Raw genomic sequence first — 115,343 nt, forward strand, 5'->3', positions numbered from 1 at the left:
TTTAGCCCACGGATAAGCTTTCTGGATATAGCTTTCAATTCCTTGATTGTCCGAAATCACCAAATCGGCATGCTTGGTCATCACTTTCTCAGAATATTTGAGGTACTTTTGAACGAGCTTAGACCACTTAGCGCGTTTCCACTCAAGTCCATCAGGATTGATATAAAAGAGACCACCAGCATGGTGAATTTTTCGAGCAAAAGGTGCGATAAAAGCTCCGATTGTATTTCCTAGGATATAGAAAATAGGACGCTCAATCTGTTGTTGCTTGACTAATGTAAGTGCGTAGTTGATTGCCATCATATCATAAGCAATAACACGAGCTGGACCAAGTTTTGGTGCTTTAATCGTAAAACAGTCTACGCCTTTGTAATCAAAATGATGATAAGCTTCATCATCTGATAAACAAGCTACATGGTATTGGATTTGAGGAGATATGTGGTTCTCCACTAATTTCTCAACAAAGGTTTCAAATCCACCATATTTAGCAGGAAGGCCACGACTTCCGATGATGAATACATGTTTCATGATTTCCCTCAATTCAAGATTTTGCAATCTAATCTATTATATCACTTTATAAATCGTTTGTGTAACATAAAATAGAAAAGCAACCTTTCGGCTGCTTCTACCTTATTTCTTTCCTTGTTTATAAAATTCTTTGAGGGCATCTTGCCAAGTTGGGATGACAAAGCCGGTTGCCTTAGCTTTAGCTAGGCTCATGGTAGAATTGAGCGGTCGCTTCGCTTTCGCTGGAAACTTACTAGAGTCTACTGGCAAAACTTCAACATCTGTATCTTTTAAGATTTCCACTGCAAAGTCATACCAAGTCGTATCTTCTGTGGCATCATTTGACAGATGATAATAGCCAAATTCTTTTTGATTTTCTGCTAAGTACGTCATAAATTCAGCCAACGTACGTGTCCAAGTTGGACGACCGTGTTGGTCATTCACAACAGTCAAAGTTTTATGTGTTTTCGCTAAATTCTGCATAGTGAAAACAAAGTTCTTTCCATAATTTCCAAAGACCCAAGCTGTGCGGATAATGTAGAAACGGCTAGAATATTTCTCAACCAATTCCTCTCCCATGCGCTTCGTGCGACCATATTCTGTCTGAGGGTCTGGTTGATCATCTACTTCCCATTCCTGCCCAACTGGCTTATCTCCAGCAAAAACATAGTCTGTAGAAATGTAAACTAGTGTTGCACCATGCTTTTCTGCTGCTTTAGCAACATTTTCAGTTCCTGTGACATTGATTGCATAATCCAGTTCTTTTCCTTCATCTTCTGCTGCGTCCACAGCTGTATAGGCAGCACAGTGGTAGACAAGACTTGGCTTCACTTCTGCAAAAACCTTCTCTACCATTTCAGCATTTGTAATATCCATTTCTGCTACATCAACTGCCACATACTCTTCATTGCGTTCATCTAAAAGATAACGAAGTTCTGTCCCAAGCTGTCCGTTAGCCCCTGTAATTAAAATCATTTGAAATTCCTTTCTGAATAATAAACATTCAATAAATTCATTATATCAAAAAAAGCAGAAAAAATCTGCTTTCTACTCGCTCTTCTCTTTAACCACGTAAATTGGTCTTTTTTTGGTTTCCATGAAAATTTTTCCAATGTATTTACCAAGAATGCCAATTGTCAACAACTGAAAACCACCTAGAAAAAGAATAATCGACACCATAGAAGGCCAGCCAGCTGTAGGATCCCCAAAAATCAAGGTACGAATAATGACAATCATGATAAGGAAAAATGCCAATAAGCAGGCAACAATACCTCCCCAAAAAGCTATTGTCAAAGGAGCATCTGAAAAGTTGATAATCCCTTCTAAAGAATAATTCAATAATTGCCAGAAACTCCAACTGGTTTTTCCTGCAACTCGTTCCACATTTTTATATTCCAAATATTCTGTTTTAAACCCAACCCATGCAAATATCCCTTTAGAAAAACGATTGTACTCAGAAACTTCTAAAATAGCATCTACCATTTGTCGGCGCATGAGACGGAAATCACGCGCACCATCTACCATTTCTACCTGACTAATTTTGTTAATCAGTTTATAAAAAAGATTGGCAAAAAAACTACGAATAGGTGACTCCCCATCACGCGTTGTCCGTCGTGTCCCTACACAATCCAAGTCTGGATTCTTCTCCAGCATGAATTTCATTGTGAGTAAAAGTTCCGGAGGATCTTGCAAATCCGCATCCATGACAGTCACTAAATCACCAGTTGCATGTTTGAGACCCGCATACAGAGCTGCTTCTTTTCCAAAATTTCTCGAAAAAGAAAGATAATGAACACTTTTATCTACTTGATTTAAGTCGCGTAGAATTTGTAAAGTCCTATCTTTTGAGCCGTCATTGACAAAGATGTATTCAAAATGATCATTTATCTGAAATTTTATTTTTTCCATTTCCGCATAAAACAACGGAAGCGACTCTTCCTCGTTAAAACAAGGAACGATGATTGAAATTGTCATAGTTACTCCTTTATCGTTCTATTGTATAGTCTCACTATTGAAAAGTCAAATTATAATGCCAATAGGTATTATCCCCAAGTGAAAAATTAAGATTTTCCTATTACATATTAAATCAATACTCTATAATTATATTTTTAAAAAACTTCCGCCTTAGAGCAAAAGTTTTTCCTAATTTGTATTCTCATATCAAAGATAATATTGAATGATCGTCGTTAGCAGACTCACCATTATGAATAATGTTGCTACAAAGAACAAAAAATTTTCAACCTTTTCTTTTTGGTATTCTTTTATGGAGAGATTGTTATCTTGAATCATTAGCTGAGCAGAAACATTGACAGCCAATGCAAGTAAGACAAAGACACCTGAAAAGTACCTTCCTTGTATTCCTTTGATAGACATATCCGTTATTTCTCCCCACATTAAATAGGCAGTCATGAGAATGCCAAAGATAATGCCCAATGCAACTAACCAGACACCCAATTTACTAATTTTTTTCATTTTAGGCGCTTTAGGAGAAATTAAAATCACAATACTAATGAAAACTAAATAGAACCAAATAAAAGATTTGACATCATATGCAAGCCAACCAAAAGTAAAGAGAGACTGAAGTTTAAAAGGAATAAAGTTTACACCCTCTTTTACCATCATTCGAATAAACTCAGGCATATTTTCAATCGTATACTTAATTTTTTCTATTGGATTTACATGAATAACATTTAAGTTTAGTCCACTTGTTATTTTTAACCACAGTAAACTATAAAAGGCAGCAATTCCTATTAATAAGACTGTAGTTAAGTACTTCTTCTGAGACATCTTCTCTTTAGGGATGAATAAAAGCAAACCAATTAATAATACATACGGTAATTTAGATAAGGCTATTAATACAGATAAGCAGAAATAGATCAGTAAATCTTTATAATCAACCTTCTTCTTATCCAAAAAGGAATAAAATATACCAATTGCCAAAAATATAAGGCCATTGGCCATTGCATCTTGGTTAAAGGAGGCTGCAATATAAATATTGATCGGTACAATTGCTAAAATACCAAAGATTTGTTGACGTGGACCGGATTTCTTAATAGCAAATCTACATAGGAGAGCAAAAGTTAATAGGTTAAAAAATCTACCTAGTAAAATTGAGGCAAAAATACTTAAATGAAATACCTTTGCTATTAATATCCCCAAGGTTTGTGGCAAATAACTTACAAAAGAATATCCATTTGTATTAGCTAAATTATTATACTGAACTTTTTTAGAAGACACTTCTTTTCTCCCTAGATCAGTATTCGCCAAAGGTTTTTTAAAAACCGTCTCAACATCGGAGATGTCTGATGAGACTAATAATTCTTGTTTATTACTCGGTAAATAGAGATGACCTTCACTGATATATAAGGCTCTTGAATAATGAAAGTTTTCATCTGGTGAATCCATTACAGGAGTATAAAAACAAAAGAAGGTCCCTGTCAGCATGATAATAGAAAAAACCTTATTATACACTTTTCCTTTTAGGAATAAAAGAGCACTTAAGGAAATACCCAACAGTAGAAAAGTTCTCTTCGGAAGAACCTCCAAATGGCCATCAAAGTATACATAAGTTACAATCAATGTTACCCAAATAGCAATTAAATAATATTTCTTTTCATATAATTCTTTAAGAAAAGAATGTGAAAATTTAGATAATCTTTTTTCCATCGTTTTCTACTTTTCCTTGTCTAGTTCTTCAAACAGACGATACCATTGATTTAAAATTTTATCCTCTGAATAAGAATCGATAATATGTTCCCTTCCCTTCAGGGCAAGTCCTTCTAATAGATGAGGATTTTGCAAATAAAATTTCATTTTATCAGCTAACTCTTCAACAGAATTGTTTACTAGTAATTCTGGAGTAGCAGATTGAATCTCCTCAACACCTTGACTACAATTATAGGTTATTGCCGGAGTTCCAGCTATAATAGATTCTACAACAGACATTGGAAAAGCTTCAGATTTTGACGTTAATAGAGTAAAGTATGACTTTTTATAAACTTCTAAAACTTTACTTGTTCGCCCTTTCAGTTTAACAAACTCTTCTAGAGAAAGTGAATTGATTAAAGCTTCTAACTTTTGTCTCTCACTCCCCTCGCCGTAGATTTCCAAAGTGACATCAGGAAAACATTGTTGAATTTTAGAAAAAGCTAAAATAATATGATCAATTTGCTTAACTGGATCCAATCGTCCAACAAATGAAATGGTAGATTTATCAAAGATGTCTTCGATATTAGAAATGTTGATATAACGAGGCAACGGATTAGCAATTGCTTCCATTTTTTTAAAAGGTATATGATAGGCTTCACTAATTTTTTTAGAATAATCGCTTGATAGAAAAAGTATTTTATCTAATTTAGGATATTTGTGTTTAATAATATAAGGATAAATAGAGTAAAGACCCTTTGAGTCAAAAACAAAATCAGCTGAACTATGCATTTGGCCAATAAAAATAGCTTGATTCGAGTAAGATTTTATCACTTTTTCCATCAATAAATAAACACTTGGATTTGCAAGAATAACAATAGGATCTTTAGCCCTATCTAAGACTTGAATCAAATTCTTTTCTAATTTTTTATTAATAAATTTTTCCTGGAAAAAGATCCAAGGTTTTTGAAAGAAGATGTCTTGAGAATATAACAATACTTCTTCATAATTTTTTGATGTTTTCTGATAACTTTCACCTGCTTGAACACCACAACCAAATACAGTTACTCTATTTCCGTCAGTTGCAAAACTTTCAGCCAGTTGATCTACAACTCTTTGTACACCTCCAAGTCCTCCAAGATGGTGCGTTACAAAAATAATATCTCTATTCATTTTTCATTCTCTTTCTATGTATAGCAAATAGATACATTAACCCGTTCCCAATAACATAAGTAAACATCACAATAAAAAAACTAATTGTTGCACCAAGCATACCTTTTTGATAAATAAATGGCTCTGTGACCAATTTTGTGATAATTAACAAAATGATATATAAACCTACCAGTAGATGTTGTTTCCGAATAATGGTTAGAATATTTTCAAAAACAATGGCTAAGGCATATAAAACTCCTGCAAAGATTAGAATTGCAAAAGGAAGGGTATATTGTGATAATGCCACTCCAAATACCAAACTAAGAATTGGGGTGCCTACGAAGTAAGCTACCACCGTAATGACTATCCCACCTATAAATAAATAGAACAAGAGCTTTTTTACAATTAGAGAAAATTCAGCATACTTCTCTTGATTCCACAAAATAGCCATTTGGGTTATTAGGGGTCTAACCATTAAAATGATGAGACTCATAAAAAAAACAGGCATAAAAAGAATGTTAAAATCACGTTGCATGCCAGTCTGCAAAACTCCTTGATTTAGGCCTTTTTCAATAATAATCTTAGGCTCGTTTAAAATATATAATAAAATAAATCCATTCACAAATAATGGCCAACAAGCCAAAAAAATATCTTTTATATCTTTTTTGTAATTGCTAGAGAAGAGTTCTTTCCATTGAATCGTTTCAAAATATTTAAGAAAACTGGTTTCATAAAAAATGATAACTAAGCCATTCCAAATGACTAAAGAAAATAAACCTACAATCACAGACTTCGAAAGCAAAATACTAAGAAACAGGACAACTACACTAGTGGAATAACGGTAAAACATTGTTTTCCCAGCTATATCCATACGTTCTCTTTGTTGAAATAAGCCTTGAAATAAATCAGATACCGCATCCCACATACGATACAAAATCATTAAAAATGTCAGTAAAATCGTTTCAAAAGAATAACGGCCTTCTCCGACAATATATAAATAGGGATACAATGTGACCAACATCGCTAAAATTGTTATCAACCTAGTTTGAAAATATCCTATGAAAGAATGCTTTTGATTCACATCCGTTCCTTGATAATTTCTGACTTGGAAAAGTCCGATAACAATCCAAAGAGTCCCAATGGAATTCGCCAAGCTAAATTGGTCTGCTACTTTGGCAGAAGTTAATCTTGTTACAATCAGTAGATAAAGGACAGAAACTCCTGAAGCTGCTAAATTCCCCAGTAAATTCCAAAAATAAATCTCTTTAGCAGAAGGATTAGTTTTTATTTTCATCTTTCTCCCTCAGTGCGATTGTTTGAACTAAATTTTTAAATTTCGTATCTAATTTAGATAATCTAAGAGTAAGTTGGAATTGATTGATGAGCAATAAGAAAATGACAAATAAAAAGATAAAATTGACTGCTGATACAATTCCTAATGCACTTGCGATAGCTTCTGCTAGACCTGGGAAAATGCTAAATACTAATAGAATTAAAGAGAAAAACACCCAAAATATAGCGTCGTTGATTTGAACTTGTGATTTTCGAATGCTACGTAAAATAAAGGCACAAGTCATAATAGAGACAAAAATCAATACAATTTGAAACCAAATAGTCATTTAATGTCTACCCTCTCTTTCTGAAATTCTGAATAATCAAGATAGATACAAACATATGCGTCATATATTGAATAGAGCGAGAAAGTGTCAGATAACTCTCACCAGCTTGTCTCTCTTCCATTCGCACTTGGGCTTCTGCTACTTTCACACCATGACGAATTAGATATGAGACGGTATCTGGCTCAGGTCCATAATTGATATTAAGAGCAAATTCTTTGATAAGTCCTTCAGAAAACATCCGCATACCAGAGGTTGGATCGTTGATTGTCTTTCCTGTGGTTAATTTAATGGCTGCACTAATGAGAATATTCCCCATCATCCGCAAAGACGTTTCGCGCTTTTCCGTCACAAAACGAGATCCAATAACCATTTCATAGCCTTCGTTCATTTTTGCTTCTAAAACTGAGATATACTCAGACAAATGTTGACCATCTGCGTCAAACTGCACTGCCTTTTTATAGCCTTGCTCATAAGCATATCTAAGTCCTGTTTGAAATGCGCCTGCCAATCCTAAATTGACCGGCAAATCCACAATATTATAACTGTTTGCATGGCAAATGGCTGATGTTCTATCTTTTGAACCGTCATTGATAATCACATAATCATACTGTGAATAATTCCTGATGATATTGTTGACAACATTCTCAATAGAGCCTTCTTCATTGTAGGCAGGTATAATAATCAATAAATCCGAAGATTTCACTTAATCTCATTCTCCTTCAAAATCATATAACTACATTATACTATATCCACGCGCCATTTTCTACTATTTCCATAAAAGAATCAAGAAATTTACTATAAAGACAAACCAAAATCACTCGTCATGCAAACGAGTGATTTTGTGCTAATGTCAAGAAAAGCTCCGCATAATTTCCTAAAAAGAGTTCCTCTGCACTATAAATTATCTGAGATTTGACAGGCAGAAAACCATTCTGAGATAAGTTTTCTTCCAATTCATCAAGATGAAAGCCATGATGATTTACGTCTGTTTTAACAAAATCTGCAATAAAAAGCTGTCCGTCCTCTACAAGATGATTTCTAAACATTGCTAGAGTCTTCTCAACATTTGGCATATGATGAAGAACACGACTAACCACGATGATGTCAAATAATTGATTTAATGGGTTTGTCAACAAATCCTGTTGCAACAAATAAACATTATCAATGGCTTGCTTTTCCACTTTTAGGCGAGCTTGATCAAGCATTTTATCTGAAATATCAACAAGCGTGACTGACTTGGATTGAGCTGCCAATGGCAGGCTCACCAATCCTGTACCACCGCCAAAATCTAAAATTCGCTTGTCAGAAAAATCTACAATTTGTTTTTCCACTTCCTGGCGAATGAGATCAGCAATAAATATATTTTTTGGAGAATCGAATGATTCTGCCTTATGATTAAAATGATGTTCCATATTTTTAGTTTAACAGAAAGTAAGTCATTCTTCCAGAAAAATGCTTAACTGGTTTTCTAATTTCTTAGTAAATTCATTTTGAAATTACTATCAGCTTATCATTCATACAAGCTTCCTAAAAAAATAGCAAGCTCTTTCCCAAATCTCAAAGCAATAGGTTGAGCAATCAACTACTATGCGTCAGGCTTATTTCTATTAAAAAGCGAGGTTGAGAAACTATTATCCCGACCTCGCTTACTAGTTGAAATATCCTTTTATTTAGTCATCAAACCCATTTGGATGTTTGCTTTGCCAATGCCAAGCGTCTTGGCACATACGCGTAATATCAAATTGTGCTTCCCAACCTAATTCCTCTTTTGCTTTTGTAGAGTCGGCATAACAAATGACAATATCGCCAGGACGACGGTCAACAATTTTATAAGGAATTGGCTTACCTACTGCTTTTTCCATATTCTGAATGATTTCTAATACAGAATATCCTTTACCAGTTCCAAGATTGTAGATATTCATTCCTGCATCTCCTTCAAGTTTTGAAAGAGCTGCGACATGTCCTTTTGCTAAATCCACCACGTGAATATAATCACGCACACCGGTACCGTCAACTGTTGGATAGTCATTGCCAAACACTTGCACTTCTTTTAATTTTCCAACAGCAACCTGCGTCACATATGGCAAGAGATTATTTGGAATGCCATTTGGATTTTCACCCAAATCACCACTTTCATGAGCACCAATTGGATTAAAATACCGAAGCAAGACAACATTCCAGCTTGCATCAGCTTTGTAAATATCTGTCAGCATTTCTTCAATCATCAGTTTTGTACGTCCGTAAGGATTGGTGACTGACAGAGGAAAATCTTCTAAAATTGGAACAGTATGAGGATCTCCATAGACAGTTGCAGAAGAGCTGAAAATGATATTTTTACAATTGACTTCTTCCATAACACGCAATAATGTCAAGGTGCCTGTAATGTTATTTTCGTAATAAGTCAACGGAATTTGTGTTGATTCACCAACTGCTTTCAACGCCGCAAAATGAATCACACCCGTTGGTTGTTCTGCTTTAAAGATTTCAAGTAAGGCTTTCTTATCACGAATGTCCACTTGATAAAAAGGAATTTTTTGACCAACAATTCGTTCTACAACTTCTACACTTTTTTTGCTGCTATTCACTAAATTATCAACAATAACAACTTCGTGTCCAGCATTGACTAACTCAATAACGGTATGCGTTCCGATAAATCCGGCTCCACCTGTTACTAAAATTTTATGTTTCATGATTCTCCTTTTAAGACAAAACTTCAATAGTTACTTTTTATTTTAATACTTTTTGAGTCTTGGCATAGTTGGCTTCGACAGCTTCCTTTTCAGCTTTCCACCAATCTTGGTGGTCTATGTACCACTTGATTGTTTCTTTCAATCCAGCCTCAAAGTTGGTAAATTCTGGTTTCCAGCCTAGTTCATTACGCAACTTGCTAGCGTCAATAGCATAGCGCAGGTCGTGACCCGCACGGTCTGTTACATGGTCGTAAGCGTCAGCTGGTTGTCCCATTTCTTTAAGAATGAGTTCTAGCACTTCTTTGTTGTTCTTCTCACCGTCTGCACCAATTAGGTAGGTTTCACCGATTTTCCCTTTTGTGAGAATGGTCCAAACCCCTGATGAATGGTCATTGGTATGAATCCAGTCACGAACATTCTTTCCTTCACCATAAAGTTTTGGACGAATGCCTGAAAGGATATTGGTAATCTGACGCGGAATGAATTTTTCGATGTGTTGATATGGTCCGTAGTTGTTTGAACAGTTAGAGATGGTGGCCTTAACACCGAAAGAGCGCACCCAAGCCTTGACAATCAAATCAGAAGCTGCCTTAGTTGAAGAATAAGGCGAACTTGGATTGTATTTGGTTTCTGGGGTGAATTTTTCGCCTGGTCCTTCACCATGCCCCGGAAGATCTTCACGAAGAGGAAGGTCACCATAAACTTCGTCAGTAGATACATGGTGGAAACGAAGATCATATTTACGAGCCACTTCAAGAAGCGTATAAGTTCCGACAAAGTTTGTATCAATGAATGGACGTGGGTCATTAAGTGAATTGTCATTATGGCTTTCTGCCGCATAGTGAACAATAGCATCTGCATCCTTAGCCACTTGGTCAACAATCACTGCATCAGCAATATCTCCAACAACCAACTCCACGCGGTCGCCTAGAATTTCTTCAATGTTGGCACGGTTACCAGCATAAGTCAGTTTATCCAGAACAGTAATATGCACATCTGGAAAGTTATTGTACACATAATGGACAAAGTTAGAACCGATGAATCCTGCTCCACCTGTCACTACAATATTTTTATATTCAGTCATGAAAAGATTTTCTCCTATTTTTCTGAGGGTATTATAACATATCTTTGGTCAAAGGCTTAACATCCTTAAGCATTGGATGATTCTTATCTGCTTCAGAAACTTCTGCTTGGTCAAGATTTTCCCATTCAATCTCAAGAGCGGGGTCAGCATAGTTGACAAAGGCATACTTAGGTTTCAATTCTAATGCCCAGTAATCATTGACCAAATAGCTATAAGAAACTGTATCTGACAATACTTGGAAGCCATTTGCTACACCGCGAGGAACGAAAATTCCCTTGCTGGCATCAATGACCGTTTGGTAGGTATTTCCGAACGTTTCTCCTTCACGCAAATCAACCCAAGAACCGAGAACTTTTCCGCCATCTGCGACAGAAATGTACTTGTCCCAAGGTTCTGCATGGAGTCCACGAAGCACATTTTTGCGGGAAAAGCTGACATTGTTTTGAAGCTTACCTTCTGCAAAAAAGCTTTCCGGAAAACCAAGGGGCACCATTTTTTCTTTTTGAAAGTTTTCCTTGAACCAGCCACGATTGTCTCCATGAACTGGAATATCAAATTCCAGCATGTCAGGAATGGCTTCAATCTTACGAGCTGCTAATTTTTTTTCAAAAAATTGTTCAGACATGTTTTATTCTTCTCCAATCAAGCGCAATAAGTAATGACCGTATTCGTTCTTTTTAAGTGATTGTGCCAAATCATGCACTTGTTCTTTGGTAATATAACCCATACGGTAGGCAATTTCTTCTAAGTTTGCTACTTGTACATTTTGCATACGTTGGACGGTTTCAATATATTGAGCAGCTTCTAACAAGCTTTCGTGTGTACCAGTATCCAACCAAGCAAAACCACGTCCCATAAGCTCAACAGACAAATCGCCGCGGTCTAAGTAAGCCTTATTGACATCAGTGATTTCCAGCTCTCCACGTGGACTAGGCTTGATATTTTTAGCAATTTCTACTACGTCATTGTCATAGAAATAAAGTCCTGTAACTGCATAGTTAGAACGTGGCTGTTCTGGTTTTTCTTCGATAGAGATGGCATTCATATTTTCATCAAATTCAACCACACCGAAACGCTCTGGGTCTTTTACTTGATAACCAAAGACAGTCGCTCCGTTTTCCTTAGAAGCAGCTTTTTGCAGCATTTTACTAAGGCCTGGACCATGATAAATATTATCACCTAAAATCAAAGCCACATGGTCATCTCCGATAAAGTCAGCACCGATGATAAAGGCTTGGGCCAAACCATCTGGACTTGGTTGCTCAGCGTAAGAAAGTTTGATACCAAACTCCGAGCCATCGCCCAACAAATCCTCAAAGCGAGGGAGATCTGTTGGTGTTGAGATAATCAAGATGTCCTTGATACCAGCCAGCATGAGGGTTGATAGCGGATAATAAATCATGGGTTTGTCATAAACCGGCATGAGTTGTTTAGATGCAGCTCTAGTCAAAGGATATAAACGTGTACCAGAACCACCTGCAAGGATAATACCTTTCATAATGAATTTCCTCTCTTAAATGTATTCTCTTTATTTTACCATTTTTGAAAGCGGATGTCATCCTTCAAGAAAGAGAGTGCTTTCATTTAAAGTCTCTCATACTTAATGAAAATCCAAAACGAAACAAAAAATCTGCCAAGATAGAACTGTTGTTATCTGCGCAACTGATAAAATAGACGCCTAATTTTAAAAAAGTATCTGCTATCCCAAAGCCACATCCAATACCATCATCAGTACAAAGCCCACCATGAGACCTAAAGTCGCAACATATGTATTGCCATTTGTCTGAGAATCTGGTATCAGTTCCTCCACGACGACGAAAATCATGGCTCCTGCCGCAAAAGACAGGGAATAGGGTAGAATAGCCGTCATTGTCATAACCGCATAAGCACCAAGGACAGCTCCGATAGACTCAACAATAGCCGACATTGAACCCCAGTAAAAAGCTTTAAGACGCGATTCCCCGTCTGTCCGTACAGGAATGGACAGGGCTGCCCCTTCCGGCACATTTTGGAGACCGATTCCCAAAGCTAGACCTACAGCTCCGATAAAGACTTCTGGACTGGAATTGCTGGATAAGGCTCCGAAGGCCACTCCTACTGCCAAGCCTTCTGGAAAATTGTGTATGGTAATAGCCAGAAAAAGCAGAGCCGTTTTGGACAGTTTATTCCGGCTGTGCTCCGGCAGGCTTTCTGCCTCAGATACATCCTTCTTGCTAAGATGTAAATGGGGTACTACCGCATCAATAAAGCGCAAGAAGAAACCACCCAACAGAAAACCAAGGGCGGCTGGCATCCAAGACCACACTCCATAGTTACCTTTTGCATACTCAATTGAAGGCTGCAAGAGCGACCAAAATGAAGCTGCAATCATGACACCAGCTGCAAATCCCATCATAATATCCAGCAGCTTACGACTGACTGTTTTAAAGAAAAAGACAACCGCAGAGCCTACAATGGTACAGCCCCATGTAAAGAGTCCCGCCAAAAAAGCCTGCAGCACTACAGGCTGCTCCTGCAACCAGTTCATAACAACTTCATCTCCTCATTATCTTTCATCATACAATATCGTCTTGGTTTCTTTGATGCAATGGTTCTCTTCATCCCAATAGTGAATCCGCTCAAAGGAGCCTTTTCGCCAGTACAAAGGAATCCTGCCTCTGATGTCATCCTGCATGGGTAGTGAATCCAACTCATCAATTGACCACCATTTGGGCTGACCTTCCCGTGATTCCGTTAGTAGTTCCCCTTCAAAATCCTCGCAGAGAAAATCATAAAAGACATAACGCTCTGCTTTTGTTGGATTGGTAAAACCGGAAATGCCTTTAAGCTGTAAATTCAAAGCTATCAGTCCTGTTTCTTCTTTCAACTCACGAGCCGCTGCTTCAAAAAAAGATTCTGGAAACTCAACTTTCCCACCTGGCTGAATCCACCCTTTAAAATCATCATGCTGTCGATTGAGCAAAAGAACTTGATTCCCTTTTTTCACACAAACATTGACCCAATTTAAAATTTTTTCTGTCATCTATTTCTCTTTTTTAATATATCTTTCAATAGGATAATCCGTTGGATTTAAACTACCACTTTTTCCCTGAACCATCTGAGCTAAATGATATCCGATGAGTGACCCTGTCGTCAAACCAGAAGAACCTAAGCCACCGGCTGCAAGTACCTGCGGAAGATTTGGCACCTGACCAAAGAAAGGAGAAAAATCACTGGTATAGCCTCGAATTCCGACCCGCTCGCTCACCACTTTTGCCTGAGACAAGCTAGGAAAATAGTAAAGAGCTTCTTGTTCCATTTTATCCAGCAAACCTTGATCTACTCCTAGACCATAGCCCACTTCATTTTCGTGCGTAGCTCCCATACTGATTTTGCCATTTTGAAAAGGAATAATATCTAGCTCTCCTTCTGGCATGACAACTGGATAATCATCTGTCACCAGAGCAGTCTGATAATCTCGCAGCTGACCTTTTTGTGGACGAACATCCACCTGATAACCTAATGGTTTCAGAAGCTCAGGCAACCAAGCTCCTGTTGCCAATATAACTTGGTCAAAACAACAACTATCAACCCAGAAAGCCCCATCTCGAATGTCCAAACTTACTTTCTTTTGAATTACTTCTGCACCGTTAGCCGCAAGCAAAGCCTGAGTCAATAATGAGCCTTCCACGCGTGCTCCTCCAGAAGCATAGAGTAGCCGGTCAAAACCTTTAAGATCTGGAAAGTACTCTGCTGCTTCCGCCCGTGAAAGCAGCCGCAAGTCTCCAATGAGCGGTGACTCTTTTCGCCGTTGGTCTGCCAAGTCATAAAGTGCCTCCAAGCTCTCCTCTTTTTTCTTCAGCAAAAAGACGCCGGTCTGTTGGTAAAACTCCGTTGCAAAACCGTCCTTCTGTAAATCAGCCACCAAATCCAGATAAAAATCTGCTCCCAGTTGCGCCATACGATACCATATTTTATTGCGCCGCTTAGAAAACCACGGGCTGATAATACCAGCCGCTGCCTTGGTTGCCTGACCTATTCCATGGTCAAAAACTGTTACCTGATAAGCAGGATTTTTTGATAAATAATAGGCAGCAGTTGATCCGACAATCCCTGATCCAATAATCGCTACTTTTTTCATACAATTTCCTACTTAGATATGTTTAAAAGGATTTGTAGAAACCTGACTGGCTAAAAATTCAACTTCCCAACTCTCTTCTACTTTCCAATCTTGAAACTTTTCAACCAATTTTTCTACAAAGAGCACTTCTATATGGTGACCCGGATCCAAAGCTAGAAGCCCCTCGCTCAGCATATCCTGTGCTGTATGGTAGTAAATATCACCTGTAATATAAAGCTGAGCGCCCTGTGCTAAAGCCTCCTTGTAAAAGGACTGACCACTGCCACCACAGATCGCCACTTTCTCAATCATTTGCTCCAAATCCACATCCGAATAAGTCACCAAACGCAAACTATCCAGACCAAAAGTTTCCTTAACCTTGCCTGCAAAGTCTCCAAAAGTCTGAGGCACAATCTTGCCAATACGACCAATGCCGTGTCCAGGAGCCGTTTCGCTAAGATAATCCGTATCAGTGATTTCTAATAGATTACAGAACCAGTCATTGAGACCGTCATCAACAATATCAATATTGGTATGGCTGACATAGACTGCAATATCGTGCTTAATCAGATCGATGTAAATCTGATTCTGAGGTCGGTCTACCACTAAATCCTTAATAGGCCGAAAAATCGGTGCGTGCTTAACCAAAATCAAATCTACATCTTTTTCAATCGCCTCTGCAACTGTCTGCTCGCGAATATCCAAAGCTACCAGTACTCGCTTAACTTCCTTATTCAGAGTTCCAATTTGCAGTCCACAGACATCTCCCGTCATGGACAGCTCCTTAGGACAGTATGCTTCATAACGGTTAATAAATTCACTTGCCAGCATGCAATACCTCCTTGATTTGCTTGATTCTTTGGGACATAGCAGAGCGTTCCGTTAGATTTTTCTCGGGGATTTTAGCCAAAGCTTTTTCCAGCTTGTCTACTTCTCGCTGCCATTTATCTAGAAAAACAGCTGATTGTTCTCTCATTAGATAAGGTCCGAAGCGTTCTTGTTCAGCATTCAACACTTGATGCCCCTGTTCAGCTATCATTATCTCGTAAAATTTCCCATTTTCTTCCACAATAGCTTCTTCTGTAATTTGAAAATCATGACCACACAACCACCTGCGAAGTTCATCTTCCCGATTGTTAGGCTGAAGAATCAGACGCTTAACAGATGCCAATTTCGCACTGCCATTGTCTAAAATATCTGCTATCAATCCTCCTCCCATTCCTGCAATAACGATAACATCAATCTGATCTTCTACTGCAAAAGCTGCTAAACCATTTGCCAAACGAATAGAAATTTTATCGGACATCTGATTATCTGCTACATTTGTCACCGCAGACTGATAAGGTCCCTCAACAACTTCACCAGCAATGGCTGAGGAAATTTTACCCTGCTGAATTAGATAAATCGGTAGATAAGCGTGGTCACTTCCTACATCCAAGATTTTGGCATCCTGTGGTACAAAACTAGCCACTTTTCTCAAACGTTTTGAGATATTCTTTACTTGCATGATAACTCATTTCTAAAATAATCGTTTCACTTAGTATATCATTTTTAAGGAACTAAAAAAAGAGTCTATTCCAAGAGAATAAACTCCGATTTCTTAATCTCGCCACAAATCCATAGCCTTCAAAAAATCATCCGAGACAGTGATATTTTGTGGATTTGTCGCCTCACGCTCTTCTCGCTTCGCTTCTACCTGTGCTACTGTTGTAATGCCTTCACGGCGCCAATTCCGTAAAATAGCTTGAATGTATTTCCAGTTTGCCTTTCCATTAAAAACAGCTTCACGAAGAGCAGCAGTAACAAGTTCAGGACTGGTCTTGTCATCTTGAATCGTTTTTGTCAAATCCTCGATTTCAAATGGTGTCAAGAGACGACCTAATTCTTGCTGGAAAGTCTCGACCAAGTCTTTTAAAACATTTTGAGAAATAGCTTGCGCAACGCTTGAGTGATTCTCTACAATTTCATCCAATCGTTCAAGCGCTGGCATTGCATCAAAAACTGCCTCAATTTCACCATTGATGGCAATTGTTTTGTACTGCAACAATCCTTTTTCTGTCAGATTTGACATGGAGCGATTAACCTCTGCAACGGATTTCCCAATACTTTCCGCAATCTGAACAGGAGAAATCTCTTCTAGCGATGTTGTATTTTGCAAATAGAAAAATTGCCAGACCAAAAAGTCATCACTATTATCAAATATTTCATGAAAATGAAAAAAAAACTCAGTCGGCAATACTAAATTGCCCGTCTTATACGCTGATAAATAAGTCATAACACCTCTTATAAATAAGCAAACAAGGAAGCGTCATTTGCTGCATTTTCCCAGTCAAATGGCGTTTCTTGATAAACAGCATAATTAATCCAATTGTTGAAAAACAGCGCCGCAGCCAGATTCCATCGTAAACAGGGGATTGAAGTAACGTTATCATTTTTGAAATAATTTTCTGGAATATGCGGATTCAGCCCTTCGTCTACATCACGCAAATATTCTTTTGCCAAAGTCTCGCGGTCATATTCCAAATGGCCAAAGCTATACACTTCGCGAAGATCACGACTTGCCACGACGGAGACACCGACTTCTTCTCCACAAGCTAAAATTTCCAAATTACTCTTATTTAGAATGTCTTCCTTGCGAACTTCTGTATAACGCGAATGAGGAGCTGCATATTCATCATCAAAGCCGCGGAACAGCAAATTTGGTTTTTCTGGTGTGGATTGACTATAAATACCGGACAACTTGCGCTTCATCTGGTGTTTGGCGATGCCATAACGAGCATAAAGAGCTGCTTGCGCTCCCCAACAAATATGCAACGTTGAGTAAACATGCGATTTGGACCAGTCAATAACTTGTCGGAATTCTTCCCAATAATCTACTGCTTCAAAAGGCAAATGCTCGACTGGCGCTCCAGTGACAATCAAACCGTCAAAATAACGACTCTTGATCTCATCAAAAGTCTTATAAAACGTCTCCATATAGTCCGCATGTGTCGTTTTGAAGGTATGAGAAGTCATGTAAAGAAATTCAATCCGAAGTTGCAATGGCGTATTTGATAAATGACGCAACAACTGCGTTTCTGTTACTGTTTTTTGCGGCATTAAATTCAAAATCAAAATATTCAGAGGACGAATATCTTGGTGTTCTGCACGCTCATCATCCATGACAAAGATATTCTCAGATCTTAAAATGTCAACAGCTGGTAATTTCTTATCAATTTTAATAGGCATGAAAATATCTCCTTTTGCTTTCTGCTTTTATTATACTGAAAGGAGATATAGTTTTCAATTATACTTTTTCTACAACAAGATATAGCTTTTAGTTATACCTTAATAATGCATGAGAACTTTGTAATCGTAGTTACCAATAGCTTCGCGTCCCTTCAATTCATCCAATTCAATAAGGAAAGCGCAACCTGCAACGATACCACCTAAACGTTCAACCATTTCAATTGTTGCTTTAACCGTTCCTCCCGTTGCAAGAAGGTCATCAACAATCAGTACACGCTGTCCAGGCTTGATAGAGTCTGCGTGCATTGTTAAGGTATCTATACCATACTCTTTTTCATAACTAGCTGAGATAACCTCACGAGGCAATTTCCCAGGCTTACGTACTGGAGCAAAACCAACTCCAAGCTCATAAGCTACCGGACATCCAACAATAAATCCACGCGCTTCTGGACCGACAATCATGTCAATTTTCTTGTCCGTAGCATACTGAACAATTTCACGAATGGCATAGCTGTAGGCATTTCCATCTGCCATCAATGGGCTAATGTCACGAAATAAAATCCCTTCTTGTGGGTAGTTTTCAATGGTTGCAATATAATCTTTTAAATCCATAACTGTCTTTCTATCAAAAAGTTTTTACTCTCTATTATATCATGTTTTTTAGGAAATGGGGCAGAAAACATACTTGCTTTCAAAAAATAGTCACAGCACAGTCATTCTCGTCTTTTGCTATTTTAAAATAATACTTGCAACAATTGGACTGACAATCACATACATAATCCCTGTCACGCCAATAGCTAGACCAGCCATAGCTCCTGCGACTTGTCCATATTTAAAAGCTGTCCCTGTCCCAACAGCATGTCCCGTTCCTCCAAGAGCTAAGCCTACTGCAACAGGATCTTTGATTTTTAAGATTTTTAAAACAGTCGGACCGATCACACTTGTCAAGATTCCCGTTGCAACTACAACTACCAACGTCACTGTCGTCAGCCCTTGCATTTTATCTGTAATTCCAACCGCCATAGCTGTTGTTACTGATTTAGGAAATAGTGAAATTGCTAAGAAAAAATCCATTCCAAATGCCTTGGCAACTAAAGCTGTAAAGCTGGTATTCACTACTACTGCTACAAAAGTACCAATCAAAATGCTTCTGGCATGGTGTTTCATGAGATGAAATGTTTTATACAAAGGAATTCCCAGTGCAACCGTTGACGGCACAATGAGATTATTCAAATACGCCCCGCCTACGTAGTAATTCTTGTAAGAAATTCCTGTCAATTTTAAAAATACAATGACAAATATGGTGGCTAGAAGTAAAGGTGTTGTCAAAGGATGCGGAAATCTGCGAAAAATCAACATTCCTACCAGATAAGCAAAGATTGATAAAGCCAAACCAAATAAAGGATTGCCCCACAAATTAGACATTTCTTGTTTCTCCTTCTCCGTAATCTCCTTCAAAGCGATTTTTGATAAAATGAACAACCACGGCAATGACAACCACATTGATCACAATCGCCCCAACAATAATCAAAACAATCGGCAACAAATAAGGCGCAATGACATGAAATTTATCCATAATTCCAACCGCTGGCGGCAAAAATAAAATGGTCATATTGGCTAATAAAAAATTTCCCACCATACTCACATGCCGCAATCTGAAAATTTTAAATTGTAAAGCCAAAAAAAGAAGAATGAGGCCAATAATGCTTCCTGGAATAGGCAAATGAAAAAGATAGGAAATCCCTTCTCCTATCAAAGAAATCGAAAAAATAATCATCAATTGTACGTATAATTTCACAAGAAACCTCCAAACTTTCTAGTAACAGTCTACTACTTTTCAGAAAAATTTCAATATTTTTCAAAAAAATAAATGAGTGAATCCGTTCTCTTCACTCATTTTATCTTCTAGTAAGAAAAAAACGTCACTAACGAGCGTTTTGTAACAAAACGGAAGACATGGGATTCGAACCCACGCACGCTTTCACACGCCTACTGCGTTTCCAACACAGCCTCTTAAGCCTCTTGAGTAATCTTCCATATTTAACAATGGAGCCGGTGGGAATTGAACCCACGTCCAAACACCTGCCAACACATTTGTATACAACCATAGGTTATGTATTGGATTTAACTTCACTTTGACACATAACTCAAGCCCAAGCCAAGCGAGTCTATCAGTCTCTTATCAAGCCCCTAGACAAGGCTTAATCGTATCTCGCTATTATTAAGACCGGTCATCGAACACGAGCAATCCGAATCTGGTCACGCTGGCTGTTTTTTAGGCAGCTAAAGCGTAAGAATTATTATTTTTTGCAGTTATATTTAACTGGCGCTTTACATCCGCTCGATGAGTCGCAAAATGTGCCTCATAATGCCTGTCGAATCCGTAACGACCCCAAGACATAAAAACATTATACCATATTTTTAATAATATTTCAATTTTTAGGTCCATTGTTTTTTAAATCTACTTTTTTACAGGAACTTTTATGCTATACTAAAAAGGAATCTGTTTGAAAGGATTGTTATCACATTATGGTATTGCATCTTATTTGGCTTCTTCCTGCTCTTCTTTTTCTTGTCTTGATTTATATAGAGCCAAGGCGACTCTTCAATGCGTATTTGCTTAGTATTGTTTTAATTTTATTTGCCGCTATCGTTTCTGGTTTGTTTGTGATTCATATGGAACAACTTGTCAATAGAAATCTGGCAATGCTTTCTTTGCTCATCTTAGCACTTTTCATTCCTTTGAGTGTTATAATTTCAACCATTTATCTCATTTTTAATGGCAGACAGATGATGACCTTTGAAGGCAGGCGTTTAGCAAACCTTCTCTCCCTCTTTTATGGACTCGCTATTGCTCTTTCCCTAGCGCTTACTTTTTTCTTTCCCCATTTTATCTTTCTTCATAAAATCCTATCTCTTACAAATGGACTTCTAATTTATGGTAGCTATCTTTATGTGACCTATATCCTTTACGGTTTTGTTTATAATGTATTGCCCGTCATAAAACATCCAGACTACATCATCATCTTAGGGTCTGGTTTGATAGGAGACAAGGTTCCACCTCTTCTCGCTCAACGACTCGAAAAAGGAAAAATGAGGTATGAAAAATTTAATCATACTCCTAAAATTGTCGTGTCTGGCGGTCAAGGTACGGACGAAACATTAACCGAAGCAGATGCCATGGCACAGTATTTAAGGCAAGCTGGTATTTCAGAGGAAGATATTATCGTTGAACGGCAGTCAACAACTACCTTAGAAAATCTGCGTTTTAGTAAAGTAATTTTGGATGAGAAACGTGAGAAAAACTACCGCTGCTTGGTCGTCACCAACTCTTTCCACTCTTTGCGAGCAGGCATTTACATGCGAAAGCTTGGTTTGAAAGGACGTAGTATAGGTTCCCGAACAGCACTTTATTTTCTCCCGTCGGCTTGGATACGTGAAACGCTTGGACTAATCATGCTTTATTGGAAATGGCATGCCGTTTTTCTTGGATTGTATTTCATTGTTTGGCTTACTAACCTCTTTCGATAAGGCGTAATTTTACTTAACGGAATGAACAATTCGTAGAAAACGATTGAAGCTGCCGACCGAGGCGACAAAGTAAACTAAAACTCATTCGCCTCGTCCGCTCGGCTGACACTATAAACCAAAACTCATTCACTTCGTCCGCCCAGCTGACACAATAAACCAAAACTCATTCACTTCGTCCGCCCGGCTGACAATATAAATCAAAACTAGTTCATTTCGTCCGCTGGGCGGACGGAAGAAATGTCATGCAGTTTTGAAGATTTAGCAAAAAATAGTTGTGAGACAGAGCAATTGCATTTTAGCTTTATGTCACCAAAGATAAAAAAACACGAACTCGTCCAGATTAGCTAGCAACTAGTCAAAGACAGAGTTCGTGTTTTATTGTTTAATTGGAGTTTTCTTTTGCTCCTTTATTCGTTAGGCTTCTTTCTTAGCAAACTGACTTGTATATAAGTCGTAATAGAAACCTTTATCAGCTAAAAGCGATTCGTGAGTTCCTTGCTCAATGATTTGCCCGTCTTTGAGAACCAAAATCTTGTCCGCCTCTTGAATCGTCGATAAGCGGTGAGCAATGACAAAGCTTGTTCGTCCTTGCATGAGGTTCTTCATCGCTTTTTGAATCAAGAGCTCTAGGCGTGTATCAACGGACGAGGTTGCTTCATCCAAAATCAAGATTTTTGGATCGGCTAATAGTGCTCGCGCGATGGTCAGCAATTGTTTTTGTCCTAGCGAAATATTGCTGGATTCCTGATTCATTTCCATATTATAGCCACCTGGAAGCGTCCGAATGAAATGATCGACATTAGCTGCTTTGGCGGCTTCCACAATCTCTTCATCTGTCGCATTCAGATTCCCAAAGCGCAAGTTTTCTTTGACTGTTCCTTCATAAAGCCAAGCGTCTTGCAAGACCATACCAAATTGTTTGCGGTAATCTTGGCGCGATAAGTTGCGAATATCGTGACCATCCACAGAAATTGAACCTGCTGTTACATCATAAAAACGCATGAGCAGATTGATAAGGGTGGTCTTTCCGGCACCGGTTGGACCGACAATCGCCACCATTTCGCCCGGCTTAACCTCTAAGTTGAAGTCTCGAATGAGCGGTTTGTTTTCCACGTATTGAAAGTCAACATGCTTGAAGCTGACCTGACCTGTCAAATCATGTTCCAGCCACTCTTTCGCATCTGTTACTTCGTCTGGTTCATCCAAGACTTGGAAAACACGATCCAGCGAAGACTTAGCACTCTGCAATCGCCCAGCCAATTGCGTTAGGTTTTGGATTGGTTGGTTTACTTGCCACACATATTGTACGAATGCTTGCATGTTCCCAATCGTTAATTGTCCAGAAATGACTTGCAGACCACCAACAACTGCTACAAGCAGATAAGTCAAATCTGAAACGGCGTTCAAAATTGGCATCATCAAGCCAGAAATAAAACTAGCTTTGAACCCGACTTCTTGGAGTTTTTGCGTGATTTCTCGAAAATCGTCTGAAGATGTTTCTTCACGACCATAGAGTTTCAGCACATTAAAACCAGTTAGATTTTCTTGAACAAATCCATTCATGACACCTAGCGTATCTGCTTGCTTTTTAAAATACGGTTGTGATTTTTTCAAAATAAAAGTCGCCCCAAAATAGGTCAATGGAATGCTAGCAATCACTATCAAAGCCAGTTGAAAATTAAGATACAAGACCATTCCGATAACTAAGGTAATGGTCAAAACCGCATTTACAACTTGTAAGAATGATTGTTGAAGCGCATTTGAAACAGTCTCTACATCACTGGTAAAGCGCCCTAGCAAATCTCCAAATTGATGCTTATCAAAGTAAGAAACTGGAATTTGATTAATTTTAGAACTCAACTCATTGCGCATGTCACGTACTGTATTTTGCACCGCATTGGTCATAAAATAATTCGAATAGTAAGCCCCAATTTCATAGAACAAACCACGCAAAAGGTAAAGTGCCATTACCCAAAAGACATATGTTGTGTTTATACTGGCGCCTTCGACTCCTTTTGCCATATCCAATACATTTCGTGTCAATTCTGTAATAGCAAGACCAAGTACAAAAGGCTCTAGCACGCTCATCACAATACTCACCACCTTCAAAAAGATAGCAAGGATTACTGAGAGTTTATAAACTTTTAAATAACTCCACAAGCGCATAAAACTATGTTGTTTCATCTTTCCCTCCTATTCTTCTGTTAGTGATTGACTATTAAGCTGAGAATTGGCAATTTCGCGATAGATGTCATTATCTTGCATCAATTCTTCATGCGTTCCACGACCGACGATTTCGCCCTTATCAAGGACAATAATCTGGTCAGCGTCCATAATGGTTCCCACACGTTGTGCTACAATCAATACAGTAGCATTTTGCGTAACTTCTTTGAGTCGACTTCGAAGAATGGCATCGGTCTTATAGTCCAAAGCGGAAAACGAATCATCAAAAATATAAATATCTGGCTCTTTTACGACTGCCCGCGCAATGGAGAGACGTTGCTTTTGACCACCAGAAAGATTGCTTCCACCTTCTGCCAAATGCGTTTCAAAACGCTCTTCCTTGCTTTCGATAAAGTCTCTCGCTTGTGCTACATCTGCTGCTTGCACCAATTCCTCACGACTAGCATTTTCTTTCCCATAGCGAAGGTTTTCTGCGATTGTGCCGGTAAAGAGCAAAGCCTTTTGTGGAATGAAACCTATCTTCTGCCGCAACGCTTTTAGGTTATAAGAACGCACGTCCACTCCGTCTACTAAAATCTTTCCAAGTGTCACGTCATAGAAACGCGGAATCAATTGCACCAATGAGGACTTCCCTGAGCCGGTCGAGCCGATAAAAGCAATCGTTTCACCAGGTTTCGTTTTGAACGAAATATCATGTAGCACCGGGCTTTCTGTCTCACCGGGATAAGCAAAAGTAACATTGTCAAACTCTAAATAACCATGACTGTCTGTCTCCGTAACACCGTCTTCGTTTGGATTGATTGAGATTGGCATTTCCATTACTTCTTTTAACCGTTCACTCGAAACAGCAGTTCTAGGATACATAGTAAACAAGCTAGACAGCAACAGAAATGACAGCAAAGCATGGAAACTGTATTCAATAAAAGCAACCAAATCCCCAACTTGCAAGTCTCCTGTACCAAGTGGTTTTAAAGCAAACCAGACAATGGCAACAATCATGGCAATGATGATTTGAACAAAGAGCGGTTCTGTCAAACCGGTTAATTTAAATAATCGATTGGAGTTATCCGCATAAATTTCATTTTGTGAAGCAAAGCGCTCTTCTTGAAATTCTTCTCGTGCAAAAGCCCGAATGACACGTAGACCCGTTAAATTTTCACGCGCGTATTGATTGATTTTATCTAAAGTTTTTTGTTGTTTTTCTGATAAAGGACGAGTCTTGACTGCTATATACCAAACGACAATGCCGAGGAAAGGAACAGAAATTGCAACAATCCAAGCCAAGGAAGGACTAGTGAAAAAAATCATCATCACACTAGAAATCATCATCATTGGTGTAATGACACCCATTTTTAGGGATTGCTCTGCGAACTGCATCAAAACAAAAGCATCACTGGTAATCCGTGTCACCAAAGACGAAACGCCGATTTGCTCATATTCATGATGCGAATACTCTTGCAATTTATCATACACATCATTGCGCATGTCCCGTACCATGCTCGTCGTTAATTTCCCAGCAGCATAGGCAAGGACAATCCGTCCAAAGACTCCTAGCAAAATGACAATGAGCATCACAATCGCCCAATAATACAAACGATTGCTATCTCCTCGATTAATCCCTTCATCAATCATTCGTGCCAAAACAGTCGGCAAACCGAGATTTACCACAACAAAGAAGATAGCACCAAAGAAATCCAACATCAACCATTTGGGATATTTTTTCAAATAAGACCAAATATACTTCATGTTTCTCCTTTCTCCTCATAAAACAAATCCACAATAAAAAAGCACCAACGTACTTTTTAGACAAAATGGGGGAGTGGGACAGAACTTATCTTGAAAAATTTAAGTTCGTAGTCCCACCCCCGCAAAGGTGATTAGGTGCTCTTTCGAGCTTGAAAAGCGAATAAAGAGTCCAATCACCTACTGCGTCATTCGCTTATCACTAAATTAGATAGAGGCTGAGATACTTTTTGTCCGACCTCATGTAAAAATAGTATAACAAAAAGATGATATAAATGCAACACTAGCAATAATCTAGTTGGTAACAGTCACTTCTCCTGTTTGATAATTTAGCCGAAGTCCTGTCTGTACGTTGGGAACAAAGACATTTATTTCCAGACTGCCGTCATTAGATTTGCCTTCAATATGCGAACCAACCGGCACCAAATCCTGTTCATTGGCATAAATCAAAGTCACCCGATACCGAACTCGTTTATTTTTGTCTAGTGCCTTGCGGACCTTTGTTTCATAAAAATTTTGACCCGTAGAATGACCAGTATTGGCTTGATTAGCCCAAGCTGTTTGCACAGCGATGTTTTTCGGGTTGCTGGTCGAAGCATCAAAACCTTTCAAGTTGCCAATCAAAGCATAACCCAACAAATGCCCACGGTCAACCGCATGATTATATTCACCTGATAAATGCTTCACCTGATGCCAACCAGCAGGTGTCCAAGTCGTGGAGCCATTTCCTGTCTCCTCACGATTCTTATACTGACGAGTGGCTTTGGATAAAAGAGCATTGGCTACAGTCGGAACAGTCTGACCCCGGACGAGCTTGGTCTTATTATCCGCGTAAGGAACGCTTGCGACTTTGGCATCCAATGTTGTTTGATTTTCGTTGATTGTGAAAGCTCCCGCTCCATTCCATTCGATCTTTCCTTTAAGCTGCCGCTTGACGGATTCTGTCAAAACACTCTGCGCTAATTCTTGACTGGGTGCTGCATGATTCGTCCGAATACTTCGATTAATAGCAGTGCTGTCAGAAGGCTTCGTACTACTATGATGATTGCTAAAAGAATAACCTCCTAGCACAAGAACCAGTGCTATAACCAGACCAGCTACACTTTGTGTTACTTTCTGGTTGGATTTCTTTCTCGCCATTTCTCCTCCCTTTTTAAATAAATAGGAAGCGGGACTCAAAGCCAACTTCTACGAAATCACGACCTCTGTCTCACTCCCTTTTTCCTATCAATATTATTGTCTATTGTCCTGTGAATTTGCTGATGATTTCCTGCCACTTATCTGGCGATAAAATAGCCCATGGACTTTTGCCACCGTAGCCAACAACTAAGCCAAGTGAAAACAAAATCAAACCAAGCAACAAGACTGCTAGAACAATTCCAACTTGTTTTCCAACGTATTTCAAATCATTATTCATCGTCTTCTTCCTTCACTCGCTTAATAGAAGCACCTAAGTTAGACAACTTTTTATGGAACTGGTAATAGCCTCTGTCCAAGTGAGTTAGTTGTCCTACTTTTGTTTCACCTTCTGCAACCAAGCCTGTTAAAATCAACGCGGCACTCGCACGCAAGTCTGTTGACATCACCTCTGCCCCTTGCAAGGCTTGACCACCGACGATACGAGCTGTGTCCCGCATAATTTCTGAATGTAAACCCATCCGACGCATTTCTTCCAGATGTTGGAAACGATTCTCAAAAACAGTTTCAATCATGGTAGACTCACCCTTGGCAACCGTCATCAAAGCTGTAAATTGTGCCTGCATATCTGTTGGGAAACCTGGATGCGGAAGAGTCTTCACATTGACCGCTTTTAGCTTGGATAAATCTGAACGAATCCGAATCCCTTCGTCTTCTTCGGTAACAGATACACCCATTTCCATCAATTTCGCGATAAGTGGACGATTATGCTCCCAGATAGCATCTCGCACAAGAACATTGCCACCTGTCATAGCAGCTGCTACCATAAAAGTTCCGGCTTCGATACGGTCTTGGACCACGCTGTGACTTGTCCCAGATAATTCCTTAACCCCAGTAATAGTTAATGTTTCCGTACCTGCACCACGGACTTTAGCACCCATTTTGTTTAACAAAACAGCTAAATCCACAATTTCAGGCTCCCGAGCTGCATTTTCAATAACAGTCACACCGTCTGCTAACGTTGCTGCCATCATAATATTTTGCGTCGCACCCACACTTGGAAAATCCATGTAAATATGAGCTCCATGCAATCGGTTAGCTTTGGCCTCAATAAATCCAGCCGTCTGCTTAATTTCTGCTCCCATTGCCTCTAAACCTTTCAAATGAAGGTCAATAGGACGGCTTCCAATCGTACAGCCACCTGGCATCGAAACCTTGGCATGACCATTACGCGCCAAAATCGGACCTAATACTACGATAGAAGCCCGCATTTTACTTACATATTTATAGGGCGCTTCTTCGCCCAATGGTTGGGTAGCATCCACCGTAATCTTGTTTTCTTCCTGCTCAAAAGTTACTTTTGTATTCAACCAACGAACCACATTATTCATCGTAAAAACATCCGATAGAACTGGCACATTTGTAAGAATGGTCTTTCCTGTCTTTGCTAAAATAGTGGCTGCAAGCAATGGCAAAACAGCATTTTTGTCACCTTCAATTTTAACCGAACCAACTAACGGATTTGAACCACCTTGTATAATAATTTTATCCATATTTTCTCCAAAACACTTATTGTATTTCTTTTCTCATCTTATAAATTGCTATTAAACACATCACGTCCCAATGTATAGAGACTGAGGAAGAAAGAGCTGAGCAAAAAGCCTAATGCAATACTAAGCAATAAAATCAAAAAACGAATTCTAAAAGCATTGTCAGCATTCACTTTCAATAGTTTTTCCCAATTCACAACAGTAGAAAGCAAGTGAAATGAAAGAAAAATAAAAATCATATGGCTACTAAGCGTAAAAATTAACTGAATCATATCCCCATTATACCAAAAAAATAGATGAGAGCAAACTATCGGACACGAATCATGTATCGATAACAAAAAAGCCATTATAAAAAAGGCCAATTGGCCTTTTCGTATTATAATCTTGTTCCAACGTTAATTCGGTTAATGGCACGCTGAAGAGCGATTCTGGCACGACGTTCTTGGTCAATTAAATGCTTTTCCTGTGCTTCTTCAATGGCACGCTCGGCACGCAATTTTGCTCTTTCAGCACGACTGATGTCAATATCACGAGCGCGTTCAGCAGAGTCTGCAACGATGGTAATCAAATTATCAGCAACTTCGACAATTCCACCATTCACCGCAATCCAATTGACATGATCTTCTTCATCAATCCGCTTCACTTTGACCTCATCGACAGCCAAAACAGCAATCATGTTTTCATGATGCGGCAAAATCCCCATTTCTCCATCAAGAGTTTTAACGGAAACAAACGTTGCATGATGATCAAAAACCAGACCATCAGGTGTAACGATTTGTACTGTCATTTGAGCCATAAGTCACCTCTTAGAATCCCATTTTTTCAGCTTTAGCAACCACATCTTCAATAGAACCAACGCCGCGAAAGGCATCTTCAGGAAGATGATCATATTTACCTTCAAGAATTTCTTTAAAGCCACGAACCGTATCAGCAACTGGCACATAAGAGCCTGGTTGACCGGTGAATTGTTCCGCCACATTAAAGTTTTGTGATAAGAAGAACTGAATCCGACGTGCACGAGCAACCAAGGTCTTTTCTTCGTCTGACAATTCATCCATACCCAAAATAGCAATAATATCTTGCAATTCATGGTAACGTTGAAGGACGCGTTTTACTTCTGCTGCAACAGCATAATGCTCTTCACCGACAATTTCAGGAGCAAGCGCACGTGAGCTAGAAGCAAGCGGATCTACTGCTGGATAAATACCTAATTGTACCAATTTCCGTTCAAGGTTAGTTGTTGAATCTAAATGAGCAAAAGCTGTAGCTGGCGCAGGGTCAGTGTAGTCGTCGGCTGGCACATAGATAGCTTGGATAGAGGTTACAGAACCTTTCTTGGTTGACGTAATCCGTTCTTGCAATTGTCCCATTTCTGTCGCAAGTGTTGGTTGGTAACCAACGGCTGAAGGCATGCGTCCAAGAAGGGCAGATACTTCAGAACCTGCTTGCGTGAAACGGAAGATATTGTCAATGAATAACAACACATCTTGACCTTCGACATCACGGAAATATTCAGCAATGGTCAAACCAGTCAAAGCCACACGCATACGTGCTCCAGGTGGTTCATTCATTTGACCGAAGACCATGGCTGTTTTTTCAATAACGCCAGATTCTTTCATTTCCCAGTAAAGGTCGTTCCCTTCACGTGTTCGTTCTCCAACACCAGTAAAGACAGAAATTCCACCGTGTTCTTGGGCAATGTTGTGAATCAATTCTTGAATCAAGACTGTCTTTCCAACTCCGGCACCACCGAAAAGCCCGACTTTCCCACCTTTTAGATAAGGTGCAAGGAGGTCAATAACCTTGATTCCTGTTTCTAAGATTTCTGATGAAGTAGACAACTCATCAAAAGTTGGAGCTTTTTTGTGGATTGGTTGACGTTCTGCATCTTCACCAAAAGGAGCTTCCAAGTCAATGGTATCTCCTAAAACGTTAAAGACGCGACCGAGTGTTTCTTTCCCAACGGGGACAGAAATTGGACGACCAGTATCTAGGACTTCCATGCCACGAGTCAACCCGTCAGTTGATTCCATAGCAATGGTTCGAACCACTCCGTCACCAAGCTCAAGAGCTACTTCAAGGACGATTTTCGATTTATTTTCGTCATTTTTATAGACTACAAGTGCATTATTTATCTCAGGTAATTTATCACCAGCTGCAAACGCAACGTCAACGACTGGTCCGATAACCTGAGCAATTTTGCCTGAGCTCATTCTTTTCTCCTCTTTATATTTATTTTCTGTGACACTATTCTAGTGCACTTGCACCCGCCACAATTTCAGTAATTTCTTGCGTGATAGCTGCTTGTCTAGCACGATTATACTGAATGGTCAAATCATTGATAACTTTTTTCGCGTTATCTGTTGCTGTCTGCATCGCGGTCATTCCAGCTGCATTTTCTGCTGTTTTCGCATCAATAATTGCCCCGTAGATCATACTTTCAGCAAACTGAGGCAACAATTGATCCAAAATGACATCGCGACTAGATTCCAATTCCAAATTCAAAACGTAGTCTTCGTCTGCTTCATTTGGATCCAAATCCACGATTGGAAGCATTTGTTCAACACGCATTTGGCTGGTCAAACTATTGACGTGGTGATTATAACAAACATATAATTCATCAAACAATTCGTTTTGGTACATTTCAACCGTTTTGCTAATGATTTTACGAACCTCATCAAAGCTCGGTTGATCTGCTAAACCACGTAATTCATAAATAGGCTGAAGCCCGCGTGCCCGAAAGAAGTCCGAGCCCATACCACCGATTGAAATAATGACGAAATCATCTTTATCATGGTATTCTGCAAAAAGTTCCATCATGGATTTGAGAATGGTCGCATTGTAACCGCCAACTAAGCCGCGATCCGATGTAATAACGATATAAGCTGTTTTTTTCACCGGACGACTAATCAACATAGGGTGATATTTGGAATTTTGCACTTCATGACCATGAAGCAAATCTGTCAACAACTTTCTGACTTTAGAAGCATAGATTTGGAAATTCTTGGCCGCTTCTTCTGACTTTCCTAGCTTAGCAGCAGATACCATTTGCATAGCATTTGTGATTTGACTGGTGTTTTTTGTGGATGCAATTTTATTTTTTATATCATTTAATGAAACTGCCATCTGACACCTCTATTCTTACTTGAAGCTAGACTGATTGATAAATTCAGTAATTGCAGCATCTAAGACTGCTTCCTCTGGAAGGTCTTTTGTTGTACGAATGATTTCATAGAGGTCTTCATGATGAGCATCAAAATAATCAAACAGTTCTGCTTGAAAACGAAGAATATCATCAACCGGTACACTATCCAAGAAACCATGTGTCAAGGCGTACAAAATAACGACTTGTTTTTCAACTGGTAATGGTTCATGAACCGGTTGTTTCAAGACTTCTACCGTCCGACGACCACGATTCAATTTCGCTTGTGTCGCAGCATCCAAATCACTACCAAACTTGGTAAATGCTTCCAGTTCACGATAAGAAGCAAGGTCAATACGCAAGGTTCCGGCAACCTTCTTCATCGCTTTTATCTGTGCAGAACCATCTACACGTGATACAGATGAACCGGCATCAATAGCAGGTCGAACACCTGCATTAAAGAGACTGTCGCTTAAGAAGATTTGACCGTCTGTAATTGAAATTACATTGGTTGCGATATAAGCGGAGATGTCTCCTGCTTGCGTTTCGATAAACGGCAGTGCTGTAATAGAACCACCACCTAATTCATCCGAAACTTTGGCAGAACGTTCCAAAAGACGGCTATGAAGATAGAATACGTCTCCTGGGAAAGCTTCACGACCTGGTGGACGACGAAGCAAGAGTGACAGTTCACGATAAGCAACCGCTTGTTTTGATAAATCATCATAGACAATCAAAACGTGTTTGCCACTATACATAAATTCCTCTGCCATTGCTACACCTGCATAAGGTGCTAAAAACAGCAATGGTGAAGGTTGAGAAGCTGACGCTGTGACAACGATTGTGTAATCCAACGCCCCATACTGACGAAGCGTTTCTACTTGCGTACGAACCGTGGATTCTTTCTGACCAATGGCAACATAGATACAAATCATATCTTGTCCCTTTTGGTTCAAAATCGCATCAATCGCAATACTTGTTTTACCAGTTTGACGGTCTCCGATAATCAATTCCCGTTGCCCACGACCGATTGGCACCAAAGCATCAATCGCTTTCAGACCTGTTTGAAGCGGTTCTGATACAGATTTCCGCTGCATAACCCCTGGAGCAGGTGTTTCAACTGGACGCGTCTTATCTATCTTGATCTCGCCAAGCCCATCAACCGGACGACCGAGCGGATCCACAACCCGACCAATCAAAGCATCTCCGACAGGCACTTCCATGATTTTACCAGTTCGACGAATGGTATCCCCTTCGCGAATATCTGTGAAATCACCTAAAATGATAATCCCTACATCTGTTGATTCTAAGTTTTGTGCCATACCGTATGAGCCATTTTCAAAAATCAACAGCTCACCACTCATTGCATTGTCAAGACCATGAGCACGGGCGATTCCATCACCAATATATGTGACGACCCCTGTTTCCGTGACGTCAAAATTTGGCTGGAAATTTTCAATTTGTTGCTTAATCAAAGCGCTGATTTCTTGTGCGTTAATCGCCAAAATTCACACCACTTTCTATTTCAATTTTTCTTTTACTGTTTGTAATTGACGTTTAATACTTGCATCAATTGTCTTATTATTAGCAGTGATGATAAAGCCACCAATAAGGCTCGCATCAAGTTCTTCTTTTAAGGAACGAACTTGCAATCCAAATTTTCGCTCAACAATTGGAATAATTTTGGATTTTTGAGTCTCAGATAAAGTCTGAATGGATTTAATCGTCACTTCAAATTCATTACTAATCATTTCAAGCTGATGAAGACTTTCTACTAAAATATCATAAAAAAGATCTTCACGATGATTGTGAATAATAACTTCAATGAAGTTGTCAATCAAAAGCGAATCAGATCCTTGAAAATAGCGAAGGCTTTTTTCTTTTTCTGTATCATCAACACCAATGTGCGATAGAAAGGCAACTAAGTTTGTATCATCCAAAATGTCTTTCATTTGATGAAGCTGTTCAAAGACATTTTTTTGTTGCCCTTTTTCAATCACAAGTTGGACAAAAGGTGTGGTATATTTTTCAACTACCGCAAATCTTTTTTTGTCCATTAAGCATCTCCTAGCTTGTCAATGTACCGGTCAATCAACTCTTTGTGAGCTTCTTGATCCAACTGTTGGCCTAAAATTTTACTAGCAAGATTTACAGTCAAATCAGCTACATCACCTTTAATACTGTTCAAGGCTTCTGCTTTGGTTTGAGCAATTTCTTGATTTGCTTTCTCTTTTAAACGTCCAGCTTCATCAGCTGCATCTGCCAAGATTCCTGCCTTATTTTTCTCAGCAGTTTCTTTAGCATTCTCAATAATGGTTGTCGCTTCCTGACGACTACCTGCTAATTCTGTTTCTCTTTTTTGCGCTAAATCTTCTGCTTTTTGACGAGCAGATTCTGCACCATCAATATCATCTGAAATCTTTTTAGCACGTTGCTCAAAAGTACTTGTGATATTCTCCCAGGCAAATTTCTTGATTAAAATGATTAACAGAAGAAATGAGCCTGCTACAAGGATAAAATCCCCAATAAGACTACCTAAAGTAATATTCATCTCTTATCTCCCTTCTATTCCTCACTGTTAATTTTCTTACCTAGATACATAGATGTCAACATGGTAAATACATAGGCTTGAATACATGAAATAAAGACTGAAAAAGCAGTCCAAACAAGATTCAATACAAAAGCTACCGAATACCAGAAGACAGCCTGATGAGATAAGGTCGCAAGTAAGCCAGATAATACTTCACCCGCGTAAATATTTCCGTAAATCCGCAAAGCCAAAGAAGCAAAATTGGTGAATTCTTCCAAAATATTCATTGGAGTCATTCCAACAGGTGTCACAAAAGCTTTGAGATACGCTTTCACCCCACGTCGGCGAATCCCTTCAATGTGACAAATCAAGGTAATCAAGAATGAAAATCCTAGGTCAAATGCAAGATTAGCTGTTGGAGATGTCCACAAGTTATATCCCTTGGTTGTCTGCACTTTTGCCATCAAACCAAGATTGTTAGCTACTGCAACGAAAAGGAATAAGGAAAAGATAAATAGAGAATAATTCTTTATATATTTATCGCCAATATTTCCCTTTGTAAAGCCAATAACAAAATCATAGAGGTATTCTAAGACATTTTGTTTGCCAGAAGGCTTCAGCGTCATTTTCCGACTAGCCCAATAAACAAAGGCAAATACGATAAATACAGTTAGAAGAGACATAGCAAGTAGAGTCAAATCAAAAGTCACAGGACCTAAAGTGATAGTTGGATTTATACTTTCTTCCAACGAACTCCACCCCCTTTTCTAAAGGATAACTTTCTTTTCTTATTTAATGATGAATGACATCGCAAGTGTTACGAAGAAAGTACCTTCGATAAAGGCAATCCCCATGATCATGAGCGTTCTCAACTGACCAATGATTTCTGGTTGACGTGATGCTGATTTAAATAGATTTGCCATTAAAAAACCTTCAGCGAGCGAAACACCCATACAGGCAAGACATAATCCAAAAAATGTTAAATTCATGATGAATTCTCCTTTATGTTTAAAATTTACTTACTTAGTTTAGTCCTAAAAATTCTTTTTGTCAAATGTTTTTGTCTTTTGGAAACGTTTTATACGGATTTCTTTCAATTTCCAAAAAAGTAGGCTATCCTCAACAATTGTGGTTTTAGAATAGTAGTAAAACGAACTTGATCCCACTAGATAACCTATTGATATATGAAGCTGCGATTCCTATTTATTAAATTTCGTTTTGCTACAAAATCATAGTCTTTCTATCTCTAGATAGGTCAAATAAACAGGAAGTATGAGCAACTTTTCAACAAAGAGGCTGGTTAAGTTCCAGCCCCTAGCTTATTACTTTTTCAGGTTCCAAATTTCTTTGGCGTATTGTTCAATCGTATCATCTGATGTGAATTTATCAGATGTTGCGATATTAACAAGGCTCATGCGCGCCCATTTTTCTTTGTCGCGATAGAGTTGGTCAATCTTTTCTTGAGCCGCTACGTACGAAGTAAAATCTTCCAGAAGGAAGTATTCATCATTGTGCGTAATCAAAGCTTCATAAATCTCAGAACCTTCATTCCGGACATTTGGAATGGTTCCATTCACAAAACTATCCACCACACGGCGAACCACAGGATTGCTTTCATAAACACCACGTGAGTAGTAATCATGACGGGCATAATGGTCATAGACTTCATCTTTGTCCATACCGAAAATTACAATATTGTCATCTCCGACTTCATCTTTGATTTCAATATTGGCTCCGTCAAGGGTTGCCAGAGTAATGGCGCCTGTCATCATGAATTTCATATTAGATGTGCCGGAAGCCTCCTTGGAAGCGAGCGAGATCTGCTCTGACACATCTGCAGCAGGAATGATGAGTTCAGCCAAGCTGACCCGATAATTTTCAAGGAAAACAACCTTTAGCTTGCCTTGTAGACTCTCATCATTATTGACAAGATTAGCCACTTCGTTGATCAATTTGATAACAGATTTGGCAAAATGATAACCCGGCGCTGCCTTGGCACCAAAAATGAAGACACGTGGCACCATATCTTTATCAGGATTGTCTTTTAAATCCCAATATAGTTTAAGAATATGGAGCAAATTGAGCAATTGACGCTTATAGGCGTGAAGCCGTTTCACTTGCACATCAAAAATAGCTTCCGTTGACACTTCCACTCCTGTAGATTCTTTGATGAAAGCTGCTAAGCGTGCTTTAGCCTCCTGCTTAACATTATAAAATTCGCTCAAAACATGCTGATCATCTTTGTAGTCTAAGAGTCTACGAAGTTCATGAATATCCGTCCGCCAGCCCTTACCAATCAAACGATCAATTTCATTTGACAATGGTTCATCTGCAATTTGCAACCAGCGACGTTGAATGATGCCATTCGTTTTATTGTTGAATTTTTCAGGATAAATGGCATAAAAATCACGGAGCGTATCTTCTTTGAGAAGTTCTGTGTGAAGTTTTGCCACTCCATTGACCGAATGACCGCCAATAATCGCCAAATGCGCCATGTGGATTTGATTATCTTTGACAATCCGAGTATGTTCAATCACTTGTGGGTCAATGCCACGCGCAGCCATATCAGCAATATAACGATTGTCAATTTCAAGAATAATTTGATAAACACGAGGAAGAACATTTTTAAAGAGTTCCGCATCCCATCTTTCTAGGGCTTCTGAAAGGATGGTATGATTGGTATAGCTCATCGTCTGAACTGTCGCATTCCAAGCGTCTGCCCATTCAAGACCGCAGTCATCAAGTAAAAGCCGCATAAACTCTGCTGGTGCAACCGCTGGGTGGGTATCGTTGATATGAACCGATACCTTTTCATGAATTTGCTCTAAAGGCAGCCCTTGCTTCCGATAAGATTTGATAATCGTCTGCAAGCCGGCACTGGTCATGAAATATTCTTGAATCAAGCGCAGTTCTTTTCCTTCATAGCTTGAATCATCTGGATACAAAATAGCTGTGATATCTTGTACTTTGCGGCGTGCTTCAATTGTTGGATATTCTAGCTCATATTCTTCAGGAATTTCGATATCCCAAAGACGAAGATTGTTGACAACGTCATTTCCAAAACCAATTTGTGGTACATCGTAAGGTACTGCACGGAGAGTTTGCGAATTTTCATAAACGGGAAGCATTCGCCCTTCTTTGTTGGCTTGCAGATAGACATTTCCAAAGATTTTAACATCTACAACATCGTGATCCTTACGTGTTTCCCAAACATTTCCGAGACTACCAAACCAATCATCCGGCAATTCGACTTGATATCCATTTACAATTTTTTGTTTGAAAAGTCCGTAGCGATAGCGGATTCCATTACCAAATCCCGGATAGCCTGTGGTTGCAAGTGAATCCATAAAAGCTGCTGCAAGACGACCAAGACCGCCATTTCCTAACGCCATATCGTACTCAGCCTGTTTGACAGCTGTAAAATCAACACCTAATTCATCAAATCCTTCTTTGACAACATCGAGGATTCCAAGATTTAGTAAATTGGTTTCCAGCATTCGCCCAGGCAAAAATTCAATAGAAAAGTAATAAGCAATTTTTTGCTTGTCTTCTACTAGTTTGTTTCGTCGTTCCAACCACATAGGAGTGATGTATTTGCGAATCGTACGTGCTAAGGTTTGAAACAGCTCTGTCGGAGTGGCATCTTCTACCTTAATTAACTGTTCTTCATGTAAAATATCTTTAAAATCTTGAAGAAACTGTTCTTTTGTTAGTTCCATTTCTGAATAGCAAACTCCTTTCTATCAATAAAGAGATTGGTACAAATGGCTATAGGCCTGACTAGCGGTGTCCCATGAGAAATCACGCTCCATAGCTTGCTTTTGAAGCGACTGCCATGCTTCTTTATCGTTATGATAGAGACTGACAGCCATATCAAACGTCCATTTCAGCCAGTAGCCTGAGAAATTATTAAAGCTAAATCCAGTTCCTGTTCCTTCGTAGGCATTATACGGTTGAACGGTGTCACGCAAGCCACCAACTTCATGTACGAGAGGTAAGGTTCCATAACGCATGGCCATCATTTGGGACAATCCACATGGCTCAAAGCGACTTGGCATTAAGAACATATCACAAGCTGCATAAATTTCTTGTGCTAATTTCACATCAAAAGTGATGTTGGCAGATAATTTTTCTGGATAAGCTTGACCAAACCAAGCAAAGGATTGCTCAAAAGACGGGTCTCCTGTACCTAAAAGAACGATTTGTACATCATCTTGTAGTAAATTGTGCAACTGATCCACAACCAAATCAAAGCCTTTTTGCCAAGTCAAACGAGATACAATTCCTACCAAAGGCACATCATCTCGCACAGGCAAACCAACTTTTTCCTGCAAAGCACGCTTATTTGCTAACTTACCAGATAAGTCATCCTTATTAAAATGGTACTCCAGCAAATTGTCCGTTTCTGGATTATAAATATCTGTATCGATTCCATTGACAATACCTGATACTTTACCAGATTCCATTCGTAAAATTTGATCCAAACCACAGCCAAATTCTGGGGTCATGATTTCATGCGCATAGCTTGGTGATACGGTTGTCACCCGATCTGCATACAAAATCCCTGCCTTCATCCAATTCAAGCAGTTATTCCAACGCAAGGTACCGTCTGCATAACGCTCATAGCCCACTCCAAACAAATCCCAGAGCATGCCATCAGAAAATTGCCCTTGAAATTCTAAATTGTGAATGGTTAAAACAGTCCGAATACCATGATAAGCCTGAATCCAATGGTATTTTTCTTTCACCAAAAATGGAATCATCGCTGTATGATAATCATGCACATGGAGAACATCTGGAATAAAATCCACTCGCTCCATTAACTCAACAGCTGCCATTTGGAAATAGGCAAAGCGTTCGCCGTCATCAAAATCGCCATAAACATGTCCACGGAAGAAATAGTATTGATTGTCTATAAAGTAGAAGGTAACACCGTTTAAAACTGTACGTTTCACACCGACATATTGACCGCGCCAGCCGACCTTTACTTCAAAATGGAACAAGTCTTCCATTTGGTCGCCGAATTTAGTCTCTACCATATCGTAATAAGGCAACACCACTCTCACTTCATGACCTGCCTTCACGAGAGATTTAGGGAGAGCGCCAATGACGTCTCCCAAACCTCCTGTTTTAGAAAAAGGTGCACCTTCTGCTGCTACAAATAAAATTTTCATTGAATTCTATCCTCTGTCACTTTTTCGCCTTTTTTAAGAACAACTGGGTTATCAACTGTTCCTCGAACGGTCACATTCTCAGCAATCTCAACACCCTTATCTAAGATTGCATAGTCTACAACAGCATTTTCGCCAACAAGGACACGTGGGAAAAGAATACTGTTTTTTACACGACTTCCTTTTTTAATACGAGTATTACGAGAAATGACAGAACCACTCACTTCTCCTTCAATAATACTGCCAGAAGCAAATTGAGCATTTGAAACCTTAGAACCGACTGCATAATAAGTTGGCTCTTCGTTTTTTACTTTCGTATAAATCTTTTGATTTGGAGAGAAAAGGGAATAGAATTTTTGTGAATCAAGCATATCAATATTGGCATTGAAGTACGAAGTGACAGAATGAATATTTGCTAAATAACCCGTATATTCATAAGCAAACGCTTTTTCCTGAGCAGCTAAATCACGTAAAACATAACGTAATTTTTTAGGAAATTCTTTTTGTGCTTCTATTTCCAACTTTTCAATCAGCCAAGGTGTATCCACAACAAAGATATCCGTTGACATGTTGTACAACTCCTGATCTTTTTTATCATCAAAAAGATGGTGATTTTTCACATGATCTGTTTCATCAATTTCCAAAACAGCATTGACTTCGGAAATTTCTTCTTTTGGTAATTTTTTATAGACAACTGTAATCGGTTGATCAGTTGTACCATGTAAGTGGAAGACTTGGTTCAAGTCGATGTTCACCAAAACATCACAGTTCAATGCTACCGTTTGATCGCTGCCTGAACGTTTTAAGTAGGTCAATAATTGCTCGTAGTATTCTTTACCAACAGTAGAACTTTCTACGCGCGTATTATAAATACCAAGATAGTAGTGACTCAAAAGAGTAGACAGCCCCCATTCACGTCCAGAACGGATATGGTCAAAGACAGAACTAATATTATCTTGTTGGAAAATGCCAAAGACGCTCCGAATCCCTGCATTGGCCAGGCTAGACAACGGAAAGTCAATTAAACGATATTTCCCACCAAACGGCAAACTGGCAACTGGACGATGATTTGTCAAAGTAGACATATCATGAAATCCAACTGTATTTCCTAAAATTGCTGAATATTTATCAATCTTCATCTGATGGTACCCCCACTTTCTCATTGTATCCGATAACTTGTACTTCGTCTGTTCCATCAATTTCTACACCATCAGAAATGATAGCTCCTTCACCAATAATAGCACGTTTGATTTTTGCACCTTGACCAATGATAGCACCACTCATAATCACAGAATCTTCTACAACTGCATCTTTACGCACTTGAGCTTCCGTAGAAAGAATGGAATGCTTAACCGTGCCATCTACCAAACAGCCGTCCACAACCAAAGAATCTTCTACATGAGCATTTTCTCCAAGGAAGTTTGGTGGAGAAATCAAGTTACGTGAATAAATTTTCCATTGACGATCCCGGCTGTCTAAAGCATTGTTTGGGTCAATATACTCCATATTGGCTTCCCAAAGTGACTCAATCGTTCCAACATCTTTCCAATATCCCTTAAATTCATAAGCATAGACACTTTCGCCGGATTCAAGATAATTTGGAATAACATTCTTACCGAAGTCAGACATATCTACATTGCTCTTTTCAGCAGCTACCAGCATATTACGCAGGCGTTTCCAGTCAAAGATATAAATCCCCATAGAAGCCTTAGTAGACTTAGGTTCAGCTGGTTTTTCTTCAAACTCGACAATGCGGTTATTGGCATCTGTATTCATAATACCAAAACGACTGGCTTCTTTTAAAGGAACATCCAGAACAGCTACCGTCAGACTGGCGTTGTTGTCCTTGTGAGATTGAAGCATATCATCGTAGTCCATTTTGTAAATGTGGTCACCAGACAAAATCAAGACATACTCAGGATTGATAGTATCAATATAATCAATGTTTTGATAAATCGCATGACTAGTTCCTTCAAACCAACGATTGCCCTCACTTGCTGAATATGGCTGGAGAATAGAAACTCCTGTGTTAATACCATCCAGTCCCCAACTAGAACCATTTCCAATATGACTATTCAAAGCTAATGGTTGGTATTGAGTAATGACACCAACATTATGAATTCCTGAATTGGCACAATTGGACAAAGCAAAGTCAATGATACGGTAGCGTCCACCAAATTGTACTGCTGGTTTGGCAATACTTTGAGTGAGTTTTCCAAGGCGTGTTCCTTGCCCACCGGCAAGAATCAAAGCTAGCATTTCATTCTTCATCTGTTACTCCTTTTTGGACTTCTTACTTCCATTTGCTGATTTCACACGACGTTTAATTTTCCAAATACTTGCCCCTAATGCTGGCAAAGTAAAGGTCAACGTCTGAGGATAATCCTTCCACAAGCCTTCTTGAGACTGAACTGTTTGATTATACTCTTTCCATACACCTCCCCATTCTTCTAATTCAGTATTCCAAATTTCTTCATATATGGCTGTCACCGGAACACCAATGGTAAAGTCTTTGCGCTCTACCGGAGCCATATTAAAGACGCAAATTAGCATATCTCCCTTGTCATTTTTCCGAATAAAGGAAAGTACACTTTGATCTGTATTATCCGCATCAATAATTTCTAAGCCATCCCAATTCAAGTCGTTTTCCCATAAAACACGATTTTCTTTATAAAGCTGATTGAGTCGAGAAGTGAAATGTTGCATCTTAGCGTTCATATCATCTGCCAAATCACGCCATTCTAAAGATTCTTCGCATTTCCATTCTAAGAATTGTCCCCATTCGCTGCCCATGAATAGTAATTTCTTCCCTGGGTGACATATTTGATAAGTATAGAGATTTCGCAGACCAGCAAATTGATTATAGCGATCTCCCCACATCTTATGCATGAGACTCTTCTTACCATGTACCACTTCGTCATGAGAAAATGGCAACAAGAAGTTTTCAGAAAAAGCGTACATGAAACTAAAGGTTACTAGATTAAAATCATACTTGCGGTAAATCGGATCTTCTTCGTAGAAACGCAGAATGTCATTCATCCAGCCCATGTTCCACTTGTAGTCAAATCCAAGACCACCCATTTCTATCATCCCCGTAATCTTTGTATCACTCGTACTTTCTTCTGCAATCATCATGACATCTGGGTGGGCAAGCTTGATAACCGTATTCAATCGTTGAAGGAAGTAATAGCCTTCGTAGTTGCGATTGCCCCCGTCAATATTTGGTTGCCATGGACCACTATCATAATCTAGGTAGAGCATGTTGCTAACAGCATCCACGCGGATTCCGTCTAAGTGATAAAAGTCAATCCAAAACTTGATACTAGAAATCAAGAAAGACTGCACTTCATTCTTTCCTAAGTCAAAATTGAGAGCGCCCCAGCCGTAATTATGGGCACGGTCATGATCCTGATATTCAAACGTAGGTGTACCGTCATAATAAGCCAAGGCATCATCATTGATAGTAAAATGACCCGGCACCCAGTCAACAATAACTCCGATATTATTGACATGACATTCTTCAACAAAATCACGAAACTCTTCAGGCGTTCCATACGTGTGCTCAAGTGCAAAATATCCCATTAGCTGATAACCCCAGCTCAATCCAAGTGGATGCGCCATTAGTGGCATGAATTCCACATGAGTATAATCCATTTTAACCAAATAAGGAATCAGTTCATCTTTTAATTGAGCAAATGAATACGGGCTACCATCCTCATTTTTCTTCCAGGAACCTACATGAGCTTCGTAAATATTCACTGGACGTGAGAAAAACCCCCAACGTTTTCTGCGAGCTAACCATAGACCATCTTTCCATTTCTTTTCTGGAATCGTCCGAATTACTGCACCTGTACCAGGACGTTTTTCAAAATAGATAGCTAAGGGATCAATTTTTAAAATTTCTTGACCACTGCTTCGTTTAACGTTGTATTTGTAAATATCTCCTTCCTTTGGCAAATCCGTGAATACTTCCCATACGCCACCTTCATTGCGTGTCATAGGAATCTGATTTTCATACCAGTCGGTAAAGTCTCCTATTAAATGCACACTTTGAGCATTTGGCGCCCATACACGAAAGGTATAGCCGCTTTGTCCATCAACTTCATCTTGATGAACCCCCAAATAGTGCTGTAAATGGAAATTTTCACCTGTGGTAAAAGTTCTCAATGCTTCTTGTCTATCCATTTTTTCACCTCGTTTTGTAAGCGTTTTCTATTATTCTATTTTACTATTTTTCCTATTGCTTTTCAAGTAAATTTCCATTATTATTACAAAAAATTCTCAAAACCGAACATTTCTTCAAATAATGCCCACTATTAGCAAAAATAACTAGATTTTGTTAAAATTTTAAACTTTTCATTCCATTCCTACTAAATAGTCGATAAAAGAGTAAACTTTTTTAAATGAAAATTTTCATAAAGGTCCATATAGCTTTATAAAAAGGCCGCACAATGCTGCCTTTTCTATTTATTTTATAGTAGCAAATCGCAAAATTACGATCTAATTTCAAATATTTTTCCTCCACTCTCTGATTTACTATTATTTTATCGAACTTTTCTGAAATTTTCAAGCAATATTTTCAATAAAATACAAAATTTAGGAACTATTTTTAATTTTTATGAAGAAAACATTCGTGAATAAGAGGGCGATTTATCTATTCTACTTTCACCACTTGAAGCTGTGCTCCGCCTAACAACACTAAGTATTTTTCAACTTTTTCAATACTGTATGAACGACTAAGAGCTTCAGTATAAAGTGCTAATTGTGCTTGGTAGCGCTCCACTAATTCACTTGGATTTGTATATCGATCCGTCTTGTAATCAAAGAGAATGATTCGGTCCGTCAGCAGTAGATAACCGTCCAGAATCCCACGGACTACAAAATATTGTCCACTTGCTGGATCCTGCTTTAACATAGCAAAAGGAGCTTCACGATATACTCTGTCTGTATGCTTCAAAAGGAGCTGCCCAAGTTCAGTCCCAAAAAAACTAGCTATCTTTTGCAAATCAATTTTCTTTTTAACACTTTCTTCTGCCTGAACCTGTTTTAAAACTTTTCTCAAAATAGCTATCGTAGGGGCTTGATCCAAAGGAATACGCTGCATCAGTTCATGGACAGCGCTACCGATTTGCGCTCCTGTAACTGGAGCTTTTTTAGCAAAATTTGGTAGCTCAAAAGAAGCTTTTCCTACAATGGTCGGATTCCTTTTCTCCATAATTTCAACGCCGTCTGTATCCATAATCGGTTCATAAAATTTCTTAATTTGACTCGGTGTTCGAACACTCGGTAAACGGATGGCAGCTTGATACTTGGTATTCAGTCGATCTACATTTTCCAAAATATCCAAAGCCCTACGAATATCCTCAGATTGGCGATTATGCACCATACTCTCTTCAATAATCGCATCTTTCAATTTCAGTTGACCTATTTTTTCATCCGTCAAATCACTATCTGTCACAAAATGTGTTGAAAAGGCTAGATTATCTTTCTCAAATACTACATGTAAAGCCCACATCCAATCTTGAAAACTTGTCATACTTTGCCTGATAGATGCAGCTAAATGCCCCTTCACTGGAGTAGGGAAGCTTTTTTTCTCCAAACTTTTCTGATGACCTTTACCAACTAAATACAGTTTCCTTTCAGCGCGTGTCATGGCGACATAGAGTAGACGCATTTGCTCAGAAATACTGGCTAGATGAATCTCACGCTCATTTTGCTCATAAGGCAGAGTATTAATAGACAAACGAACATGGTTTGGAGCTAACTTATCAGCAACATCTACTGCTACATCAGCCACATACTTGATTCCAACACCATTTTGACGACTGAGAATCAAAGCAGAACTGCTGTCTTTACGATTAAATACTTTGTCCATATTGAGTAAAAAGACATATTTAAATTCCAAACCTTTGCTCTTATGAACCGTCATCAGGCGAACCGCATGTTTCGGAGCTGCACTGACTACACTGGCTAAATCATTCTGTGTTTCCAAGATTTTATCAATCATCCCAATAAAACGTGACAAGCCTTTAAAACTCATTTTTTCGTAATCATTTGCTCGTAAGGTCAGCGCATAAAGATTGGCCTGACGTCCCGCTCCATTTGGTAGGGCTCCCACATAATCGTAATAAAAGCGATCTTGATAAATTTTCCAAAGCAAATCATATAGTGAATTTGTTTTTGCATACTCTCGCCAATCCAGCAGTATTTCTTGAAACTGCTGGATTTTCTTTAAAAGAGGAGGTGTGATGAGTTCGGGATGTTGACCGTTCCCACTCAGAGCATTTTTCAATTTCTCATAAAGATTTTCTTGATGAGTAACATAAGTAGCTTCTGTCACCTTTTTTTGCAAGGCCAAACGAGCCAATTCATCCTCAGTAAAGGTGAACATTGGTGACTTTAGAAGTGCCACCAAAGCATAATCATTGAGCGGATTGTTAATCGTACGCAGGGTATCCAACATCACCATAACTTCTACAGATTGCAAATAATTATCCTCGCCACCGTCTGAAACGACTGGGATACCGTATTTGGCAAACTCAGATAAAATCACATCGTTGCGCGTCCGCGAAGCCGTTAGCAATGTCATATCTTCAAATGGGACATTTTCCTCATTGTGCAGACGGATAATTTCCTTAATGACCAGCGCTACTTCTCCTGCAGAAACAGAAGAAACATCCTTGTCATTCTCCTCATTATCCGTCTCAAGCGTTCCGTCATAAATGAGAAATTCCGTCTGATATTGTGGATTTGGTGCTTTTTTAGCAGGATTTCCAGCTACCAGATAATGCGTTTCATTATAATCAATTTCTCCCACTTCCTCATCCATGAGACGTTTGAAAACATCATTCGTGGCTTCCAAGACTTCCACATGACTGCGGAAATTTTCCTTCAAAACAATCAATTTCCCTTGCTGGCTATCGTCTTGATAGGTTTTAAATTTCTCATTAAAAATCTGCGGATCAGCCTGACGAAAACGATAAATAGACTGCTTAATATCCCCCACCATAAAGCGATTACCCCCATTTGATAACAGTTCTAGCATCCGCTCTTGCGTGTGGTTGGTATCTTGATACTCATCCACCATGACTTCATGGTATTTTGTCCGATAAAAGTGGCGCACATCAGGAAATTCTTCTAAAATCTGAATGGCAAAATGACTGATATCTGCAAATTCAAACGCATTTTCTTCTTTTTTCCGTTGTAGATAGCTTGTCACAAACGATTTCATAAATTGCTGCAAGACAAGCAAGATTTCCTTGGCTTCCTCATGATAGGTCACTTGAAATTCAAAGCGATAAAATTGATCTGCCAAATCACGTAAAACTTGAATTTTTTCCTTACGTTTTTCGTTATAAGCGTTAATAATTTCTTTTAATTCTTCTTTGCGTCCGCTGTTTGTCAAGGCTTTCCCATTGCTGGCCCGCGATATTTCTACAATGTTATTGAGCGTTGTGAGATAAGCTTCCTCAGAGGATTGTCCTTGTAAGCTTGCCAGACCATCAAGCACACGCTGCACATTTTCAAGGTATTTTGCTTTGGGAAATTCCTTGGCTTCATGAACCAAATGATAGCTAAAAAAATCTTCTAAATCAAAGAGGGCTTCTTTTGTTTGTGTTAAAAGGCGCACTTTTTCTTCTTGGAAATCCGCATGAGCGTAAGCTTTCAAGAAATCTTGTTCTAAGTATTCGATTGGGCTACTGGTGGATTGCAAAAAAGCATAAATCTTATAAACCTGCTCTCGAAAACCAAGCAAATCTTTCCTCTGACCTGTAAAATTTTTGACTAATTTTTTAAACAAAGTTGCCTGATCAGATTGATAGAAGTCTTCAAAAACTTGCTCAAAAACTTCGTTTTGTAGCAATAACTGCTCACTCGCATTTTGCAAAATGCGAAAATTTGGCGCCAATTCTAGGAGATAACCATATTTATTGAGGACCTTTTGGGTAAAAGAGTCCATGGTTCCAATGTCGGCATTCGGAATATCGGCTAATTGCTGCGCCAAGTGCTGTTTGAGCTCCTCATCATCTGTTGCCTTCAAGACCTTGGATAACTCTTTCTCCAAGCGCTCTTTTAATTCACTGGCTGCTTTAACGGTAAAAGTCGAAATGAAGAGCTGGTCAATGCGAACTCCCCGCAGAATTTGGTCAATAATCCGCTGCACCATAACAAAGGTTTTTCCTGAGCCTGCAGAAGCAGATACAAGGATATTTTGACCGGAGGAGTAAATGGCTTCGATTTGCTCTGGTGTACGTTTTTGAGCTTTGTCAGACTGTGCTTCTTGATCCTGCAAAGCACGAATCTCTGCTTGACTCAAAAATGGAATTTGCTTCATTTTTCTAACTCCTCCTTCATCTTTTCTATCCATGCTTGACGTTTTTTTTCACCTGTCGGGTGGCTATCTAACTTAACCAAACGGCGAGCGCTAGAGAGGTGAAGGTTCGCTTCAAATCCCGTAATGGACTTGTACTGCTCCACAAAAGGTGCAATACTTTTGCCATTCTCCGTATAAGGATTGATGTAAAAATGCCCTGCCAAAATCTGCTCAGCAGCACGGCGATACAAGAGTGCATTATAAGCCAACAATGTCTCCAACTCCTCTTGACTCAACAGATTCACTTTCTTTTTATCGTACAAAGCATTCAGCTGACGAGCCTGCTCAGACAAGAACAGACCTTTGTATTCTAGGTTCTTCATTGCTTCTTTGATAGCGTCGCCTTGCGATTTCGTCTTGGCTAAAGACACAAGTGGATTGGTCATCTGCAAATACATGGCGCCAAAAGCATGCTCTTCTTCATTCATCCACGACTCTTGTTTCAAAGCTGCTAGATAGGTAGGTAATTGAGAATTTAAGCCATTGAAAAATTTCTGAAAATCAAAATTCGTATCGCTTGATTTATAGTCAACAACGCCTAGACTGCCATCTATCCTCAAACGGTCAATCCGGTCAACTTTCCCTCGAATTTGAAGGTTGCGTCCGTCTGACAAGATTAGAACATTTGTTTCTTCTTGACCGAAAACAGCTTCTTCTTGAATGGTTTCTACCAATTCATTTCTCTCTAAAACCTGTCCTGTCGCACGCGCTGCGTCAAGCAAAACTTCATGAGCAAACAATGCTTCGGCACTTTCGGTATAAAGAGCTTCAAACTCAGGTTCACAGCTTACTTCCTGAATGACTTTTTCTAGACGGATGTCGAATTGCTCGTTCGATTGATCGTGCACGACTTTTTCAAACACACGGTGCAGAAAATTTCCATGACTGCGCGCATCTGGGTAAATTGTCATTTCTTCTTGCAGAGCCAAAATATACTTCAAAAAATAAGCATACTGATTACGATAAAATTCTGTCAAAGCTGAAGTCGACAATAGAAATGCTTGATGAGGCGGATAAAGGATTTGCAAAGTCTGTTCTGACAAGGTTTCTGTCTCAAGACTTGACGTGACATTCGGAATCGAAATGCCTTCACTTTCCAATTTTTTGCGTAAAACTCGTACAGCTACTGACCAAAAAGTCTGTTCTTTCTCAGTCAAAGAATGCTCTTTATCAATATCTCCTTGATTCAACTCAATAACCCTCGCCAATAAAGCACGATAAGTACCAATATCATCACTTGTTGCCTGCGGATGCTTCACCTCAATTGGCAAAGCAATTGGTTGCTCACGCAGTTCCAACAGATATGGAGAAATGTCATTCTCTATTTCATTGACAATCTGAGGAGTGGAAAGTACCAATCTATCCGTTGCAGCATTTAGAAGTGACAAGGCGACAAAACGATTTTTCTTGAGATTTTCCTGAGCAGCAATCAGCAATTCCGAATGCTCATCAGTCGCTTCATTTAATCGTAATCGTTCTTCATCTGACAAGAGACTCTTGTTTTGCACAATTTTTGGAAAATAGTCTTGGGTCAAACCAACAGCATAGACAAAAGGACTTGACAAGGGCTCAATCAAATCATAAGATTGAACGGTCACAACGTCCACCGTTGCTGGAATAGTCCGATAATTGGATAACAGCATTCCTGACTGCACCAGAGTCAGAAAATCATCTAGCTTGACCTTGCTGGCTGAAAAGACACTGGCAAATTGTTCCAAAACATGACAAAAAGCTTTCCAAACTTCTTCTTGCCGTTCTTGATCTTGCGGATTCGTAAAATCTACTAAACCAGCAAAATTCTGAGAAAAAGCAATCACTGTCAAAAATTGATGAAATTTCTGGAGCAGACCTGTCGCTGTTTGACTGCGAGATTTGAAAAACTCTAACAAAGGAGACACTATCTTCTTCCTCAAACGATTGATTTGAACTAAATCAAACTTATGACGTTGATTGTGAGTGAAATCCTTGGCAAATTTGCTGGCTCCTTTTACATCTGCAAAACGAATATATTGCTCAAACAAGTCTAACTCTTCTTGCTTTAAATGACCATAAAGACCTGTTTTTAAGAGATTGAGCAAATCTTCCGTTCGAAAATTGTAGTGTTTTAGGCGCACTAAAGCTTCAATAAATTGCACCAAAGGGTGATGGGCCATAGCCTCATTTCGTCCCAGATAAAAAGGGATTTGATACTGATCAAAAATCGTCTTTAACTGCAAACGATAGGCTTCCACATCTCCCAAAAGTAAGCGAATATCTTTGTAGCGAGCACCATCATGAACTCGCTGGCGAATGCTTTTTGCCACATATTCCAGTTCTTCCTTTTGATTGACAGTCGACCAAATCTGTACATGCGAGCGATCCTGTTCCGTCAATTCCAACTCAACATCTGAGAAATCATAACGGCTTTCTAGCAGTTTTGAAATGTTCCCAAAAGCATCATCCGGCTGCGCTGCAGGTCTATATTCAGGTTTCACTTCATACTCATTTGCCAAATGGCGCAAGAAATCCACGCTAGCCTGATAGAGATTGCCCTCTCGAAAAGTCGCACGGTATGCCTTCTCACTGGCATAAACACCAATAATGATTTCCACACCCTTATTATGCAAAAGCTCGATCAAATAAGCTTCCTCAGCCGAAAAGCGCGTAAAGCCATCAATAACCAAGACTAAATCCTGCAGTTCCTCATCCACATCACCTACTATAATATGATGGGTAAAGGCCATGATATTTGAATCAGAAGTAAATTCACTCTGATTAAGCTGATACATCACTACTTGAAAAATCTTGATTAAATCTGCTTTTTTCTCGGCTTCATCCAGAGAGTCCAAGTCTGCAACAGTCATTTTGGCTTCTTGCAACTCATGATAGAGTTCAACCAATTGCTGAATAAACTGCGCATCCGTCCGAATGCCACCGTACACCTGCAAATCATGCTCTTCCATTTCAGATAAGACCTTGTAAAAGAGCATTCCCAAACCAATATCATCTAATGGTTTGCCTTGCTGCACATCATTGAGGACAAAATAACGCGCCATCTGCGCAAAACGTGTCACTGTAATAGCAAACGAAGCGTGGTTTTCTAAAAGACTCAAAACAGCCCTCTCTTTTTCAAATGAAAGAGAGTTGGGGGCAATATAAAACACGCGCTTGCCTGCTTGTGCCAAGCGCTCTGCTTCTTTCACCAAAATCTTCGTTAAGGGATTGCGAATATCAGTATAAAGTAATTTCATGAGCATCCTTTTTGTCAAAATATAGTCTTATTATATCATTTTTAAAGTTTTTCAACAGCGATTGACTGCATGCCTTTTCAAGAAAAAAATCCCCACAAGAATACTTGTGGAGAACGATTTTTAATGATAAGCTAAAGCTTTTTTGAAGCTCTTCCAAATGCCAATATCATCTGTTTGTAAAATTAAGCTGGAGTAAATCCGACCGATATAAACTGTCATTCCTAAGGTAAAGACAGAGGCAATGACAAACGAAATCCAGGCTTCTAGACTAGTTGCATAACCGTTAATGGCACGGAAGGGCATAAAGAAGGTCGAAATAAACGGAATATAAGAACCAACTTTCAACAAGATCGTGTCACCAGCATTTCCAAGAGCCGTCACTCCCAAAAATCCAAGGAGAATCAGCATCACAACAGGCTGAACAGCTTTCCCAACGTCTTCAATTCTCGTCACCATTGATCCTAAAAAGGCAGATAAGACCACAAACATAAAGACACTCAAGGTGATGAAAGCAATAGTATTAAAGGAAATTGCTTCTCCCAAATGCTTCATCAGATTTGGATTGGCATCTAAGAATTCTTTTACAAAAGAAATCTGGTCTGAAAAAGCAAGCAACAGCACAGCGCCGATTACATAAATGCTGACATGGGTCAAGATAACTGCAAAAATTCCTGCCATTCGACCATAGAAATATTCAGAAGCCTTGATACTGGAGAAAATAACCTCCATAATCTTCGTCCCTTTTTCGCTTGCAATTTCTTGAGCAGTTGAGCTTGTATAGACAAGGAGAATCATGTAAAGCATAAAACCAATTGCTGTTGCGACAATCGTTTGAGTGGTCTTCTTCGCTTCTTTCTTCTCATCAATCTTTTCTTTGAAATCAATAGCTCTTGAAAGTAGCTTCACTTGATTAGCTGATAAATTAGCTTGGCTAATATTTGCAACCTGTTGCAACTGCATCAGTTTCTGTGTAATTTCAATTTTTGTAGCACTACTCATGCTCGTATCTGCAAAATAAGTTGCCTTGATTTGCCCGTCTGCTTCTGATACTAGCAAATATCCGCCAACATCGCCATCTTTTACAGCTTTCTTAGCTGCTGCTTTATTTTTATAATCGAAATCCAGATTCTTAGTATCTTTCAGAGCTTCCTTCACTTGAGCATTGTCTGATACAACTGCGACACGGTTAGAACTACTACTTGACATGGAGGAAAGATAACCAACTCCCATACTCAGACCGATAAAAATGAAAGGCGAAATAACCATGAAGACAAAACTCCATGACTTGACATGACGAAGATAGGTTTCTTTGATAACAATTAAAGTCTGTTTCATACTTCCACCCCTGATTCTAACTTAAAGATTTCATCAATTGTTGGAGCTTGTTGGTCAAAAGTTTCAATATATTGTCCTTTAGTCAACAAGTCAAACAATTCCTTACCAGCTGCTTCGTCATCTAATATCAATCGCCATGTGCCTTGGTTGGTCAGATTGGCTTTACTTACGTGAGGAAGTGCTTCTAATTCCGTTTGAGACAGCGAGCTAGACACAAAGAGACGTGTTTTGCCGTATTGATTACGAACTTCCTGCACGCTGCCATCCAAAATGACTTTCCCATCACGAATCATAACAACATCATCACACAATTCTTCCACATTGGTCATCACATGGTCAGAGAAAATAATCGTTGCTCCACGCTCTTTTTCCTCAATAATGACCTGTTTCAAAATCTCGGTATTCACAGGATCCAAACCACTAAATGGCTCGTCTAGGATAATCAAATTTGGTTCATGCAAGAGTGTGATAATCAGCTGAACCTTTTGTTGATTCCCTTTAGACAAGCTCTTGATTTTATCGGTCACTTTGCCTTTGACTTGCAAGCGCTCCATCCACTGAGGTAATTTTTCTTTCACAACTGCATTTGGTACTCCCTTTAAATTTGCCAAATACCGCACTTGCTCATAGACAGTCAACTTGGGCATCAGGCTTCGCTCTTCTGGTAAATAACCAATTTTCCGATAAGTCTCCTGAGAAATCGGTTGCTTATCAAATGTAATGTTTCCGCTGTATTCTAAAAAACGCAGAATACTATGGAAAATCGTAGTTTTCCCCGCACCATTCTTTCCAATCAAACCGAGGATTTGCCCTGATTCAGCCCTGAAATCAACACCAAATAGCACTTGTTTTTGCCCAAAACTTTTTTCTAAATTTTGAATTTCAAGCATCCTAAACCTCCTGAAATTTTAAGTTCACTATATTATATATATTGTCTATATTTAATAGTATAATATTTTGAAAGCGTATTTTCAAGTTTTTGTGTAAAATTCCTTATTTTTTACAACAAAAAAGAGAGTCATCAACAGTTACATTTATAGATCGTCTGTCTCTCACTCTCTTGCCTTTATTCTATTTACGCTTTACTAAGCCTTAAAAGCCTCTACCAATACTTGAAATTCTTCATTGGAAAGCGTAATCCCCTTCCCCATTTTTGTATGATCAGGACTCCAGCTACGGATATCATATTTGGCTGGTGCACCATTGAAACTCACTCGGTTCAGCTCTTTCGTCCAGCCTTTATCATTTTCTGATAACACCAGTAACTTTTCTTCTATCTCAAATTTGAATTCTGACATTTTTGTCTCCTTTTTCTTCTTTCTTGATTTATTCGTAAAAAATTTACTTTTTTAGCGAGTTTGTTATATAATATATTGTAACAAGTTATGGAGAATTTAGCTATGAAAAAATTTCTCGAAATGATTTTAGAGCGCGCAAGTGAATTTATCAATTACAAAAAGGATACACAAGAGGTAGAGGAAGACAACGCCAATATTTTGCAGACGATTGAAACAGCTTTGCAAAAAAAATCAGGTGTGCATGTCATTTTTTCAGATAAAAGTTTTACTGGTGATATTGTCAAATATGACAAAGAGCGTCAGCAATTGATTGTTAAAAACTTCCAGAAAAGTATGTCAACGATTATTCGTATTTCAGATATTAAGCGGATTCGTCTGGTTCCAAATACTATCAGAGAAGCGCAAAAAAGAAATTCCAACCTCCGCTAAGAGATTGGAATTTTTTTATTCAAATAAGCTGTAATAATCCGCAATCGTCATTTTCGCTTTCTCTTCTTGATGTAAGTCTTGGATAATTTGTCCGTCTTTCATGACAATCAAGCGGTTACCGTATTTAAGAGCATCCTCCATATGGTGAGTAATCATAAGAGCAGTTAGTTGGTCACGATTCACAAATTCTTCTGTCAGACTCATCAATGCCACACTGGTTTTGGGGTCAAGCGCTGCTGTATGTTCATCCAAAAGCAACAGCTCAGGGCGTTTGAGAGTCGCCATTAAAAGACTCAAAGCCTGTCTTTGCCCACCCGAGAGAAATTCAATCGGCGTATCTAAGTGTTTTTCTAAACCATTGCCGATTTTGTCTATCGTCTCCTGAAATTCTTTGCGATAATGGCTCAGACGGCGTGGCACTAGACGGCGTTTTTCACCACGAAATTTAGCAATCAATAGGTTTTCTGCCACCGTCATGCGCGGAGCTGTTCCCATCTTTGGGTCTTGAAAGACGCGTGACAGATACTTAGCCCGTTTTTCTGGTGAATAACTGGTCACATTTTCACCTAGAATATAAATGCTGCCACTCGTCAATGGTAATGTTCCTGCAATGACATTGAAAAGCGTGGATTTCCCTGCCCCATTTCCGCCTAAAATCGTAATGAAGTCATGCTCAAAAATATCCAGTGAAACATCATTTAAAATAATCTTTTCTTCTTCAATACCCGTATTCACAATTTTTGTCGCGTTTTTTAATTCTACAATTGCTGTCATTTGCTTAACTTGACTCCTTTAAAGAATTTATTTTTGAAAGTCGGAATCATGAGACAAATTGCCAAGATAACCGCACTATAAAGGCGAAGATAGCTGGTATTAAAGCCAAGCGCAATCACGCCCCAAATCAGGAATTGATAGAAAATAGAACCGACAACAATCGTCAATAGGCGTTCTGCCAATGTCAGGCTGGTAAAAAGCACCTCTCCAATAATGAGACTGGCAAGCCCCACAACGATGACACCAATCCCACGCGAGACATCCGCATAACCTTCCTGCTGAGCAATAAGGGCACCAGCTAGGGCAATGACACCATTAGACAGCACCAGACCCATTAACTCCATTCGTCCTGTGTGAATGCCAAAACTCCTTGCCATATCAGGATTATCACCCGTGGCAATATAAGCTTGACCCAATTTTGTATCTAGGAAAAAAAGCAATGCTACAATTACCAAACTGACAAAAATCAATCCTGTCAGAAGATTGTTTAATTCGCCAGAAAACGGTAGAAAGTCCTGAATTTGCTTCGTTCCAAGAAGTCCAAGATTAGCCCGCCCCATTAACATAAGCATAATAGAATGGCAGGAAGTCATGACCAAAATTCCAGAAAGTAGAGTAGGTATCTTCCCCTTGGTATAAAGAAGTCCTGTTGCCATACCTGCCAAACACCCTGCCAGAATGGCAACAACAGTCGCCGGAAAGGGATTGATACCTTTACTAATCAGCGTAACTGCCACTGCTCCCCCCAAGGGAAAAGAGCCTTCGGCTGTCATATCAGGGAAATTTAAAATACGAAAAGTCATAAAAATCCCCAAGCCTAAAATAGCCCAAACAAGTCCTTGTGAGACAATTGAAAGTATCATACTGTTGTCCTAACTTTTAAAATATCGTTTCTTATAATCGGATTACTCAATGACTTGTCCTGCCTTTTTCAGAACATCATCTGGAATCGTTACTCCTAGCTGAGTAGCCACTTTTTTATTCACAACTGATTTGCCAGTAGCAAAGATTTCAACAGCTGTGTCTGCTGGTTTAGCGCCCTTCAAAATTTTCGCCGTCATTTTTCCAGTCGCCACTCCAAGATCTTTTTGATCGACAACCACTGAACCCAGACCACCTTCTTCTACCATAGCGGTCGCACTTGGATAGATTGGTTTTTTAGCCGTTTGATTGCTGGAAACGACTGTTGAAAAAGCTGAAGCAATGGTGTTGTCAATTGGAATCCAAATGGCATCTACCTTTCCTGTCATCACATTCATGGTTGAAGCAATCTCATTGGTAGAAGGTACAGAATAAGGAAGCACTTTATAGCCTGCTTTTTCAGCCAAAGCTGTAAATTCTTCTACCTGCGTTTTTGAATTGTCTTCACTGCTTGAATAAAGGACGCCGATTGTTTTCACATTCGGTGTTAATTGTTTGATGAGCTCCAATTGCTGTTGAGCTGGGTTGTGGTCAGACACACCTGTAATGTTGCCTCCCGGCTTTTTCAAATCCTTTACTAAATTCGCCCCAACTGGATCGGTCACTGCTCCCATGACGATTGGCTTGTCTTTCGTTGCACTAGCCAAACCTTGAGCAGCAGGCGTTGCGATTCCAATCAGCACGTCATTGCCATTGGCAACTAATTGCTTGCTCATCGTTGCCACTTTACTTTGGTCACCTTCTGCATTCATAAAGTCAATTTTGATCTTCTTGCCTTTATAACCTTCTTGCGCCAATCCTTCTTGAATGCCCTTATAAATCAAGTGACGGATGACTGACATATTGCAGCACACCAACTTTTACTGTTTTGGTTGTATTGTTTGTCTTCGGTGCTTTCTCGCCATTTACACTAGAATAAATAATGCCTCCGACAACTAATATCACCAAAAGAGCAATCATTCCCATTAACCGTTTGTTTTTCATATCTGTTCTCCATTTCGTATTTTCTAATTTTTATTCAAGTAAAAGCCAGAGTCGCCATCGTTTCAACATATTTTTACCTCCATTAACGAGACTGAAACAATAAAAGAAAAACCCACACACAGTTCATCCTGTGTGAGGGCGTAAATCGCGGTGCCACCTCAATTATGGGAAAAATAATAGACTTCTCCCACATCTCTATCTTGTCTAACAACAAGTTGCACTGTAAGGTGTGCTCACCGAATTTTTATCGTTTCAAATTCAACTTCTATCCATTAGCCCAATTTCATAAAACGCTGCTGCTTGTTTTCACCAACCACAAGCTCTCTGCCAACAACTATTTTATTACTTTTCTAATTTGATATTATTTTAGATGTTTCTGAAACAAAAGTCAAGTATTTTGTCAAACTTTTCTGACAATAATTTTCCAACCTTTTCTTGCTATTTTTTGTTATAATTTTCTTTAGTATCATTCAAGGAGAGAAAAACATGTCCTTTGACGGATTTTTTTTACACCACATGACAGAGGAATTGCGGCAAGAGTTGCTATATGGTCGTATTCAAAAAATCAACCAACCTTTTGAGCAGGAATTAGTGCTGCAAATCCGCAGCAATCGGCAAAATCACAAATTGCTCTTGTCTGCTCACCCTGTTTTTAGTCGCATTCAACTAACCCGTACCGCCTTTGAAAATCCAGCAGTGCCCACCACATTTATCATGGTTATGCGAAAATATCTACAAGGCGCTACGATTGAAAGCATTGAACAGATTGACAATGACCGAATTTTGGAAATCTCTGTCTCCAACAAAAATGAAATTGGAGATAACGTGGCAGCAACTCTTATCATCGAAATCATGGGCAAGCACAGCAATATCATCCTAATGGATAAGGCAAGCGGCAATATTATTGAAGCTATTAAACATGTCGGCTTTTCTCAAAATAGTTACCGTACGATTCTGCCTGGTTCAAGCTATGTCACTCCACCTCAAACAGATAAGCGCAATCCATTCACCATTTCTGATGAAAAGTTATTTGAAATTCTTCAGACAGAGGATTTGTCGGCCCGTTCTTTACAAAACTTATTTCAAGGCTTGGGGCGCGATACAGCGACCGAGCTCAGTCAGTGCTTAACGAGCGACAAACTAAAAACCTTCCGTGCTTTCTTTGCCAGTCCCACGCAAGCTCATCTGACAACTAAATCCTTTGCGCCCATTCTTTTTGCGGATAGTCAGAAAGAATTTCCGAGCTTATCGCAGCTGCTAGACGACTTCTATCAAGACAAGGCGGAACGCGATCGCGTTAATCAGCAAGCCAGTGAACTGATTCATCGAGTGGAGAATGAATTAGAAAAAAATCGTAAAAAATTAACGAAACAAGAGCAAGAACTGGTCGCGACTGAAAATGCGGAAGAATTTCGCCAAAAAGGAGAACTCCTCACTACTTTTTTGCACCAAGTTCCCAACAATCAAGACCAAGTAGAACTGGACAATTACTACACAAGCGAGAAAATTACTATTGTGTTGGATAAAGCTTTGACCCCTAACCAAAATGCTCAGCGCTATTTTAAGAAATACCAAAAGCTGAAAGAAGCAGTCAAGCATTTAACGGGACTGATTGAAGAAACTAAAGAAACCATTCAATATTTGGAAAGTGTGGAAACCGCCCTGTCACAAGCTAACTTGACAGAAATTGCTGAAATTCGTGAAGAATTGATTCAGACCGGTTTTATTCGCCGGCGTCAGCGTGAAAAGATCCAAAAACGAAAAAAACCTGAGAAATATTTATCTACTGATGGACAGACAATTATTCTGGTTGGACGAAACAATCTGCAAAATGATGAGTTGACCTTTAAAATGGCGAAAAAAGAGGAACTCTGGTTTCATGCCAAGGATATTCCCGGTAGTCACGTGGTCATCACAGGCAATCTGCAACCAAGTGATGAGGTCAAGACAGATGCTGCGGAATTGGCAGCATACTTTTCTAAGGCGAGATTGTCCAATCTTGTTCAGGTGGATATGATTGAAGTCAAAAAACTTAACAAGCCAACAGGTGGTAAACCTGGTTTTGTAACCTACACGGGGCAAAAGACCCTACGCGTTACTCCTGATGAAGCCAAAATTAAATCCATGAAGATGTAAGGTGTCTACTAACTGGCACCTTTTTCTGACTATTTTTTATATGTCCGACCCTCGGATGGAATGAATCTCTTTTCAGGCAAGCTGTCCGACCCTCGGATGGAATGAATCTCTTTTCAGGCAAGCTGTCCGACCCTCGGATGGAATGAATCTCTTTTCAGGCAAGCTGTCTGACCCTCGGATGGAGTGAATTACTTTTCAGGCAAGTTATCCGACCCTCGGACGGAATGAATTACTTTTCAGGTAAGCTGTCCGACCCTCGGATGGAATGAATTATTTTTCAGGCAAGCTATCCGACCCTCGGATGAAATGAATCTCTTTTCAGGTAAGCTATCCGACCCTCAGACGGAGTGAACCAGTTCTTAGATAGGTCGTCGACGTGGGCGGCAGTTTAAACTAATTCCCATTCTCTCCGTCGACTGGGGCGACAGGCTAACCCAAGTCTTATTCTCTCCGTCGACCAGAGAGACAGACCTAAAAAAGGTTGGAAACTGAATTCCAACCTTTGTATTCTATTTCAGACTATTTAAGGTGTATGTAAGTCTCTTAAACCTACCCCGTTTTATTCCGATTTCTCAATATCTTCTTTTAGCTCCGCCACATTCAATTTGGCAGCGAGAAAATCTTGGTCTTGAACCGGAAAACGCTGCTCCAATGCTGCAATCGTTCCGATTTCAACCTCTCCATTTTTCATGACAAAATCCATAACATGTCCGCCAAATTGGTGGTCATCCGATAGAAAATGAAGATGAAAACCAGCTACGCTGACACCGTGAAACAGCTCTGGCGTCCAAAAGCCAACGATTGTTCCCGAAATGTGTTCTACCTGGTACTCAGGCTGATGAGCTGCGATTTCTGCGAACTTCTTTCCCGGAGAGGTTTTTGGAGCCATGCGCACGTGCATGCTGCTAAATTCACCATGAATCTTAATTGAGTGAAAAAGATTTTCCCCGACATAGCTAGCTTCTATGCGCTTCTTCAACGCTTCATCAGTCAGCTCAACGTCCTGACGAAAACACGCTTCTGCTCGGTGAAAAGCCACTGCAGCATAAGGAACCGTCCTATCTGTTGAAACTTCTATCACTTCAGGACTTGCTCCTATCCCCTTGGCTTGATAGGCCTTGCCGTCAAGCACAATCAGCTCTCCGTCAATAGAGTCTAAAGTACCAATCCCTAAATCGCCATGTTGAAGCAATTCTTCAATCGTCATCGTCCCCTTGTAAAGCCCCGCCATCAAAGCCCCCAAAGTATTGTAGTGAAATAATGTTACAAGCTTTTCCATTTCTCCTCCTAGGCAATTTTTACTATCTTTCCTTGAAAAAAGCAGGTCTCACATCCAGCCTTTTACTTTCTAATACTGAACTACACATCAACCGTACAAGAAAATGAGAAATTGAACTCTCTTGAAATAGTCTTGAGCCCTTTCCCAGTTTCAATTTAATAAAACTCATCTGGTAAAATCGTTTCTCCTAGTATACTGCTGTCCTTGTAATCCACTGGCACATCAATGATAACCGGTCCATTTTCCTTTAAGGCTTTTTGGAGCAACTGTGTTAATTCTGCTGGAGATGTTGCTCGGAATCCTTTCGCCCCAAAACTCTCTGCATATTTGACAAAATCAACAGGTCCGAAGTCCACTCCAGATGAGCGACCGTATTTCATTTCTTCTTGGAATTCCACCATATTATAATGACCATCGTTCCAAATGAGATGAACAATTGGCAAGTGCAGACGAACCGCTGTCTCTAGCTCCTGAGCCGAAAAGAGGAAGCCACCGTCTCCAGACACAGAAATAATCTTGGTGTTAGGACGAACTAAGGCTGCTGAGATTGCCCAAGGTAATGCCACTCCTAACGTTTGCATCCCATTTGAAAAAAGCAAATGCCGTGGTTCATAGCTCTTGAAATAACGTGCCATCCAAATATAATGCGTACCCACATCTACGGTGACCGTCATATCGTCCGTCGTATTTTCTTGCAAGACTTCGACAATATCCAGCGGGTGCAGGCGCCCTTTTTCAGTTTGGCTGCGATCAAATTTCACATCACCATCCATTTTATCTCGCAGCACTTGCAGATATTCCCGCGAGCCTTCTGGTAATTGATAGCCGTTGATTGCTGGCAGCAATAAATCCAAAGTATTTGCAATATCTCCAATCAGCTCCCGCTCCGGTTGGAAGTAAGTATCAATCTCTGCTGGCTCTACGTCAATCACAATGACGCGGGCAGAAATTTCCGCATTCCAGTTGCGTGCTTCATACTCAATCGGATCATAACCGATAGCGATGACTAGGTCAGATTTTTTCAGAAGCATGTCACCCGGCTGATTGCGAAACAGTCCGACACGTCCAAAGAACGTAGCTTCTTCCAATTCACGAGACACAATCCCAGCCCCTTGGAATGTTTCCACAACAGGCAACTGTACTTGCTCCAATAACTGACGAATAGAAGCCGTCACTTTGGCACTTGAAGCGCCATTTCCCAAGAGAAGAACCGGTAACACAGCATTTTTAATCGCTTGCGCTAGATAGTTAATGTCTGCCACAGAACTAGAACCCAGCTGCGGATCCGTCAGCGGTTTAATTGCTTTCACATGAACCTGACTATCCACCACATCCTGTGGAATGGAGATAAAACTTGCCCCCGGCATTCCTGATTTGGCATGACGATAAGCATTGGCGATAATTTCTGAAAGAGTATTGCCATCTTGCACTTCGACAGAATACTTGGTAATCGGCTTAAACAGGGCAGCATTATCCATGGACTGATGTGCACGTTTGAGAAGATCAGCTCGTTTGACCTGACCAGCCAAAGCCAGCACTGGGTCGCCCTCTGCGGTCGCCGTAACCAAGCCCGTTGCTAAGTTTGAAGCACCTGGTCCACTCGTTGCAATCACGACACCCGGCTCTCCTGTAATCCGCCCAATTCCTTGCGCCATAAAAGCAGCATTTTGTTCATGACGAGCAACGATAAGTTGTGGACCTTTGTCCTCTAAGGTATCAAACACACGGTCAATCTTTGCACCGGGAATCCCAAATACATAATCCACCTTGTGATTGATTAAACTATCCACAATCAAATCCGCTCCAAATTTTTCAGTCATTTTCTTCGTCCTTCCTGAATATCACGCTCATCATTATATCATAATTCCCATGCGTCTTATAGGATTGTGCTTGTTACTCTTTTTACAAACTATCGTACAATTCCTGCATCTCCACATCATCTGGAACCAAGTGAAGATAATGCTCTGCTTGGTGTTTTGCTTCTTCAAAATCCCCCATTTCACGAAGTAGATAGATATATTGCTCTAAAAATTCTGGATTTTCCTTTAAATCCGAGAGCAACAGTCGATAGCGCTCCAAAGATGCTGTTGTCTGTTCCAAAGCCTGATAGGCACGCGCAATATTCCACTTAGTCAGTACATTGTCCATGTCTTGCTCCTCAAATTTCAAAACTTCATCAAAACGCTCTTGCTCTAAGTAAAGATTAGACAAACGTAATTCAATTTCTTCCAAGTCTTCCGCATTATCTTTTGCTTTCAAAAGGTAATCTTCTGCCTTTTGCTCATCATGAAGTTCATAAGAAAGCTGCGAAGCTAGCAACAAAAGACGCGTATCAAATGGATTTTTCGACAAACCCTGCTGCGTAAGGCGTAATGCTTCTTCTGTCTGATGTTCTGCATGAAGCGACAAAGCATAACCATACTCATAACCTTCAAACTCCGGTGAAATCGTATCAATTTGCTTAAAGTATAGATTAGCTTTTTGATATTCTTTCTGGTCATATAAAATAGTCGCTAATTCAAAGGCTACAGCATCATCGTATTCAATCTCTAAAGCTTTTTCCAAAAATTCAATCGCCACTTCAAATTTCCCCAAACTTGCATAGGAAACGCCAATCCGCTGATAAGTAGAAACACCCGTCTGCTCATAAATCATGCGATTGTCTAAGCTAGCGTATTCCTTAATGGCTTGATTAAAATTTCCCAATTCAAAATCTATTTCAGCCATGCCAAAAGTCACTAACGGTTCATCAGACAATTGCTTTGCCTCGGCTAGTTTTTCCCTTGCAACATCTGGCAAGCCTTCCATTTGATAGAGATCAGCTTTGACCAAGAGTGCTGTCACATACCAGTCACTATCGGAAGTAATTTCTTCCAGAGAGGCAAACGCTTCTTCCACTTGTCCGTCTTCACTAGCAATCTGCGCCAAACTAATATAAGCTTCTGGATAGTAAGGAGCTAATTTTTCATAAATTCGCTTCGCTTGAGGGAAAAAGCCGATACTTTCTAAGTAGTCGGCTAATTCAAATAATTCTTCTTCTGTATCATTTGTTAGAGCTCTTTCAAAATATTTATTGGCATGCGCCAAATCCTGCTTTTGCAAAGAAGCAACCATTTTCTCACTGTTGTTCAATTTCTTCTCCTGTCTCATCTACGAATTCTTCTTCATACAAGCCGCTGACTTTCTTATACCATTTAAAAATAGCAGCAATCACAACTTTTACAGACGCATAAACGGGAATTCCCAGCAAAACGCCCCAGATACCAAACATAGAACCAGCTGTCAAGAGGATAAAAAGAACATTGATTGGATGAATGTTCAATTGGCTACCGAGAATCAATGGCGACACAAACCGCCCTTCAATCGTTTGCTCTACAATAAAGACCACAATGACTTTCAAGAGCATAATTGGACCAGCAATTAAACCCAGAACAAGAGCCGGCAGCATAGCTAAAAAACTTCCCAAATAAGGAATCAAATTTAAAATCCCTGCCGTCACCCCAAGTGTCACTGCATAGCGAAGCCCGATTACTTTAAAGAAAATGATGAACATTATCGCTACGATAATAGCTACAGTTACTTGCCCACGAACGTAATTGGCAAGCTGCGTATTGACATCTGTCAAAATTTGTCCGACTGGTTCACGAAACTTAGTTGGCATGAATTTTGTCAAATAAGATTTTAAGTTTTTTCCATCTCGCAAAAGATAAAAAAGGATAAAAGGCATGATGATAATGGCTACAATCACTTGCGAAGCCGTACTAATCAATGTGCTTACCCAATTCACTGCTTTCGATGAGAAATTACTTGCCCAAGATGTCACTTGAACTGAAAAATTATTCACAATCTCTTCTAATTGAGGCTTGACATCATCAGAAATTCGACTTTCCAAAAAATCCTGAATGATTTTATTCGACTTTTGCAAATTAGCTGGTAAATTCTTTGCAAAGCTAACTATCTGATGCTGCAAACTTGGAATTGCCACAGCCAATCCCCAAATCAAGAGCAAAGCAATTAAGATAAAGACAATCGTAATCGCGACCAAACGATTGATCTTATGTTTCTCCATAAAATCTACAATTGGATTTAAGAGATAATACAAAAGCCCTGCTAAAATCACCGGCAGCATGATAACTCCGATAAATTCTAGAACAGAAATAAAAATAAAACTAATTTTGCTTAATACAAAAATATTCAACCCCAACAATAAGGTTACCAAAAAAACAGTGATTGCCTTATTGTCTAAAAACCACCGAAAAAACCATGATAGGCTGAAATCCTTCTTTTTGTGTTCCATACAGACATCCTTTTATTTATTTATCTCATTGTAGCATTTTTCACTAAAAAATTCTTGAAGAAAGGGTAGTCCTTTATGAATTTCCTTCTTGCGCTCGAGTCAAACACAAAAAGCGGTCATCCATTCAATTCATGAACGGATTCCCACTTTTAGCTTTCTTTATCTGAGAAAAAAATTGTAAACCGCATTCGTTTGTCATCAACAGCTTCAAAGCGATAGCGCAAATGATGATTTTCCAAAATCTGTTGCACGATAAAGAGTCCCAGCCCTGTTCCACCATCTTTGCGGTTACGACTGTAATCCGGACGATAAAATGGCTGAAATATTTGCTGGATTTGCTGTTCATCCAACACATGTTCCGCATCATTTTCAATGATTAACTGATTATCTTTAATCATTAAAAGAATCTCTCCGTCGACTACTGTATAATGGAAAGCATTATCTAGTAAATTTTTAATAGCTTTCAGCAAATAAGTCTTGTTGCCATGCACTTGAAGCTCTTCTAACTGTACAGTAAATTGGTAGCCTTTCACATCAGCTAACATTTTATAGCTGCTCAAGTTTTCCTCCAAGAGCTGATTAAGTGAAAATTCTTCCTCTTCCGCTTCTATTCGCATTTCAATTTTCGAAATTGCCAAGATAGACTGTACAAGTTTTGATTGCTCTTCCAAAATTTCACGACATTTATGTAGGTATTTATCTTTATCTTTGAAGTCACCAACACCATAAATCATACCATCCACAATTCCCATCATGCTGGTAATCGGCGTTTTCAGCTCATGAGAAGTCATCCGTAGAAATTCTGCTTTCTCCCGCTCGCTTTCAGCCACTTTTTCATTTTCCAATCGCAAAGCTTCAATACTCATCAACAGATTTTGATAAAGAGTGTTAATATCTTGAGCAAGATTAGAAATTTCATCATGACCTTTGACGGGACAAATTACATCTGGAGAAAGAGTTGCCATCTTACGCGTACTTTCTGAAATTTCTTTAATGCGTTTGGTTGCAAATCGACTATAAAGAAAAGCCACTATACCACCTAACGTTAACGAAAAGAATAAGATATAAGGATAAAGACTTAACAACACGTGAGTAGCATCCGATATTGGTTGGAGCGAATATTCCCCACGTAAGGTCAATGTGGTTCCTTCTGCCGTTCTTATCTTCTTGCTCATACTTTTAGTTTGATTATTCAACCTCCTGTCAGAAGGTAAAATTGTTAATTGGAATTCTCCCTTTTCATTAGCTAAATCAATATGTGGATAAATAAGTTTTCCTTTCGCATCTAATATACTAAACCAGACGCGTGTATTCTTTCGATTGTAGTCACTTAAAAGCTTTCCTATATCATCTGACGGTTTTCCTTGAACTTGCTGAGCAATCTGAAAGAACTCACTTTTAGCTTCTCGATGCTTGACTTGCTCATAATAAACAGGCATCACAAAATAGAGTGTTGTTAAAACCGTTGTCACGACAATAAAAATTATTGTTCCTGTCAAAAGAAAATGCTTTTTAGCAATTCTCACTCTTCTTCTCCTCCAAGTTGATAACCCATACCAGTAATGGTTTTAAGAGGAATTCCTGGAATTTTTTTGCGAATATTCTTCACATGATTGTCCAATACACGACTATCCAGTTCGCTATAACCCCAAATTGTATTCATCAATTGATCCCGAGTCACCAAATGATTTTTTCTTTTAGCTAAAGCTTGGATAATTTCATATTCTTTTTTAGTAGGAGACATTTTCTCTTCTTGCCAATAAACTGTACAATCGTCAATTGAAACACGTAAGTCTCCAACGACAATCTCTGATTCTGTCACAGTACTCCGGAAAATATTTTCAATGCGTTTCATCAAAATAAGTGGCGAAAATGGTTTGGTAACATAATCACTGATAAGGTGATTAAAGCTGACCAGCTGAGTATATTCATCATCTAGTGCAGTTAACATCATAACTGGTACCTGCGACGTCTTCCGGATTTCCTTCAACACATCCATACCGCTCATAGAGGGCAACATAACGTCCAAAATGATGAGGTCAAACGATTTTTCCTCAAATTCACGTAAGGCTTCTGCCCCGTCAAAAACCGGTGTCACCTCATAATGATTTTCTTTCAAAAATTCACAAATCACTTGATTAATCGTAGTGTCATCTTCTACTACTAAAATCTTATGCATTTCTTACTCCTTAAAATATAGATTTAAAATTAAATGACTGCTAATCAATGTAAAGATTACTTTTATTATACAACAAAATAGTGAACTTACAAAGATTGAACCGTGATGCAGGATAAAAACTTTCTTCCAAAAATCTAAACATTTTTCAGAAGTCAAACAGACAACCATAATTGTTAGCACAACCACCCGCAAATCTATTTTTATTGTATCAAAGTTATCTGTTCCCATCCTATCTCGAATCTATTTTTTATCTATTTTTTCATCATAAAACTGATAGCGGCTTTCATTTGTGAAAACCATTTCATCTATTTTTGTGTTATAATAAAAGTATCAAATATTTCGAGGTGAATGATGACACAAACAGTTTATTTTGGAACTTATACACGTCGTAGCTCAGAAGGAATTTACAAAGCTGATTTTGATACTAACACAGGAGAACTGGCAAATTTAACACTTATTGCAAAAGAGCCAAATCCTACTTATTTAGCTTTTGACAAGCAACAGAACCTGTATTCTGTCGGAACTGAACACGGCGAAGGAGGCATTGCAGCCTTTAATAAAGCCGGGCAGTTGCTCAATCACGTTGTGGCCGAAGGTGCTCCTCTATGCTATGTGAGTGTAGATGAAGCAAGAAGCCTTGTCTACGGGGCAAACTACCATAAAGGACAAGTATTAGTTTATAGACGACAAGAAAATGGTAGCCTTAAATTAGTTGATTCTGATGTTCATATCGGCTACGGTCCTCATGAAAACCAAGCTGCTGCTCATGTGCATTTTGCAGATTTAACACCCGATAAGTATCTGGTTACGTGTGATTTAGGAACTGATGAAGTTGTGACATATGAAATTAGTGATTATGGACGCCTAAATCGATTAGAGACTTATCATGCGACACCCGGCGCTGGCCCACGTCATATTGTGTTCCACCCTCACTACAAAATTGCTTATCTTATTTGTGAATTAAACTCTACTATTGAAGTTTTAATTTATGATGGTGATGGTCAATTTGAACGCCTGCAAACCATCTCCACTTTACCAGAAAACTTTTCAGAATTTAATGGAACAGCTGCTATTCGCTTATCTGCTGACGGTCGCTTCCTTTACGGGTCCAATCGCGGGCATAATTCAATCGCTATTTACAAAGTAGCAGGAGACGGAACACTTGAACTTGTAGAATTCGTACCAACTAATGGAAAAAATCCACGTGATTTTAATATTACACCAGATCAACAGTATATCATCGCAGCTCATCAAGACTCAGACAATGCGACTGTCTTCAAACGTGATCCAGAAACAGGAAAATTAACAGAATTATCACATGATTTCTTTGTTCCAGAAGGTGTTTGTGTTGCTTTTACTCATTAATCGGCTCTTCTTAAGAGACTAATCCCAATCGCCTATGGTTGGGATTTTTTGTTGTCTTATATGTCATCTTCCCAGATTCTATTCGTTTGCAAGTAATTGTATTAGGGAGCATGATTGTCTGCTTTAGTCTCCAATTTTACACCGAACATCATGATACTGACGAAAAGAACATAATAAAAAGAGGCAAGGGAATGAAGCCTTGTCTCTTTATTGTTTTAGTTTAAAATCGGATATTTTCTCGTGTTTTTTCATACGATGTAACAAAACGATTGGTTACACCGGGTTCTACTACATCCAATGCTTGCGAGATCTCCTCAAACGATGCTTGATAATCAAAGTCATTTTCAAAAATCTCTAGTGCACGGTTGAAGGCAGTTTGAACTCCTTCATCAAATGAACGATAGCGATTTGAATATTGTAACAATTGCTCTGTCAAAGTAGCATTTTCAACAATCCGATAAGTCTCATTTTCCAGTTCATTCATATCATTTGTCAAAATCTCTAGCATACGGTTTACTGATTCGATATTGACACGATATTGTTCCAATTCTGCTACTAAAGCTTCTGTGTTATCACTTGCAGTAAAGAAAGTGGTCAGGAAGCTCCGTGGAATACCCGGCAAATTGCGTTTTTCCATATAACGCTTAATCGTGTGCAATTTGTTGATATAAATATTAACTTTTTGTCGAGCATTGGCATCATCTTTTTCAATTTTAGCCAATTTTTCACTCAACACTAACTGCTCATCTTCAATTTCTTTCACTCGTTTTTGAATAGTTTCAAGATTTTCTTGAAGAACAGAATAAGCTTGTTTTCTTTCTGAAGAATCTTCAATCGCTTCTAAAACAACATCATCTAAACTAGAAAGTTCACTTTGAAGTCGGCGAACATGATTTGTATCGCTTTCTGTCAAGAGATACAATTTTGAAAGGCGGGCAATCTCTGTCAAAAGATTTTGATTGTTTTCTTTTGTATGACCTAAATAACCTGGTAAACTATTGACTAATTTGACAACTACTTTATGTGACTTGATTTCACGGTTAAACATGTCATATAAAGCATCCATTTCTTCTTGGATTTGCGTATTTTCATATTGTGCATTGTCTAATTCCAAACTAGCAATGTTTTCACTGTTACGTTTCAAACTAGTATGCAGCTGTTGGAAGCGAGATTCAATATCAGTTTCAATAAAGTGATAACCGGATTCCAGTAATTTGCGATGACCAGACTCCAAATCTTCCAACTGTTCTGGTAACTTTTGATCTAATTCTGATACAAGCTCTGGGATTTTTTCCACAATATGCGTTAAAGCAAGGATATGATCTTCTGTTTTATCTAAAATTTCTGCTGCTTCAACAGGGTCTCCCGATGAATTCAAGGTTACAAATTGAGAGAATTCAGATTGAATTTTCTCTAATTGTTTTTCAATCTCAGGAAGTGCTGAGCCATAACTTTCTGTATCATTTGCCACAGACACTTGCAACTTTTCAAATAAATCCAAAGCATGCAAGACACGACCACTATTTTTAGATTCTTGCTTTTCTAATTCAGCAAGTGCATTGCGAATAGCAGTAATATCTTCTTCAATCAAGTCAATTTGGCTCTCAATTTTATCAATACCATGCTTTGCTTTTAGAAACCGAAACGAATTATTGTAACTTTCCGTTTCAAAAAGGTTGTTTTCAATGTCTGCAAAAGAATTTAAAGAAAGGTCAACCCATTTTTGATTCCATTCACGAAAAGCCACTTGACTTTGTCCAATCAAATGCATGTTTTTAACCGCTTCTACTTCATCATTTACAGGAAGATTATAAAGTTCTTCTTTGCGATCTTCTAACTTAGCAAGTAAAGTATCATTTCTTTTTCTTAATAAGACAGCAGTTATGTAAGCAACAATCAAGAGAACTGCTATCACTATGATTAGTATGATTAGTCCGTTAGACATGTAAAACTCCTTCAAAATATTACTTGAAAATAATCATGATTATTATATCATAATTTTCTTGGTAAATGTGAATTTTTTCAGATTTTTTTAAACGTCCAATGTACTATATACGGCGTTCTCTTCGATAAATTCACGACGAGGTTCTACACGGTCCCCCATTAGCATATCAAAAATCTTGTCCGCTTCTGCTGCATCATCTACTGAGACACGCGCCATTAAGCGATGTTCTGGGTTCATCGTTGTTTCCCAAAGTTGGTGGTCGTCCATTTCTCCCAAGCCTTTGTAACGTTGAATACTTGGTTTAGAACGCCCTTCAGAATAACGCTCCAATGCCAACTGTAGCTCTTCTTCTTGATTGGCTCCGGGCTGGATGTATTCTTTCACTTCACTGCCGACTTTCACACCATAAATAGGCGGTTGAGCAATATAGACATAGCCCGCTTCTAAAACAGGCTTCATATAACGATAAATCAATGTCAAAAGAAGGGTTCGGATATGCGCACCATCAACATCGGCATCGGTCATAATGACTAATTTTTGATAGCGAGCCTTGCTCACATCAAAATCCGCTCCAAAGCCTGTTCCCATTGCGGTAAAGAGACTACGAATTTCTTCATTGGCTAAAATTTTATCCATGCTGGCTTTTTCAACATTTAAAATCTTACCACGAATTGGCAAAATAGCCTGAAACTCCCGATTTCGACCAGACTTGGCTGAACCACCTGCCGAATCTCCTTCCACGATGAACAATTCTGTTTCGTGTGGATCATTAGAAGAGCAGTCTGCCAATTTACCAGGTAGATTTGAAATTTCAAGACCTGATTTCTTGCGGGTCACTTCACGTGCACGCTTGGCTGCAATCCGAGCTTTAGATGCCAAAATTCCCTTTTCAACAATTTTCTTAGCAACCGCAGGATTTTCCAAAAGGAAATCTGAAAAAGCTTCGCTAAAGAGACGATTGGTTATTTTAACAACTTCGCTATTTCCAAGCTTCGTCTTTGTTTGTCCTTCAAATTGAGGATTAGGGTGTTTGACAGAGATGACCGCTGTCAATCCTTCACGGACATCTTCACCAGTCAGGTTGTCTTCATTTTCTTTCAGAAGTTTATTTTTCTTGGCATAGTCATTGATGACACGTGTGAGCGCTGTACGAAAACCTTGTTCATGCGTCCCGCCTTCATGAGTGTGGATGTTGTTAGCAAAACTCATGACAGTTTCGTGATAGCCTGTTGTATACTGCATAGCTACTTCAACAGTAATATCATCCATTTCTCCGTCTGTATAAATTGGATTTTCAAAGATAACATCTTTATTTTCATTGATATACTGGACGTAGCTGGCAATCCCACCTTCATAATGGTAATCTTTTGTTTGCTCCAAACCTTCCCGTTTATCCGTAATAGAAATTCGCAGACCACGATTCAAAAATGCTAGTTCTTGCACCCGTTTATTTAATTTTTCAAAATCAAATTCAACCGTTTCTGTGAAGATTTCTGGGTCTGGTGTAAAATGAACAGTTGTCCCTGTGCGATCAGTCTCGCCGATGATTTCTAAATCTGCAACTACATGTCCGCGACGATATTCTTGGAAATGAATCTGACCATTCTTGTAAACCCGAACATCAAGTTGAGTAGAAAGAGCATTAACCACGGAAGATCCGACACCATGCAATCCTCCAGATACCTTGTACCCGCCACCGCCGAATTTTCCTCCAGCATGAAGAATGGTAAAGACAGTTTCTACCGCAGGACGACCTGTTTTTTCTTGAATATCTACAGGGATTCCACGACCGTCATCAACAACGGTAATCGAATTGTCTTTCTCAATAAATACTTGAATATGTGTTGCAAAACCAGCTAGCGCCTCATCAATTGAGTTATCTACAATTTCCCAAACAAGATGATGCAGTCCTTCTTTTGAAGTTGAGCCAATATACATCCCTGGACGCATTCGGACAGCTTCCAAACCTTCTAAAACCTGAATTTGACTGGCATCATAATCTTGTGCTTGCAGTTCTTTATTTTCTTCTGACATACGATTCCTTTTCTATATTTTTATAAATTTCTTGAGATTTTCCATATCATCAAAGAGATAAGTTGCAAAGCCAGCTGATTGACCCGCTTCTGTGTCAATTGAACGATCTCCGATGACTAACCCATTCTCAATCTGATACTTATCTTTTAAATAAAGCATTGACTCAGGATTTGGCTTTCTCTTAAAACCACGATTAGAAGTCACCACTTCTGTAAAGTAACCTGAAATCCCCGTTTTATCAAGAATCTCTAAAACCTGATCATTCCGATGAGAAATCAGAAAATTACGCCCTCCTTGTGCAACGATATTCTTGAGCAAATCTGCAGCACCTTCAAATAATACTGGATGAGCTAACTCTCTTGCTTCATTCACTTTATAAGTTTGTAAAAATGCAGGAATGTTAGGCGCAAATTGAGTAACTGCATAGGGAGTGGAAATCTTCAGCGCTTTATAAACATCATCATGATTAGCTTGAATCCCAAAACCAGCTAACGTTTCTACAAATGCAGCCGTTGACGTCTCGTAATTATTGAGGAGAGTCCCCCCTAAATCCCAAATATAATCTTGATAATCCATACTTTTTATTATAACATATTTTTGTAAAAAATTGCTGTTAAAACAGATAGGAAAGCCTATTTTAGACATGAATTTTCATAAAAAAACTTACTTGGATCATTCCAAATAAGTTTTAGTATCATAGACAATCAATCACCGTAAACATCATTGTAAAGCATCGCCGTTGCAAGCTGCTCACTGTCTCCGCCTAACTGATGAACCAACTCATAAGCAAAAGCTAGAGCAGTTGCAGGTCCTCGGCTAGTAATCACTTTCCCGTCAACAACGACGGTTTGCTTGATATAAATGCCAGAATCAATATCTGACTCGATACCATCGTAACAGGTAAACTGTTTGTCCTTTAAAATACCTGCACGATTGAGTGCAATCGGTGCTGCGCAAATAGCAGCTATCCACTTGCCTTCTTCTTGCATCTTTTGTAGAGCTGACATCAAACGATCATCATCTCGCAAATTTGTCGCACCAGGCATTCCTCCCGGCAGTATCACCAATTCATAATCATCTAACTTTCCAGCCCAAACTTTATCTGCTTGAACTGCGATACCGTGAGAACCTGTTACCGCTTTTTCAAAGCCAATCATGTCACATAGGATTCCTGCACGGCGAAGAACATCCACAACCGTCAATGCTTCAATTTCTTCAAAGCCATTGGCTAACATAACAGCTACTTTTGTCATACTTCTTCTCCTTTATTTTAATTGTTTTAATACTACTTTTTTACGCCTTGTAGGATAATGTGAGCGTTTTTCATCTGATAGATTATTTTGATAGCTCATAGAAAGCAAGAGCCCAACCCCGATTAAATTACTGATGATAGAGGATCCCCCTTGCGAAATAAATGGAAGTGGAATCCCTGTCAAAGGCAAAATTCCCGTCACTGCTCCGATATTTTCAAAAATATGAAAGAGTAACATCATGATAAAACCAGTAGAAATATAGGTGTAAAATTGATTATTTGATTTCAGCGTAATTTTTAACATACGATAAATCAATAGCAAATACAAGGTAATCACAATCGTTGCACCGACAAAACCAAAATCTTCTGCAATGACAGTAAAAATCATATCACTTTCACGTACAGGCACCAATAGATTGGATACATTAAACCCTTGTCCCCAGAGACCACCACTACCAATTGCTATTTGACCTTGTGCCTGTTGATAAGTAGTGGTTTGAGCGTAGTCAAACGGATTCAGCCAAGCCAAAATACGGTTGATCTGATAGGTTGGCATCCCAATTTGGTGCAAAAAAGCTCGCCCGTCTTTTGAAATGAAGATAAGTAAAAAGCCACCGCCTACAACCAGAATGGTCAAAACAACTGGTACAATAATTTTCCAAGACACACCTGATAAGAGGACAATTCCTGAAAAGATTGCGATAAAGACTAATGCTGTCCCTAGGTCACTCTGCAATGCCAATAAAATCAGAACGGGTAAGGTATAAAGGGCTAACTCAAAAATCAGGAAGAAGTCCAATTTAACCGTTCGCTCTCTATCTTTATAACGCTGTAAAAAATTAACAACAACTCGTGACAGCATCAGAATATAAGAAATTTTCATAAATTCAGACGGTTGGAACAAGGTGACACGCCCTATAGTTACCCAGTTTTTCGCTCCTGTCGAAGCAACTAATTCTGAACTATAAAAAATAAGCGGAAGTACCATCAGGGATAAGCCAAATACATATAAGTATGGCGTTATTTGCCAAAGAAATTTTGTATTAAATAGCATAATAATCAAACTGATAACTGTCCCCAGAGCAATCCAAGCAATCTGTTGCCCTACAATTGGCCAAACATTTTTTGGATAATCATGACTAACAGCGATATAAATGGCTACAACACCAATAAAAAGCAAACAAAACACCGGTAATATTAAACTATAATCCACTCGTGAATCAATCGAGCGTTTTTGATAAGGCATATCTCCTCCAACATACGTAATAAATGTCAGTCACTTTTAAAGCACTTTTATGAGAAAAAGTATTGAATAATTAAGCTCGATACAGCAACTGCAAACCAAGCAAATGCTCCTGTCAACAACGGCGCTGCGCCTGCTTTTCTAAATTGCCCAAAGGATACCCTTGCACCAATTCCAGCAAGAGCCATTGCCATAAGCCATTGTGACAAGAACTTTGTTGCAGGAACGAGCGAACTTGGAAAAATCCCAACACTAGTAACAATAGACGCCACAACAAACCACAAAATAAACCAAGGGAAAATCTTCTTTAAATTGACTTTTTGATGACTGCTTTGTGAGCGTACATATCGGACTCCTGCAAAGATGAGACAAGCTGGTACAATCATTAAAGCACGACTTAGTTTTACAATCGTTGCCAAATCTCCCGCCGACTGACTGTAAGTGTATCCTGCTGCTACAACAGATGATGTATCATTGATAGCGGTTCCTGCCCAAGTTCCAAAAGTTGCATTATTCATATGCATCAGATGCCCTAAAAATGGGAAAATAAAAACTGCTAAAATGTTAAAGAAGAAAATTGTTGAAATAGATAAAGCGATGTCTTCATCTTTTGCTTCTAAAATCGGTGAAGCTGCTGCAATGGCAGAACCACCACAAATAGCCGTTCCAAATCCAATTAAAGTGGTTAGAACTTTGCCCATTCCCAACAGACGTCCTACCACATAAGCTGAAATAAAAGCAATCAGTATAGTTAAAATGCTAATTTTTAAAGAGGAGATGCCTGTAGCAGAAACCCGACCAATGGACATGCTGAACCCCAGCAAAATAATGGAATATTGCAGTAATTTCTTACCTGAATAAGCTAAACCAGCATGATAAGTCTTTTTTATATGAAAAAGATTATTGGCTAAAATTCCCAAAAGAATGGCAAAAACGCTGGAGCCAATCAAGGGAAAGAAATTTCCCAAGACGGTTGCTACTGCTGCTAATACAAAAGCAAAACCAATCCCTGGAAGATATTTTTGATACATATTGAACCTTCTTTCTTTGTGTTTCTATTATAACAAAATTTAAAACTAGCAGCGGAGAAAATTAGTATTTTTAACAAAAAAACTCAGTTTACTTTGAACTGAGTCATTAATAAATTGAAGTTACATCGTTTCCTTCTTCAAAAATTGCTCCATCTCTTTTGGAATTTTTTTCATACTTGTGACGGATATTGGAGCAATTTTTTCCAAGGCCGTCTGAATTTGGCGTCCGTAACGTTTGGTTAACATGCGATTGTCTAAAATGACGACTGCTGACTGCTGCTCTTGATGTCGAATTGTACGTCCCAAAGCCTGTTTTAGGCGTAAAATCGCAACAGGTAAACTATAATCATAAAAAGGATTCTTACCTTCTTGCCGCAATTTGCGGTTGAGTTTTTGCGTAAAGAAATCGCTCGGATTGTCAAATGGAATCCGTGTAATGACTTCAATCATTTGCTCCTGACTGGAGAAATCCGTTCCCTCCCAAAAACTACCAGCCCCTAGTAAAATACTCGTTTCCCCTCTATCAAAACGTCGTTTAATATTAGCTGCTTCACCATTCTTATACTGGGCTAAATGAGGAAGACGCAAGCGTTCTGAAACAGCCAGTAGTAACGATTTTGATGTAAACAAAACGAGGAGAGGAGCCCCTTGAGTAGCCAACTTATGTACCCATTTAACAATCAAATCTGCATAAATATCTATATCTAACTCTACAACATTTGGAAAATTCTTATCCAGCCATATTTTCTGCTGATATTTCTGCTTTTGTGGCAACTGATAAAATGGTGCATGTTCAAAACCAAGTAAATGAGCCAAATGCACTTTTTTGCTGATTTCCAGTGTAGCCGAAACGAACAAGACTTGAACTTCTTCGGGTAGCAAGGCTCGAAAATCTAGCACTTCTAGGCAAGCGGCTTCCAACATCGTCACTCGATAATCCTCAAACTGCTCTTCTTTTAACCAGAACTGGTCATATTTTGTGGCAAAAATAGTGCGTAAGTCAGCAAGAGAGCTTTGATCTAACTCTGATAAATCTTGTCGGAGTTTGGAACAGGTTTCTTTCGTTAGCTCATTTTTCTTGTAACGTTGGAATTGTTCCATCGCATGAGTCAATTCAAATTGAATGTCCTCTATTAACCGACGTTGCAAAATGGTATCTGTTGTTTCAAGTTCTGATTGAATCTGCTGCAAGCATTTTGTCATATTGAGGGATTTTCGAGAGAGATTTTCCAAAGCTAAAAACAACTTCTGAGCTTCATCTACAATCAAAAGTCGATTCTCCACTATAGATTTATCATCTTCTAGCCGCGTCAAAAAATAAGCATGATTGGTCACTAATACACGACTGCGTTTGGACTTTTCTTGACCTTTTTGCCAAAAATCTGCACCATAAAAGAGGGATTTTTTGCTCATTTTCCCATCATGAAGCACCTGTTGAAAATAGGTCTGATAGCGATGCCGTTGACCAATTTCATCCAAATCACCAGATTCTGTTTCTGTGAGCCAAACTAAAAGTAACATTTTGCAACGATTGACCAAACGATTGTCATCTACCTGCTGCAAACTGTCATAAAAGAAGTCAAGCTTTAAATAATTAGCAGGGCTTTTCAAGCTATGAACAGAAACATGAAAGATTTCTTCTAACTTTTGTCCTTCATTTGCCACAATCTGATCTTGCAACACTTTCGTAGGAACCGTTGCCAAAATTTGCTTGCTCGTTTGAGCCAAAGCAGGAAGCAAGTAACCATAGGTCTTTCCTAACCCTGTCTGAGCTTGTAAAAAACTTGGTTGCTGACTTTTTAAAGCCTGTTCCACATCATGTGCAAAGTTATCTTGTTCTTTTCGTTCCTCTAAATCCAACAAATTGATATTGTGTTGGAAATTTTGGGATAATTTCCTTGCTTTTTTAATCTTTTTACTTTTTCTAAGAAAAATTCCCTGCCGCTTTATCAAATCGTGGCAAGTTATGTCCGACATTTGGTTAAAAGCATCTTCTATTGCTAAGCGTGATTCATAAATCAAACTATTCGAAAACGTTAACAAATATTCCACTAACTCTTTTGGAAGTTTTTGGATTTTTTCTTGTATTTTTAAAAATAATGTAGCCGTTGCTGAGGCATCTGCAAGTGCTGTATGCGCATGTTTCAAAGGAATGTCTAACTGTTCACATAATATTCCTAGATTGTATTTTTCAAACGTTGGGAAAAAGACTTGCGCAAGCTCTACTGTATCTACCCTCGGAGTCACTAATTCAAATCCTTCCCAAAAGAGGGCTTCTGCCAATAAATTAGCATCAAATTTCACATTATGAGCCACAAAAATGGCATCCTCAATCAACTCATAAATCTCACGAGCTACTTGAGAAAAGTCTGGCGCCCTTCTCAATCGCTTATCTGTCAATCCTGTTAATTGGCAAATATGAGAATCCAGCTTCTCATGAGGATTCACATCGGTTTCATAAGTTTTGACAATCTGACCATTTTCAATCAGCACAATCCCGACTTGAATAATCTTGGCGTTGCTGCTGGCACTCGTTGCCTCTAAATCCACCACAGCATATTTTCTTTTTTCTTGTATCATATTAGAAAAATTATACCATAAATCCAACTATTTCGTATCACGTTTTATGCCTTATTTTTCCTTGATAAATAGCTTGATATTTCTTTTATGTCATTTTTCATATTTTTTGCTAAACTATGAAGTGAAAGGAGTTCTCATGATAACAATTCATAAAACTTTAAACGCTCAAGCATACGAAAATACTTATTATTTAGAAAATGAGCATCACCTCATCGTAGTTGATCCGGGTAGTGACTGGGATAAAATTGCAGCAAAAATCCAAGAAATCAATAAACCAATTACAGCTATTTTGCTGACCCATACTCATTACGATCATATTATGAGTGTTGATTTAGTTCGTCAACATTTTGGACATCCACCTGTCTATGTCGCTGAAAGTGAAGCAACTTGGCTTTACACTCCGGAGTATAATCTATCTGGACTAGCTCGCCACCAAGATATGGATAACATCATTCTCCAGCCTGCCGATGTCTTTTTTGACTATCATAGTCCTTACAGTCTAGATGATTTTTATTTTTATGTCGTACCAACATCAGGACATTCAATCGGTAGTGTTTCAATCATCTTTCCTAACGAGCACTTTGTTTTAACTGGCGATGCTTTATTCTGCGAATCAATTGGTCGAACGGACCTCTATACTGGAAATATAGAACAACTCATTTCTAGCATCAAAAACGAGTTGCTGACCTTGCCTGATTATGATGTTTACCCTGGTCATGGTCCTCAAACCACCATTGTCCATGAAAAAATGTTTAATCCATTTTTGCATTAAAAAAGCCCTAAATGAACTGCATCTCAAAAGTTAGATTTTTCTGTCTAACTTTCGGGTCAGGGTTCAATAGGGTTTTTATTATCACTTCTTTTTTAAATTTTCAAGAATCGTCTCATTGAGAGAACCGAGCCAAATGCTCCGATGATAATTCCTACTACAAAAAGGAAGGAAATCATCAATGGAATAAAGGTTTTTGGTACAATCATTGAAAGATTTTGACTAGCAAGAGATGGATTAAATGACTTGTAGGCCATTTCGTAAATAAAATAGACCAAGCCAGCTGGAACAACTGCTCCAAGCAAGCCGATCCAAGCTCCTTCTAACAAGAACGGACCTCGAATGTAACTGTTTTTTGCTCCCACCAGACGCATAATTTGAATTTCACGACTACGTGAAATAATCGTAATCCGAATAGTATTTGAAATCAAGAAAACAGCAATAAAGACTAAGAGGAGCGCTCCTACAATTCCCCATGTACGAATAAAATTAGCTAACGCAAAAATACGTTTTGTATTGGCTCCACCGTATTCTACTTCAGAAACCCCTTCCACTTTCTTCGCATTGTTTGCGACAGACGTGACGTATTTGGGGTCGGTTGTATCAACAATATAAGCGTCATGCAGGGGATTGGCATCTCCTTCAAAGAGTTTCCAATCTTTACCCATGACTTCTGTTAGTTTCTTTAATTGTTCTTGCTTGCTAGAAAATGTTACTGATTTCACATTTGACATTTTGTTGAGGGCATCATATACCTTATGGTAGTCCTCATTTTTGACTGTTTGACCTTCTTTTGTAATAGTCTCTTCATTGTCCGCTGTATCTGGTCGCATATAGACCATAACCCGCACATTATTTTCAATATCTGTTGCTAGCTTCGCCGTGTTTAAAATGACTGACACAAAGATTGCGACTAACCCTAGTGTAATCATCACGGAGCTGACTGCAGCAACTGTCATCCAACCATTTCGCTTCAAACTTTTGAGCGATTCAAGCAGGTGACTTAAAAATCTACTATTCATCGTATCCGTACTCTCCTTTTGCTTCATCACGCACCACACGACCATTTTCGATGGCAATAACGCGGTGACGCAAAGTATTTACAATTTGGCTATTGTGGGTCGCCATCAGAACAGTCGTCCCTTGCAGGTTAATTCGCTCCAGTAGATTCATGATTTCCCACGAATTATCTGGGTCCAAATTTCCTGTCGGCTCATCGGCAATCAAAACTTTAGGATTGTTCACAATCGCACGAGCAATGGCAATTCGCTGCTGCTCTCCTCCTGAGAGTTCATTTGGAAATGAACGGACTTTGTGTTTTAAACCAACCAAATCCAACACTTCCATAACGCACTTTTTGATATTCCGACGGCGTTCTCCAATAACTTCCATAGCGTAGGCGATATTTTCATAGACTGTCTTTTTGGGTAGCAACTTATAGTCTTGGAAAACGACGCCAACATTACGACGCAACATTGGAATATCGCGTTTTTTAATCTTAGCAAGATTAAAGCCAGCAACTTGCAGACTTCCCTTATCAACTTTCACTTCACGATACAATAATCGAATAAAAGTTGATTTCCCTGCTCCAGAAGGACCTACAATATAAGTGAATTCTCCTGGCTCTACTTCAATGGACACACCACGCAGGGCTGTTGTCCCGTTGTCATATTTTTTGACAACATCTCTCATTTCAATAATTGACATTTATTGTTAAGAGTTCCTTTCGTAAGATAGTTGAGGGAGTGGGAGAGGAAACTATGATTGCATTGCAATTACAATTGTCTGCACCACTCTCGTAAATTTAATGTTTAGTTTAACCGCCATTTCAAGTAGGCATCGATGAAGCCATCAATATCTCCGTCCATGACTTTGTCAACCTGTGCGACTTCAAAGCCTGTCCGATGATCTTTGACCATCGTGTAAGGAGTAAAGACATAAGAGCGGATTTGGCTTCCCCAAGAAATTTCTTTTTTGTCTCCCTTTAAGGAATCCACTTCAGCTGCTTTCTTTTCTTGCTCCATTTGGTAGAGTTTCGCTTGAAGCAATTTCATTGCCCGATCACGGTTTCCATATTGTGTGCGGTCAACAGTGGATTGTGTCACAATTCCCGTTGGTATGTGGGTTAAACGAACACCGGTTGAAACTTTGTTGACATTTTGCCCACCAGCACCACCGGAACGGAAAGTGTCCATCTTGATGTCTTCGTCTCGCACCTCAATTTCAATCGTGTCATCCAACTCCGGCATGACTTCCACTGAAGTAAAAGAAGTGTGACGACGCTTAGCTGAGTCAAATGGCGAAATGCGCACCAAGCGATGAACTCCCATTTCAGACTTCAACAAACCATAGGCATGAGGGCCCTCAAAAGACAAGGTAACAGACTTAATTCCCGCTTCATCTCCCGCTTGATAGTCCAATACTTCAACCTTGAAACTATGAGCATTGCCAAAGCGTGTATACATCCGCAGCAACATATCCCCCCAGTCTTGAGCTTCTGTTCCACCAGAGCCTGGATGAATTTCAAGGATAGCATTGTTATTATCATAAGGTTCCGACAAGAGGAGTGTCATTTCATAGCTGGTCATTTTTGTTTCCAACTCTGCTAATTTTTCTTCCAACTCTTCCTGTACAGAATCATCCTCCGCTAGAAAATCAAGCAAAATCTCTGATTCGTCAAATAAATCAGTCATTTGCTGGAAGTTATCATAGGTTTGCTTAAGTTCGTTTAATTCTTGAGATGTCTTTTGCGCTGCTATATTATCATCCCAAAAGTCAGGCTCTGTCATCTTATTTTCTAAGATAGCAATTTCCTCTTCCAGACCGTCTAAGTCAAAGAGACCCCCTGAAAGAAGCTAATTTTTCACGATTTGCGTCAATTTTTTGACGAATTTCTGAAATATCCATATCTACCTCTTTTCACATATCGTTTTATTATATCACAAATCAGTATTTTTTCCTAATTTCTGACAAAATCCAATAATAGTTATTGTATAAAATTTCTAAGTCCTTATCAAGAAATTTCGTTCTTTGTTACACGATTGTTAGATAAGTTGCTGTCTGAAGAAAAATATTAAGAAGTTAGATACGTCAAAATGATATTCATGATAGTCCCTTCTTTACAACCTTTCGCTCGAGAATTTCTAAAACGCCTGATTCTTGATTGCTTGGTGCTTAATACTTTGCTATTTTCTTGACCTTTTCAGAAGCATTTGCCATCGCATAGCTGTGACCCACATAAGCTAGCATTTCTAGGTCATTTCCACCGTCCCCAAAAGCCATCATCTCCTGTGGTGCAATACCAAAATGCTGACTAAGGAATTCAAGAGCAGAGCCTTTATGAACACCTCTTTGGATGATATCAATCGAACCATGTCCACTTGAAACTGCCTGAACGAGTTGACCAGTAACTTGATTTAGCTTTTCAAGGAGTTGATCTGTTTTTTCTTCTGGCACCAATAAAGCTAACTTGACAAAATCATCTTCTGGTAAATCCTGAAAATTAGAGATTTCTTTCAATGCATGGTAATAAATTGCAATTTCTTCTTTGTACTGTTTGGGTGCTGACTTGATCAAATAAGCAGAATGAAGCCCGCAAAGAGTTGTCGCATTTTCTAATCCTTCTAACACAAGCACGTCTAAAACCTTTTCAATCTCTGTTCTAGCGATTTTTTCTTCTCGCAATAACTTCTCGCCTTCAAAAATTAGTGCTCCATTTTCTGAAACAATAATTAACTCATCCTGATATTTTGGAAAAAATGAAGCCAGTTGGGCATACTGATTGCCTGAAATGACGACTACTTTTATATCTTTTTCTTGCAAGCAATGCTCGATAAATTTTCTCAAAGCGCTTCACATCGTAGGTATTGTCTGAGTGCAGAAATGTACCGTCCATGTCAAATGCTACTAATTTTATCATTCGTAGACCTCCTCTTGCTTCTATTTTACACCAAAAGACTTAAACTTTCCTATGATTTTTGACGAAAAATTTATTTCTTTCATTTTGCCTCAAATATGCTACACTAGGAACATAACAAATTTAGCATTTATGAGTGATCTTCACCTAGATTCAAACCAATTTACCAATGAAGACATCACCATTTTGATTGATTTACTAAAAAAGAAAAAAGTTGACCACATTCACTTTGCAGGGGATCTATCTAATGTAGGGTAGGATACTAGCGAGGTAGTCATTGCGACCCCTTTTCCATTATCCCCCCACCGAACCGGACGTGATACTTTCGCATCATCCGGCTCCCCAGCAATTTCATTTCATAAACGTGTATTTATTGAACCATTATGTATCGCATGGTGACAATCCCGACAAGTCACTAGCGTTTTCCGACATCTTGCTGACATGATTTCTTTCCACTTTGGAACTATTTTTCCATTGTGTTTATTCAAGTCTGCTAATTTTCTGATATGATGCACCTCTATGTTCTCCTTACTGCCACATAGCTCACACTTATTTGCGAGTAATTGCTTGATAAGCTCTGTTCGACCACCATAAACTTGATATGGAGTATCTTCTATTACAGCTTTCCTTTTATAAGAAAGTGAAACGCCACCCCACGTTGCAACTAGAGGAGGTTTATTCTCACGAGGCACAACTACCTGTAAACACGGCACAGTTCGGCCATTCGTACTAGTTGTAGTAGTTTTATATTTAGCTAACATTTTATTAATGGATGACTTATGCTTAAATGCTAATGTTTTAAGGAGTGATGTTTCCATATACCAATAGACTTTTGAGAACCATGACAAATTTTGTGCCAATATATAGTATTGAACTAGCCCTCTATATTCTTGTTGGTAAGTTTGAACGATACTAAAGTCATCGTCATGCAATAAGTTATTACGATGAATAGCTTTACCATTTTTCATGTATTGGCGACATTTGCTTTCAATAACCGATACAGGTACAAATAATGCTATAACACCATTGGCACTTCGTCTTCCTTTGTTATCAATATAATCATTGACACGTTGTGCTTTTATCTCATATCCCAGAAATTTCGCTGATTCTTCAGTCGCATGAGTAATCAAAGTCTTTTCTTGAGAAAGTTCTAAATGTAACTTAATGTTTAAAAAGTCTCCAATTTGCTTCTTTATATCCTTTGCCTCTGCTTTCGAACCTGTAAATCCTAGAATAAAGTCATCCGCATACCGAACATATCTTAATCTCCGATAATTGGTATCATAAGTATCAACTGAAGGGATATTTCTTCTCTCAACAATTATTTGATGAGCTTTTTTATATTCTCCTTTGTCTTGGTAGAATTTAATTTTTCTACTCAAACGATTATAGGCTGAATTTGCTTTCTGTTTTTTCCCTCTTGTATATTGAGGTATCAACTCTTCACCGACCCACTTATCAAATTGATGTAAATAAATATTGGCTAATAAAGGACTAATAACTCCACCTTGCGGTGTTCCGCTAATAGTCTTTCGAAACTTCCAATCATCAAGATATCCTGCCTCAAGCATATTTTTTATAAGCCTAATAAACCGACCATCTTGAATTTGTTTAGACAACATGGTGATTAACACACAGTGGTCAATCGTGTCAAAATAACTAGAGATATCTCCTTCTATGAACCAATGTGTCCCTTGCCAAGTCTGAATTTCTTGTAAAGCTGTATGACACCCTCTTTTTGGTCTAAAACCATGAGAATGTTCACTAAATTGTGGCTCATAATAGGCTTCTAATATCATGCGAATCACTTCCTGAAGAAGTTTATCGCTCCATACTGGTATTCCCAAAGGACGGTGTTTTCCATTCTTTTTAGGAATGTACTCTCTCCTAGCTGGTCTCCAGTAATAGGTTTCTTGTCTTAATTGTTCAATAATCATATCTATTTTTTGAATAGACATACCATCAATCGTTTCCTCTGTAACACCCTTTGTCATTGCTCCATTATTCGGGTATAACTTTGCATAGGCTATCAGATACAGTTCACGATTAAATAGTAACTTATAAACCCTTTCGAGTGGTTTATCTTGTTTTCCACGTTCATGAATGACCGTTAAAATAGTTTTGGCTGTACGCATCTCACGCACCTAATTCTTTCTAACTAATCGAAATTACCTGTCACCCTTCGCCATGTACAAGGATTTCCCTTGCTCGGACTACTACGGTGACTCCGTTACCATAAGGGTCTCCCCTCTTAGGCAATCCTGCTATTCGTTAAAAATGTACGTTCTAGTAACCCTTAGGTTCCTCACTCATTCCTTTATTCATACTTATCGTATGCTCTTTTACTGTAGAAAGTTATTCGTCCAAAATCACAACAACGAATATACAGTAACATCGGTTTCAGTTACTTTCCGATGGGCGATGCTTTGCACCTAGTCAGAATTGAGGTTCAAGCAGTTTAGCCTTAACCATAGGTTACGGAACTTGCGGCGCATCAAAGCATTGTAACTCACTCCTTATCCGCTTTACTAACATGCTATTGTCCCCTTTGGGGTTCCCCGCTAGGTTAGCTAGTTGTTCCTATTATTTACTTTCAATAATATCCCTCTGCGAGGGAGATACATTTTTACGCTTAATAGCGCACGACTTTGAGCATATTAGTTTGCCTTTTTTACAAAAGCTCAAAAAATCCTTCTCCGTTTCTTACAATTTAGGCAACCATGACATGCTAGGAATGACTGAAGACGACATTCAACAGCACAATTTCAATGTACAATCATTTGGACAGACTCAGTTTATTAGCCTAGCAGGTTGGTATGACTATGGCTTCGTTCCCGAAAAAACACCTGAAGAACACAAACGAACCAAGCAATTTTTCTGGTTTGATAGACGATTGAACCACAACACTGATGACCCTATACTCACTCAACAGACCCTAGAACAACTTGAGAGAATTTTGGCTTCTCTGAATGGTCCTATTATCCTAGCTATGCATTTTGTTCCTCACAAAGATTTTCTTTACAATCACCCTTATTTTCAGCGCTTTAATGCTTTTCTGGGCAGTCAAGCCTTTCATAATCTCTTTGTCAAATATGGTGTGAAAGATGTTGTCTTTGGTCATCTTCACCACCGCCACTCCGCTCGAATGATTGACGGCGTTTGCTATCATACAAGACCTCTTGGCTACATCCGCGAATGGCAGTTGACCCAGCAATTTTTCGAAGATTATCCTCAATACAAAATCCCTCAAATGTACCGCCTCCACAAACGCTATAATGCAGTAAAAGATTTATCTCTTTTCCAATCATATAAGAAAAAGCACCTCCAAAAAGAACTAGAAGATGCCCTTATCATTTTTGATATTTAGTACGAAAACAACTGAATAGCTTCTCTTAGCTCGTCTGAGAGATCTTTTTCTTTGTCTAACCGAAGATAGACTTCTAACAAGCACGAACGAGCATTAGAAAATTGTAAGAAGTCTGTTGAATTTTCTAGTGGAAAGTCAAGTGAAGTTAACCAAGCTGCAACTCTGGTTTGTGAGAGTCTCTCATTTAAAATAGCCTGATAGATGACCCGTGCCAAACGCCAGTCCTCATCGCTGATAAAGCGCCAATTCACTCTTTTAAAAATCTTTTCTAGTACTTGAAGAACTTCATTTACTCGTGTTATAGGAAAATCTGGATGACAGATAATCTCAACTAAAAGATCTGCACCATGAGCAAAGGCATGCACCCAACCATATTCTTCAGAATAACCAGTACTATCATTTTCATACAATAAATAAGACAGACCTTGTTCAAATAGAGCCATTCTTTGATAACTAGAAAGTCTTTTAAAATAAAGTGAATTTTTCTTAGCATCTGCATTTAGCAAATTAGCGAATAATAAAGCCGTAAAAGATCGAATCAGAGTAGCCTGACCAACTTCTTCCTTTTTATACAAAAGTCCCTGTCGTTTAAGAGCTTCAACCACTACAAAATCAAACTGGTCCTTTGTAAATAACTGTTCTTGTATGGCTCTGGCTAGAGAAACAAAGATTAAGTCATCTCGTATTTTATAATTCGGATGACCAACATGATCTAACATCCAAAGGACTTCTTCTTGTTGATAAATTGGCATATCCTGTGCTAATTTTTCTTTTAGTATTTTTTCCATATCTTTCCTTTTCAATTAGATTATTAGAAAAAGTCATCCAAAGATGACTTTTTCTTTCTTAAATAGCATTCTGATCAAAGCCAAGTTTGCGTTGAACAAATTTAACAATTTCTACGATGATAATCATGGAGAAACTTCCAATGAGAACGGCTGCCCATTGTGAGAGGTCTAATTTTGTTACATGGAAAATTCCTTCTAGTGGCTCAACCAAAATGGTAGAAGCCAATAAAATGAATGAAACAAGAATAGACCAGTTGAAAGTTTTAGATTTGAATGGCCCAACTGTTAGAAGTGATTGATAAACAGATTTTACATTAAAGGCATGGAAAAGCTGGATTAGTCCAAGCGTTGCAAAGGACATGGTCAACGCATCCGCATGAATAGCTCTCATGTCACCAACATGAACTGGATTCATCAAAGCATAAGCATAAACACCGAGTACCAAAGCACCTTGCAAAAGCCCTTGATAAATAATCGAACTCATGACACCACCTGAGAAAAAGCTAGACTTACGACCACGCGGTTTGTGAGTCATCACACCCGGCTCAGCTGGCTCAACCCCTAGTGCAATAGCTGGAAAAGTATCTGTCACAAGGTTAATCCAGAGAAGATGAACCGGCTGCAGCACATCCCAGCCAAAAAGAGTTGCAAGGAAAATCGTCAACACTTCTGCTGTATTGGCTGAAAGCAAATATTGAATGGTCTTTTGAATGTTAGAGAAGACTTTCCGTCCTTCCTCAACAGCCACGATAATCGTTGCAAAATTATCATCAGCCAGAATCATGTCAGAAGCACCTTTCGAAACTTCTGTCCCTGTAATCCCCATTCCGATACCGATGTCGGCTGTCTTCAAGGCTGGTGCATCATTTACACCGTCACCTGTCATAGCAACAACCTTGCCTTGATGTTGCCATGCTTTGACAATTCGCACCTTATGCTCAGGAGATACACGCGCATAGACAGAATATTGACCAACAACTTTTTCAAACTCTTCGTCTGACAATTCGTTAAGCTCAGCACCAGTCATAACATGGTCTTTACTATCATCATTGATAATGCCTAAACGCTTAGCAATCGCTTCCGCTGTGTCTTGGTGGTCACCTGTAATCATAATTGGACGAATACCGGCTTCTTTAGCCACTCGAACAGCTTCAGCAGCTTCTGGTCGCTCAGGGTCAATCATTCCAATCATACCTGTGAAAATTAAATCATTTTCAAGATTTTCAGACGTTAAGTTTTCTGGAATTTCATCAATAATTTTGTAGGCACCAGCTAAAACACGCAAGGCCTGATGAGCCATACCTGAATTATTTTCCTTAATTAACTGAGTCGTTGCTTCATCAATCGGCGCAATATCGCCTGCCTTGTCACGAGCCACACAACGTTTTAAAAGTTGATCTGGCGCACCTTTTACAGCAACCAAGAATTTACCATCTGGCAAAGGATGAATGGTTGACATAAGCTTACGTTCAGAATCGAACGGCAACTCTGCTACACGAGGATACTGTTGCAAAAAGGCCTTGACATCATACCCTTTATCAAGTGCATACTGAACAAAAGCTGTTTCTGTTGGGTCACCAATGAGTTTTCCGTCTTGATCGATTTTAGTATCATTAGCAAGGACAACCGAGCGTAGCAATGGCAAGTCGAGTCCGAGGTCAATAGCTTGTTTTGCTTCATGCAAACTGCCGTCATAAAAGACTTTTTCAACCGTCATCTTGTTCATGGTCAAGGTTCCCGTCTTATCAGAAGCAATAATTTCAGTAGAGCCAAGCGTCTCAACTGCAGGAAGCTTTCTGACAATGGAATTTCTCTTCGCCAAAACTTGTGTGCCAAGTGCCAAGACAATGGTCACAATAGCAGGAAGTCCTTCTGGAATTGCTGCTACAGCAAGTGCGACTGATGTCATCAATTCGCCCAGCGGATCTTTTCCTTGAACGAATACGCCGACCACAAAAGTGATTGCTGCAATAATTAAAATCGCATAGGTCAGCACTTTTGACAGACCATTTAGATTTTGCTTGAGTGGAGTATCTGTTTCATCAGCATTTTGGAGCATACCAGCAATACGACCGACTTCTGTAAACATACCTGTATTGACAACGACACCCATTCCACGTCCATACGTAACGTTTGAATTTTGGAATGCCATATTGATACGGTCGCCAATACCTGCATCAGCAGCTACATCAACAGTCAGATGTTTTTCAACTGGAACGGATTCGCCAGTCAGAGCCGCTTCTTCAATTTTTAAAGAATTTGCTTCTAAAAGACGCATGTCAGCAGGTACCACATCACCTGCTTCCAGCATAACGATGTCTCCAGGGACCAATTCTTTTGAGTCTACTTCTGTCACATGCCCGTCACGCAGCGCACGCGCAGCTGGGCTAGACATAGATTTGAGTGCTTCAATTGCTTCTTCTGCCTTACCTTCTTGGTAAACTCCAAAAATGGCATTAATAATGACCACAGCTAGGATAATAATCGCATCTGCAATATCTTCACCACCTGAAGTCACAACCGAAAGAATAGCCGCAATCAGCAAAATAAGAATCATCAAATCCTTAAATTGCTCAACGAATTTCATCAGAAGGGATTTTTTCTCTCCCTCATCCAGTTCATTGCGTCCGTATTCATCTAAACGCTTAGCGGCTTCATTGCTTGATAAACCTTGCTCAGAAGTTTTCAAATCCTTTAAAACTTCCTCCGAACCTTGCGTATAAAACGCTTGGCGTTTTTGTTCTTTTGACAAACTATTTCCTCCTTTAATCCCTTTTTGACAAACAAAAAGAGACCTGTTTATTGCAACAAGTCTCGCTGTTTCATACAAGGCCGGAAATTGCTTTCGTATTGACGACCTTGTAACGGATATCCCGCTAGCTACTCCCTTGAGTGTTTTTATTATATCAAATTCTTCAATTTTTTCAAGCAAAAAAAGTTCAATTTCTATCTATTTTACCAAATAGATAACAAGACACAATAAATAAAATAATCGCTATGACAAGTGTCCCTGTTAGGTCAAAGAACATATTAAGCTTTGTCTTGTTATAAAAAACCAAATAAATCTGCTGAGAATAAAAATAGCCGCTATTACTAAACTAAAAAGGATTCTTCCCATCACTTTCTACCTCCACGAAATTTCCATTTGATAATCCGCAAAAGCTCGACCGCCATCAGGTGTTCTCAATTGATAATGCAGTTCAAGTGTCTGCTTTTTCAAATCAACCTGGTAATGACTTGTTTTTGTGATAAATTGCTGTATGCCGACCGGTGTGGGAATGCCAATCAAGGCTTCTCCTCCTTTGATAAACCGCATCAAGGATTTAGGGGTGGAGAAGCGTGTCATGACTAGTTCTTCATCATGAAACTTCAGCACAACCTTCTCTCCTTCTTCATTTTTAAACAATAAATAATGATAAGCGCCCTTTTGAGTCCAATCTACAGCGTAACTTTGGTCAATTTGCTCTACTTGCTCATCCATTTGAATTCGATTTTGGATTCTAATTTTCACTCTTTAAATTTCCTCGTCTTCCTATTTCTTTTTTTATTTTAGCAGAAAATCAAAAATTTTTCTCCCATTTTTTCTTATACTTTTATTTTGCCATAGTTCTGAATGGGATAATTTTTGAATTAAACTAGCAAGTTTGAATCGCTATTTTCAGAGGTTATAGATTACTTTGTTATTTGGACTGCTAGACGAGATGTGGTATAATAGAGCCATGATTGAAAAAGTATTTCGTGATCCCGTCCACAATTACATTCATGTGGATCACCAAGTCATCTATGATTTAATAAACACCAAAGAATTTCAACGACTGCGCCGCATTAAACAGTTAGGAACTTCCGGCTATACTTTTCACGGAGGCGAGCACAGCCGTTTTTCGCATTGCCTCGGAGCATATGAAATTTCAAGACAAATTACAAAAATCTTTGACGAAAAATATCCAGAGGTTTGGGATCGTCATGAAAACTTACTTGTCATGGCAACAGCCCTCTTACACGATGTCGGTCACGGCGCTTATTCACATACCTTTGAGCGCTTATTCGAGACTGACCACGAGGAAATTACACGCCAGATTATCACAAACCCTGAAACAGAGATTAACCAAGTGCTGGTTCAAGTTTCGCCTGATTTTCCGGAAAAAGTAGCCAGCGTTATCAACCACACCTATCCAAACAAACAGGTGGTGCAACTCATTTCCAGTCAGATTGATGTGGATCGTATGGATTACCTCTTGCGAGACTCTTACTACACAGGTGCTTCTTATGGGCGATTTGATTTGACACGAATTTTACGTGTTATTTGCCCTGTCGAAAATGGCATTGCTTTTAAGCGCAACGGCATGCATGCTGTAGAAGATTATGTCGTCAGTCGTTATCAAATGTATATGCAAGTTTATTTTCATCCTGCTAGTCGTGCGATGGAGGTACTCTTACAGAATTTGCTCAAGCGAGCAAAATTTCTCTATGAAAAGCAGAAAGACTATTTTGCGCTTTCTTCTCCTAACCTTATTCCTTTCTTTGAAAAAAGAGTAACTTTGAAAGATTATCTTGCTTTGGATGATGGGGTTATGAACACTTATTTTCAAGTCTGGATGAGTAGTCCTGATACGATTTTATCGGATTTAGCACAGCGTTTCATCAACCGTAAGGTCTTTAAATCCATTATTTTTTCAAAGGAAAATGAAAAAAATCTGAATGTTATGCGGGATTTGGTTGCAGAAGTCGGTTTTGATCCTGACTACTATACCGCTATTCACCGCAATTTTGATCTACCTTATGATTTTTATCGTCCAGATGTCGAAAAACCACGCACTCAGATTGAAATTATCCAAAAGGATGGCAGTCTCGCGGAGTTGTCCACTTTATCCCCTATCGTCGAAACATTAGCAGGCACAAGGCACGGCGACAACCGTTTCTATTTCCCAAAAGAAATGCTGAAAGAAGCTGGACTTTTTAGTGAAAATAGTAAAACTTTCTTGTCGTATATCAAAAACGACCAATTTATATATGGAGAAGCACACGGACATGAGTATTAAACTAGTTGCCGTTGATATTGACGGAACCTTATTAAACACCAAAAGAGAAGTCACACCAGAAGTTTTTTCTGCTGTACAAGATGCCAAAGCTGCTGGAGTAAAGATTGTCATTGCAACCGGACGCCCCATTCCAGGAGTGAGAAATTTGCTTGAAGAGTTACACCTAAACGAGCCAGGTAATTATGTCATTACCTTCAATGGCGGGCTGGTTCAAGATACAGTTACAGGGGAAGAATATATCAAAGAAACTCTAACCTACGATGATTATTTGGATATTGAATGTCTCAGTCGCAAATTAGGGGTTCACATGCACGCTATCACCAAGGACGGTATTTATACTGCTAACCGTAACATTGGAAAATATACCGTTTACGAAGCCGGACTGGTCAATATGCCAGTCTACTACCGCACTCCAGAAGAAATGGTAGATAAAGAAATCGTCAAAATCATGTATATTGACGAACCAGAAATTTTGGATCAAGCAATCGCCAAACTTCCAAAAGAATTGTACGACAAGTATACACTCGTAAAATCTGCACCTTTTTACTTAGAAATTGTCAAAAAATCCGTCAATAAAGGGGCTGCAGTCGTGCATCTAGCAGAAAAATTAGGATTGACAAAAGAGGAGACTATGGCTATCGGGGACGAAGAAAACGACCGTGCAATGCTAGAAGTCGTGGGAAATCCTGTTGTAATGGAAAATGGGACTGACGCGTTGAAGAAAATTGCCAAGTATATCACCAAATCAAACGATGAATCTGGCGTTGCACACGCTATTAGAGAGTGGGTTTTAAACTGATGTACACTTATAAGATTGGAATTTCTGCTCAAGAACACGATGATTTTGTTAAGGCAAGTTCTCAAACCAACTTGCTTCAAAGCGCTTCTTGGGCAAAGGTCAAAGATAATTGGGACAATGAACGAATTGGTTTTTACAAAAATAATCAATTAGTAGCCTCGGCCAGCATTCTCATCAAGCCTTTGCCGCTCGGCATGACCATGCTTTATATTCCTCGCGGTCCTATTATGGATTATCAGAATCAAGAATTACTACAATTTGTCCTGACTTCCTTGAAAAAATTCGCTAAAACTAAAAAAGCTCTTTTTATCAAATTTGATCCGAGTCTCTTCCTCGTGCAGGCTCAAATCAGAGAAGACAGAAAAGAACAGCAGGAAACGCTTGACGTGATTCAAAATCTCCAGAAAGCGGGTGCTATCTGGGTAGGGCGGACAGAATCATTAGACGAAACGATTCAACCGCGTTTTCAAGCGAATATTTACAAGGATAATTTCAGCGAAGAACTTTTATCGAAAAGCACACGACAAGCCATTCGCACTGCTCGCAACAAAGGTATTCAAGTCCAGTTTGGTGGTTCAGAGCTTTTGGACGGTTTCTCTGCTTTGATGAAAAAAACAGAAAATCGAAAAAGTATCCATCTGCGTGGTCAAGATTATTATCAAAAACTGCTGGATACCTACCCTGAGCATTCCTATATCACACTTGCAAGTATTAATTTAAACGAGCGTCTAGAAAGTCTCCAAGTACAAAAATCTAAAGCTGAAAAAGAAGCTAGCAAATTTACTGAAAAAACCAAGCCCGGTAAAATTGAAAACAACAAGCAGGAACAAAAACGACTGCAAGAAGAAATGGACTTCTTAGCAGAAAAAATGACTCAAGGAGCCATAACAGTGCCTCTATCTGGAACTTTGGTTCTTGAATATGGAACTACCTCTGAAAATATCTATGCTGGGATGGACGAAGAATACCGCCGCTACCAACCAGCTATCCTGACTTGGTACGAAACCGCTAAACACGCTTTTGAACGCGGAGCTAATTGGCAAAATATGGGCGGTGTTGAAAATGATTTAGACGGCGGGCTTTACCACTTCAAGTCCAAGTTCAATCCAACCATTGAAGAATTTGTCGGCGAGTTTAACTTGCCAACCAATCCACTCTATCATCTCTCTAACCTTGCTTATACTTTGAGAAAGAAATACCGCAGCAAACACTAAGAAAGGAATCGCATGACACTCAAACAACTTCGTCAGGAAGAATTTGTAAAACACAGCGCTTCTTGCGCTCAACGTTCTTTTATGCAGACGGTAGAAATGGAGAAGCTCTTATCAAAACGTGGCTTTACTTGTCAATATGTAGGATACACAAATGAGCATGACGAAGTGACTGTTTCAGCTGTGCTCTACAGTATGCCCATGACAGGCGGACTGCACATGGAAATCAATTGCGGTCCTGTTTCAACAAATCCTCACGACCTACAAGCTTTTTACCGTGAACTCAAGACCTACGCCAAAGAAAATGGTGCTTTAGAGCTAATTGTCAAACCTTATGAAACTTATCAAACATTTGACAGCAATGGTCAGCCGACCTCGCCCGAAAAAACAGAATTGATAAAAGAGTTGACAGACTTAGGTTATGAATTTGATGGCTTGCAGACAGGTTATCCAGGCGGCGAACCTGATTGGCACTATGTCAAAGACCTGACTGAACTAACTGAAAAAGATCTGCTCAAATCCTTCAGCAAAAATGGTAAATCGACTGTAAAAAAAGCCAATACTTTCGGCATTCAATTAAAAAAATTGAAGCGAGATGAATTAAATATTTTCAAAGAAATCACTTCTGCCACATCCGAACGTCGTGAATATAGCGATAAAGTATTAGATTATTATCAAGATTTCTATGATGCTTTTGGCAATCAAGCGGACTTCATGATTGCAACGCTTAATTTTCAAGATTATTTGCAACATCTGCAAAATGATCAAAAAAAACTAGAACAAAAGATCAAAAAATTAGAAGCGGATTTAGAAAAAAATCCTCAGTCAGAGAAGAAGCACAATCAACTGCGTGAATTCTCTAGCCAATTTGAAAGTTTTGAAACACGCAAAGCCGAAGCGCAAGGATTAATAGATAAATATGGAACCGAAGACCAAGTTCTTGCAGGCAGCCTCTTTATCTATACACCACAGGAAGCGACTTACCTATTTAGTGGTTCCTATCCTGAATTTAACAAATTCTATGCCCCAGCACTTCTCCAAGAATACGTCATGAAAGAAGCTATCAAGCGAAATATCCCTTTTTACAATTTTCTTGGTATCACCGGAATTTTCGACGGTTCAGACGGCGTGCTCCGCTTTAAGCAAAATTTCAATGGCTACATCGTTCGTAAAATGGGCACCTTCCGCTATTATCCACAACCACTTAAGTTTAAACTTCTTCGTCTTCTTAAACAACTTTTAAGACGCTCTTAAAACTCTCAAAAAGTTGTTTGAGAGTTTTTTAATATAGTATTTTAGATAAGGATTATCAGATATGCTTAAACACTTTATCTCAAAAAAGCTATTAGTCATCTACTTTCTGTTTATCGTGCTGACATGGGTTGAGTCGGTCTTAAATCCTACCCTCGTTCGGATGATTATTGATAGTTTTCAAGCGAAAAATTTAATGATTCTCTGGCAGACCTTGCTACTAGGAATTTTGGGAAATATCCTGATTCTCTTAGGTTTAGCAGGAAAACGTTATTACTATGCTAAGGTCATTGCTGATTTTAATAAGAAGCTAAAAGGAAAGATGTTTGCGGCTTTTCTTTATGACAATCAACTGTCAGATAAAGACATTCTTTCCGATTTAGAAAATGATGTGAAACAGATAGAAGAAAATTATGTAGAATCCACTTTGATTATCATTGGTTCTCTTGGTTTCACCTGCGTCTCTATCGTTTATGCTTTATTGACAAACTTCTGGCTAGGAGCCATTTTCATCATTTTCTATGCCATTCCAGCTCTATGCAGTGGAATTGGCTCCAAAAAACTAGATCGGCTATCTGAGAAAAAATCAACAGTCAATCAAGATTACATCTCCCTGCTGTCTAGTTTTATAGCTGGTTCTAGAGTGATCAAAAACTATCATAGCCAGACTTTCTTTTACACGATTTTTCAAAAGAAATTATTTAAGAATATGGAGCAGAATGTTCAGTTTGAAAAACAAAGAACGATAAACAATATTCTAATCAATACCATTGATGTGTTTTGCTCCGTTTTTCCCATTATTATTGGTGGCTTTATGACTTATTATGGCAAGCTGACTCCAGCTAGCTTTGTAGCAATTTATCTTGTCTCTTACAATATCGGCTATCAATTTCAAGAGCTATCTTATTTCATCAATACACAAAAATCCAGTAAGAATCTCTGTGATAAATACCAATTTTTAGCTGAAAGTAAGAACAGTGAGGAAAAAGTACTTATCAAGAATTGTTTTCCAATCCAATTTGAACGGGTTTCTTTCAGTCATCAAGGGAAAGTCATCCTCTCTGATTTTTCTTTCACCATTCATTCTGGAGAAAAAATTGCTATTATCGGTGAAAGCGGCAGTGGAAAAACGACTTTATTAAATTTACTATTTGGCTTTTTAAAACCCGATTCTGGACAAATTACCTTTAATGGAAAAGATTTGAACCCTGAAGCAAGACAACAAATCGGGTCTTACATTTTACAAGAAAGTCATTATTTTGATAACCTTTCTTTTTATGACAATATCAGTTTAGGTGAGCCCCTTCATTCTGAAAAGGTGAAAGAGATTTTAATCAAGGTACATCTTCTCTATCTAAAAGATAAAAAACAAATCAGCAATCAAACCTTATCCGGCGGCGAAAAACAACGATTAGAAATCGCTAGAAGTCTTTATCATGAGAAAGACTTTATTTTAGCAGATGAAGTAAAATCAAATCTAGATAGTCGAACAGCAAAGGAAATAGAAGATGTCTTATTTTCACTTCCACAAACGGTTATCGAAGTCATTCATCATTACTCAGATAAAACTCTAAAGCGCTATGATAAAGTGATTGAATTATAAATTTAAAAATAGTAAAAAATCGCAAGGATTTATCCCTGCGATCTTTTGCTATTGCTTTTTCATTACAATTTTTCTGGCACGGCTTTTAGTAACTCTTGAATAGCTGCTTGGTTGCTTCCGCCAGCCATAGCCATATCTGGTTTACCGCCACCACGACCATCTACAATTGGTGCTAATTCTTTAATTAAGTTACCAGCATGAATCTCCTTTGTCTTGCTAGCTACAAGGACATTGACTTTCTCACCAATAGCTGCCACAAGGACAAGAACATCTGAATAGTCTTTTTGTTTCCAAGTATCGGCAAACGTACGAAGGGCTCCAGCATCAGATACAGAAACTTGACTGGCAATAAAGCTACATCCGTTAACTTCGTGAACGTTCTTGAAAATTTCACCTGAAGCTGCGGCAGCTGCTTTTTCTTTCAGCTCAGCATTTTCTTTTTGCAATTGACGAAGTTGTTCTTGCAGGGCTTCAACTTTACGAGAAACTTCTTTCATTTGTGGAACTTTCAATGTCGTTGCAATAGCTTTCAAAGCATCTTCTTCCTCACGGTAAGCTTCAAATGCTTCTTTGCTGGTTACCGCAAGAATGCGACGAGTTCCTGAGCCAATTCCCTCTTCTTTGATAATCTTGAAAAGACCAATTTCAGAAGTATTTTTCATGTGAGTACCGCCACACAACTCAATAGAGTAATCTCCAATTGTCACCACACGAACTTCTTTTCCGTATTTTTCTCCAAAGAGAGCCATCGCACCCATTTCTTTAGCCGTATCAATGTCTGTTTCAATCGTTTTGATGTCAATCGCTTCCCAAATTTTTTCATTAACTTCTTGCTCAATGCGACGTAGCTCTTCTGCTGTAACTGCTTGGAAATGAGTGAAGTCAAAACGAAGAAATTCTACTTCATTGAGAGAGCCCGCTTGCGTTGCGTGTTTGCCTAAAACATTGTGAAGAGCCGCATGAAGCAAGTGTGTTGCTGTGTGATTCTTCATAACACGGTGACGACGATTGTGGTCAATTTCAAGCTTATATTCTTGGTTTAGCGTGAGTGGTGACACCACTTCTACCGTATGGAGCGGTTGTCCATTCGGCGCTTTTTGAACATCTACGACTTGTGCAACGAGATTGCCTGCAAGGTCAAAGATTTGTCCGTGGTCTGCTACTTGTCCGCCCATTTCAGCATAAAATGGCGTTTCTGCAAAAACGAGGTAAGCTTTACCAGAAGCCACTTCTTCTACTTCTTTATCATCTGCTACAATTGCAACCAACTTCGCAGATAAGGTTTCTTTTTCGTAGTTAAAATGACTTTCAACCGTGATATTTTGCAGCGTTTCATTTTGCATGCCCATAGAGCCACCTTTGACAACGCTAGCCCGTGCGCGTTCTTGTTGCTCTTTCATAGCAGCTTCAAAGCCTTCGCGGTCTACTGTCATACCAGCTTCTTCAGCAATTTCTTCGGTCAATTCTACTGGGAAACCATAGGTGTCGTACAGTTTAAAGACATCCGTTCCTGAAATAACAGACTGTCCTTTTGCCTTTAACTCTTCTACAATGCTTTGTGCAAAGTGTTGACCTGAATGAAGCGTGCGAGCAAAGGATTCTTCTTCACTTTTAATGATTTTTTCGATAAAATCTTGCTTTTCAAGCACTTCTGGATAATAGCTTTCCATAATTTTTCCGACAGTTGGAACAAGTTTGTAAAGGAAAGGCTCATTGATTCCTAATTTTTGACCATGCATCGAAGCACGACGGAGCAAGCGACGCAGAACATAGCCACGTCCTTCATTTCCTGGAAGCGCACCATCGCCAATAGCAAATGACAGAGAGCGGATATGGTCTGCAATGACCTTGAAGCTCATATTGTCACCATCTGGATTGTAATTCTTACCAGATAACTTCTCTACTTCACGAATAATCGGCATGAAAAGGTCTGTTTCAAAGTTGGTCTTTGCCCCTTGAATAACAGCTACAAGACGCTCTAGACCTGCACCCGTATCAATATTTTTGTGAGGCAGCTCCTTGTATTCACTTCTTGGAACAGCTGGATCAGCATTGAATTGGGACAAAACAATATTCCAAATTTCAATATAACGATCATTTTCAATATCTTCTGCAAGCAAACGAATTCCTTGATGTTCAGGGTCAAATGCTTCCCCACGGTCAAAGAAGATTTCTGTATCTGGTCCAGAAGGTCCTGCACCAATTTCCCAGAAATTGTCTTCAATTGGAATCAAATGACTTGGATCGACACCAACTGAAATCCAACGATTATAAGAATCATGATCATCTGGATAGTAAGTCATGTAGAGCTTGTCTTTTGGAAAATCAAACCACTCAGGACTAGTCAGGAGCTCAAAAGCCCATTCAATCGCTTCATCACGGAAATAATCACCAATAGAAAAATTCCCCAGCATTTCAAACATGGTATGATGACGTGCTGTTTTTCCGACATTTTCAATGTCATTCGTCCGAATCGCTTTCTGCGCATTGGTAATCCGTGGATTTTCTGGAATAATGGTCCCGTCGAAATATTTCTTTAATGTTGCTACGCCAGAGTTAATCCAGAGTAGGGTCGGGTCATTGACTGGTACTAGACTAACAGACGGTTCGACAGCATGACCTTTTGAGGCCCAAAAATCTAGCCACATTTGGCGTACTTGAGCACTTGATAATTGTTTCATTTTCTTCTCCTTAAAACATTTCTCTAACTGATTTTTCTATTGCCCATGTGAGTTTTAAGAACTACTTTCAAGAGCTTCTACATAGTCAATAGCCACACACAATGAAATCACTAAATCCGCATAGGCATCTTCATAAACTACAACTTGATAAGTGGACATCAGGTGCAAGAGTTCTTTTGAAATCTCTGCAATCACTTGTCCCTGCGCATCCAGCAGACGAAATTCCAAATCCCAGATATTCCCCTCGATGCGCAGACCTAAGTTGTCAAATTCATATTTATCTCGTAAAAAAGTGAATTTTTTACGGATATAAAAACTCGAACCATTGCGCAATTGAATTTCAAATTGAGGTAAGACTGTTAGCACAGTCTTTTGAATTTGGCTGACCACTTCACCCTTGTCATCATAAATCGTAAAAGTTTTGGGAATTTTTAAAAAGCTCCCCTCCACTTGATAATCAATGTTCCCACGATCATCTTTGATGTCAAATTTCTCACCACCAAAGCGAAATTTTTGTTTTACAAGATAGGTCTTCATAACGGTTCCTCGCAAAAAGACAAGTCCACTAGACGAAGGGCGAAAAACCGCGGTACCACCTTCATTCAATGAACTTGTCATTCTCATTATGTATGCAATTTTTTCTTTGAGTAGCATGATTCTCGTTCTTACATGGCTTGCAGCACCGCCAATTCTCTGGGCTAAGAGGTCAAAAATCAATTCTCAATAGTCCTATTATACTCACTTATGAGCTTTTCGTCAACTTATTTTGATGAAGATGACGAGCTAGATGTTGAGTTGCTATCTGACTTGACATATTGTGAGAACAGATTTTGGAAAGCTTGATCTTTCACCTTAATATTGGCTGCTTGTAATTCTTTGGCAACAATTTTTTGAATAAAGGTGCGATCATTTTGTTTTTGTGTCAAGATAACATTTTTCAGTTGTTTCTTGTAGTCTTTCCAGTTTGCTGATTTTTCAGATTTACTATTTAGTTTCACAATATAATAACTTGAAGAATAAGTTGATGATTTAACGGTGATAACATCAGAAATACCATTTGCTTCAAGAGCAAAAGCAGCCTTTTTAACAGCATCTGGAACATCTGTTGAAGCCGAGTCAAACTTCACTTCGCCACCCTTATCTTTTGTCTTCTTATCTGTAGAATTTTCTTTGGCAATTTGTCCGAAATCAGCACCTTCGGCTTTTGCTTTTGCCAATATTTCTTTTGCTTTGTCTTGGTTATCTACTTTGATGATTTGAGCAGTCACTTCTGGTGTATAAGATTCGTATGCTTTTTTATAATTTGCATCTGTCAATTCTTTTTCAGCTGCTTTTTTGACAACATATTCGACCAATTTATTGGTTCTGATTTGTTCACGATAAGTATCTTCCGTCAATCCTGCTCTTGCCAATACTTGTTGGAAAGCAGTTCCGTAAGTGCTCTTACTCTTATTGAACGTTTCATTGACTTCTTTTTCTGTAACATGTTTACCATAGCTCTTTTCAAAAACTTCTTGAATGGTCATATTGAGAAGTACTTGTTGAGCGGCTGCATTATTTTTCACTTTGTTATAGAAATCATTGACAGTGATTGTATTTCCTTTCATTGTGATAATATCTTTACCACCAGCTTGCGAGCACGCCGCTAATGTTACAACTGACAAAAGCGTAATAGCTCCTGCTAGAATTTTTTTCTTCATTATGAAAACTCCTTTTTTTAATTCACTTTCTTATTGTACCATAAAATAGATTTAATATCTTAAATTTTTCTAAAAACTTGTTAATAATAAGAAAATCACAAATATCTCATTTTTTTCGAATCATCAACAAACCATCACCAAGCGGTAATAAGGCAGCTGTTAAATCTGGATTATCAAGCGTTGCATCAAATAAGTTTTGCAAGCCACGATAAATGGTTCTCTGACTTCGACGTACTTCTATTATATCCTTAGCAACATCTCCACCCTGGAAAACATCGTCTATGATGATAATTCCTCCCGAATCAAGGTGTTTCAGAACTTCCGGCAGAAAAACAACGTATTTGGACTTAGCAGAGTCCATAAAGACAAAGTCATAGCAATCTTTCAAATGAGGAAGAATATCCATTGCGTCACCTTCCAGCAATGTAATTTGCTTGCGCTTGTCAAACTTAGCAAAGTTCGCTTTAGAAAGAGCAATCATTTCTAGATTGCGATCAATCGTTGTAATTTGTGCTTGCGGTGCATGTTCGGCCATTAAAAGAGCTGAAAAGCCAATGGCTGTCCCAATTTCCAAAATCTTTTCAGGCTGTAAAGTTTCTAACAGAAAACGAAAATAGGCAACTGTTTCGTGAGGAATAATGGGAATATTTTCTGCATGAGCAAAAGTTTCGAGCTCTTTTAAGGAGCCCGAAACTTGCTTTTGCCGTGTCCGCATAAAATCAACAATTTCTTCTTTGACAACGGGACGACGCATGTTGTGATTAGCATTTTTACTATAGGACTTGACCATTTTATCCCAGTCCTAACTTTTCTACGAGTGCTTCAAATTCATCAAGACGACGTTCAAAAACTGCAAAGGCAGCATTGAGGTAGTCTTCTTTTTCCATATCTACACCAGCTTTTTTAATGACATTCAGCGGATAATCAGAATTTCCTGCTTTCAAGTAGTTGAGATACTTCTCTTTATCTTCTTGCGTTCCGTTGACAATCTTATCTGCTAAGGCAGAAGCAGCTGAGAAACCAGTAGAATATTGGAATACATAATAATCATAGTAGAAATGCGGAATCCGTGCCCATTCGTATTGAATTTGTGGATTGTCTTCTTTCGTCAAACCATAATATTTTTCATTCAAATCTGCGTACAAATCATTCAAAAATTCACTCGTCAAGACTTGACCTTCTTGGTCAGCTTTGTGAATGGCATGTTCAAACTCGGCAAATTGAGTTTGGCGGAAAACAGTCCCACGGAAGCCATCTAAGAAATGATTCAGAATCGCAAAGCGGGTTTGATCGTCATCTACTTCTTCCAATAATTTCTCCGTTAGGATATTTTCATTGGTCGTAGAAGCAATCTCAGCTAAGAAAATAGAATAATCTCCGTAAACGTACGGCTGTGTTTCACGAGTATAGCTGGAATGCATGCTGTGCCCCGTTTCATGAACCAGTGTGAAAAGATTGTCCAACGTATCTTGCCAGTTGAGCAACATAAAAGCATTGGTATCGTAAGAACCGCCAGAATAAGCTCCTGAGCGTTTGCCTTGATTCTCATGAACATCAATCCAGCGCTCTGAAAAGGCCTTTTTCACTCGACTAAGATAATCATCTCCGAGAATCGCTAAAACTTCTTCTGCTTTTGTCAAAGCTTCTTCATAGGTAAATTTGTAATCTGCTTCTGACAATGGTGTATAGAGGTCGTACATTTTCAAATCAGAAAGGCCTAAAATCTTTGCACGTAGCGCAATATAGCGATGTAAGAGTGGCAAATGTTTGTTTACCGCAGACACTAAGCTATCATAAACACTTTCTGGAATAAAGTTAGCAGACAAGGCAGCTTCACGCGCAGAAGAAAAATTACGAACTTTGGCATTGTAATTATGAACTTTAACATTCGTTTGGAGTGTCTTAGCATAAGTGTGTTGGTATTGCTCATAGACGCTGTAAAGCGCTTCATAAGCTTCCTTGCGGACTGTACGATTTTTCGACTCCACTAAACTAATGTAATTTCCGTGCGTCAATTGCACTTCATTTCCTTCTTCGTCGTGCACGGTTGGAAAGACAATATCAGCATTGTCTAAGATTCCAAAAGTATCACCCGCAGCACTAAAAATTTCACCAGCTCCTGCTAACAATTCTTCCTCACGTTGAGAAAGAATGTGAGTTTTCTTTTGCAGCAGCTTATCAAAGAAGTGTTGATAGATTTTCAATTCGGGCTTTTCAGCTAAGAAAGTCTGATATTGCTCGTCTGTGATTGCCATAAATTCTGGTTCATAGAAAGCAAAAGTTTGTCCGAACTCGCTATAAATGGCCATTCCTTTGGCTTGGTATTCTTGATATTTTGCCACGCGCGTATCTTGATCATTTTTCATGTGAGCATAGGAATAGAGCTTTTCTATGCGACGCATTAAGTCCAATTGGATTTCTGTTGTTTTTAAAAGGCTATCAGCCGAATCCAAAAGATGACCTGCTAAGCTGCTGGCTTCTTTTAATTCTTTTGAAACTTGACTTAACTCTGCCTCAAAAGCTTCATCTGTTGGGAAAATCGTTGTTAGGTCCCAAGTGTATTTTTCTTCAATTTCATTTCTTTGTTTTGCCATAAAATTTCCTCCGTCCTTCCTATTCTATCATAAATATTGCCAAAAATCTTTGCATAAAAAGCTGGAGGATAGAGAATTTGGAGATTTTTATTTTTTTCTTTTTCATAATAAGCTGAAAATTGCTGGTAATAAGGTGTGAGATCTTGAAAAATCTGGCAGAAAGAGCTGGCACGAACAGGTTGGACTTGCGGGTAAAAGTCACTAGCCGTTTTGGTCAATAAATTATCACCCGTTTGATACAATTCTGCTTGCCATTTCATCCATTTGGGCTGCTGATAGTAGAGCTGCTGGCGCACATAACTGCAAATATTTTTATCTTCTTTTGCCAGAAAACTCGTCATTTCCTGCTTGCAGAATGGCTGACGAAAGATGTCTAAAAGGTTTCCTTTACCAAAAGCAAAATTTTTTTCCTTATACTGAACCTTGCCATGCAAATCTTCATGAATCAAGTATTTAAGCCTCAAAAGCTGTTGCTGTTCGTCTAATTCCCATAGATGAAAGCCCATATTTTGACTGAAATAGAGAAAGTCCTTTTGTAAATTGGTCAAGGAATCTTTCAGCCAAAGTTTCTTTCCCAAGAGCCAAAGGACGCGATAACCATGCTGACGATAACTGTCCGTACGCTCTTTTAAGCGTTTTTGACTAAGCGAGCTACACTGAACTTCAAGCGCAATTTGTTTTTCAACTAACAAATCTGCGATTTGCTGCAATTCTGGTAAATAAGCTTCTACTTGAATCGCATGATTGGATTTTCTAGCCCAAGTAAACAAAGCAGCTTTCAAATTCAAGTGTTCTGCGCTTTCATTTTCCGTATAAAAATGACATTCTTTTAAAGAAATATGAGCAAAATGCGGTCGCATCACCTTGCCATTTTTAAATCGCACCGCTTCCTTACAAGCCGGGCAGAGAAACCTATCCAATGGATTTACCGTATCTTCCACAGCATTTAGCATTTTTCCGTTTTCCTGACAAGCCATTAACATAGATTATTTTCCCCTTTTACTTAAATTATTCGTAAAAAAAGAGTGAGACAGAACTCATCTTAAAAATTTTAAGTTTTATCTCACCCCCGCAAGGTTGCTCAACAGTCTAGGAGACTGTTGAGGTGGTGGATAAAGAAAAAAAGTTTTCGTCAAAAGTGCTCTTTCGAGCTTAAAAAGCAAAAAACGTTAAGACTTGCCTTACAAGCCCTAGCTAGCAACTACTTTGAGTAAGCAACTACTGTGTCCTTGGTTTATTGCACTATATAAATTGAAGCTGGAGACTTTCGTTCCAGCTTCAAATTTTTTATAAGGGGAAACAAAATTATTGAATCGCTTCAGCGCCGCCCATTTCTTCTTTGTACAACTTCGTATCATACATCTTAATAAATGGATACCAAATCACAAAGGCAGACAGAGCACAAACAAGTGCAACTACGAAAGCACCAATATTACCACCTGAACCAACATAAGCTCCAAGACCAATAGGTGTTGGCCATGGTGTTTGGGCAATTGCTTTACCAGCTAGTCCAAGTTGGACAGACCAGTAACCAATTGAAGCAGAGACGATTGGAGCCAAAATAAACGGAATGGTCAACATTGGATTATACACAATTGGTAGACCAAAGATAAGGGGTTCGTTGATGTTGAAAATAGCTGGACCCATAGCTGCTTTTCCAAGCATACGTAATTGATCTGACTTCGCACGGAAAGCAATATAGAAGCAAAGCAATAAGGTCGCACCAGAACCACCGATTGTTACATAAGAGTTGGTAAATTCACCTGCATAAGCAATGAATTTGCCGTCAACGTTTTGTGCCATATTAGCAAGCAAGATCGGACTAACCAGTCCCATAACGATATTAGCACCGTGAATACCGACAATCCAAAGAGCATGAACCAATAAGTAAATCACAACGATACCTAGCCATGTATTAGTGATATGGCTAACAAAGGCAAACGGAATTGCAATAACTTTATAAATATCTGTACCAAATAGGATAAAGATACCGTTAATGAAGAGTACTGCAAATGCAATGACAAAACCTGGAATGAGGGCTGTAAATGAACGAGCAACTCCTTCTGGAACAGCTTCAGGCATCTTGATGACCCAATTCTTCTGCACACAAAGGCGATACAGTTGCACAGCGAGAATGGACATCAGAATCGCAGTAAACATACCTGATGTAGACAGACGTGTCAAACTATCTCCGCCAACAGACCAGCCACCAATTGTTGTTTTTCCTGTAACGGCTGAAATCACTCCTTTTGAATAAGTTAATTCAGGAATGGTCAAAAAGTAAGCAAATACCGCTAACAGACCACCATTAAGTGGATTGAGGTTGAGCCCTTCTTCTTCGACATAAATTTTTGTGTATTCATACCCAATAACAATGGCAAAGTAGAGAGACAAGATTCCCATTGTACACTTATAAGCCAGCAAGTAGAGAGCTTGGATCTTATCAAAAGAATTCGCCCACAAATCAACAATAAATTGAAGATTAAAGGCTTGCGGTATAACACTAAGAACCAAGAAAGCAGACCCTACGATTGTAAAGGGAATGCTGGCCATCCCGGCAGCAACAATAGCACGAACAGGACGCCAAGTAGAGACTTTCCCCATTGGTCCCATGAGGTACTTTTCTAGAAATTCAAACAATTTATTCATAATATATCCTCCTATGATGTTTGAAATATAATTTATAAACTAACGTTGAACAGTGGCAATATATTCTTGAATGCGTTTATATTGCTTATCTGTATGATGATGAATCCGACTTAATTTTCTTAACATGAGAATGGCTAAAAATAGCCCCAATAAAAGCACAACCGTTAAAACGGTTACAGTGGTTGTACTAATCGAAAAAAATGGAAAAAGGAAATGATACTGTCCCACAAAAACAATTATCAGTAGCAAAACATTTGCTAAAGCAGAAATATTGTAAAAGAACCGCGTTAATGTCGCTTCTTTTTGATAAACAGTGTACATTCGTGTTTGTTCCCACATTGCCAACGCCGCTAGAACAGTTAGCAACAAAGGCAACAGCAAAACTAAACCAGCCTTTGAAAGATACAGCATTAGCATCCAATAAAGATTAGCAAAGAAGAAAAATGCTGTCGCGTAGCGGACTGAAAAGTAACGCGTGTAGTACATGTTTTTTATTGCTGCTTCTTTTCGTCTTGCTTCTAGTTCTTGTTTTTCTTTTTCAGTCATATTTTCCCCTTTCATTCCTTTTTTACTTTTCAATCTTTCGATAAAGACTGAGCATTTCAAGTGCTACCTCACGCAAGGTCATAGTTGTCATCAAATGATCCTGAGCATGCACCATGATAATTTCAATTTTGATTTCCGTTCCACTTGCGTATTCTTGTAGCAAATTTGTTTGTGCATGATGGGCTTCCAATAGCTCTGCATTGGCAGCTTCTAACTTTTCAGCAGCTTCATCATAATTCCCTTCGCGCATATCGGCGAAAGCTTCGTGAACCGTTGCCCTTGCTGAACCACTATGCAAGATAATTTCAAAAGCTGCCACTTGTAATTCTTCCTGATTCATAGACAATCTCCTTTACTTTATTTTTAAAAATAACTGTTTAAACTCTGCAAATGACTGACAATTAAAGATCTGTTTTTGCAAACCAGGCTGCTCTAACAAATCCACAATCTTAGATGTCAACGTCGCCATTCCTTCATTTCCATAGATAGCCGGCGATGGAAGAAAGATGAGTCGAATATGAGGATTTTCTTCATTCCACTGAAGACCGTTTTTTACAATAGCAACACCGATTTTATGATTCTTTGCAATGGGCTTAATCGGATGCGGCACCGCGATTTGCTCTGAGAAAATAACTGAACTCATTTTTTCACGCTGCTTCATTAAATCCTGCATACAAGAAACGAAATCCTGCTCTTCACCTTGTCCCATTTGGCTCAGCAACTCTTGTAAGATGACCTCTTTTGTCGCATCCTGCATGAGAATAAAACAAGACGGAGAGAAATATTCATCAAAAATATTTTCTTTCGTTGTAGTGGCTGTTGGTGTTAAATCTGCCTTCAAATGACTTTCTACTGGCTTCAGCTGAGCCATTCTATGTTTTATCTCTTTTAGCTCTTCTGAATTTAAAAAGATGCTGACAGTAAAAACAGGAACACTGAAGACCAGATTGGATAAATCAATGGATGAAATGATAAAATCAATATTTTTCAGACGTTCATCACTCAACTCATAATAGCCAATTACATCCACAATGTGGACTAAGTTGCCCAGTTCATTATCAATGCGATTTTTCAGCATTTGCGCTGATCCATAGCCCGTTGCACAAATCACCAAGATATTAAATTTTTGCTTTTCCTTTAACCGCTCCAAGGCAGCCATGCAATGCAAGGCTACATAAGCCACTTCATCATCAGATAAGTTTTCCTTGGAAAAAATCGGCATGGCCTGCAAGAGCTCTCTTGTCATCGCTAAAACAGATGAATATTGCTGCTGAATGTCATTTAAAAGAGGATTTTCCAGCACCACATGATTTTGCAAACGTACAAGCAAGGTAACTAAATGCGTGACAACTCCCTCAACTAACTGGAAGTCATGTTGAAATTGATAATCCTTGACATGCTCGACCTGCTCTAATGCTTCTAGTAACTGCCTGCGGATTTCTTGGTTTATATCCTTCTTTGCATATTGATTATCTTGGCAAGAAGCTTTTGAAATCAAATGGAGCGTGATATAGTCCACTTCTTCTTTGGGAAATTCCAGCCCAGTTGCCAAATATACTCTGTGTAAAATTTTCTCAGCAATCTTTCGCTCTGCCAGATAATTTTCTTGATTCCAATTTTCAATTTGATTGATTTGAAAACCTTCCGCAATTCGTTTAAAAGAAAGAGCGATGTGAATCACCAAGTTTTGAATGACAAAATCTGACAACTTTAAGTGACCTTCGCGGCATTCATCCAGCACAATAATCGTCAATTCTTCTAAACTGATTTGCCGACCAGGAACTTCAATCGTGATGTAATTATGCAAACTTTGAAAGAAATTATCACGGAAAAAATAATCCATGATAAACCGACGCTTGTTGCGCTCACTTCCCTTTACATAAACACCCCGATTGGCTTTACTTTCGATTTGTAAGTCATACTTTGCCAAGTATTTTCTGATTTTCTTAAAATCCGCTGACAAGGTTGACCGACTGACAAATAATTCTTCTGCCAAGTTGTCAAAATAAAGCTTCTCTTGCTCAAAAAGCAATTTGTTTAAAATATAATTGTAACGATCTTCTATATTTTCAGTCTTAGCAGCATTTACCTCTGTCAACAGTTCAGCTTGTATAAAATCCTGACAAAGAGCTTTATCTTGCAGTTCTAACTTATAGCCATAGCCTTGCTTGGCAATAATTTTCCAGCCTATTTCATGAGGGTTCCAGTCCATCAAGGATTTCAGATAAGTTCTTATCGTACGATCAGAGCAAGAAAGCTGACTAGCTAATTCCTTACTTGTAATATAATGGTCTTTATTTTCCAACAAAGATTGAAGAATCAATTTTTCTTTCTGATGTAGCAATACAGTCCTCCTTCCGCATTTATAAGAACTATTTTACCCTTTTTGAGCTGAAACTTTAAATGTTTTCCAAGATAAGATTTGCCATTTTTTCAATTCCCATTGGAATAGGAATGTAGGCTTGCGGAGGAATTTGTACAATAGGTTTGCCGACTTTTGCTCCAGCTTCCTCAAATTGCTTGAAATACATTTTTGTTTGAGGACTAATGAGATAAAGATCAAATTCAGCAGCGGCAATAGCTTTCCCACCTTCTGTCGCACTAATAGCATCTACTTCAATGTCATGCCCTTTGCTCTTTAAAAATTCCGTTGTTTTCTTTGCCATCAAAGAAGATGACATACCTGCTGCACAGATAATCAATGCTTTAGCCATAAGATTTTCTCCTTATAAATAAAATTTATTTTATAAATTCATTATAGATGAAAACGATTACAACTTCCATCTTATTTTTTTCCGTAGTGAAACGGAAATATTTCCTTAGTTACTTTTTTACTTATATTTTAATTTATAATAGAGAATGGTTCCTGATAAAACCAAAGACACGCTATTTGCCATAATTAAAGGCAAATCTTCAATCACCAAGCCATGAAACAGCCACAAAGCAATACCGACAACTTGCATCAGATACATGCCAAGCGCAATAGACTCTGTATCCTTGGTTTTAATGACTTTTATTACCTGCGGTAAAAAAGCAAAAGTAGTTAATACAGCAGCAATCGTTCCAATCATATTTTCTCCCTTTCTAAAAACGAAGCTAGAAAACTCTAGCCTCGTTTCTTTCTTACTTGCTCTATTACATATGGAAAGATAAATGCATCTTCCTATTACAAAATATTCACCAGTCCTGGATATTTGGATAAGACAACTACATCTTTCTTTTCTAGATTGAAAGTAGCCATTATCAGCTCCCGAATCTTCACATCATTGATGTCACTGTCTACGACAAAACCGTCTGCATTTTTTAACTTAATGGTTAAATGCTGGGTGATAGCTGGATTGCTAGCCAAATCCGGTACTGCCACACCCTTAGAAAATTTGATGACATAGGTTATTTTTTTACTCATGATAATCTCCGATTTAGTCTACTGCTGCTCCGTTTGAAGCGATGACTTCCTTATACCAAGCAAAGGACTTCTTAGGCGAACGCTCATAGGTTCCATTTCCCTCATCGTCCTTGTCTACATAGATGAAACCGTAACGTTTGCGCATTTCACCGGTACCTGCAGACACCAAGTCAATACAGCCCCAAGGCGTATAACCCATGAGGTCCACCCCATCTTCGACTACGGCTTTCTTCATCTCACGGATATGAGCACCCAAATAGTCAATCCGATAGTCATCATGCACCATACCGTCTGCTTCCACTTTATCAATGGCACCAAATCCATTTTCTACGATAAAGAGCGGCAGATGGTAATGGTCAGTGAACCAGTTGAGAGCATAGCGCAGACCTTCTGGGTCAATCTGCCAGTCCCATTCTGAAGCCTCAACATAAGTATTCTTGACCAAATCTTCGGTTTCCACATAGTCAAAGTAAGGATTGTTTTCCCGATGAGAATCAATAGCAAAGGACATATAGTAGCTAAAGCCAATGTAATCAACAGTTCCAGCCAGCAAGTCTTCCTGATCCTGCTCGATAAAATCAACCTTTATACCTTTTCGTTCCCAATATTTAAGAATATGTTCTGGATAAAGCCCGAAAACATGGACATCTGCAAAATAATAACGCTTCTGCATGGCCTTCATAGCCATGAGGACATCCTTGGGCTTGCAGGTCGCCGGGTAAATCGGGCACATGGCTATCATGCAGCCGATTTGGAAGTCGGGATTGATTTCATGTCCAATCTTGACCGCCCGCGCTGAAGCCACCAACTCATAGTGAGCTGCCTGATACATGATGGCCTCCCGGTCATCTCCCTCTTTGTAGACAATCCCGGAATTGGTGAAAGGAGCAAAATCTTCTTGATAGTTGGCCTGATTATTGATTTCATTGAAGGTCATCCAGTATTTGACCTTGTCCTTATAGCGCTTGAAGACGACTTCCGCAAAGCGGACAAAGAAATCAATAACCTTGCGATTCTTCCAACCACCATATTTAGTCACTAAATGATAAGGCATTTCAAAATGCGACAGGGTAATAACTGGCTCAATCCCGTATTTGAGACACTCATCAAAAAGGTCATCATAAAACTGCAAACCAGCTTCATTGGGCTGCTCTTCGTCTCCCTTAGGAAAAATCCGCGTCCAAGCAATAGAAGTCCGGAAACACTTGAAGCCCATCTCTGCAAAAAGAGCAATATCTCCCTTGTAACGATGATAAAAATCAATGGCCTCATGGTTAGGATAGTACTTGCCTTCTAGTATGCCCGGCGTGATTTCCCGGGGCACTCCGTGACGAGCTGCGGTCATAACATCCGCCACACTGATACCTTTTCCACCTTCCTGCCAGCCACCTTCCAGTTGATGTGCTGCAACAGCTCCACCCCAGAGAAATCCATCTTTAAAAGTTGACATATCTAAAGTCCTCCTGATTTTGATATTTTCATTATACATCTAAGAAAGCGCTTTTAAAATCTATATTTTTGCCACAATAATACGGAAAAATGATAGATCCGTATTCATAGGTAGACTTTAATAAACGGAACTTCCCTTGATTTAATATCACCTTTTACTATTAGACTATCATTTTTAGCTATCTATCGAGCTATTGATTCCATTATCTGTACATGCCTCTTTTCATTCAAACAGCAAAAGTAACAAAGTACTTAATAAAGGGGCTGGAAAAAATCCAGTCCCTTTATACTTCTCTTAACCAAACAATTTCTGATTTGACTTGTTTGGTACTTTCAAAAAGAAAGCTAAAACAAGCACTAGAACCATTACACCAGCTAAGAAAAAACTCATCATTTCATAGCCAGATTTATCAATAATATCTCCTGCAATATTTTGAATAAGAATGGTTCCTAAATTGCGCGCTGTCTGCACCAAAGCAATAGCTGTGACCAAATAATTCTCATCTACTATGTTAGCAACAATCTTCAAAGTCACCATAATCAACAACATACCTGTAGCATGCTTTGACATTAAAGTTAAGAGAATTTTGGAAGTAAGCCCCAAATCCAATCCATAAATCACATACTGTAAAAGCAAAATTCCCAAAGGAATATAGAGCAATTTTTTAATTGGAACCTTATCCATAAAAAGATAAGAAAAGAAAATCAATGGCGACTCGCAAATTACAGAAATAGCTACCACAGTTGTCGCCATATTAACACTTAAACCGCTATGCTCTAGCATAGAAGGGATATATGTATGCCCTGTATTTCCAACTCCAGAATAGAGTGCCACGATAAGAAGGTAAAACAAATACGTTTTATTTTTGAAGATTTGCCCAATAGAAGAACCATTTTTCATTTGTGTGGCTTTTTTTGAACCTTGATTATGTTTTGGCTCAATCCCAAATACCCCAAGAATACTCACACACATCATACCGATAAACACGATAAAAATTGCTTGCGGTGAGATGAATTTATAAATCAATCCTGCTAATTGTGAGCCCATTGCATAACCAAAAGTACCCCAGATACGAATTTTCCCATAAGTATAAGGGCTTCTAGCAGCCAACACATCCATAACAGGATTGACTCCATTGACCAACATTAAAACAGCACTATACCAGACTGTCAACAATAAAAGATTATTGGCTTGCATAAAAAAGATTGCAGCGATATTAATCAGAAGAAAACTATAAATGGTCACTTTTTTAATGCCAATCTTATCATTTAAAATCCCCATGAGCGGCTGAACAATCATAGAAGAAAAGAATGAGGCAGAGACAACAAGTGACACCTGACTAGCTGAATATCCCTTATCAAGCATGTATACTGAAATTAAAGTCGAAAAAAGTGCATATGATAAAAAATAAAAGTTATACATTAAAAAATAAGCAAAATAGCTATTTTGAAATTTCCTAAACATAATTTTTCCTTCCCCCTAAACAGAGTGACAAAACTCGACTGGAATCACCAATCGAGTTTTCTGTCCCATACTATATATTTAACGCTTCCGACGACGAGAAAGCCGGGTATCACTATGATCTCGTCGAATTCTTTTTTGCTTTCGTCTCATGATTTCAAAAACAATAATCAACAAAAAAATCACTATGGGAACTGCAATAAAAATATAATAATCTAAAAAGAGTTGCTTCAAACTTTTTCCGTTAGACTTTGCTATAGTACTTTGTACTGTTGATGTTGCTCTTTTCTTTACGTCTGTGACACTTTCTCCATCTGCAATGAGCGAAGAAAGTTGCTTTAGACCATTATCATTTTTCAATACTCCATTTTCCACAACTGGTTTTGCTGACGCCCCTTTTTTCACAGTTGCATAGAAATCTTTTGACAGGTTATATCTTTTTCCATTGATTGTTTGTTCTCCAGCCTTGAAAATTTTTTTGTACTCATAATCAGCATAAGCTTTCTCAATCAAGGCATTGCCAAATGGATGGCGGTAATATTCTCCATCTTGGTCAGACCAATTCCCAACTCCCATGATAACACTAATCAAGCGTTGTTTTCCACGCTTAATCGTTGCAATGTAGTTAAAAGCTCCTCGTGGACTTGATCCTGTCTTTAAGCCATCAACCCCCTTTATAGCATATCTTGCACCAGGAAGTGAGTAATTATAGGTTTCAAAAGTTTCTTCATACGGCGTTCCCTTTTTTACCGTTACGACTGGTTTATTGGTGTAATTTAAAATATTTGGATAATTCTTGACGAAATGGTACCCTAAAATGGCTAAATCGCGCGCCGTTGTCTGATTGGCTGCATTGTTATCATACCGTTGTGGAGTATACAAGCCTTTGAAAGAAACAGCTGCCGCTCCGCTAGCATTGAACCATTTTGTATTGGTCATACCCAATTCTTTTGCCTTGGCATTCATCATATCCAAAAATGTATCTGGATCATTGTTAGATAAATAATTGGCTAACATGACAGTTGTCGCATTTGAAGATGGAACAGCTGTCATCGTAATCAATTCAGAAACAGTATAATCTACACCGGCTACTATTTTATTGTTGGAAATCTCGTAAATATTTGCAATAGCCTGATCACGTGGTGTCGCTTTGATAACTGTATTTTCACTCAACTTTCCTTGCTGAATCGCTTCAAAAACTAAATACAAAGTCATCAATTTGCTCATGCTAGCTGGGTCACGAACTTCATCGATATTATCTTGCCAAAGAATATTTCCCGTATTAGCATCTACTATCAAGGATGATTTCGGACGATTGATTGGATTGACCTTTTCGTCTGGATACATTTTTTGCGCCATATCAACTAACTCGTCCGCATGAATAGTGATTGTTCCCACACACAACACAAAAAAACAAACAATAGTTAACAACTTTTTCACTAGAATCCTCCTGAGTTCTCACTTATCTTCTAGTATAGCATATTTTCCCTGTAAGATAAGGAATTTTTTTTAAAATAATAAAAAACCTACCTAAAAATTAGATAGGAAATAGATTCTTATTTTTTAAAATGCTTAAGGCTTCTTTATCTGCGATAACAACCACATCTTCATGTTTTTGAAGAGCACTTCCAGGCAATTCTTCTGTAATCGGTCCTTCTACTGTTCCTGCAATCGCTTTAGCTTTTGAAGCACCATAAGCAAATAAAATAATAGATTTTGCATCGAGAATATTCCGAATCCCCATTGAGTAAGCTTGCGTCGGTACATCTTCTATTTTATCAAAGAAACGAGCATTCGCTTCAATAGTTGATTGCTCCAAATCCACTACATGAACAGTACTATCAAAGCTCGTTCCCGGCTCATTAAAACCAATATGTCCATTCGTGCCAATTCCCAAAATTTGCAAATCAACGGGATGCTCTACCAAAATTTGGTTGTAGCGTTTCACTTCTGCTTCCGCGTCTTCAGCAACACCATTTGGTAAAAATCTTTTTTTAAAAGGCTTTTGATTAAATAAATGTTCTTGCATAAAATAACGATAAGACTGAGGATTTTCCCCACTTAATCCTATGTACTCGTCTAGATTCACACTGGTTAAGTCTGACAAATCAAGGTCACTTTCAACAATTTGCTCATAAAAACTCAAAGGACTGCTACCCGTCGCTAAGCCTAACGTTTTAGCTCCTGTCGCTAATTTTTCTTTTAATAACTCAAAGGCTACTCTACCACCGTCTACTTGATTTTCCACTTGAATAATTCTCATCGCTAAACTCCTTTTCCTTATTTAATTATATTATATGGTATAGACCAATTTTTGTCAAGAGAATTTGTCCCTTTTTAAAGAATCCGAGCTTGTTTGCAAGAAAAATCGTGTTATAATAGAAGAATGTTAGTCTATTTATTCTGTTTATTTTT

General features: G+C 38.8%; 98 protein-coding genes, 1 tRNA gene, 1 other RNA gene, 2 pseudogenes and 1 other annotated feature (1 of these 103 cut by a window edge). Of the genes and pseudogenes, 12 read left to right on the top strand and 90 right to left on the bottom strand.

Annotation, left to right across the window (positions count from 1 at the left end):
- From cps2T to ssrA, 25 genes are all read right to left on the bottom strand, one after another.
- On the bottom strand, positions 1-528 hold the 5' portion of the coding sequence (gene cps2T / locus ANG_RS07530) for a beta 1-4 rhamnosyltransferase Cps2T (protein ID WP_003037254.1). It extends 621 nt beyond the left edge of the window; only the first 528 of its 1,149 coding nucleotides appear in the window; the start codon lies at positions 526-528; its stop codon lies beyond the left edge, outside the window.
- A 102-nt stretch (positions 529-630) separates the two neighbouring features.
- A complete protein-coding gene (gene rfbD, locus ANG_RS07535; protein WP_003025193.1) occupies positions 631-1,482 on the bottom strand; it encodes a dTDP-4-dehydrorhamnose reductase in 852 nt (283 codons plus the stop codon).
- A gap of 72 nt (positions 1,483-1,554) precedes the next feature.
- Entirely contained in the window at positions 1,555-2,481 is a 927-nt protein-coding gene (locus tag ANG_RS07540) for a glycosyltransferase family 2 protein (RefSeq protein ID WP_003037462.1), read from the bottom strand.
- A 186-nt stretch (positions 2,482-2,667) separates the two neighbouring features.
- A complete protein-coding gene (locus ANG_RS07545) occupies positions 2,668-4,173 on the bottom strand; it encodes a DUF2142 domain-containing protein (RefSeq protein WP_003037414.1) in 1,506 nt (501 codons plus the stop codon).
- Positions 4,174-4,179: 6 nt separating this feature from the next.
- Positions 4,180-5,325 (bottom strand): glycosyltransferase, encoded by a 1,146-nt coding sequence (locus ANG_RS07550; RefSeq protein ID WP_025271872.1) that lies wholly within the window; start codon positions 5,323-5,325, stop codon positions 4,180-4,182.
- Positions 5,318-6,598: a lipopolysaccharide biosynthesis protein gene (locus tag ANG_RS07555; RefSeq protein WP_003037519.1), complete on the bottom strand. Its 1,281-nt coding sequence runs from the start codon at positions 6,596-6,598 to the stop codon at positions 5,318-5,320. Before ANG_RS07555 ends, ANG_RS07550 begins: the two co-directional genes overlap by 8 nt.
- Complete coding sequence (locus ANG_RS07560) at positions 6,582-6,923, bottom strand: DUF2304 domain-containing protein (RefSeq protein WP_003037340.1); 342 nt, start codon at positions 6,921-6,923, stop codon at positions 6,582-6,584. The genes ANG_RS07555 and ANG_RS07560 overlap by 17 nt, the downstream gene beginning before the upstream one ends.
- Before the next feature lie 7 nt (positions 6,924-6,930).
- Positions 6,931-7,626, bottom strand: a complete 696-nt coding sequence (locus ANG_RS07565) for a glycosyltransferase family 2 protein (protein ID WP_003037460.1) — start codon at positions 7,624-7,626, stop codon at positions 6,931-6,933.
- 118 nt (positions 7,627-7,744) lie between these two features.
- Positions 7,745-8,335 (bottom strand): class I SAM-dependent methyltransferase, encoded by a 591-nt coding sequence (locus ANG_RS07570; RefSeq protein ID WP_003037334.1) that lies wholly within the window; start codon positions 8,333-8,335, stop codon positions 7,745-7,747.
- 258 nt (positions 8,336-8,593) lie between these two features.
- Positions 8,594-9,613: a UDP-glucose 4-epimerase GalE gene (gene galE / locus ANG_RS07575; protein ID WP_003037295.1), complete on the bottom strand. Its 1,020-nt coding sequence runs from the start codon at positions 9,611-9,613 to the stop codon at positions 8,594-8,596.
- A gap of 37 nt (positions 9,614-9,650) precedes the next feature.
- Complete coding sequence (gene rfbB / locus ANG_RS07580) at positions 9,651-10,697, bottom strand: dTDP-glucose 4,6-dehydratase (RefSeq protein ID WP_025271873.1); 1,047 nt, start codon at positions 10,695-10,697, stop codon at positions 9,651-9,653.
- A gap of 31 nt (positions 10,698-10,728) precedes the next feature.
- Positions 10,729-11,322, bottom strand: coding sequence for a dTDP-4-dehydrorhamnose 3,5-epimerase family protein (locus ANG_RS07585; RefSeq protein WP_025271874.1), 594 nt, complete (start codon positions 11,320-11,322; stop codon positions 10,729-10,731).
- A gap of 3 nt (positions 11,323-11,325) precedes the next feature.
- Positions 11,326-12,195, bottom strand: coding sequence for a glucose-1-phosphate thymidylyltransferase RfbA (gene rfbA, locus ANG_RS07590; RefSeq protein ID WP_003027717.1), 870 nt, complete (start codon positions 12,193-12,195; stop codon positions 11,326-11,328).
- Positions 12,196-12,396: 201 nt separating this feature from the next.
- On the bottom strand, positions 12,397-13,224 hold the full coding sequence (locus ANG_RS07595) for a ZIP family metal transporter (protein ID WP_020999534.1): 828 nt from the start codon (positions 13,222-13,224) through the stop codon (positions 12,397-12,399).
- A gap of 18 nt (positions 13,225-13,242) precedes the next feature.
- A complete protein-coding gene (locus ANG_RS07600; protein WP_003037245.1) occupies positions 13,243-13,719 on the bottom strand; it encodes an 8-oxo-dGTP diphosphatase in 477 nt (158 codons plus the stop codon).
- Positions 13,720-14,817, bottom strand: coding sequence for an NAD(P)/FAD-dependent oxidoreductase (locus ANG_RS07605; RefSeq protein ID WP_025271875.1), 1,098 nt, complete (start codon positions 14,815-14,817; stop codon positions 13,720-13,722).
- Positions 14,818-14,829: 12 nt separating this feature from the next.
- Positions 14,830-15,627 carry a Nif3-like dinuclear metal center hexameric protein gene (locus tag ANG_RS07610; protein WP_003037504.1) on the bottom strand — a complete coding sequence of 266 codons (798 nt, stop codon included), beginning with the start codon at positions 15,625-15,627 and terminating at the stop codon, positions 14,830-14,832.
- Entirely contained in the window at positions 15,614-16,303 is a 690-nt protein-coding gene (locus tag ANG_RS07615; RefSeq protein ID WP_003037437.1) for a tRNA (adenine(22)-N(1))-methyltransferase, read from the bottom strand. The genes ANG_RS07610 and ANG_RS07615 overlap by 14 nt, the downstream gene beginning before the upstream one ends.
- 93 nt (positions 16,304-16,396) lie before the next feature.
- A complete protein-coding gene (locus ANG_RS07620) occupies positions 16,397-17,071 on the bottom strand; it encodes a DnaD domain-containing protein (protein WP_003037268.1) in 675 nt (224 codons plus the stop codon).
- A gap of 8 nt (positions 17,072-17,079) precedes the next feature.
- Positions 17,080-18,024: a homoserine O-acetyltransferase MetA gene (gene metA / locus ANG_RS07625; RefSeq protein WP_003037498.1), complete on the bottom strand. Its 945-nt coding sequence runs from the start codon at positions 18,022-18,024 to the stop codon at positions 17,080-17,082.
- 99 nt (positions 18,025-18,123) lie between these two features.
- On the bottom strand, positions 18,124-18,636 hold the full coding sequence (locus ANG_RS07630) for an adenine phosphoribosyltransferase (protein ID WP_003037315.1): 513 nt from the start codon (positions 18,634-18,636) through the stop codon (positions 18,124-18,126).
- A 117-nt stretch (positions 18,637-18,753) separates the two neighbouring features.
- Positions 18,754-19,449: an LrgB family protein gene (locus ANG_RS07635; RefSeq protein ID WP_003037392.1), complete on the bottom strand. Its 696-nt coding sequence runs from the start codon at positions 19,447-19,449 to the stop codon at positions 18,754-18,756.
- Complete coding sequence (locus tag ANG_RS07640; RefSeq protein WP_003037448.1) at positions 19,442-19,822, bottom strand: CidA/LrgA family protein; 381 nt, start codon at positions 19,820-19,822, stop codon at positions 19,442-19,444. The genes ANG_RS07635 and ANG_RS07640 overlap by 8 nt, the downstream gene beginning before the upstream one ends.
- Before the next feature lie 150 nt (positions 19,823-19,972).
- Positions 19,973-20,060: transfer RNA gene (locus tag ANG_RS07645), tRNA-Ser, on the bottom strand.
- 8 nt (positions 20,061-20,068) lie between these two features.
- Positions 20,069-20,418, bottom strand: a transfer-messenger RNA (tmRNA) gene (ssrA, locus tag ANG_RS10730).
- Positions 20,419-20,553: 135 nt separating this feature from the next.
- Here ssrA and ANG_RS07650 point away from each other — a divergent pair.
- Entirely contained in the window at positions 20,554-21,555 is a 1,002-nt protein-coding gene (locus ANG_RS07650) for a YdcF family protein (protein WP_003037347.1), read from the top strand.
- A 414-nt stretch (positions 21,556-21,969) separates the two neighbouring features.
- On the opposite strand, the gene ANG_RS07655 is transcribed toward ANG_RS07650, so the two are convergent.
- The 24 genes from ANG_RS07655 to ANG_RS07770 form a co-directional block, all read right to left on the bottom strand.
- Positions 21,970-23,739: an ABC transporter ATP-binding protein gene (locus ANG_RS07655; RefSeq protein ID WP_025271876.1), complete on the bottom strand. Its 1,770-nt coding sequence runs from the start codon at positions 23,737-23,739 to the stop codon at positions 21,970-21,972.
- A gap of 9 nt (positions 23,740-23,748) precedes the next feature.
- Complete coding sequence (locus ANG_RS07660; RefSeq protein WP_003037228.1) at positions 23,749-25,485, bottom strand: ABC transporter ATP-binding protein; 1,737 nt, start codon at positions 25,483-25,485, stop codon at positions 23,749-23,751.
- 291 nt (positions 25,486-25,776) lie between these two features.
- Positions 25,777-26,622 carry a DNA/RNA non-specific endonuclease gene (locus ANG_RS07665; protein ID WP_020999531.1) on the bottom strand — a complete coding sequence of 282 codons (846 nt, stop codon included), beginning with the start codon at positions 26,620-26,622 and terminating at the stop codon, positions 25,777-25,779.
- A gap of 100 nt (positions 26,623-26,722) precedes the next feature.
- Positions 26,723-26,899: a DNA-directed RNA polymerase subunit beta gene (locus ANG_RS07670; RefSeq protein WP_003037331.1), complete on the bottom strand. Its 177-nt coding sequence runs from the start codon at positions 26,897-26,899 to the stop codon at positions 26,723-26,725.
- Entirely contained in the window at positions 26,892-28,172 is a 1,281-nt protein-coding gene (gene murA / locus ANG_RS07675) for a UDP-N-acetylglucosamine 1-carboxyvinyltransferase (RefSeq protein ID WP_025271877.1), read from the bottom strand. The genes ANG_RS07670 and murA overlap by 8 nt, the downstream gene beginning before the upstream one ends.
- A 38-nt stretch (positions 28,173-28,210) precedes the next feature.
- Complete coding sequence (locus ANG_RS07680; protein ID WP_018543445.1) at positions 28,211-28,441, bottom strand: DUF1146 family protein; 231 nt, start codon at positions 28,439-28,441, stop codon at positions 28,211-28,213.
- A 104-nt stretch (positions 28,442-28,545) separates the two neighbouring features.
- Positions 28,546-28,965, bottom strand: a complete 420-nt coding sequence (locus tag ANG_RS07685) for a F0F1 ATP synthase subunit epsilon (RefSeq protein ID WP_003069748.1) — start codon at positions 28,963-28,965, stop codon at positions 28,546-28,548.
- A 10-nt stretch (positions 28,966-28,975) separates the two neighbouring features.
- Positions 28,976-30,382 (bottom strand): F0F1 ATP synthase subunit beta, encoded by a 1,407-nt coding sequence (atpD, locus tag ANG_RS07690; protein WP_003030503.1) that lies wholly within the window; start codon positions 30,380-30,382, stop codon positions 28,976-28,978.
- 34 nt (positions 30,383-30,416) lie between these two features.
- A complete protein-coding gene (locus ANG_RS07695) occupies positions 30,417-31,295 on the bottom strand; it encodes a F0F1 ATP synthase subunit gamma (RefSeq protein WP_003025271.1) in 879 nt (292 codons plus the stop codon).
- Positions 31,296-31,310: 15 nt separating this feature from the next.
- The gene (gene atpA / locus ANG_RS07700) at positions 31,311-32,816 is read right to left on the bottom strand and encodes a F0F1 ATP synthase subunit alpha (protein WP_025271878.1); all 1,506 of its coding nucleotides are present in this window, start codon (positions 32,814-32,816) and stop codon (positions 31,311-31,313) included.
- A gap of 15 nt (positions 32,817-32,831) precedes the next feature.
- Positions 32,832-33,368 (bottom strand): F0F1 ATP synthase subunit delta, encoded by a 537-nt coding sequence (locus ANG_RS07705; protein ID WP_025271879.1) that lies wholly within the window; start codon positions 33,366-33,368, stop codon positions 32,832-32,834.
- Positions 33,368-33,862, bottom strand: coding sequence for a F0F1 ATP synthase subunit B (gene atpF / locus ANG_RS07710; protein WP_003037243.1), 495 nt, complete (start codon positions 33,860-33,862; stop codon positions 33,368-33,370). Before atpF ends, ANG_RS07705 begins: the two co-directional genes overlap by 1 nt.
- Positions 33,863-33,876: 14 nt before the next feature.
- Complete coding sequence (gene atpB / locus ANG_RS07715) at positions 33,877-34,590, bottom strand: F0F1 ATP synthase subunit A (protein ID WP_003037456.1); 714 nt, start codon at positions 34,588-34,590, stop codon at positions 33,877-33,879.
- Between the two features lie 39 nt (positions 34,591-34,629).
- Entirely contained in the window at positions 34,630-34,830 is a 201-nt protein-coding gene (locus ANG_RS07720; protein ID WP_003025282.1) for a F0F1 ATP synthase subunit C, read from the bottom strand.
- A gap of 333 nt (positions 34,831-35,163) precedes the next feature.
- Positions 35,164-37,560, bottom strand: a complete 2,397-nt coding sequence (locus tag ANG_RS07725) for a glycogen/starch/alpha-glucan phosphorylase (RefSeq protein WP_025271880.1) — start codon at positions 37,558-37,560, stop codon at positions 35,164-35,166.
- Positions 37,561-37,584: 24 nt separating this feature from the next.
- The gene (glgA, locus tag ANG_RS07730; RefSeq protein WP_003037387.1) at positions 37,585-39,015 is read right to left on the bottom strand and encodes a glycogen synthase GlgA; all 1,431 of its coding nucleotides are present in this window, start codon (positions 39,013-39,015) and stop codon (positions 37,585-37,587) included.
- Positions 39,012-40,151 carry a glucose-1-phosphate adenylyltransferase subunit GlgD gene (gene glgD / locus ANG_RS07735; protein WP_003037220.1) on the bottom strand — a complete coding sequence of 380 codons (1,140 nt, stop codon included), beginning with the start codon at positions 40,149-40,151 and terminating at the stop codon, positions 39,012-39,014. Before glgD ends, glgA begins: the two co-directional genes overlap by 4 nt.
- The gene (locus ANG_RS07740; protein WP_003025294.1) at positions 40,141-41,283 is read right to left on the bottom strand and encodes a glucose-1-phosphate adenylyltransferase; all 1,143 of its coding nucleotides are present in this window, start codon (positions 41,281-41,283) and stop codon (positions 40,141-40,143) included. Before ANG_RS07740 ends, glgD begins: the two co-directional genes overlap by 11 nt.
- A 3-nt stretch (positions 41,284-41,286) precedes the next feature.
- Positions 41,287-43,197, bottom strand: a complete 1,911-nt coding sequence (gene glgB / locus ANG_RS07745) for a 1,4-alpha-glucan branching protein GlgB (protein ID WP_003037495.1) — start codon at positions 43,195-43,197, stop codon at positions 41,287-41,289.
- Positions 43,198-43,666: 469 nt separating this feature from the next.
- Positions 43,667-47,347 (bottom strand): helicase-exonuclease AddAB subunit AddA, encoded by a 3,681-nt coding sequence (addA, locus tag ANG_RS07750; protein WP_025271881.1) that lies wholly within the window; start codon positions 47,345-47,347, stop codon positions 43,667-43,669.
- Positions 47,344-50,616, bottom strand: coding sequence for an ATP-dependent nuclease subunit B (rexB, locus tag ANG_RS07755; RefSeq protein ID WP_025271882.1), 3,273 nt, complete (start codon positions 50,614-50,616; stop codon positions 47,344-47,346). Before rexB ends, addA begins: the two co-directional genes overlap by 4 nt.
- 120 nt (positions 50,617-50,736) lie before the next feature.
- Positions 50,737-51,951, bottom strand: a complete 1,215-nt coding sequence (locus ANG_RS07760) for an ABC transporter permease (protein ID WP_025271883.1) — start codon at positions 51,949-51,951, stop codon at positions 50,737-50,739.
- Entirely contained in the window at positions 51,948-52,841 is an 894-nt protein-coding gene (locus tag ANG_RS07765; RefSeq protein ID WP_003037226.1) for an ABC transporter ATP-binding protein, read from the bottom strand. The genes ANG_RS07760 and ANG_RS07765 overlap by 4 nt, the downstream gene beginning before the upstream one ends.
- A 195-nt stretch (positions 52,842-53,036) precedes the next feature.
- Positions 53,037-53,249 (bottom strand): YdbC family protein, encoded by a 213-nt coding sequence (locus ANG_RS07770; RefSeq protein WP_003037473.1) that lies wholly within the window; start codon positions 53,247-53,249, stop codon positions 53,037-53,039.
- Positions 53,250-53,336: 87 nt separating this feature from the next.
- Between ANG_RS07770 and ANG_RS07775 the strand changes: the two genes are divergently transcribed.
- A complete protein-coding gene (locus ANG_RS07775) occupies positions 53,337-53,678 on the top strand; it encodes a hypothetical protein (protein ID WP_025271884.1) in 342 nt (113 codons plus the stop codon).
- Between the two features lie 15 nt (positions 53,679-53,693).
- Here ANG_RS07775 and ANG_RS07780 read toward each other — a convergent pair whose 3' ends face one another.
- The 3 genes and pseudogenes from ANG_RS07780 to trpX all read right to left on the bottom strand — a co-directional run bounded on the left by ANG_RS07780 (position 53,694) and on the right by trpX (position 56,357).
- Positions 53,694-54,452, bottom strand: coding sequence for an ABC transporter ATP-binding protein (locus ANG_RS07780; RefSeq protein ID WP_003037298.1), 759 nt, complete (start codon positions 54,450-54,452; stop codon positions 53,694-53,696).
- A complete protein-coding gene (locus tag ANG_RS07785) occupies positions 54,449-55,315 on the bottom strand; it encodes an ABC transporter permease (RefSeq protein ID WP_003037452.1) in 867 nt (288 codons plus the stop codon). The genes ANG_RS07780 and ANG_RS07785 overlap by 4 nt, the downstream gene beginning before the upstream one ends.
- A gap of 42 nt (positions 55,316-55,357) precedes the next feature.
- Positions 55,358-56,357: pseudogene (gene trpX, locus ANG_RS07790) on the bottom strand (tryptophan ABC transporter substrate-binding protein).
- 131 nt (positions 56,358-56,488) lie between these two features.
- Positions 56,489-56,725, bottom strand: a binding site (T-box leader).
- 118 nt (positions 56,726-56,843) lie between these two features.
- Here trpX and fbp62 point away from each other — a divergent pair.
- On the top strand, positions 56,844-58,493 hold the full coding sequence (fbp62, locus tag ANG_RS07795; protein WP_003037217.1) for an Rqc2 family fibronectin-binding protein Fbp62: 1,650 nt from the start codon (positions 56,844-56,846) through the stop codon (positions 58,491-58,493).
- 559 nt (positions 58,494-59,052) lie between these two features.
- Here the strand turns inward: fbp62 and budA are convergent.
- The 6 genes from budA to ANG_RS07825 all read right to left on the bottom strand — a co-directional run bounded on the left by budA (position 59,053) and on the right by ANG_RS07825 (position 66,248).
- On the bottom strand, positions 59,053-59,772 hold the full coding sequence (gene budA / locus ANG_RS07800) for an acetolactate decarboxylase (RefSeq protein ID WP_003037491.1): 720 nt from the start codon (positions 59,770-59,772) through the stop codon (positions 59,053-59,055).
- 155 nt (positions 59,773-59,927) lie between these two features.
- Positions 59,928-61,592 carry an acetolactate synthase AlsS gene (alsS, locus tag ANG_RS07805; protein ID WP_003037408.1) on the bottom strand — a complete coding sequence of 555 codons (1,665 nt, stop codon included), beginning with the start codon at positions 61,590-61,592 and terminating at the stop codon, positions 59,928-59,930.
- A gap of 82 nt (positions 61,593-61,674) precedes the next feature.
- Positions 61,675-62,904 carry a tetratricopeptide repeat protein gene (locus ANG_RS07810; protein WP_025271885.1) on the bottom strand — a complete coding sequence of 410 codons (1,230 nt, stop codon included), beginning with the start codon at positions 62,902-62,904 and terminating at the stop codon, positions 61,675-61,677.
- The gene (locus ANG_RS07815) at positions 62,891-64,069 is read right to left on the bottom strand and encodes an AI-2E family transporter (protein WP_025271886.1); all 1,179 of its coding nucleotides are present in this window, start codon (positions 64,067-64,069) and stop codon (positions 62,891-62,893) included. The genes ANG_RS07810 and ANG_RS07815 overlap by 14 nt, the downstream gene beginning before the upstream one ends.
- A 149-nt stretch (positions 64,070-64,218) precedes the next feature.
- The gene (locus tag ANG_RS07820; protein WP_003037485.1) at positions 64,219-65,595 is read right to left on the bottom strand and encodes a HAMP domain-containing sensor histidine kinase; all 1,377 of its coding nucleotides are present in this window, start codon (positions 65,593-65,595) and stop codon (positions 64,219-64,221) included.
- Positions 65,592-66,248: a response regulator transcription factor gene (locus ANG_RS07825; protein WP_025271887.1), complete on the bottom strand. Its 657-nt coding sequence runs from the start codon at positions 66,246-66,248 to the stop codon at positions 65,592-65,594. The genes ANG_RS07820 and ANG_RS07825 overlap by 4 nt, the downstream gene beginning before the upstream one ends.
- A gap of 351 nt (positions 66,249-66,599) precedes the next feature.
- On the opposite strand from ANG_RS07825, the gene ANG_RS07830 reads away from it, so the two are divergent.
- Positions 66,600-67,613 (top strand): lactonase family protein, encoded by a 1,014-nt coding sequence (locus ANG_RS07830; protein WP_003037390.1) that lies wholly within the window; start codon positions 66,600-66,602, stop codon positions 67,611-67,613.
- Between the two features lie 220 nt (positions 67,614-67,833).
- Here ANG_RS07830 and ezrA read toward each other — a convergent pair whose 3' ends face one another.
- From ezrA to ANG_RS07865, 7 genes are all read right to left on the bottom strand, one after another.
- A complete protein-coding gene (gene ezrA, locus ANG_RS07835; RefSeq protein WP_003037351.1) occupies positions 67,834-69,558 on the bottom strand; it encodes a septation ring formation regulator EzrA in 1,725 nt (574 codons plus the stop codon).
- An 87-nt stretch (positions 69,559-69,645) separates the two neighbouring features.
- Positions 69,646-71,592: a DNA topoisomerase (ATP-hydrolyzing) subunit B gene (gene gyrB, locus ANG_RS07840; RefSeq protein WP_003025329.1), complete on the bottom strand. Its 1,947-nt coding sequence runs from the start codon at positions 71,590-71,592 to the stop codon at positions 69,646-69,648.
- A gap of 12 nt (positions 71,593-71,604) precedes the next feature.
- Positions 71,605-72,168, bottom strand: a complete 564-nt coding sequence (locus ANG_RS07845; protein WP_020999524.1) for an HAD-IA family hydrolase — start codon at positions 72,166-72,168, stop codon at positions 71,605-71,607.
- A 128-nt stretch (positions 72,169-72,296) separates the two neighbouring features.
- The gene (locus tag ANG_RS07850; protein ID WP_003037293.1) at positions 72,297-72,845 is read right to left on the bottom strand and encodes a DJ-1 family glyoxalase III; all 549 of its coding nucleotides are present in this window, start codon (positions 72,843-72,845) and stop codon (positions 72,297-72,299) included.
- Positions 72,846-72,857: 12 nt separating this feature from the next.
- Entirely contained in the window at positions 72,858-74,090 is a 1,233-nt protein-coding gene (locus tag ANG_RS07855; RefSeq protein ID WP_025271889.1) for an FtsW/RodA/SpoVE family cell cycle protein, read from the bottom strand.
- A 47-nt stretch (positions 74,091-74,137) separates the two neighbouring features.
- Positions 74,138-75,118, bottom strand: a complete 981-nt coding sequence (locus tag ANG_RS07860) for a YeiH family protein (protein ID WP_003031880.1) — start codon at positions 75,116-75,118, stop codon at positions 74,138-74,140.
- 120 nt (positions 75,119-75,238) lie between these two features.
- Entirely contained in the window at positions 75,239-77,698 is a 2,460-nt protein-coding gene (locus tag ANG_RS07865; RefSeq protein WP_020999523.1) for a bifunctional DnaQ family exonuclease/ATP-dependent helicase, read from the bottom strand.
- 136 nt (positions 77,699-77,834) lie between these two features.
- Between ANG_RS07865 and ANG_RS07870 the strand changes: the two genes are divergently transcribed.
- Positions 77,835-78,470, top strand: a complete 636-nt coding sequence (locus ANG_RS07870; protein WP_003037238.1) for an MBL fold metallo-hydrolase — start codon at positions 77,835-77,837, stop codon at positions 78,468-78,470.
- 92 nt (positions 78,471-78,562) lie between these two features.
- Here the strand turns inward: ANG_RS07870 and ftsX are convergent, their stop codons facing one another.
- From ftsX to ANG_RS07890, 4 genes are all read right to left on the bottom strand, one after another.
- Entirely contained in the window at positions 78,563-79,489 is a 927-nt protein-coding gene (gene ftsX, locus ANG_RS07875; protein ID WP_003037328.1) for a permease-like cell division protein FtsX, read from the bottom strand.
- Complete coding sequence (gene ftsE / locus ANG_RS07880) at positions 79,482-80,174, bottom strand: cell division ATP-binding protein FtsE (protein ID WP_003037501.1); 693 nt, start codon at positions 80,172-80,174, stop codon at positions 79,482-79,484. Before ftsE ends, ftsX begins: the two co-directional genes overlap by 8 nt.
- 104 nt (positions 80,175-80,278) lie before the next feature.
- Positions 80,279-81,374, bottom strand: a protein-coding gene (prfB, locus tag ANG_RS07885; protein ID WP_100207893.1) for a peptide chain release factor 2 whose coding sequence is annotated in 2 segments (ribosomal slippage) — positions 80,279-81,301 and positions 81,303-81,374 — 1,095 coding nt in all. Because the reading frame shifts where the segments join, the coding sequence is not laid out codon by codon here.
- Between the two features lie 267 nt (positions 81,375-81,641).
- Positions 81,642-82,313: a Cof-type HAD-IIB family hydrolase gene (locus tag ANG_RS07890; RefSeq protein ID WP_003037337.1), complete on the bottom strand. Its 672-nt coding sequence runs from the start codon at positions 82,311-82,313 to the stop codon at positions 81,642-81,644.
- Positions 82,314-82,497: 184 nt separating this feature from the next.
- On the opposite strand from ANG_RS07890, the pseudogene ANG_RS11495 reads away from it, so the two are divergent.
- A pseudogene (locus tag ANG_RS11495) lies at positions 82,498-82,632 on the top strand (phosphoesterase); the annotation flags it as partial.
- A gap of 107 nt (positions 82,633-82,739) precedes the next feature.
- On the opposite strand, the gene ANG_RS07895 reads toward ANG_RS11495, so the two are convergent.
- Positions 82,740-84,518: a reverse transcriptase/maturase family protein gene (locus ANG_RS07895; RefSeq protein WP_003037471.1), complete on the bottom strand. Its 1,779-nt coding sequence runs from the start codon at positions 84,516-84,518 to the stop codon at positions 82,740-82,742.
- A 398-nt stretch (positions 84,519-84,916) separates the two neighbouring features.
- Here ANG_RS07895 and ANG_RS07900 point away from each other — a divergent pair, with 398 nt between their 5' ends.
- On the top strand, positions 84,917-85,750 hold the full coding sequence (locus ANG_RS07900) for a metallophosphoesterase (RefSeq protein ID WP_003037431.1): 834 nt from the start codon (positions 84,917-84,919) through the stop codon (positions 85,748-85,750).
- Here ANG_RS07900 and ANG_RS07905 read toward each other — a convergent pair.
- The 3 genes from ANG_RS07905 to ANG_RS07915 all read right to left on the bottom strand — a co-directional run bounded on the left by ANG_RS07905 (position 85,747) and on the right by ANG_RS07915 (position 90,049).
- The gene (locus ANG_RS07905; protein ID WP_003037469.1) at positions 85,747-86,538 is read right to left on the bottom strand and encodes a DUF2785 domain-containing protein; all 792 of its coding nucleotides are present in this window, start codon (positions 86,536-86,538) and stop codon (positions 85,747-85,749) included. The genes ANG_RS07900 and ANG_RS07905 overlap by 4 nt on opposite strands.
- A 58-nt stretch (positions 86,539-86,596) precedes the next feature.
- Positions 86,597-89,290, bottom strand: a complete 2,694-nt coding sequence (locus ANG_RS07910; RefSeq protein ID WP_020999521.1) for a cation-translocating P-type ATPase — start codon at positions 89,288-89,290, stop codon at positions 86,597-86,599.
- A gap of 372 nt (positions 89,291-89,662) precedes the next feature.
- Entirely contained in the window at positions 89,663-90,049 is a 387-nt protein-coding gene (locus tag ANG_RS07915; protein ID WP_003037213.1) for a YwiB family protein, read from the bottom strand.
- 208 nt (positions 90,050-90,257) lie between these two features.
- On the opposite strand from ANG_RS07915, the gene ANG_RS07920 reads away from it, so the two are divergent.
- From ANG_RS07920 to gggC, 5 genes are all read left to right on the top strand, one after another.
- Positions 90,258-91,577, top strand: a complete 1,320-nt coding sequence (locus ANG_RS07920) for an HD domain-containing protein (RefSeq protein WP_003037357.1) — start codon at positions 90,258-90,260, stop codon at positions 91,575-91,577.
- Positions 91,567-92,376, top strand: a complete 810-nt coding sequence (gene yidA / locus ANG_RS07925) for a sugar-phosphatase (RefSeq protein WP_003037458.1) — start codon at positions 91,567-91,569, stop codon at positions 92,374-92,376. The genes ANG_RS07920 and yidA overlap by 11 nt, the downstream gene beginning before the upstream one ends.
- Entirely contained in the window at positions 92,376-93,590 is a 1,215-nt protein-coding gene (locus ANG_RS07930) for an aminoacyltransferase (protein ID WP_025271890.1), read from the top strand. Before yidA ends, ANG_RS07930 begins: the two co-directional genes overlap by 1 nt.
- 12 nt (positions 93,591-93,602) lie before the next feature.
- The gene (locus ANG_RS07935) at positions 93,603-94,841 is read left to right on the top strand and encodes an aminoacyltransferase (RefSeq protein WP_003037301.1); all 1,239 of its coding nucleotides are present in this window, start codon (positions 93,603-93,605) and stop codon (positions 94,839-94,841) included.
- Between the two features lie 61 nt (positions 94,842-94,902).
- A complete protein-coding gene (gene gggC / locus ANG_RS07940) occupies positions 94,903-96,441 on the top strand; it encodes a streptosactin export ABC transporter GggC (RefSeq protein WP_003037399.1) in 1,539 nt (512 codons plus the stop codon).
- A 62-nt stretch (positions 96,442-96,503) separates the two neighbouring features.
- Here gggC and alaS read toward each other — a convergent pair whose 3' ends face one another.
- From alaS to ANG_RS08025, 17 genes are all read right to left on the bottom strand, one after another.
- Positions 96,504-99,122 (bottom strand): alanine--tRNA ligase, encoded by a 2,619-nt coding sequence (gene alaS, locus ANG_RS07945; protein ID WP_025271891.1) that lies wholly within the window; start codon positions 99,120-99,122, stop codon positions 96,504-96,506.
- 54 nt (positions 99,123-99,176) lie between these two features.
- Positions 99,177-99,746 (bottom strand): LURP-one-related/scramblase family protein, encoded by a 570-nt coding sequence (locus ANG_RS07950; protein WP_080553209.1) that lies wholly within the window; start codon positions 99,744-99,746, stop codon positions 99,177-99,179.
- A 137-nt stretch (positions 99,747-99,883) separates the two neighbouring features.
- Entirely contained in the window at positions 99,884-100,822 is a 939-nt protein-coding gene (gene prsA, locus ANG_RS07955; protein ID WP_025271892.1) for a peptidylprolyl isomerase PrsA, read from the bottom strand.
- Between the two features lie 106 nt (positions 100,823-100,928).
- Positions 100,929-101,612, bottom strand: a complete 684-nt coding sequence (locus ANG_RS07960) for an O-methyltransferase (protein WP_003037234.1) — start codon at positions 101,610-101,612, stop codon at positions 100,929-100,931.
- Between the two features lies 1 nt (position 101,613).
- A complete protein-coding gene (pepF, locus tag ANG_RS07965) occupies positions 101,614-103,416 on the bottom strand; it encodes an oligoendopeptidase F (RefSeq protein ID WP_025271893.1) in 1,803 nt (600 codons plus the stop codon).
- A complete protein-coding gene (locus ANG_RS07970; RefSeq protein ID WP_038677310.1) occupies positions 103,368-104,399 on the bottom strand; it encodes a competence protein CoiA in 1,032 nt (343 codons plus the stop codon). Before ANG_RS07970 ends, pepF begins: the two co-directional genes overlap by 49 nt.
- Before the next feature lie 322 nt (positions 104,400-104,721).
- On the bottom strand, positions 104,722-106,065 hold the full coding sequence (gene celB, locus ANG_RS07975) for a PTS cellobiose transporter subunit IIC (RefSeq protein WP_038677312.1): 1,344 nt from the start codon (positions 106,063-106,065) through the stop codon (positions 104,722-104,724).
- Positions 106,066-106,104: 39 nt separating this feature from the next.
- A complete protein-coding gene (locus tag ANG_RS07980; RefSeq protein ID WP_025271895.1) occupies positions 106,105-106,611 on the bottom strand; it encodes a hypothetical protein in 507 nt (168 codons plus the stop codon).
- Positions 106,612-106,633: 22 nt separating this feature from the next.
- A complete protein-coding gene (locus ANG_RS07985; protein ID WP_025271896.1) occupies positions 106,634-106,951 on the bottom strand; it encodes a PTS cellobiose transporter subunit IIA in 318 nt (105 codons plus the stop codon).
- A gap of 12 nt (positions 106,952-106,963) precedes the next feature.
- The gene (locus ANG_RS07990; protein WP_025271897.1) at positions 106,964-108,955 is read right to left on the bottom strand and encodes a BglG family transcription antiterminator; all 1,992 of its coding nucleotides are present in this window, start codon (positions 108,953-108,955) and stop codon (positions 106,964-106,966) included.
- Positions 108,956-109,010: 55 nt separating this feature from the next.
- Positions 109,011-109,325, bottom strand: a complete 315-nt coding sequence (locus tag ANG_RS07995; RefSeq protein WP_003037418.1) for a PTS cellobiose transporter subunit IIB — start codon at positions 109,323-109,325, stop codon at positions 109,011-109,013.
- A 117-nt stretch (positions 109,326-109,442) separates the two neighbouring features.
- A complete protein-coding gene (locus tag ANG_RS08000; protein ID WP_003025388.1) occupies positions 109,443-109,682 on the bottom strand; it encodes a SemiSWEET transporter in 240 nt (79 codons plus the stop codon).
- Positions 109,683-109,777: 95 nt separating this feature from the next.
- Positions 109,778-110,017 carry a hypothetical protein gene (locus tag ANG_RS08005; RefSeq protein WP_003037516.1) on the bottom strand — a complete coding sequence of 80 codons (240 nt, stop codon included), beginning with the start codon at positions 110,015-110,017 and terminating at the stop codon, positions 109,778-109,780.
- 13 nt (positions 110,018-110,030) lie between these two features.
- Positions 110,031-111,467 carry a 6-phospho-beta-glucosidase gene (locus ANG_RS08010; protein ID WP_003037208.1) on the bottom strand — a complete coding sequence of 479 codons (1,437 nt, stop codon included), beginning with the start codon at positions 111,465-111,467 and terminating at the stop codon, positions 110,031-110,033.
- Between the two features lie 294 nt (positions 111,468-111,761).
- Positions 111,762-112,931, bottom strand: coding sequence for an MFS transporter (locus tag ANG_RS08015; RefSeq protein WP_003037325.1), 1,170 nt, complete (start codon positions 112,929-112,931; stop codon positions 111,762-111,764).
- 78 nt (positions 112,932-113,009) lie between these two features.
- Positions 113,010-114,368, bottom strand: coding sequence for a DUF1958 domain-containing protein (locus ANG_RS08020; RefSeq protein ID WP_003037524.1), 1,359 nt, complete (start codon positions 114,366-114,368; stop codon positions 113,010-113,012).
- A 97-nt stretch (positions 114,369-114,465) separates the two neighbouring features.
- The gene (locus ANG_RS08025) at positions 114,466-115,191 is read right to left on the bottom strand and encodes a glucosamine-6-phosphate deaminase (RefSeq protein WP_003037361.1); all 726 of its coding nucleotides are present in this window, start codon (positions 115,189-115,191) and stop codon (positions 114,466-114,468) included.
- Between the last annotated feature and the right edge of the window lie 152 nt (positions 115,192-115,343).

Source organism: Streptococcus anginosus subsp. whileyi MAS624, from assembly GCF_000478925.1.
Lineage (GTDB): Bacteria > Bacillota > Bacilli > Lactobacillales > Streptococcaceae > Streptococcus > Streptococcus whileyi.

Coding starts and splice junctions, on each gene's coding strand:
- ANG_RS07765 (WP_003037226.1), bottom strand. CDS start 52,841: ATGCTTGAAATTCAAAATTTAGAAAAAAGTTTTGGGCAAAAACAAGTG.
- ANG_RS07895 (WP_003037471.1), bottom strand. CDS start 84,518: ATGCGTACAGCCAAAACTATTTTAACGGTCATTCATGAACGTGGAAAA.
- ANG_RS07545 (WP_003037414.1), bottom strand. CDS start 4,173: ATGGAAAAAAGATTATCTAAATTTTCACATTCTTTTCTTAAAGAATTA.
- glgB (WP_003037495.1), bottom strand. CDS start 43,197: ATGGATAGACAAGAAGCATTGAGAACTTTTACCACAGGTGAAAATTTC.
- ANG_RS07960 (WP_003037234.1), bottom strand. CDS start 101,612: ATGGTCAAGTCCTATAGTAAAAATGCTAATCACAACATGCGTCGTCCC.
- rexB (WP_025271882.1), bottom strand. CDS start 50,616: ATGAAATTACTTTATACTGATATTCGCAATCCCTTAACGAAGATTTTG.
- budA (WP_003037491.1), bottom strand. CDS start 59,772: ATGGAAAAGCTTGTAACATTATTTCACTACAATACTTTGGGGGCTTTG.
- gggC (WP_003037399.1), top strand. CDS start 94,903: ATGCTTAAACACTTTATCTCAAAAAAGCTATTAGTCATCTACTTTCTG.
- ANG_RS07680 (WP_018543445.1), bottom strand. CDS start 28,441: ATGATTCAGTTAATTTTTACGCTTAGTAGCCATATGATTTTTATTTTT.
- ftsX (WP_003037328.1), bottom strand. CDS start 79,489: ATGAATAGTAGATTTTTAAGTCACCTGCTTGAATCGCTCAAAAGTTTG.
- ANG_RS07685 (WP_003069748.1), bottom strand. CDS start 28,965: ATGGCTCAAATGACAGTACAAATCGTTACACCTGATGGTCTGGTTTTT.
- murA (WP_025271877.1), bottom strand. CDS start 28,172: ATGGATAAAATTATTATACAAGGTGGTTCAAATCCGTTAGTTGGTTCG.
- ANG_RS07595 (WP_020999534.1), bottom strand. CDS start 13,224: ATGAACTGGTTGCAGGAGCAGCCTGTAGTGCTGCAGGCTTTTTTGGCG.
- ANG_RS07540 (WP_003037462.1), bottom strand. CDS start 2,481: ATGACAATTTCAATCATCGTTCCTTGTTTTAACGAGGAAGAGTCGCTT.
- ANG_RS07860 (WP_003031880.1), bottom strand. CDS start 75,118: ATGTATCAAAAATATCTTCCAGGGATTGGTTTTGCTTTTGTATTAGCA.
- fbp62 (WP_003037217.1), top strand. CDS start 56,844: ATGTCCTTTGACGGATTTTTTTTACACCACATGACAGAGGAATTGCGG.
- ANG_RS07930 (WP_025271890.1), top strand. CDS start 92,376: ATGTACACTTATAAGATTGGAATTTCTGCTCAAGAACACGATGATTTT.
- ANG_RS07855 (WP_025271889.1), bottom strand. CDS start 74,090: ATGCCTTATCAAAAACGCTCGATTGATTCACGAGTGGATTATAGTTTA.
- ANG_RS07935 (WP_003037301.1), top strand. CDS start 93,603: ATGACACTCAAACAACTTCGTCAGGAAGAATTTGTAAAACACAGCGCT.
- atpF (WP_003037243.1), bottom strand. CDS start 33,862: ATGAATATTACTTTAGGTAGTCTTATTGGGGATTTTATCCTTGTAGCA.
- ANG_RS07720 (WP_003025282.1), bottom strand. CDS start 34,830: ATGAATTTAACATTTTTTGGATTATGTCTTGCCTGTATGGGTGTTTCG.
- ANG_RS07660 (WP_003037228.1), bottom strand. CDS start 25,485: ATGAAGTATATTTGGTCTTATTTGAAAAAATATCCCAAATGGTTGATG.
- ANG_RS07825 (WP_025271887.1), bottom strand. CDS start 66,248: ATGCATAAGATTTTAGTAGTAGAAGATGACACTACGATTAATCAAGTG.
- ANG_RS07815 (WP_025271886.1), bottom strand. CDS start 64,069: ATGGAACACAAAAAGAAGGATTTCAGCCTATCATGGTTTTTTCGGTGG.
- ANG_RS07865 (WP_020999523.1), bottom strand. CDS start 77,698: ATGATACAAGAAAAAAGAAAATATGCTGTGGTGGATTTAGAGGCAACG.
- alsS (WP_003037408.1), bottom strand. CDS start 61,592: ATGACTGAAAAATTTGGAGCGGATTTGATTGTGGATAGTTTAATCAAT.
- ANG_RS07740 (WP_003025294.1), bottom strand. CDS start 41,283: ATGAAGAATGAAATGCTAGCTTTGATTCTTGCCGGTGGGCAAGGAACA.
- ANG_RS07600 (WP_003037245.1), bottom strand. CDS start 13,719: ATGACAGAAAAAATTTTAAATTGGGTCAATGTTTGTGTGAAAAAAGGG.
- ANG_RS08025 (WP_003037361.1), bottom strand. CDS start 115,191: ATGAGAATTATTCAAGTGGAAAATCAAGTAGACGGTGGTAGAGTAGCC.
- ANG_RS07760 (WP_025271883.1), bottom strand. CDS start 51,951: ATGAAACAGACTTTAATTGTTATCAAAGAAACCTATCTTCGTCATGTC.
- pepF (WP_025271893.1), bottom strand. CDS start 103,416: ATGGCAAAACAAAGAAATGAAATTGAAGAAAAATACACTTGGGACCTA.
- ANG_RS07845 (WP_020999524.1), bottom strand. CDS start 72,168: ATGGATTATCAAGATTATATTTGGGATTTAGGGGGGACTCTCCTCAAT.
- prsA (WP_025271892.1), bottom strand. CDS start 100,822: ATGAAGAAAAAAATTCTAGCAGGAGCTATTACGCTTTTGTCAGTTGTA.
- ANG_RS07555 (WP_003037519.1), bottom strand. CDS start 6,598: ATGAAAATAAAAACTAATCCTTCTGCTAAAGAGATTTATTTTTGGAAT.
- ANG_RS07775 (WP_025271884.1), top strand. CDS start 53,337: ATGGAGAATTTAGCTATGAAAAAATTTCTCGAAATGATTTTAGAGCGC.
- ANG_RS07605 (WP_025271875.1), bottom strand. CDS start 14,817: ATGAAAAAAGTAGCGATTATTGGATCAGGGATTGTCGGATCAACTGCT.
- ANG_RS07920 (WP_003037357.1), top strand. CDS start 90,258: ATGATTGAAAAAGTATTTCGTGATCCCGTCCACAATTACATTCATGTG.
- metA (WP_003037498.1), bottom strand. CDS start 18,024: ATGCCTATTAAAATTGATAAGAAATTACCAGCTGTTGACATTTTAAGA.
- ANG_RS07635 (WP_003037392.1), bottom strand. CDS start 19,449: ATGTCTAATTTGTGGGGCAATCCTTTATTTGGTTTGGCTTTATCAATC.
- ANG_RS07980 (WP_025271895.1), bottom strand. CDS start 106,611: ATGACTGAAAAAGAAAAACAAGAACTAGAAGCAAGACGAAAAGAAGCA.
- gyrB (WP_003025329.1), bottom strand. CDS start 71,592: ATGTCAGAAGAAAATAAAGAACTGCAAGCACAAGATTATGATGCCAGT.
- ANG_RS07550 (WP_025271872.1), bottom strand. CDS start 5,325: ATGAATAGAGATATTATTTTTGTAACGCACCATCTTGGAGGACTTGGA.
- ANG_RS07655 (WP_025271876.1), bottom strand. CDS start 23,739: ATGAAACAACATAGTTTTATGCGCTTGTGGAGTTATTTAAAAGTTTAT.
- alaS (WP_025271891.1), bottom strand. CDS start 99,122: ATGAAACAATTATCAAGTGCTCAAGTACGCCAAATGTGGCTAGATTTT.
- ftsE (WP_003037501.1), bottom strand. CDS start 80,174: ATGTCAATTATTGAAATGAGAGATGTTGTCAAAAAATATGACAACGGG.
- ANG_RS07905 (WP_003037469.1), bottom strand. CDS start 86,538: ATGGAAAAAATACTAAAAGAAAAATTAGCACAGGATATGCCAATTTAT.
- ANG_RS07850 (WP_003037293.1), bottom strand. CDS start 72,845: ATGACAAAAGTAGCTGTTATGTTAGCCAATGGCTTTGAAGAAATTGAA.
- rfbB (WP_025271873.1), bottom strand. CDS start 10,697: ATGACTGAATATAAAAATATTGTAGTGACAGGTGGAGCAGGATTCATC.
- ANG_RS08015 (WP_003037325.1), bottom strand. CDS start 112,931: ATGTTTAGGAAATTTCAAAATAGCTATTTTGCTTATTTTTTAATGTAT.
- ANG_RS08010 (WP_003037208.1), bottom strand. CDS start 111,467: ATGTCAACTTTTAAAGATGGATTTCTCTGGGGTGGAGCTGTTGCAGCA.
- ANG_RS07950 (WP_080553209.1), bottom strand. CDS start 99,746: ATGAGAATGACAAGTTCATTGAATGAAGGTGGTACCGCGGTTTTTCGC.
- ANG_RS07830 (WP_003037390.1), top strand. CDS start 66,600: ATGACACAAACAGTTTATTTTGGAACTTATACACGTCGTAGCTCAGAA.
- yidA (WP_003037458.1), top strand. CDS start 91,567: ATGAGTATTAAACTAGTTGCCGTTGATATTGACGGAACCTTATTAAAC.
- ANG_RS07995 (WP_003037418.1), bottom strand. CDS start 109,325: ATGGCTAAAGCATTGATTATCTGTGCAGCAGGTATGTCATCTTCTTTG.
- ANG_RS07770 (WP_003037473.1), bottom strand. CDS start 53,249: ATGTCAGAATTCAAATTTGAGATAGAAGAAAAGTTACTGGTGTTATCA.
- ANG_RS07620 (WP_003037268.1), bottom strand. CDS start 17,071: ATGACTTATTTATCAGCGTATAAGACGGGCAATTTAGTATTGCCGACT.
- ANG_RS07630 (WP_003037315.1), bottom strand. CDS start 18,636: ATGGATTTAAAAGATTATATTGCAACCATTGAAAACTACCCACAAGAA.
- ANG_RS07665 (WP_020999531.1), bottom strand. CDS start 26,622: ATGGCGAGAAAGAAATCCAACCAGAAAGTAACACAAAGTGTAGCTGGT.
- ANG_RS07985 (WP_025271896.1), bottom strand. CDS start 106,951: ATGAATCAGGAAGAATTACAAGTGGCAGCTTTTGAAATTATCTTGCAT.
- ANG_RS07780 (WP_003037298.1), bottom strand. CDS start 54,452: ATGACAGCAATTGTAGAATTAAAAAACGCGACAAAAATTGTGAATACG.
- ANG_RS07695 (WP_003025271.1), bottom strand. CDS start 31,295: ATGGCAGTTTCATTAAATGATATAAAAAATAAAATTGCATCCACAAAA.
- atpD (WP_003030503.1), bottom strand. CDS start 30,382: ATGAGCTCAGGCAAAATTGCTCAGGTTATCGGACCAGTCGTTGACGTT.
- celB (WP_038677312.1), bottom strand. CDS start 106,065: ATGAATAAATTGTTTGAATTTCTAGAAAAGTACCTCATGGGACCAATG.
- ANG_RS07560 (WP_003037340.1), bottom strand. CDS start 6,923: ATGACTATTTGGTTTCAAATTGTATTGATTTTTGTCTCTATTATGACT.
- ANG_RS08005 (WP_003037516.1), bottom strand. CDS start 110,017: ATGAGTAAAAAAATAACCTATGTCATCAAATTTTCTAAGGGTGTGGCA.
- ANG_RS07900 (WP_003037431.1), top strand. CDS start 84,917: ATGCTATTGTCCCCTTTGGGGTTCCCCGCTAGGTTAGCTAGTTGTTCC.
- addA (WP_025271881.1), bottom strand. CDS start 47,347: ATGAAGCAAATTCCATTTTTGAGTCAAGCAGAGATTCGTGCTTTGCAG.
- ANG_RS07585 (WP_025271874.1), bottom strand. CDS start 11,322: ATGTCTGAACAATTTTTTGAAAAAAAATTAGCAGCTCGTAAGATTGAA.
- ANG_RS07785 (WP_003037452.1), bottom strand. CDS start 55,315: ATGATACTTTCAATTGTCTCACAAGGACTTGTTTGGGCTATTTTAGGC.
- rfbA (WP_003027717.1), bottom strand. CDS start 12,195: ATGAAAGGTATTATCCTTGCAGGTGGTTCTGGTACACGTTTATATCCT.
- ANG_RS08000 (WP_003025388.1), bottom strand. CDS start 109,682: ATGATTGGAACGATTGCTGCTGTATTAACTACTTTTGCTTTTTTACCG.
- ezrA (WP_003037351.1), bottom strand. CDS start 69,558: ATGTCTAACGGACTAATCATACTAATCATAGTGATAGCAGTTCTCTTG.
- glgD (WP_003037220.1), bottom strand. CDS start 40,151: ATGAAGATTGATAAATATTCAGCAATTTTAGGAAATACAGTTGGATTT.
- ANG_RS07970 (WP_038677310.1), bottom strand. CDS start 104,399: ATGTTAATGGCTTGTCAGGAAAACGGAAAAATGCTAAATGCTGTGGAA.
- ANG_RS07570 (WP_003037334.1), bottom strand. CDS start 8,335: ATGGAACATCATTTTAATCATAAGGCAGAATCATTCGATTCTCCAAAA.
- ANG_RS07705 (WP_025271879.1), bottom strand. CDS start 33,368: ATGGACAAAAAAAGATTTGCGGTAGTTGAAAAATATACCACACCTTTT.
- ANG_RS07670 (WP_003037331.1), bottom strand. CDS start 26,899: ATGAATAATGATTTGAAATACGTTGGAAAACAAGTTGGAATTGTTCTA.
- rfbD (WP_003025193.1), bottom strand. CDS start 1,482: ATGATTTTAATTACAGGGGCTAACGGACAGCTTGGGACAGAACTTCGT.
- ANG_RS07870 (WP_003037238.1), top strand. CDS start 77,835: ATGATAACAATTCATAAAACTTTAAACGCTCAAGCATACGAAAATACT.
- ANG_RS07650 (WP_003037347.1), top strand. CDS start 20,554: ATGGTATTGCATCTTATTTGGCTTCTTCCTGCTCTTCTTTTTCTTGTC.
- ANG_RS07725 (WP_025271880.1), bottom strand. CDS start 37,560: ATGGAACTAACAAAAGAACAGTTTCTTCAAGATTTTAAAGATATTTTA.
- ANG_RS07615 (WP_003037437.1), bottom strand. CDS start 16,303: ATGCAAGTAAAGAATATCTCAAAACGTTTGAGAAAAGTGGCTAGTTTT.
- ANG_RS07610 (WP_003037504.1), bottom strand. CDS start 15,627: ATGCTGGCAAGTGAATTTATTAACCGTTATGAAGCATACTGTCCTAAG.
- glgA (WP_003037387.1), bottom strand. CDS start 39,015: ATGAAAATTTTATTTGTAGCAGCAGAAGGTGCACCTTTTTCTAAAACA.
- galE (WP_003037295.1), bottom strand. CDS start 9,613: ATGAAACATAAAATTTTAGTAACAGGTGGAGCCGGATTTATCGGAACG.